Source organism: Mycolicibacterium mageritense (assembly GCF_010727475.1).
Classification (GTDB): Bacteria; Actinomycetota; Actinomycetes; order Mycobacteriales; family Mycobacteriaceae; genus Mycobacterium; species Mycobacterium mageritense.
Window position 1 is genome coordinate 628,496 of the sequence record NZ_AP022567.1, and the last position, 113,722, is coordinate 742,217.

Genomic DNA, 113,722 nt, shown 5'->3' on the forward strand with positions numbered 1-113,722 from the left:
GGCCAGACCGCCGAGAACGTCGCCCTGCATACCGGCATCAGCCGGGAGGACCAGGACCACTGGGGCGTGCGGTCACAGAACCGTGCCGAAGAGGCCATCAAGAACGGCTTCTTCGAGCGCGAGATCGTTCCCGTCACCCTGCCGGATGGAACCACCGTCTCGACCGATGATGGGCCCAGGCCCGGAACCACCTACGAGAAGATCAGCCAGCTCAAGCCGGTCTTCCGGCCCAACGGCACCATCACTGCAGGCAACGCCTGCCCGCTCAACGACGGCGCCGCCGCGCTCGTGGTGATGAGCGACGTGCGCGCGCGTGAGCTCGGCCTCACACCGCTGGCCCGCATCGTGTCGACCGGTGTGTCCGGGCTGTCGCCGGAGATCATGGGCCTCGGCCCCATCGAGGCCGTCAAGAAGGCTCTTGCCAACGCGGGCATGAGCATTGGCGACATCGACCTCTACGAGATCAACGAGGCGTTCGCGGTGCAGGTGCTCGGCTCGGCCCGCGCGCTCGGCATGGACGAGGACAAGCTGAACGTGTCCGGCGGCGCGATCGCCCTCGGCCACCCCTTCGGCATGACCGGTGCCCGCATCACCGCCACGCTGCTCAACAACCTGCAGACCTACGACAAGACCTTCGGCATCGAGACCATGTGTGTCGGTGGCGGCCAGGGCATGGCGATGGTCGTGGAGCGGCTCTCCTAGCTTGTGTGCCGCGTTGGTTCTGCGTCCACGGCGCAAAAGTACGAGTAACCCACGCCCTCACCGCAGAACCAACGCCGCAGCCACTCGACTCCACGCGACATGCAGGCGGGCCATGATCTCGGGCCGCCGATGGCCCGCGGCCACTCGAATCGTGGTCCAGCCGGCGTCGCTGATGTGCTCGTTGCGGACGATGTCGTAGCCCAAAGCGTCGGCATGCTGCACGCCGTCATATTCGACCGCGAGCATGTACTCCTCCCACCCCATGTCGAGGTAGTACCGCGGTTGGCCGTTCGCGCCCAGGACCGGGATCTGTGTCTGAGGTCGCGGGTACCCCTCGTCGATGATCATGAGACGAAGCCAGGTCTCCTTGGGCGACTGGGCACCCGGGTCGTAGAGGTCGAGCGCGCACTCGAGCTGACGCAGCCCACGCACGTGCCGATGCCTTTCCGCCAGCATCAGCACGTCGGTGGCCTTGAACTCCGTTGCATTACCGAGCGCGTCGAGCCGAGCCACGGCTTCCTCAAGTGAACCGCGCCGGCCGAGGTCGAAGGCCGTCCGCTCGGGCGTCGTCACATTGAGTCCGTCGAGCAGTTGGCATTCCCCCGGCAGCAAGAGATCGGCACGGGTGATAACCCGCCGTGGCGGTCTCGCATTCGCCCAGATCAATTCGACGGGAACGTCGTCGTCAATCCACTGGGCGCGATGCAAGGCCGATGCCGCGAGACCCGCGACCACCGCTTCCCGACCCGACCACAACCATGCCGCTTGCGTCCGCAATCGCAGAGTGAGGGCAATCCGCTTGTCCAGGTACACGTTTGGCATCAGCGGCTGGTAATAGCGGCGCAACTCATAGCGGTTCAGCGCGCCGGATGCCAGAGCCTCGCTGCCGACGAAGGGATCGCTGCCAATGTCCATGGCGACAGGCTGGTTTCGGCTACCGACAAGTGTGGACAACCCGTGGTGCCTCTGGCGTCGGCCTGTGGATGAACCTGCGACTGGGGATAACCCGCCGCAGCATTGACTCTGGATGGCACCCAGCGCTCACACTGCAACCACGGCGCAAAAGTACGAGAAGCCCACGCCCTCACCGCAGAACCAACACACCCCGGCCCACCACCCAGCGTTCACTCTGCACCCACGGCGCAAAAGTACGAGAAACCCACGCCCTCACCGCAGGCTCAACGCCGGCCCCGCCGCACCAGCCGCCGACACGCACCTCCCCCACGCAAAAGAAAAAGGCGCCCGCAGTCGCGGACGCCTTTCTCGGGCAGGGCAGCTAGTCGTTGTTGAAGTACGACAGCAGCCGCAGGATCTCGATGTAGAGCCAGACCAGGGTGACGGTCAGGCCGAGGGCGATGCCCCACGCGGCCTTCTCCGGCGCACCGGCCCGGATCATCTGGTCGGCAGCGTCGAAGTCGATCAGGAAGCTGAACGCCGCCAGCGCGATGCACAGGAGCGAGAAGCCGATGGCAAGGCCGCCGCCGGAACGCAGGCCGAGGCCTTCACCGCCGCCGACACCGAACATCGCGAGCAGGAAGTTCACCAGAACCAGTGCCACGACACCGAACATCGCGGCGACGATCATGCGGGTGAACTTGGGGGTCACCCGGATGGCCCCGGTCTTGTACACGACAAGCATGCCGATGAACACGCCGATGGTGGCCACCACGGCCTGGAAGATCATGGTGGGGCCGCCGCTGGACACCAGGTTGGCGAACAGGAACGAGGCCGCGCCGAGGAACAGGCCCTCCAGCGCCGCGTAGCTCAGCACGATGGCCGGGTTGTCCTGCTTGCGCCCGAAGGTGGCGATCAGCACCAAGACCAGGCCGCCGAGCCCGCCGACGAGGGTGAACGGCATCATCAGGGCCGGGTTGGCGGCCACGAAGAAGTAGGACACGACCGCGACAGCCGAGACGATGGCCAGGGTGATGGCCGTCTTGGTCACGACGTCGTCGATGGTCAGCGGCCGTGCGACGCCGGCCTGCTGCTGGTCGAGGTACTCAGGCGCATACTGCTGCGCGTGCACCTGCTGCGCACCGAAGCCGGCGGCTCCGGTACCAAATTGTGCATATCCGCCCTGCGTCTTCGGCAGGCTCCGGAATACCGGGTTGCTGGTCTCGCGCACCGTCGGGATCCTCTCCTGTGAGATGTGTTCGGCTAAGAACTACTCGATCAACGATCAAGCTGCTGGGCGGGTTCCCGGCGAACTGAGAATGTTCTCAGGAAACGTCCAGGTTTGATCTTGAGGCAAACCCTACCCGTCGTGCGGGGCGCTGGGGCACCGAACTAGATTGCAACTCGTGACAGAAAACGAGGACGTCCTAGTAAGTGTCCGTAACGGCGTCGGCATCCTGACGCTGAACCGGCCGAAGGCGATCAACTCCCTCAACGAAGTCATGGTCGAGGGCATCTCCAAGGCACTGCACGCCTGGGAACACGACGACGCGGTCCACACCGTGCTGTTGACCGGTGCGGGCGAACGTGGCCTGTGCGCGGGCGGCGACGTCGTGGCGCTCTATCACAGCGCCAAGGTGGGTGGCGCCGACGCGCGGCGGTTCTGGTTCGACGAGTACGTCCTCAACGCCTACATCGGCCGCTACCCGAAACCGTATGTGGCACTGATGGACGGCATCGTGATGGGCGGCGGCGTCGGGGTGGGAGCGCACGGCAGTGTCCGCGTCGTCACCGACACCACCAAGATGGCCATGCCGGAGGTCGGCATCGGCTTCATCCCCGATGTCGGCGGCACCTACCTGCTGTCCCGCGCGCCGGGCGCGCTAGGCCTGCACGCCGCGCTCACCGGGGCGCCGTTCTCGGGCGCCGACGCGATCGCGATGGGCTTCGCCGACCACTACGTGCCGCACGACCGGGTAGACGCCTTCGCCGAGGCCGTCGTCGCCGACGGGGTCGACAAGGCCTTGGCGTCCTACGCAACAGACCCGCCCGCCAGCCCGCTGCTCGAACAGCGCGACTGGATCGACGCATGCTACGCGGGCGACACCGTGGCCGACATCGTCGCCGCGCTGCGGGGTCACGCCGCGGCAGCCGCGACCCAAGCCGCCGACCTGATCGCCACCCGCTCCCCCGTTTCGCTGTCGGTGGCGCTGGAAGCCGTGCGCCGCGCGGCCAAGCTGGAGACACTGGAGGACGTGCTGCGCCAGGAGTACCGGACCTCGTGTGCGTCCGTGCGCTCCCACGATTTCGTCGAGGGCATCCGGGCTCAGCTCGTCGACAAGGACCGCAACCCGCAGTGGTCTCCCGCCTCGCTCGACGCGGTCACGACCGCCGACGTGGAAGCCTATTTCGCACCCGCCGATCCCGATCTGACCTTTCAGGAGTGAGCATGACGTACGAGACCATCCTGGTGACCCGCGTCGACCGCGTCGCGACCATAACGCTGAACCGGCCCAAGGCACTCAACGCGCTCAACAGCCAGGTGATGACCGAAGTCACCACGGCCGCAGCTGAACTCGACAACGATCCGAGCATCGGCGCGATCATCGTCACGGGTAACGAGAAGGCGTTCGCCGCGGGGGCGGACATCAAGGAGATGGCCGATCTGTCGTTCGCCGACGTGTACTCGGCCGACTTCTTCGAGCTGTGGTCGAAGTTCGCGGCCACGCGGACGCCGACCATCGCCGCGGTCGCCGGGTACGCCCTCGGCGGCGGCTGCGAACTCGCGATGATGTGCGACATCCTGATCGCCGCCGACACCGCGAAGTTCGGGCAGCCCGAGATCAAGCTCGGCGTGCTGCCGGGCATGGGCGGCTCACAGCGCCTCACGCGCGCGATCGGCAAGGCCAAGGCCATGGACCTGATCCTGACGGGCCGCACCATCGACGCGGTCGAGGCCGAACGCGCCGGGTTGGTGTCGCGTTTGGTGCCTGCCGACTCGCTCATCGACGAGGCACTGGCGGTCGCCGAGACCATCGCCGGGATGTCGCTGTCCGCGTCACGGATGGCCAAGGAAGCGGTCAACCGTGCCTTCGAGTCCTCGCTGGCGGAGGGTCTGCTGTACGAGCGCAGGCTGTTCCACTCGGCGTTCGCGACCGCCGATCAGAAGGAAGGTATGGCGGCGTTCACCGAGAAGCGCGCCGCAAACTTCACCCATCGATAAAGTCAACGGGTGACCGACACCGAGGTAACACCGGCAGCGCCGGCCGAATCGGACAGCAGCCAGGAAAAGCCGGACTGGTGGGTGCGCCACTACACGTTCTTCGGAACCGCGGTGGGCTTGGTGTTCATCTGGTTCTCACTGACTCCGTCGCTGCTGCCGCGCGGCCCGCTCTTCCAAGGGCTGGTCAGCGGCGGCGCCGGGGCAATCGGTTACGGCCTGGGCGTTTTCGGGGTCTGGCTGGTGCGCTACATGCGGTCGGCGGACACCAGCCCCAAGGCTCCGAAGTGGGCGTGGCTGGCGCTCGTCGTGGTCGGGATCATCGGCCAGATCCTGATGATCATCTACTTCCACGTGTGGCAGGACGAGGTCCGCGACTTCATGGGTGTGCCTCGGCTGGCGTTCTGGGACCATCCGCTCACAGCCGTGCTTTCGATCGTGGTGCTGTTCGTTTTCGTCGAGATCGGGCAGTTGGTCGGCAGGCTCGTACGCTTCCTGGTGCGCCAGCTCAATCGGTTTGCCCCGCCCCGGGTTTCGGCGGTCGTCGTGGTCGTGCTGTTGCTCAGCTTGACCATCGCCCTGCTCAACGGCGTCGTCGCACGCGTTGCGATGGACAAGATCAACAGCACCTTCTCGGCGGTCAACGACGAGACCAGCCCGGACTTCACGGCCCCGACGTCCAAATTCCGTTCGGGTGGACCGGAATCCCTCGACAGTTGGGAGTCGCTGGGCCATCAGGGCCGCGTGTTCGTGTCCAACGGGCCGACGGTGCAACAGCTTTCGGAGTTCAACGGCAAACCGGCGATCGAGCCGATCCGGGCGTACGCAGGCCTGCATTCGGCCGACGGCATCAAGGCCACCGCGGCGTTGGCGGCCAAGGAACTGGTGCGCACGGGCGGGCTGGACCGGCAGGTCGTCGCCGTCGCGACCACCACCGGCACGGGCTGGATCAACGAGGCCGAGGCCTCGGCGCTGGAGTACATGTACAACGGCGACACCGCGATCGTGAGCATGCAGTACTCGTTCCTGCCCAGCTGGCTGTCGTTCCTGGTGGACAAGGAGAACGCGCGCCAGGCCGGGCAGGCGTTGTTCGAAGCCGTCGACGAGCTCGTCAAGGCGATGCCGGAAGGCCGGCGACCCAAGCTCGTGGTTTTCGGTGAAAGCCTCGGATCGTTCGGTGGCGAGGCGCCGTTCCTGGCGCTCAACAATCTCGTCGCCCGCACCGATGGCGCGCTCTTCTCAGGGCCGACGTTCAACAACACGATCTGGACCGACCTGACCCGCAACCGGGACGCGGGATCACCGATGTGGCTGCCGATCTACGACAAGGGTGAGAACGTCCGGTTCTCCGCGGAGGCCCGCAACCTGGACCGCCCCGCCGCCCCGTGGGGCCATCCGCGTGTCGTGTACCTGCAGCACGCCTCCGACCCGATCGCCTGGTGGAACACGGATCTGCTGTTCGCCGAACCTGATTGGCTCAAGGAGCCGCGCGGCTACGACGTCTCGGGGCGCATGCAGTGGATTCCCATCGTGACGTTCCTGCAGGTGTCCGCCGACATGGCGGTGGCCGTGGATGTGCCCGACGGCCACGGCCACGTCTACGTCAAGGATGTCGCCAACGCGTGGGCCAAGATCATGGAGCCGCCGGGCTGGACGCCCGAGAAGACCGAGAAGCTGCGCCCGCTGCTCACCAACGACGAGAACGCCTGAGTCACACCAGTCCGGCCGCTGCGAGCGCGCGGTATCCGCCGATCACGTCGGTCGACCGGTGCAGCCCCAGATCGAGCAGCGCGGCCGCGGCCAGGCTCGACGTGTAGCCCTCCGAGCACAGGATCACCCAGTACACGTCGTCGCCGACGGCCTGCGGGATCCGGGCGTCGCTGGTCGGGTCGCACCGCCACTCCAGGTGGTTGCGTTCGATCACGAGCGCGTCGGGATGCTCCCCTTCGGCTGTGCGCTGTGCGGCGGGACGGATGTCGACGAGGACCGCGCCGTCGGCGAGGGCCGCAGGCAGATCGCTTGCCGGCAGGCGCTTGAGCCGGGCCCTGGCCGCCTCCAACACCGCGTCGATACGGCTCATTGCTATCCCTCCGGCGCGTCGGTGAGTTCAGTGCGGTTTCGCCGCAGTGTATTGCGCGGGGTCACTTCGTAGTACGACATCGCGGTCAACGGTGGTGAATACGCGTGCACGCTGAGTGTCGGCCCGATCACCGGACCGGGCGCACGCACGACGTCGTGCACCCACCCGAGCGGAAACGCGGCCTGGCTGCCCGCCGAGAGGCTGCGGCGGCGCAGCGCCTCACCGTCCCAGCGCGTCTCGGTCAGCGCGCCGGACACCACGGTCAGGGCGCCGATCGAGCCACCGTGGTCGTGCAGTTCGGTCGACCGGTCAGGAACCCAGCTGATCAGCCAGATGTCGAGCTCGTCGTCGCCGTGCAGCCGGGTGTACCAGCGTTCGTGCTCGGGCAGATCCCGCAGCAGCCTGTCGTAGCGGCCCGACAGCACCTCGTCGGCCGCGCGGTCGGTCGTGTGCAGCAGGTCGGGCAGTCGTAGGCGGGTGGGCGCCGACACCGCGGGCATGGGAATGTGCGCAAGGGCGGAAGACATGCGGAAAAACTCCAGGGACGTGGAACGAACAGGGAGGTCGGGCGTGCTCTAACGAGCCCGACAACACTCCTGGAATCCGGTCCCCTCCGACACGGCCGCCAGTGTTGCATAGATTGGCGGAATGCGCAGTTACCCATGGGCCACCCGGCTGTCCGTTGCTGTCATTGCCGCGTCCGGTCTGAGTCTGCTGACGGGATGCAATTCGTCGGCCGAGGAAGGCAAGCCCGCGGAGTCCTCGTCGGCCGCCGCGACCACCACCACGACGACGGCGGAATCGTCGACGCCGACCGCCGCACCGGGAGAAGTCGCGGTGTCACCGGGCGGGGTCACCACCGCCGTCGGCGCCGACGCGCAGTCCACCGAAGACGAGTATTTCCAGGCCTGCCATGCCGCGAAGGTCTGGATGGACGAGAAGGGCGGCGATCCCAAGGCCCAGATCGAGCCGTACCTGGCGAGCCTGCAGGCGCCCGGTGCGGCGCCTGGGCCCGGCACCTACAACGTCGCGTGGGCCCAGCTCGAGCCGGCCCGCCAGGCCGCGGTCATCGTCGCGGTCCGGGCGGCGGCCGACGAGCTCTGTAGTTAGTTCGAATCACGCTGCGGCAAATCACCGCGGCCGGCGATCCACTCGCGGCCCCGCGCCACCGCGGTGTCGGTGGCCCCGAAGACGCGGTCGGTGGCATCGACGATGCCGTCCTCGCCCAGCACGTCGTCGAGGTCACCGCGGCGCAGGATCTTGGCGGTGGCCGGGGTCGCGCCTGCGATGATCAACCGGCCGTTGTTGGCCTGCAGCTCACCGGCCCAGCGTTTGAGTGCCTTGATCGTGACTGACGACGGCACGTCGGGCAGGGAACGCAGTCCGAGCACGACGACGGCGTTGTCGCTGCCCGCGACGTCCGGCCACTCCTCGTCGATGCGGGGTATCTCGGCGAACAGCCCGATACCCAGGTAGTCCAGCACCGTGACCTCGTTGCTCGGGCACTTCTCGGGGACGGGCGCGGTGCGCCAGCCGCCGTCACCGGTGGGTTCGAGCGCGACCAGCTGGGCTGACTGCGACGCCTTGGTGCAGTACAGCACCAGCGACGTGATGACGCCGATCAGGATCGCGGTGTGCAGAGGCAGCTGCGTGGTCGCCGCGAAGGTGACCAGCATCGCCACGGCTGACAGCGGCGCGACCCGTAGCACCAGTTTGATGTCGGGCCACCGTCCGACCACCAGTTCGCCGCCGATCACGAGGATCAGCCCGCCGATGACCGGCATCGGAATGATCTCGGCCGCCGATCCGGCAATCAGTACGAGCATCGCGAGCCAGATCCCGGCGAAGATGCCGGCCCAGCGGGTCTGCGCTCCAGCCGACGTGGCCACCCCGGTGCGCGACAGCGACCCGCCGGCCGGCAGCGCTCCGAACAGCCCACCCGCCACGTTGGCTGCGCCCTGGGCCAGGAAGTCGCCGTTCATGTTGGTGCGGCTGCCGTCGGGGTTGGGCACTGCGGCCGAGATGCCGGCGGCCTGGGCCAGGGCGACGAGCGCGACCGCGACGCCCCCGACGATCAGCTCGGGCATCGCGGCGAAGTTCGGAACCGTCACGGGCGGAAGCGCATTCGCGATCGACGCGATGTCGCCGACGGTCTCGACGTCGATGTGCCCGACGGCCACCACCGCGGTGACCACCACGAGCGCGAGCAACGTCGCGAACGATTCGAGCGGTTTGACGAGGTGGAACACCGCCCAGACCGCGACGGTCCCGAGCGCGACGGCCACCGAAGCCGGGTGCCACAGCCCGATGTGCGCGAGCGAATCGATGATCTTGCCGATGGTGTTGCCGCTCTGCGGTTTATAGCCCGTTGCGTCCCCGAGTACACCGGTGATGATCTGCACTGCGATGCCGGTCGAGAAGCCCGTCATCACGGCGTTGGAGACGAAGTTCATGATCGAGCCGAACCGCAGCAGACCGAACAGCAGCATCACGGCACCGACCACGACGGCCAATGCGGCGACGTTGGCCGGATCGGCGGGATCGAGGCCGGCCTCTTTGAGCACGCTGCGCGACGTGAGCGCGATCGCGCTCGTCAGCGTCGTCACCATCAACACGGTCCTGGCGAACAGCGAGCCGATGATGCCCGGCATGATGCCTGCGTAGATTCCGGCGACGGGGTTGAAGCCGCCGATGCTCGCGTAGGCCATGCCTTCCGGGATCGAAAAGAGGCCCGTCACCAATCCCGCGATGGCGTCGCGGGGTTTGGGTTTGCCGAGTCGTCGGACCGCCCCGGTGGCGGACCACATCACGGGCCTTCCGGATCACCGCGGTGGCGCAGTTCCTCGGACGGCAGGTCGAACGCGGCGGCTTCCTTTGCGAGCACGTCGTCGGGTGAGCCTGCGGGCACAGGGCCGGGGTGGACCCGCCTGCCGTACAGGAATGTGCCTGCGGCGCTGAGGAACAACACCGCGGCCAGCAACAGCAACCCGGCTTTCGAATCGCCGGTCATGTCCTTCAGCGCGCCGACCGCGTACGGTGCGACGAATCCGCCCAGATTGCCCAGCGAGTTGATCAGTGCGATGCCGGACGCCGCGGCGGCCCCGGCCAACGCGGCGGCGGGAAGCTCCCAGAACGGGCACATGGCCGCGAACACCCCCATCGCGGCCAGGCACAGGCCGATCAGCGCCAGCACCGGGCTGGTCTCGAGCAGCAGCGCCGACGCGAACATGCCGACAGAGGCCAGCAACATCGCCCCCGAGGCATGGCCTACGCGTTCACCGGTGCGATCCGAGCGCCGACTCCAGTAGTAGACGAAGATTCCCGAGCACACGTAGGGAATCGGGACGATGAACCCGGTTGCCGTGGTCGACAGATCCCCCATGGCCTTGACGATCGACGGCAACCACAGGGCGAGCCCGTAGATGCCGGCCGCCAGACCGAAGTACAGCACCGAGAACACCAAGGCGCGGGGATCTTTGAGGCCGGCCATGAAGCTGTGCTTGTGCGCGGAGGCTTCGGCCTTGGCCGCGTCCTCGGCGTCCATGGTGTTCTGCAGCCACGTGCGTTCCTCGGCGGTCAGCCACTTGGCGTCCCTGGGGTAATCCGTCAGCACCTTGAGCGCCACGACGGCCATCAGCATCGGCGGCACGCCCTGGACGATGTACAGCCATTGCCAGCCGGCCAAGCCGAGAATGCCGTCCAGCTTGAGCAGCAGCGCCGAGAACGGCGCGCCGAGTGCGCTGGAGATCGGCAGGGCAAGTACGAAGAGCCCCAACACCGTTACCCGTTGGCGCGCCGGGAACCACAGGGTCAGATACAAGATGATCGCGGGGAAGAATCCTGCTTCGGCAGCTCCCAGCAGGAATCGGATGATGTAGAACGTGGTCTCGTTCTGCACCACCGCCATGATCGTTGCGAAGAAGCCCCACGTGACGAGGATCCGGGCGATCCACTTGCGGGCACCGAAGCGAACCATGCCTGCGTTGCTGGGGATCTCGAAGATGGCGTACCCGATGAAGAAGATCCCGGCGCCGAGCCCGTATGCGGTCTCGCTCAGACCGATGTCCTGGCTCATCTCCAGCTTCGCGAAGCCGACATTGGTGCGGTCAAGGTAGGCAAGGAAATACAGGAACACGATCAGCGGCAGCATCCGCCACTTCACCTTGCGGAGTGTGCGCTCACCCAGTTCGCCGATCGAATCGACGTCCCGCGCGGATTCAGCCACGAATGCCTCCAGATCGTTGGGCCAGTGACCTCAAGGTATCGAGACCGACAAAACGTTAGGCGCGGAATCGGCGAAGCTTCCACGCAGCGCCGAAGGCGTCCCCCGGCTGATCCCGCGGGTGCCTCAGAATGGACGTATGCGTGTTGCTCTCGCCCTCGGCAGTGGCGGCGCCCGCGGCTACGCCCACATCGGCGTGATCAACGAGCTGCAAGACCGCGGTTACGAGGTCGTGGGCGTGTCGGGATCGTCGATGGGCGCGCTGGTCGGTGGGCTGCACGCGGCGGGCCGGCTCGACGACTTCGCCGATTGGGCACGGACTTTGACCCAACGCGCCGTACTCCGGCTGCTCGATCCGTCGCTCAGCGCAGCCGGGATCCTCCGTGCGGAGAAGATCCTCGACGCGGTCCGCGACATTCTCGGCGAGGCCACGATCGAGCAGTTGCCCATCCCGTACACGGCCGTTGCCACAGATCTGATCGCGGGCAAATCGGTGTGGCTGCAGCGGGGGCCTGTCGACTCGGCGATCAGGGCCTCGATCGCGATCCCCGGCGTGATCGCACCGCACGTGCTCAACGGCCGACTGCTCGGCGACGGCGGCATTCTCGATCCGCTGCCCATGGCGCCGATCGCCGCGGTCAACGCGGATCTCACCATCGCGGTGAGCGTCTCGGGCAGCGAACCCGACCCGGTCGCCGAACCTGAACCGCGACCCACGACCGAATGGCTCAGCCGCATGATGCGCAGCACCTCGGGCGTGCTGGACACCGCCTCGGTGCGCTCGATGTTGGACCGCCCCACGGCCCGTGCGGTGCTGAGCCGGTTCGGGGCGTCGATACCGGAGTCCGATGACGACGCGCCCGACGGTGAGCTTCCGGAGGGCCCGAGCACGGCGGGCGTTCCGCGTCTCGGCAGCTTCGAGGTCATGTACCGCACGATCGACATCGCGCAGGCCGCGCTGGCCCGCCACACGCTCGCGGCGTATCCACCCGACCTGCTGATCGAGGTGCCGCGCACGGTCTGCCGCAGCCTCGAGTTCCACCGAGCCACCGAGGTCATCGAGATCGGCCGCGACCTCACCGCCCGCGCACTCGACGGTTAACACTTGAGGAATGCGGCGACCTCGGCCGCCACCCGTCGGCCCTGGGCCCGCCCGGCCTGCGCCGACGGCACCCGGCAGGCCGGGTCGAGCGGGTTCTTGCCGAATGCCGCCAGCGCGTCGTCGTCGGCGAAGATCCCGAGTGACCGGCCGGCAAAGCCGTCGACCTCCTCGGCCGCGCCGGCACCGAACGGGGACGGTGTCGAGCGGCCCTGCGGCACCAGCGCCACCGCGGTGTCGCAGTCGGCGGCCAGCGCCATGTTGACCGCACTGCCGATACCACCGTCCATGAACCGGCGACCGCCGATCGTCACGACCGGCCACACCCCGGGGACCGCGCAGCTCGCGGCGACCGCGTCGACCAGCGACACTCCGGAATCCCGGTCCAGTGTCACCAGCTCACCCGTGTCGATGTCGATGGCCGAGATGCGTAGCACCCGATCGGGCCAGTCGTGCGACGGCAGGCGCTGCTCGATCACCTTGCGTCGCACCGCCGGGTCGACGGTGTCGGTGTTGAGCGCCACGGTGCCGATGCCCTGCAGTTTCTGTGCCTTGGTGGTGTCGGGCCTCAGCATCGCCGTGACGAACAGGTCGGTGACGTTGTCGATGCTCACCCCGGGGTCGAGTTCGGCGGATTCGGCGCCGATCTGCCGCTCGAACAGTTCCTCGAGGCCGAGCCCGCTGCCGAGCTGGGCCGATACGGTGGAACCCGCCGACGTGCCGATCAGCACATCGGAGCCGAGCAGCGCGTCGGCCGCTTCGGGGGATTCGTCGGCGATACCCCGCAGAATGCCCGTCTCCCAGGCAATCCCCGCAATACCGCCACCGGCGAGCACCAGAGCACGTTTGGAGGTCACGAACGTCGAGTGTGCCAGGGCTACCCGTGCTGCGACGCCGCAGCCTTCGCACTCAGATCCTCGCGGCGCAGGAGGTGACGTGGTGGATTCGGGAACGCAAGCCGCGTGCTGATCCGCAGACCCGCGTCGACGTGCACGAGTTCGCCGGGCGCGATGGGCCGCCAGTTCTCGCCGTCCATCGGCTCACTGGCGAACACCACCGACGGCTTCGACGTCAGATGCTCGGACTCGGCGCGGATCCGTGGGCTGCGCAACCGCAGCCTGCGTGCATCGGGGTGCCTGCGGTCGAGCACATACAGCTCGTGGCTGTCGGGATAGCGCAGGGCCCACACGTCGGTGGCCGTGCTGAGCAGCAGATTGACGGCGTAGATCGGCACGTTGTCGGCCAGCCAGCCGATGGCCTCGACGATCCCGGCACCGACGTCGCCGTCATGGGTCCGGGTCGCGGCCGTGATGAGCGCGAAGACGCGTTCGGAGTCGGTCTGGCCCCGCACCAGGTCCGCCACGCCCAACTCCCGGATGCGGTCATCGAGCACATCGAGGCCGCCGACCACACCGTTGTGCGCGAAGATCCGGCCGTCCTGCAGGAACGGATGCGTGTTCACGAGATCCAGCGCACCCGTCGACGCGTACCGGACGTGCGCGACGAACGTCGTCGCCGTGACATCGTGTGCCTCGGTGGCGAATTCACAGTCCTGCCACGCCGCGACCGGTTCCTTATACAGCACTGCGCCGCCGTCCGCGCCGAACACGCCGAGCCCCGTGCCGTCGGGGTTGCGCCTGCTCTGCTCGGCAAGGTTGTCCGGGGCGTCCAGTAGCCAGAAGGTCGCGGTCACCAGTCGGTGGCCGGCGTGCAGACCGAACAATCGGCACATGACCTCAGCGTTCCCGATGAAGTGCCATGATGCGGATAGTAACCGGCGAGACGAGGAGAAACGCGATGACTGGCACCATGCGGGCCGAACGGTTCTATGCCGACACCAAAACAGTTGCGGTGGAGGATGTTCCGATTCCCGAGCCGGGCCCTGGCGAGGTGCTGGTCAAGGTCGCGTTCTGTGGCATCTGCCATTCCGATCTGAGCCTGATCAACGGAACCTTCCCCGCGCAGGCGCCGGTGGTGACGCAGGGCCACGAGGCTTCGGGCACCATCGCCAAGCTCGGCCCTGGGGTCACGGGCTGGGCCGAGGGTGACCGGGTGATCGTCGCGGCGGGCAGGCCGTGCATGGAATGCCCCAATTGCCGGCGCGGCGACGTCGCCAACTGCATGCGGATTCAGTTGATGGCCTTCGCATATGACGGCGCCTGGGCCGAATACACCCTGGCGCAGGCAGTCGGGCTCACGCGGGTTCCGGACAACGTGCCGCTCGAACAGGCAGCGATCCTCGCCGACGCGGTGTCGACGCCGTACGGCGCGGTGGTGCGCACCGGCAAAGTCGGTATCGGCGAATCGGTCGGGGTGTGGGGGCTCGGCGGGGTCGGCACCCACATCGTGCAGCTGGCGCGGCTGGTGGGCGCGGTGCCGATCGTCGCGGTCGACATCAAACCCGAGGTGCTCGACCGGGCTTTGGAGCTCGGCGCCGATTACGCGTTCGACGCCGGCGACGAGCGGCTGGGCGAGAAGATCGCCGAGGTGACCGCGGGCCGCGGGCTGGACGTGGCGTTCGACGCGGTGGGACTCAAGTCGACGTTCGAGCAGGCCTTGGGCCAGCTGACGATCGGCGGGCGACTGGTCGCGGTGGGAATGAGCGCGCAGGAACCGACGATCGGGCCGACGTCGATGTTCGGCCTCACCCAGAAGCAGGTGCTCGGCCATCTGGGCTACCAGAATGTCGACATCTCGACGCTCGCGACGCTGGTTTCGCTGGGCAGGCTGGACCTGTCCCGCTCGATCAGCGAGGTCGTGTCGTTGGAAGACATCGCCCGTGGCATCGAGAAGCTCGAACATCAGGACGGCAATCCGATCCGGATCCTGGTGCGGCCCTGAGTTTCCACGCCGAACCTGAGTTTGTGTTCGACGTTTTCGCGAAATCTCGCACACAAGCTCAGGTTCGGCGGGCTTTGCCCGTGATCAGCGGCAGGTCGGGATAGGTCACCACGCCGGGCTCGGCCGCACACACCGCGGGCACCGAGTTGACGCAGTGCGCGGCGGTCGCGACGACGCCGGCCTCCGGGCCTTCCTCGCCGACCTCGGACTGGAATCCTTTGATGATCACCGTGAAGTCCGGGTTGCCGCGCACCTCCATCTCGTAGCGCTGCCCGGCCGGGCCGAAAGTCCATGCGGGGTCGAGGTTTTCCTCACCCATGAGCCAGTTCACCGTGACGCGCACGACAGGTTCGCCGTCGACGAGGGCCTCCCAATGGAACTTGCGACCCGCGACCTGACCGGGCTCGATCACGCCGATCGGCGAGTCGATGGGCGCGGTCGCGACGGCGATCTCCTGCGACGAGCGGATCCGCGGGTCGGCCTCGAACCCGATCTGGTCGACGACCATCTTGACGGCCTGGATGAAACCGCCGTCGAGCAGCTTCTGCATGGGCCCGCTCAGCGCAGTGTCGGGCGCGCCGCCGAAGCCCATGACATGGCGCACCACGTCAGGTGCCTCGTACGTCCGTAGATCGGAGAACTCCTCGGCCCGAACGAAGTTCACGCCCGTGGCCATCGCGGAGAACACCAGCGGGAACTTCTCGCTGATGCCGCCCGGCGCGATGCCGGTGCCGTGCAGGGTGGCGTTGCCCGCCAGCGCGGCGGCCCGCATCGGTGCCGCCTGCTTCTCGCTGGGGTACAGCCAGCCGACGGGCGTGATCACGTTCTTGCCCGAGCGCAGCAGCGCGGCCACCTCGTCGGGGTTCGGGATGAGCGGCGCGTAGATCACCGCGTCGGCGTCCAGCGCCAGGATCTCGTCGATGCTGTTGGTGGCGGTGACGCCGAGCCGTTCGGCACCGATGATCTCGCCGACGTCCTTGCCGTGCTTGGCATCCGAATGTACCCAGCAGCCGGCCAGCTCCAGGTCCGGATGCTCGAGCACGCCCTTGATCGCGGCCACGCCGACGCCACCGGTTGCCCACTGCACGACCTCGAGCGCCACGAACCCTCCTCGACAGAACTAGAACACGTTCTACTGGTCTACACCACCGTCGTCGTCAGCGGAAGTACGGTCACGGCGCGCGACGTAGGAGATCACGAGCACGACGAGGACAGCGGGAAGGAACGCGGGCACGCTCAACAGCAGCGAATGGTCGGCGAGGTAGGTCATGCCCGCTTGACGAGACAGCCCCGTGGAACGTGACTGTCACATCCCGCAGGCCTGCTTCGTCTGATGGACATGCAGATGAGATTCATCCAGATCGTCGTCGTGGTGGCGGCACTGAGCATGTTGGTGACCGGCGTGTGGATGCGGATCGACCCGGCGTCGTTCGCGCAGTGGGCCAACTGGCCCAATCACGTGCATTTCCTGCACGACGCGGGTGCGTTCCAGATCGGCATCGCCGTGACGATGCTGTTCGCGCTGTGGTGGCGCGACGTGATCGCCGTGGTGTTGACGGGTTTCCTGGTGGCCAACACGCTGCACGCGGTCAACCACTACTTCGACCGCGACGGCGGCAATCCGGCGAACTGGTGGCAGCTCGGGGTGTTGTCGCTGCTGGCCGCGGCCGCGCTGGTGGTGCGGCTGCGTCAACTCCAGTTGAAGACGGTTGCCCCGGTTTCGCGATGACGTATGTTCCGTTACATGGTTAACAAAGTGTTCGTTGTCGGTGTGGGGATGACGAAGTTCGAGAAGCCCGGTCGTCGCGAGGGTTGGGACTACCCGGACATGGCACGGGAGTCGGGTACCAAGGCGCTCGAGGATGCCGGCGTCTCCTATGACCAGGTGCAGCAGGGCTACGTCGGGTACTGCTCGGGCGATTCCACGTCAGGTCAGCGCGCGCTCTACGAGCTGGGCATGACGGGCATCCCGATCGTCAATGTCAACAACAACTGTTCGACGGGTTCCACCGCGCTTTACCTTGCCGCACAGGCGATCCGCGGCGGCCTGGCCGACTGCACCATCGCGCTGGGCTTCGAAAAGATGCAGCCGGGTTCGCTTCAGGCGGGTGCGCAGGACCGCGAATCGCCACTGGGCCGCCACGTCAAGGCGCTGGCCGAGATCGACGAGTTCGCCTTCCCCGTGGCGCCGTGGATGTTCGGCGCGGCCGGCCGCGAGCACATGAAGAAGTACGGCACCACCGCCGAACACTTCGCGAAGATCGGCTACAAGAACCACAAGCATTCGGTGAACAACCCGTACGCGCAGTTCCAGGACGAGTACACGCTCGACGACATCCTGGCCGCCAAGATGATCTCCGATCCGCTGACCAAGCTGCAGTGCTCCCCCACGTCCGACGGCTCGGGTGCGGCGATCCTGGCCAGCGAGGCGTTCGTCGACCAGCACGGGCTGGCGGGCCAGGCCGTCGAGATCGTCGGGCAGGCCATGACCACCGACTTTGCCTCGACGTTCGACGGCAGTGCCGCCAACATCATCGGCTATGACATGAACGTGCAAGCCGCACAACAGGTTTACGCGCAGTCCGGTCTCGGACCCGAGGACTTCCAGGTCATCGAGTTGCACGACTGCTTCAGCGCCAACGAGCTGCTGCTGTACGAGGCCCTTGGCCTGTGCGGCGAGGGTGAGGCGCCGCGCCTGATCGACAACGGCGACACCACCTACGGCGGACGCTGGGTGGTCAACCCGTCCGGCGGGCTCATCTCCAAGGGGCACCCGCTGGGCGCGACGGGCCTGGCCCAGTGCGCCGAGCTGACCTGGCAGTTGCGTGGCACGGCCGACAAGCGTCAGGTCGAAGGCGTCGACGCGGCCCTGCAGCACAACATCGGCCTCGGCGGCGCGGCGGTCGTGACGGCCTACCAGCGCGCCGAGCGGTAACTATCCTCTGCCGAGCAGACGTGTATGCACCCAAGCTCCCGGCGTGTCGGGTACGCACGCGTCTGCTCGCCAGGAAACTCAGCCCGACAACATCGCGTCGATCAGGCGGCGTAACACCTGCCTGATCTCGCGTCGGGCCTTCTTCGGATCCTCGGCGGTCGCGATGGCCATGGCCGCCTCGTCGAGGGCACCGATCAACACATGTGCGAGTGCCCGTACCGGCTGCTTGGCGAGCTGCCCGGCCTTGATCGCCTCGCTCAACAGCTGCTCGGTCATGCCGAGGCTGTAGCGCTGGGCGATGTCGCGGAAGCCGGCCCAGCCGAGCACGCTCGGCGCGTCGAGCAAGATCAACTGCCGCACCTCGGGGTCACCGGACACCTCGAGCCAGGCATCGACCGCGGCCCGGATCGCATCGGCCGGAGTGGTCGCGCCCGACGACGCCACCTCGGTGGCCAGCCGAGTCATCACGTCCTGCTCCACGACCTCCACCACGGCGAGGAAAAGCGCTGCCTTGTCGGCGAATTGGTGATACATCGCGCCTCGCGTGACGCCTGCGGCCGTCGCGATCTCGGGGGTGCCCACGTCGGCGTAGCCGCGTTCACCCCACAGCCGCCGGGCAGCCGTGATCAACGCGTCGCGGGTGGCCGCGGAGCGCTCTTCCTGAGTACGTCTCTTGTTTTCCATACACCCTGTTGGTAAGTTACCGGCAGACTGTTCGTAAATGTCTATCGAGCCGGGAGTCATCCATGTCGATCATTGAGATTAACGCCGGAACCATCCATTTCGAGGAGTTCGGGCCAACCGACGGCAGGCCGGTCGTCTTCGTGCACGGTTACATGATGGGCGGCCAGCTCTGGCGGCAGGTCAGCGCCCGGCTCGCCTCGCGTGGCCTGCGGTGCATCGCCCCGACCTGGCCGCTGGGCGCGCATCCCGACCCGCTGCGCCCCGGGGCCGATCGGAGCATCCGCGGTGTCGCCGGCATCGTCGCCGACACCCTGACCGCCTTGGACCTGCACGACGTCGTGCTGGTCGGCAACGACACCGGCGGGGTGGTCACCCAATTGGTCGCGGTGCACCATCCCGAGCGGATCGGCGCGCTGGTGTTGACGAGTTGCGATGCGTTCGAACACTTTCCGCCGCCGATCCTCAAACCGCTCATCGTTGCCGCGCGCACAAAGGCGCTCTTCCGCACCGCCGCGCAGGCCGTCAGGATCCCTGCGGTGCGCAAGCGGGCGTACGCGGGCCTGGCGTATTCCGACATCGACACGCTGACGCATGAGTGGGTGCGCACCGCGCTGTCGGATCCCGCTATCGCCGAGGATCTCCGGCAGTTCACGCTGTCGCTGCGCACCGAGGTCACCACCGCGGTCGCCGCACGGTTGCCCGAATTCGACAAGCCCACGCTCATCGCGTGGTCGGCCGACGACATGCTCTTCGAGGTCGGCGACGGTGAACGGCTCGCCGACATCATCCCGAACGCGCGGCTGGAGATCATCGAGGAAGCCCGCACCTTCTCGATGGTCGACCGGCCGGACCGGCTCGCCGACCTGCTGTCGACCATCGCCGTGCGCGCCTGATCTCCTCCCGCTCGCCAGAGAACTAGTGTCCTGCGCCGTAAATTAGTTGATTAATTGTAGAATTGGCGGGTGGGAACCAGGGGTAGGCCGGTAGTCGAGTTGGTGTTGACCGACGACGAACGTGAGACGTTGCAGCGGTGGGCCCGTCGATCGAAGTCCTCGCAGGCGTTGGCCCAACGTTGTCGGATCGTGTTGGGTTGCGCGGCAGGGAAATCCAACAAGGAAGTCGCCGCTGATGAAGGTGTGTGGCCGCAAACGGTCGGCAAATGGCGTGGACGGTTCCTGGAGGCGCGACTGGAGGTCTGGCCGATGAGCCGCGTCCTGGTGCGCCGCGCAAGATCACCGACGAGGCGGTCGAGCAGCTGATCGTACGTTGGAGCGTCAACCCAAAGGCGCCACGCACTGGTCGCGGTCTTCGATGGCGGCTGAGACCGGGTTGTCGAAGTCAACGGTCGGACGGATCTGGAAGTCGTTCGGCCTCAAGCCGCATCAGGTGGACACCTTCAAGATCAGCAACGACCCGCAGTTCGTCGACAAGGTCCGTGACGTCGTGGGGTTGTATCTGGACCCGCCGGAGAAGGCACTGGTGCTCTGCGTCGATGAAAATCGCAGATCCAGGCCTTGGATCGCAGCGCCGGTCCTGCCGATGATGCCCGGCATGCCCGAGCGCCGCACCCATGACTACGTGCGGCACGGAATCACCACCTTGTTCGCCGCCCTGGATGTGGCCACCGGCGAGGTCTACGGCTCGATTCACCGCCGGCACCGCGCGATCGAGTTCAAGAAGTTCTTGACCAAGTTGGACAACACCGTGCCCGCTGACCTGGACGTCCATCTGATCTGCGACAACTACTCGACGCACAAATCGCCGACAGTAACCAAATGGCTTGCCGCCCATCCCCGATTCCACATGCACTTCACCCCGACCTACTCGTCGTGGCTCAACCAGGTCGAGCGGTGGTTCGGGTTACTCACCGACCAGAAACTGCGCCGCGGCGTTCACCGCTCAATTCAGGCCCTCGAGAAGGACATTCGCGAGTGGATCGCAGACTGGAACGACAACCCCCGCCCGTTCAACTGGACCAAGACCGCCGACGAGATCTTCGAACGACTCGGTTCATATCTTCAACGAATTCCCGGCGCAGGACACTAGAGGGTCACCACCTCGTAGGCGCCCTCGGCGTGGCGGGCGCGGATGGTCTTCTTGTCGTACTTGCCGACGCTGGTGCGGGGCACCTGGCCGATGAACGCCCACCGCTCGGGCAGCCACCAGCGAACCACCTTGTCGGCCAGGAAATCCCGCAGCTCCTCGGGTTTCACCGAGGCACCGTCGTGCAACACCACCACCGCGAGGGGGCGTTCCTGCCAACGTTCGTCGGGTACCCCGACGACCGCGGCCTCGAGCACAGCGGGATGCGCGATCAGCAGGTTCTCCAACTCGACCGAGGAGATCCACTCGCCACCGGATTTGATGACGTCCTTGGCCCGGTCGGTCAGCGTCACATAACCCGCCGCGTCGATGACCCCCACGTCGCCCGTGCGCAACCAACCGGTGTCGAACTTCTCGGAATCGCGCCCCAGGTAGTAGGCGCCGGTGATCCACGGGCCGCGAACTTCCAGCTCCCCCACGGCCTTACCGTCCTTGGGCAACGGGTTGCCTGCGTCGTCGACGATGCGGACCTCGACACCGCACATGGGCCTGCCCTGGCTGGCCCGCATCGCCCAGTGCCGTTCGTCGGACACGCCGGGCAGCGGTTTGGCGACCGTGGCCAGCGGTGAGGTCTCGGTCATGCCCCAGGCCTGCTGGATGTAGACACCATGACGCTCCTCGAACGTCTTCATGAGTGACACCGGCACCGCGGATCCGCCACAGGCGACCAGGCGCAACGACGAGATGTCATGGCCGGCACTGTGTTCCAGGCGGTTCATCACGTCGTTCCAGATGGTCGGCACCGCGCCGGCGAGCGTGGGCCGCTGCGACTCGATCAGCTCGATCAGCGAGGCCCCGTCGAGGAACCGGTCGGGCATGACGAGGCTTGCACCCGCCATCAACGCCGCGTACGGCAGGCCCCAGGCGTTTGCGTGGAACATCGGCACGATGGGCAGCACCACATCAGCGCTGCTGACGTCGAGCGCGTTGGCAGTGCAGGTGTTCAGCGAATGCAGATAGCTCGAACGATGGCTGTACACAACACCTTTGGGATTCCCCGTGGTACCGCTCGTGTAGCACATGGCGGCCGCCGAGTTCTCGTCGACATCGGGCCAGTCGAACTCCGTCGGCTCCGCTGCGAGCACCTCGTCCCACCGCAGCACGGTCACACCTGTCAGCGCACTCACATCGGCCGCACCGACCACGATCACGGTGTGCACGGTCTCCAGTTGCGGCAGCACCGGGGCCAGCAGCGGGATCAGCGAGGCGTCGGCGATGACGATCTGGTCCTGTGCCTCGTTGGCGATGTAGGCGATCTGTTCGGGCGCGAGCCTGATGTTGAGGGTGTGGAGCACCGCACCCATCGCGGGTGCCGCGAGGTAGGCCGTCAGGTGCTCGGTGTTGTTCCACATGAACGTCGCGACGCGCTCGTCGCCCGTGACACCCAGTTTGCGCAACGCGTGCGCCAGCTGGGCGGCGTGCTCGCCGAGTTCGCGGTAGCTGATGGTGCGGTATCCGCCCTGCCCGGTAGCAGTGGTGACGGTGCGGTCGCCGTTGACGCCGACGGCGTGTCTCAGGATCGCGGTGATGGTCAGGGGCCAGTTCTGCATCGTGCTGTCCACGCGCGCGATGCTAACCGCGGCAGCCGCCGTCCGGAGCGATTCCGTGGGCCGCGCCCGGCGGACCGGGAACGAATAGAGTCCCAATGACGATGTAAATAGAGCATGATGTGCGGTAACGACGGAGAGGTGCGGTCAATGCGCGTGAAATGGTCCCTGGTCGCAGTCGCGGTGGCTGCCCTCGGGGTGATCGGCGCCCCCGCCGGCATGGCCGCCGCCGAGGAAACCGCGCAGGAGACCATCAACCGCCTGCAGTCCGAGGGTTACACGGTCAACATCGACAAGATCGGCACCGCGCCGATGGACCAGTGCACGGTCACCAGCGTCCGCAACCCGCAGCAGGTCACGCAGTGGGTGCCCTACGTCGGGCCGGGCCTGGGCGGCGATCGGATCCTGGTTCCGTCGATCACCAGCCAGACGGTGTCGGTGTCGCTGAACTGCCAGCGCTGACCCGGCCGGCTTCGAGCCCGTTCGGTGGTCGTCGACACGGATCGTCACCGAAACCGCATATCGGGGTGGAGTTTTGCTTAGATGGGCGACATGCTTGTCCATGATGCGCGATGACTGATTCCGGCGAGTACCCGCTGACGCCGAGGCAGCAGCGGGCCTGGCTGAATTTCATGCGGGTCTATCACCGGCTCGAATATGAGGTGAACCGTCACCTGCGCACCGAGTGCGGTCTTTCGCTCTACGACTACACGGTGCTCAGTACCCTCTCGCGCGCACCGGATCGCCGCCTGCAGCTGACCACACTGGCGACGGTGATCGGGTGGGAACGCAGCCGGGTTTCTCACCACCTGATGCGGATGGCACGCCGCGGCCTGGTCGAGCGCACAACCTGCGACACCGACGGTCGCGGCACTGTCGTCGTTCTGACCGACGAGGGCTGGGACCGGCTCACCGGCGCCGCCCCGGTGCATGCTGAGTGGGTACGCCGGGCGTTCTTCGCCGATCTGGATCCCGAGCACGAGGATGCCCTCGCCGACATCCTCGCCGTTGTACACGAGAGTCTGTTGCGCGAGGGCACCTTGCCGCGTCCCGACCTCAGCTAGACCAGCTAAACCTGGTTCATGCCCCCGTCGACGAAGATCTCCGCACCTGTCATGAAGCTGCTCGCCTCGGATCCGAGGAACACCACCACCGCGGCCAGTTCGGCAGGATCACCTATCCGCTTCATCGGGTTCGTCGCCAAACCGTCGAAGAACACCTGCCGCTGGTCTTTGTCAGGCACCAGTTCGGTGAGTCCCTCGGTCAGGATGGGACCGGGTACGACCGTGTTGACCCGGAAGCCGCGGTCGCCCAACTCGGTGGCCCAGGTGCGTCCGAAGGACCGGATAGCGGCCTTTGCCGCGGCGTAGGCACCGAACGCCGGGGTACCCCTGGTGGCCGCGGTGGAGCCGGACAGAACGATCGAGGCACCGGGATTGAGTAACGGCAGCGTCTTCTGCACGGTGAACACCGTCCCGCCCACGTTGCGGTTGAACGTGTCGATGAGGTGTTCGGGTGTCTCGTCCTCCAGCGTGGCGAACTCGCCACTGCCGGCGTTGGTGAAAACGATGTCGAGGCCGGCACCTGCGTCGCGGATGACCCCGACCAGTCGGTCCAGATCCTCGGTGTTGGTGACATCGCCGGCAACACCGACGACGCCGGAACCCAGCGAGGCTGCGGCCGCGTCGACGCGCTGTTGGGTACGCCCGGTGATGAACACCTTGGCGCCCTCGTCGGCGAAGGCTCGCGCCGTCGCATAACCGATACCGGATGTGCCGCCGGTGATCAGTGCTGTTTTTCCTTCGAGCTGAGCCATCTCGTCCTCCTGTTGTCGAAAGTGTTTGTTGCGTTTCACATCCGACAACTACGTGACATGACACGTTATTCCGTGACATGTCACCTACTGTAGGCGTCAATTCCCACGCTGCACCCCATTGGTGCCCTAGGACGGGACCGCCTCAATCACGCCTGAGAGCTCGGACCGCTGCCCGTCAGCAGCGAGACGCCCGTGTCGGCCGATCCTTCGGGTAGACCGTCCTGACGTAGGGAGGGACGACGAGACGCGTGTCCGGTCGGTCACAGCCTGTCGAACGTGTCCGGGTCGGGCCCGGTCCGGCCGGAAGCTCCTTGGTCGAGGCCCGAGAGCGCGGCCATGTCGGCCTCGGTCAATTCGAAGTCGAACAACTCGAAGTTCGACTTGATGCGTTCAGGTGACGTCGATTTGGGGAACACGATGTCGCCACGCTGGATGTGCCAACGCAGCACGGTCTGAGCCGGGGTTCTGCCGACCGCCTGGGCGATGCGTGCCACGACCGGATCCCCGAGCACCTTGCCGCGGGCGATCGGCGACCATGCCTCGGTGGCGATGCCGTGCTCGGCGCCGTACGCCCGGACGGCGCCGTTGCCGAAGTAGGGGTGCACCTCGATCTGGTTGACGGCGGGGACCGTGTCGGTTTCCTTGGCGAGCCGCTCCAGATGGGGCACCTGGAAGTTCGATACTCCGATGCTGCGGGCGCGGCCGTCGGCGGCGAACTCTTCCAGCACTCGCCAGGTCGACACGAAGTCGCCGTCGTACAGCGTCGGCAGCGGCCAGTGGATCAGGAACAGGTCGACGTAGTCGGACTCGAGCGCGCGCAGCGTCTCGTCGAAGGCGCGCCGGGCGTCGTCGGGTCGATGGACGTCGTTGTTGAGCTTGCTGGTGACGTAGACGTCGCCGCGGTCCACTCCCGCATCGCGGATGCCCTGACCGACTTCGCGTTCGTTGCCGTACATCTCCGCCGTGTCGACGTGGCGGTAGCCCGCCTCCAGCGCGGTCCGCACGGCCGCCGCGGTCCGATCGGGTTCGATCTTGTACACCCCGAAACCCAGCTGCGGGATGGATGTGCCGTCGTTCAGTTCGATCTTCGGGACCATCGATTCACCCTACGTTCGCGGCGGCAGCCGGCGCGTCATGCGCTCCCGGATCGGTGCGTAGTGCGCGCGGATCGCCGCGCGCAGGACGTCGGCGTCACCCTTTTCGATCGCGTCGAGGATGGCCACGTGCGCCGCGACGGTGGCCTGCAGATCATCGGGCGGCCCCAACGAACGCGACGCCAGGGCGTGCACATCCCAGAAAGCCCCTGTCATCCCTACCGCCAGTGTGCCTGCGGTCTCCATGAGCAGCAGGTGGAATTCCCGGTCTTCCGCCGCGAATTCCTCGCCCGCCGAGGCCTTCTCGGCCATGGCCTCGGTGAGCCTGCGCATGCTCAGCGCCGCCTGCGGCGTGAGGCTCGCCATGATCTTGTCGGCCAGGCTCGTCTCGATCAGCTCGCGGAAGTCGACGAGTTCGGCGAACACCCCCAGCCCGTCGTCCGCGTTGAGCATGCCCCGGAACGCCAGTGACTCCACCATCGCGCGGAAGCTCATCTGGCCGACGTACGTGCCGTAGCCGTGACGCACCTCGACGATGTCGAGGGCCGACAAGGTCTTGACTGCCTCGCGGATGCGGGAGCGGCTGACGCCGAGCTGTTGGCTCAGTTCATTCTCGGTCGGCAGCGGATCGCCCGGGCCCAGGTGATTGGTGAGGATGTACTCCTTGATGCGGCTCACCACGGTCGGCCCGCCCGCGACCGGGCTCAGCACATCGTGTTGCCTCACGGATCCGATCCCTCCAGCTCAAGACCACTTGACAAAGAACGTACTACATCAGATCTCCTGCTTTTCCGGATGTGCGGCGCCATGACCAGGCGAACCCGGGACGCCTTGTGTTCCACGTCACCATGCCTTACCGTGACTATGACATAGGACATCAGACATCCGACGTTCAAAGGAGAGCGGGTTGGTGGACACGGTCAGCGGAAGCACCAGAGAATCCGGCATCTGGTATCGGCAGCTCTCCCGGCGGCAGTGGAAGGCGTTCGTCGCAGCGTGGCTCGGCTACCTGCTCGACGGCTTCGACTTCGTGATCATCACGCTGGTCCTCACCGAGGTCATCGACGAATTCGGCCTGACCCCGGTGATGGGGGCGACGCTCGTGTCGGCCGCGTTCATCTCCCGGTGGTTCGGCGGCCTGGCACTCGGCGCGTTCGGCGACCGCTTCGGCCGGAAGAACGCGATGGTCCTCAGCATCACGCTGTTCTCGTTGGGATCGGTGCTGTGCGCGCTCGCGCCCGGGTACTGGGTGCTGTTCGGCGCGCGCCTGTTGATCGGGCTCGGCATGGCGGGCGAGTACGGCTCGAGTTCGACGTACGTCATCGAGTCCTGGCCGAAAACCCTGCGCAACAAGGCGTCCGGATTCCTGATCAGTGGATTCTCGATCGGCGCCGTCCTGTCGGCGCAGGCCTACCGGTTCGTGGTGCCCGAGTGGGGTTGGCGTGCGCTGTTCGCGATCGGCCTGATCCCGATCGCGCTCGCACTGTGGCTGCGGCGCTCACTGCCCGAGTCCGACGACTGGGAACACGCCAGGGCAGCGCATCAAGCCGGCAAGCGCACCGCGGCACCCGACATGTTCAGCACGCTCTACAAGGGCCCGCGGTCCGTCGTCAACATCGTCGCGACGGTGCTGGCCTTCGGCGCGCTGCTGCTCATCTTCACCAAGACCGTGGCCAACCCGTTGGGCATCGCGGCCCTGGCCGTGCTGACCGCCGCGGTCTTCGTGTCTTTCATGGTGCAGTTCGAAGGATCCCGCTGGCCGACCGGCCTCACCGTGATGCTCGTGATCTTCACCGCGTTCCTGTACTCGTGGCCCATCCAGGCGCTGCTGCCCACCTACCTCAAGACCGACCTCGCCCTCGATCCGGGACATGTCGCGAACATCCTGTTCTTCTCGGGCTTCGGCGCCGCGGTGGGCTGTGTCGTCGCCGGTTTCACCGGGGACCGCTTCGGTACGCGGCGCGCGTACTGGATGAGCCTGGCCGTGTCGCAGGTGCTGATCTTCCCGGTCTTCCTGGTCGGGGGCGGCAATCTGCTCGTGCTCGGTGTGCTGTTGTTTCTGCAACAGGTGTTCGGGCAGGGCATCTCCGGGCTGTTGCCCAAGTGGATCGGCGGCTACTTCTCGGTCGACAAGCGCGCCGCCGGGCTCGGATTCGCCTACAACGTGGGCGCTCTGGGCGGCGCCGTGGCCCCGGTCCTCGGCGCGAGCCTGGCCACGAAGATGTCGCTCGGCACATCGCTCGCGGTGCTGTCCTTCGGGCTGACCGCGGTGGTCATCGTGCTGATCGGGATAAACGCCCCGCTGCGGGTTCAGCGGTGGCTCAAGCCCGACCATGTCTGGCCGACCGACAGCACCGAGACCATGCCCGAAGCCGCACCGGTCAAAGCCTGAGCCCATCACCGTCTTTCGAGGAGTCACCACATGACCGGCAAGCTGACCGGTGTCATCCCCCCTGTCGTCACCCCGCTCACCGAGGACCGCCGGCTCGACGTCGAGTCCTTCGAACGCGTGATCAACCGGCTCATCACGGCGGGAGTGAACGGGCTTTTCGTCCTCGGCTCCACCGGGGAGGTCGCGTTCTGCACCGACGCGATGCGTGCGCAGGTCATCGACGCGGCCGTCCGCATCGTCGACGGTCGCGTGCCCCTGCTCGCGGGTGTCATCGACACCCAGACCGCGCGGGTGCTCGACCACGTGACAGCGGCAGCAGCCGCAGGTGTCGACGCCGTGGTCGCCACCGCACCCTTCTACGCGGTCACCCACACCCCGCAGATCAGGCGGCACTTCGAGATTCTCGGCGACCGCGCGGGAATTCCGGTGTACGCCTACGACATTCCGGTTTGCGTGCACACCAAGCTGGATCCGGACCTGCTGGTGGATCTCGGCCGCAGCGGCGCGATCGCCGGCGTCAAGGACTCGTCGGGCGACGACATCGCGTTCCGGCGGCTGTGCTTGAAGAACCGGGCCGCCGGCGAGCCGTTGACGCTGCTCACCGGCCACGAGTTCGTGGTCGACGGCGCCTATCTCAGTGGTGCGCACGGGTCGGTGCCAGGCCTGGCCAATGTCGATCCCGACGGCTACGTGCGCCTGCACCGGGCGTTTCTCGAGGGCGACTGGGCCACCGTACGTGGCGAACAGGATCGGCTGGCGAAGCTGATGGAGATCTGCCTGTCCGCCAAGGGCATCACGGGCTGGGGTGCGGGTGTGGGGGCCTTCAAGACCGCGCTGATGCTGCAGGGCGTCATCACGACGAACCAGGTACCGGAACCGTTCGACGCCCTGACGGGCGCCGACGTCGAGGCCGTCCGGACCATCCTCGCCGCGGTCGGGCCGCGCGCCCTGGATCCCGCAACCCGATGACGGCAACCATCGGCATCGACCTCGGCGGCACCAAGACCGCCGCGGGGCTGGTGCTGCCCGACGGCGACGTCGAACTCGACTGCACCGCACCGACACCGGCTGCCGTAGGGCCCGCCGCGATGATCGACACCGTCACGGCGCTCGTCGCCGAGATCCGGGGCAAGGCCGCCGACAGCGGCCTGCCCGCGCCGGTCGCCATCGGCATCGGTTCGGCCGGGGTCATCGACGCCGGCCACGGGACGGTGCTTTCGGCGACCCACAACCTGCGCGGGTGGCCGGGCACTCGTCTCGCCGACCTCGTGGCGTCCAAGACCGGCCTGCCGGTGCGGGCCATCAACGACGTGCACGCGCACGCGATCGGCGAGGCTCGCTACGGCGCGGGCCGCGGTCTTGGCACTGTGCTGATGGTGGCCGTGGGTACCGGGATCGGCGGCTCGCTGGTCCTCGACGGCACACCCCTGCCCGGCGCCAGGCACGCCGCAGGCCATCTGGGGCATACCCCGGCACCCGAAGCCGAGGGGCTGCTCTGCACGTGCGGGCGAACCGGCCACCTGGAGGCGATCGCCTCAGGGACAGGGCTTCTCGCACACTATCGGCGCCTCGGCGGTACGGCGGCCGACACACGCCAGGTCGTCGGCCGGGCCTCCGCAGGCGACGCGTTGGCCACCGAATGTGTCACTCTCGGCGGACGTACCCTCGGGCGCGCCATCGGCGGCTGGGTCAATATGCTCGACCCCGACGCGGTCATCGTCTCGGGCGGGCTGGCGCAGGCAGGTCCGCTGTGGTGGTCGGCCATGACCGGCGCGGCCACCGAGCAGTTCATCGAGGCCGTCACCGGCTGCCCGGTGCTGCCCGCCGAACGTGGTTCACGCGCAGCGATTCTCGGGGCCGCCGCGCTCGCCGGAGACCCGCGGTGACCGACCCCGTCCAGACCCTGGCCGGCGGGCTGATCGTGTCCTGCCAGGCCTATCCGGGCGAGCCGCTGCGCCATCCAGAGACCATGGCCCAGATGGCCGAGGCCGTCGTCGCAGGCGGGGCGGCCGGGGTGCGCGCACAAGGCGTGGCCGACATCTCGTTCATCAAGGGCCGCACCGAGGTTCCGCTGATCGGGCTGTGGAAGGACGGTCACGACGGCGTGTACATCACGCCGACCCTCCGGCACGCGCGCGCCGTGCGCGACGCCGGTGCCGAGATCGTCGCGCTCGACGGCACCCGGCGGCCCAGACCCGACGGACTGACGCTGGCCGAGACCATCGCGCGATTGCGTGCGAGCGCCCCGACCATCGTGATGGCCGACTGCGGGTCGCTCGACGACGCGCTCGCGGCCCACGACGCCGGCGCCGACATCATCGGTACCACCCTGGCCGGTTACACGGGCGAACGGACCCGGACCGACGGCCCCGATCTGGAGCTGTTGGCGCAGTTGGTCACCCGGTTACCGGGGGTGCCCGTCATCGCCGAGGGGCGCGTGCACACCCCGGAACAGGCCCGTGCCGCGATCGAGGCGGGTGCCCACGCGGTCGTGGTGGGAACGGCGATAACCCACCCGACCACGATCACCGGCTGGTTCCGGCGCGCGCTGCGCCCACCGTCGTGAACTGGGTTCTGACCGCGTTCCGATCGATCGCTCCCTTGGCCGTGTGGGGCAGGGCTTCGACGATCTCGAACCGTTCCGGAACCTCGAACGGAGACAGCTTCGTTCGGCATTCCATCGCGATGGCGTCGGTTGCGCTGGCGCGCGCCGCGGCCAGGACCACGGCGGCGCCAACGCGTTCACCGTAAGTGTCGTCCGGTATCGCGAACACCGCGGCCTCGATCACGCCGTCACATCCGGTCAGGACACCTTCGACGTGCTCGGGTGAGATCTTCTCCCCACCGCGGTTGATGATGTTCTTGATCCGGCCCGTCAGGTGCAGGCACCCGTCGGCATCGAGCGCCCCCAGATCGCCGGTGCGAAACCACCCGTCCACGAAGCTCTTCGCCGTTTCGGGCGGGTCAGCCAGGTACCCGCGGACCACGGTCGGGCCGCTCACCCACACCTCGCCGACGACGCCGGGCGGGCACACCGAGCCGGCACTGTCGACGACCCGCAACTGCACGTCCCCGGTGGCGGATCCGACCGATCCGCTGACGTCACGGTCGACGCGCGCGCTCACTGCCTGGTGGGTGGTCTCGGTCATCCCGTACGCCTCGAGCACCGGCGCGCCGAACCTGCGCGCCACGGCCTGTGCCGTGGCGACGTCGAGCGGTGCGCTACAGCTGCGGATGAAGCGCAGCCGCACGACGTCCGGGCCCGGGTAGCCGTCCACGGACCGCTGCAACAGGATCTGGTGGATCGTCGGCACGGCGCTGTACCAGGTGGCGCCGACCGCCCGCATGTCGGTCCAGAACATGTGCGCCGAGAACCGGCCGCGCGTGGGCAGCAGCAGGCGCCCACCACTGGCAAGCGTGCCAAGCAACACCGCCATCAGCCCGTGACCGTGGAAGAACGGCATGACGGCCACGGTCGCGTCGGCGGCACCCAGCTCGTATGTCGCGCAGATGCCCTGTACCGACGCTGCGATGTTGGCATGGGTCAGCGGCACCATCTTCGCGCGGCCCGTGGTGCCGGACGTGAAGAGCACCAGTGCGTCACCCGGTCGCAGCCCGGGATCCTGACCGCGGCTGGACCCGAGACATCCTGACACCGTGTCCAGCCACGCCTGCGCGCCGGACATCACCACGCGCACACGCATCGTCGCGATGTCGGGGATGTACAGCGGGGTCCGATCGGTCGCCGCGGCACCGACCAGTACGGCGCGTGCGCCGACGCGGTCCAGCCGGTCACTCATCTCCGCGACGGGCAGGGCCGGGTCGAGCGGTGCGACCACGATGCCGGCCCGGGCCGCGCCCAGCAGGCCGACCACGAATTCGAGCGTGTTGGCGCCCACCAGCCCGACCGCGTCGCCGCGGCGTAAGCCTGCCTCGTCCAGACCCGCCGCGATCTGCTCGACCAACCTGTCGAGCTCGCTGTAGCGCACGGGGGTCCGCTCTCCGCCCACGACGAGGGCCGTCGAATCGGGACGGTGGCACATCTGTTCGTCGAGCACGTCGAACAGTCCGGTCATCGAAGTCATCGCAATCACCTTCCGTCGTACCAACATGGTTGAACCACAAGGTTTTCCACTCTGAGGATCTGCCGGAATGCTAGGCCGGCGCGGTGCGGGTGTCCGCTGTCCCGGCCGGAATTTCCAGCTGGCAGGGGGGTGCTGGTGACGGTGGCCGGGACACCGCATTGGCCGCCAGCGGTGCAGACGCCGGCCATACCCCGCGACCAGGATGAAGTCATGAGCATCGCTGCCCCAGTTGCGGACCCACCGGCCACCACAGTCACCGACGGCCACCACGTCGTGGTGGAGGCGTTGAAGCGCAACGGGATTCACACCATCTACGGAGTGGTCGGAATTCCGGTGACAGACATCGCCCGCGTCGCACAGGCCGACGGCCTGCGCTACATCGGCTTCCGGCACGAAAGCGACGCCGGTCACGCCGCCGCGGCGGCCGGCTTCCTGACCGGGAAACCGGGCTGCTGCCTCACGGTGTCGGCGCCGGGCTTTCTCAACGGCCTTGTCGCACTGGCCAACGCCACGGCGAACTGCTTCCCCATGGTGCAGATCTCCGGGTCGAGCGAGCGTCACATCGTCGACCTGCAACGGGGTGACTACGAGGAGCTGGATCAGCTCGCGGCCGCAAAGCCGTTCGTCAAGGCCGCCTTTCGGGTGAACCGGGTGCAGGACATCGGGTTGGGTGTCGCGCGTGCGATCCGCACCGCGTTGTCGGGGCGTCCCGGGGGCGTCTATCTCGACATCCCCGCGGCCGTGCTAGGTGAGGTGATCGACGCATCGGAAGCCGCCGCGTCGGTGCGGACCGTGGTCGACGCGGCACCCGCACAGCTGCCGTCCCCCGCCGCGGTGGACCGTGCGGTCGCACTCCTCGCGGGTGCCCGACGTCCGCTCGTCGTGCTCGGCAAAGGTGCGGCATACGCGCGGGCCGACACGACGATTCGCTCGTTCATCGAAACGACGGGCCTGCCGTACCTGCCGATGTCGATGGCCAAAGGCCTGCTGCCCGACGGACATCCGCAGTCGGTGGCCGCGGCCAGGTCACTGGCCCTGCGCAACGCCGATGTGGTGCTGCTCGTCGGCGCCCGGTTGAACTGGCTGCTCGGGCACGGGGAACCGCCGCAGTGGAGCGCCGACGCCCAGTTCATCCAGATCGACATCGACCCGGCGGAACTGGACAGCAACGTGCCCATCGCGGCACCGCTCGTCGGGGACATCGGCTCGGTGATGAGTCTTCTGGTCGACCGCGCCGCGGGGATCGACGCGCCCGCGCCGTGGCGCGCACAGCTGGCCCAGCGGTGCGCCCACAACGCGGCGTCGATGGCCGAACGTCTGGACGCCGATTCGGACCCGATGCGGTTCCACGGCGCGCTGCGCGCGATCCGCGACGTGTTGACCGACCGCCCCGACGTGTACGTCGTGAACGAGGGCGCCAACGCGCTCGACCTCACCCGCAACGTGATCGACATGGCCGTGCCACGTCACCGGCTCGACAGCGGCACGTGGGGTGTCATGGGTATCGGGATGGGTTATGCGATCGCCGCGGCAGTGGAGAGCGGTGACCCGGTCGTGGCGATCGAAGGTGACAGCGCGTTCGGATTCAGTGCAATGGAACTGGAGACGATCTGCCGTTACCGGCTTCCTGTCGTAGTCGTCGTGCTCAACAACGGTGGCGTCTACCGGGGCGACGGAGTGAACCCGACATCGGGCGATCCCGCACCGACCACGCTGATGGCGGGTGCCCGCCACGACCGGCTGATCGAGGCGTTCGGCGGCGCCGGCTATCACGTGCGCACTCCCGATCAGCTCACCGCCGCGTTGACCCGAGCACTCGCGTCGGGACGCCCCGCGCTCATCGACTGTGTCATCGACCCGGCCGACGGCACCGAAAGCGGTCATCTGACCCACCTCAACCCGGCAGGCATCGGCACCACCGCGCAGCCCGCCACCAACTAGAAGGAGAACCGTCATGCGAATCACCCCACGCCATTTCGCACCGCTGCTGGCCGCAGGGGCGGGCGCGATAGCCATCGCGGTCGCACCGGTCGCCGCCGCCGCACCGCCTGTCGCACAACAGGCCTGCAGCAGTTTCGGAGACGGCACCGAATGCCAAAGCCCGGGCAACGTTCAGATCAACGACTCCACGCCGCCCGATTTCGAGGCGCAGTACCCGTACTTCTCGCTGTTCGGCCTCGGCGGCAACTACGGGCACGGGTTCAACGGGGGCGGCGGCCACGGCTTCGGCGGCGGCGGGCACCGCTGAGCGCTCATCCCGGTGCGACGGGGACCGTGACACGCAACGCGGTCCCCTCGCCCGCGGGGCTGGAGATCTCGAATGTCCCGCCGAGCGTGTCGATCCGGTCCCGCAGACCGATGAGGCCCGATCCCCTGGTCTGGTCGGCTCCGCCGACGCCGTCGTCTGTGACCGACAGGCGCAGATTCGGCCCGTCGAGATCCAGCCGCACCTCGACCTCGGAAGCCTGTGCGTACTTGGCGGCGTTCGTCAACGATTCCGCCGCAACGTAATACAAGCCCACCTCGACGCTCTGCGGGAAGCGCCCCTCGGCATCCACATGGAGCGCCACCGGCACGGGAGACCGGCGGGCGAGCACCTTGAGGGCGGCCCCGAGACCGCCCTTGGACAGGATCGCCGGGTGGATCCCTCGTGAGATCTCCCGCAGATCCTCCGATACGGCGGCCAATCCGTCGACGATCCCTGAGATGCGTTGCCGGAGTTCACCGTTGTCCGCGGGCACCTCCGACTCGGCCATCCGCAGCTCGAGGCCGAGCGACACCAGGCGTTGTTGTGCGCCGTCGTGGAGATCGCGTTCGAACCGGCGCCGGGCGACGTCGGCAGCGGTGACGATCCTGACGCGTGACGCCGTGAGTTCCTCGGCGAGCGCCTCGGCTTCCCTGCGACGTTGATCGGCCTCAGCGGCGCGCAGGCGCGCCTGGCCGGCAAGGGCGTTCGCCAGGAACGCGATGGGTACGAAGATCGCGACCGCCAGCGCATTCTCGAGCGGCATGAAGCCACCGTTCGGCGCGAGGTGGAAGTAGATGTAGGCCAGCGCGCTTGCCAGCGTCGTGATCACGGCCAGCCGCAGTTCCCACCCGGCCGATACCACCAGCACGCCGAGCAGGAACAGCGCACCGAACGTGTTCTCGGGCGCCAGCCGCCGCAGCACGAACACCAGCAGCGTCTCGGCCGTGATGCACCCCGCGGCCACCACGACACCCAGCCAGGTCGGCGGCGGCGTCGGACGCACCAACAGCGACATCAGACGGGGGCGCAGGCTCATGCTGATCGCAGGTCGGCCTTCGCCATGCGCGACACCTTTCGTCGGCGCGAGCCGGCTCCCGCGCACCTACCGATCCAGCATGGCGCGCCGGCCCGCCCATGTCATGGCCGCAGGCGTGAATCGTCACTACCGGACAGCAGGAAGACTCAGTTCGCGCAATCCAGCGACACCGTGATGGTGCGGCGCACGACGATGGGGACGAGGTCGAAGTCCTTCTTGCCGTTCTTGCCGATCCGCTCGACCCTGATCAGCCGGGTCTGCGTCTGCGGGTTGCGGACGCTGATCACCGTGCACTGTTCCAGTGGTGCGCTGCCGACCCGGTCGATGTTGACGTGAAACCCTTCGGCCTCCAACTGGCCGATGGTCACCAGAGCCGATTCCGCGGCGGCCGGCCCTGCCGGCGCCATGATTGTGCCCATTGCCGCCCCCGACGCGGCCAGCATGACGATTGATGCTCGCATGACCGGTCTTCTTTCTTGCTTCCCGCACTCACCATGTCGGTGCGGCCCTTGCCGTTGTTACGGGCGGGAGCGCGAACGGGTTCAACGCCACAGGCCCGGCCGGTGAATCCGGCCGGGCCTGTGGTCGAACCGCTAGACGCGGGCCGGTTCGGCTGCCGACGGGTGGTCGTCGACCATCGTCAGTTCGTCGAACGGATCCTCGCCGCGCAGCACCGAGTCCACCTTGGCGCGGTCCACGGTCTTGGTCCACGAACCGACCAGCAGGGTCGCCACGGCGTTGCCCGAGAAGTTGGTCACCGCACGCGCTTCGGACATGAACCGGTCGATCCCGACGATCAGCCCGACACCGTCGAGCAGGTCCGGGCGGTGGGCCTGCAGGCCGCCGGCGAGCGTGGCCAACCCGGCGCCGGTGACCCCGGCCGCACCCTTCGACGCGACGATCATGAAGACCAGCAGGCCGATCTGCTGCCCGACGGACATCGGCGCGCCCAGCGCGTCGGCGATGAACAGCGACGCCATGGTCAGGTAGATCGCGGTGCCGTCGAGGTTGAACGAATAACCGGTCGGCACAACGACACCGACCGTGCTGCGGTCGACCCCCAGGTGCTCCATCTTGGCGATCAGTCGCGGCAGCGCCGACTCCGACGACGACGTCGAGAAGATCAGCAGGTATTCGCGGGCCAGGTAGCGCACCAGTTTGAAGATCGACACACCCGCGACGAACCGCAGCAGTACGCCCAGGACGCCGAACACGAACAGCACGCACGTGATGTAGAAGCCGAGCATCAGCGTCAGCAGCTGGGTCACCGCGGTCCAGCCGGTCTGCCCGACCACGTTGGCGATCGCACCGAACGCGCCGATGGGCGCGAGCCACAGGATCATGATCAGCACCTTGAACACGAGCTTCTGTACGTGCTCGACACCGCGCAGGATCGGCTCGCCCGCACTGCCCATCGCCTGCAGCGCGAAGCCCACGAGCAGCGCGACGAACAGGGCCTGCAGCACGCTGCCCGCCGTCAGCGACGAGAACAGCGTGTCGGGGATGATGCCTTGCACGAAGTCCATGAGCCCGCCGGCCTCGTGCGCTTTCTCCGCGAGCTCGGCGCCCTTGCCTGCAGCGCTCTCGGACAGGTGCATGCCACTGCCCGGGTGGATGAGGTTGCCCACCACGAGGCCGATCGCCAGTGCGAAGGTCGACATCACCAGGAAGTAGACGAACGCCAGACCACCGACCTTGCCGACCGTGGCGGCTTTGCGGACCGAGCCGATGCCCAGCACGATGGTGCAGAAGATCACGGGTGCGATCATCATCTTGATCAGGCTGACGAACATCGTGCCGAGCACGCCCACGCTCTTGCCGACCTCGGGCGCCAGCAGTCCGACCGCGATACCGGCCAGCACCGCGACGATGACGGCGATGTATAGCCAGTGCGTACGGTCCCGGCGGCGCTCGGGCGCCGCGCCGGGTTGATGGTCGAGGGTGATGCTCATGATCGCCTACCTCCGGGTCGACATCGATGGGGTCTGGAAGTTAGGTTCGGCGATGGCGTGAGCCAGGTCACGTTTTAGTTCATTACGTTCACCAAATCGGAGGTGCCGTGGCGCGGTGGTGGCACATGCCTGCAGGCCGCTCGCGACGGTCATGGACCCTGGCCGGCCAGGCGATCGCGCTGCAGATCGTCGTGGTCGCGGTGGTCGTGCTCGCGGGGTCTGCGCTGGCACTGCTCGACGCGCGGCGCGACGGTGACGCCGCGGCGCGCCAGCAGGTGGTGGGGATCGCGACCGCGCTGGCCGATTCTCCGTCGACCGCGGCGGCGATCCAGTCGGGCGACGCCACACAGGTGCTGCAGCCCGTCACAGAGGCGGTCCGCAAGACCACCGACATCGCGTTCATCACGATCATGGCGCCCGACGGCATCCGCTTCACCCACACCGACCCGAGCCAGATCGGTGGGCACTACCTCGGGACGGTCGAGCCCGCGCTGCGCGGCGAGACGTTCAGCGAGGTGTACACCGGCACACTGGGCCCGTCGGTGCGCGCGGTCGCGCCGGTGCGGGCCGCCGACGGACGCATCGTCGGGCTGGTGTCGGCGGGCATCACCCAGCAGACGCTCGCCGAACGCTGGCGCGCCCAGTTCCCCGTCATCGCCGCGGTAACCGCTGCCGCACTGGCCATTTCGATGGTCGGCGTGTGGGCCATCCGGCGCCGGTTGCTGCGGCAGACCCGCGGGCTGCGCCCCGACGAGCTGAGGGTTATGTACGACCACCACGACGCGATCCTGCATTCGGTGTCCGAGGGTCTGATCGTGCTCGACCGCACGGGTGTCGCGGTCGCCAACGACGAGGCCCGCCGGCTGCTCGGGTTGCCGTCCGGCCCGGTGCGCCGCGACCAGTTGCCGGACTTCCTGCAGACCCGCGCGCCGGGGGCCCGCGACGAGCTGCATGTCACCGACGAGCGCGTGCTTGTGGTCAATCGATCCCGCGTCGCGGGCTCGGATTCGGAAGTGGTCACGATCCGCGACCGCACCGAATTGCAGGGCGCCCTGGGTGAACTCAGCTCGCTGCAGGTGCTGACCGACTCACTGCGCGCGCAGGCTCACGAGTCGGCCAACAAGCTGCACACCGTGATCACCATGGTCGAGATGGGCCGCACCGACGAGGCGGTCCGGTTCGCCACGAGCGATCTGGAACTGTCCCAGCGTCTCGTGGACCGGCTCTCGCAGGCGGTCAACGAGCCGGCACTGGTGGCGCTGCTGCTCGGCAAGACCGCGCAGGCCGACGAGCGCGGGATCGCGTTGACCGTCACCGAGGACACCCATCTGCCCACCGAGACGGTGCTGTCGGGGCAGGAGATGGTCACGGTGCTGGGTAATCTCATCGACAATGCGATGGATGCGTGCGACCGCGACGACCCGTGGATCGAGGTCACGGTGAGCCAGGACGACACCACGCTGCTCATCCGGGTCGCCGACAGCGGCGCCGGCATGGATGCGCAGACGTTCGAAAAGGCCATGCAGCGCGGGTATTCGACCAAGGCGGGCGACACCGCGGGCCACGGCCTGGGTCTGGCGTTGGTGGCCCAGGTGATCAAGAAGCACGGGGGCACGCTGAGTGCGGACGTGACCTACGGTTCGGTGGTGACCGCGACGGTCCCGGTCGGGCAGCCGCGATGATCAACGTGTTGATCGTCGAAGACGATCCGCTGATCGCGGAGGCGCACCGCACCTATCTCGGTCGGCTGGAAGGCTTTTCGTTGACCGCGGTCGCACACACGGCGCGTGACGCGATGCGGGCGGCGGCCGAGGCCGCGGCGTCCGAACAGCCCGTGGATCTGGTGCTGCTCGACATCGGTCTGCCCGACGCAAGCGGAATCACCCTGGCCTCCGGACTGTCCGGGCTGCGTCCCGCGCCCGACATCATCGCGATCACGTCGGAACGCGATCTGGAGATGGTCCGCGCGGCCGTCGCGCACGGTGCACTGGCGTATCTGCTCAAACCGTTCACGTTCGCGGCGTTCCGGGACCGCTTGGAGCGCTACCGCCGCTACCGCGAGGCCCTGCCCGCCGGTACCGACGCCGCGAGTCAGGCCGAGGTCGATCGTGCGTTGGCCGAATTGCGCGTTGCCGCAGAGAAATCCGCTGCGCCCAAGGGCGCGGCTCCGCAGACCACCGACGAGATCGCCCGCGCGGTGCGCGACTGCGCGGGCGGTCTCACGGCCGACGAGGTCGCCGCGCAAGTGGGGGTGTCACGCGTGACGGCGTGGCGGTACCTTGAGCGGCTCGCCGAAGACGGCACCGTCACGCGCAGCACGGAATACGGCAAAGCCGGGCGTCCCCGCACGCGCTACCAGTGGCGTTGAAGGGCACGCATCTCACCTGCCGAGCAGACGCAAAAGTACCCGGGAAAGCGCATTCCAGGGTACCCGCGTGTCTGTTCGGCGAGGGTTGGCTAGACGCCGACCGGCTCCAGCATGGGCATAGGAGCCTGGGCCAGCTCGGGCGCGACGAACTGCGAGTACAGCCCGGGCAGCGCGGCCGCCGCGGTTTCGAAGACGTTGACGTGCCCCGTGTAGTCGGCGATGTAGATCCGGCCGCCGTCACGCCGGACGGCCACAGCCGCGGGCTGCGCATTGACGTCGACACTGCCGAGAATCTCGTTGGTGAGCGTGCACAGCACGGACACGCGGTCGTAGTCGACGATGTAGGCGCGGGTCGCGTCCGGGCTGAGCACCAGCTGCGTCGGCGCGCCGCCGACCTCGACCGCGCCGATCACGGTGCCGGCAGCAAGATCGACGATGTGCACCACGCCGCGCCGTTCGCGGTCCGAGGTCAGCACGTAAGCAATGCCGTCGCCGCCCAGCGCCAGGTCGCGGATCGGCGCACCGATCCACACGGTCGCCTCGATCTGTGCGGTCTCGGCGTTGACGGCGATCAGCCGGCTGCCGCGGGCGTCGGCGGTGGCGGCGTAGACGCGCTTGCCGGTGGCGTCGACGCGCAGGGCATCGAGGTTGACGCCCGCGCCCGTGGCGATGTCGATGGTGCCGACGCGTTCGGCGGTGGTGTCGATGACCGCGATGTCGATGCGGTCCTGGCCGCTGCGCCCGGCGAACACTCGCTTGCCGTCAGGGCTCACGGTGAGGGCTGTGACGCTCAGCGCGAGCGGGTACTCGGCGAGGACCGTACCGGTGATGGTGTCCACCTCGACGATCGCGTCGTGGCCCGCCGCGGCGGTGCTCACATACGCCCGGTCGTTGGCAACGGCCACGGCGAAGGGCTCGCCGCCGAGCCGGACGGAGCCGACCACGCCGAGGGTCTCCGGGTTGATCACCGTGATGCAGTCGGCACCGGTGTTGGTGACGACAACCGTGTCGCGGTCGGCATCGACCACGATGTCGCCGATCGGGCCGCGGCCCACTGCCACGAGGCCGGCCACGTCGAAGTCGTCGAGCGCACCGTCAAAGGTGACGCTGCCGGCGGCAGCGTCCACGGGAGCGGCGTCACGACGGACAACGCTGCTGAGCGCGCGCAGGAAGTTCTTTGCCAGAGGCATTGGGCTGGTCATCGGCACCTCCGCCGGCATGGCGTTCACCGGCTCTAGATTCCAGGTCATATGCACCGGGTGGCGCACAGGTTGTAACGAGTCTAGCGACGAAAATGCGGTCTCCAGAACGCCTTCTCAGCGAACCAGCGATAGCCACCTACGAACTCTCAGGAAGCACTTAGGAAATTCTTCGTTATCGAGTCGTTATTTTTTGGTAGCAATACGTTACAGGCAGTTTACCTGCAGCTATACAGACGGCAGCAAGCCGGTTGGATCGTTTGCCCGCACGCGTTGCCACTATCGATTCTTACCATTCCTGGCTAAAGTGAGCGATAAATCACATCGCGACACGCCAGCAAACTTTCCAGCGCGTCAGCACTTTCAGTGCAAGCCTACCGCGAGACTGCTGTTACGGCTGTGAACGATGAGCCGGATGACGATGTTTGTTCGCTGCGCCCATTCAGGGCGTCGCCTCGGGGGCGGGAATGAGCCTCAACCGCAGGGCCGCGGCGGTGGCAGGCCCGACGATGCCGTCGACCTTGAGCCCACGGGTGCGGCGCTGAAACTCCTTGACCGCGGCCTCGGTTTGCGGGCCGAAGATGCCGTCGACCTCGAGGTCACCGGCGTATTCGGCATAGGCCGTCTTGAGCCTCCGCTGCAACTCGGCCACCTGGGGGCCCTCCATCGGCCGGTGCAGCAGCACGTCGGCATACTCCCCCACCGGCACCGGCGGACGCGGCGTCGGCGCGGGATCGGTGACCGCACCGATGCGCTCGGCGATGTCGTGCCGCAGGATGTTCATGTCGATGGCCCCCGGATCCCACTTGCCCTGAGCCCGGCCGGCATATTCCTTGTGCCCGATGGTGCGTTCGGACGTCTGCGCCAGCCGCCGGTTGATCGCGGCGGCGCACCGCACCAACGCGAAATACTGTGCGTCCGGCCAATTCTGGCGGTGCGGAGCGGTAGGGCTGGTGCCGCTGTTGGCACATTCGATGCCGATCAGGTGCCAGTTGCCCATGTTGGTCGGCACCCACGGATACATGCCCACCCCGGCGTGCCAGGCCACCCCGACCGCGACGATGGTGACCGTGCCGTCGCGCGCGATGTGCAACTGCGACAACGGACCGGGAAGATCGGGACGGCCGTTGGCGATCGACGCGGCCGTCGCGGTGTCCGATCCGGTGTGGTGCACCATCACGCCCCGGATGTCCTTGAAGTCTCCATGCCCGCGGGTGCGCCAGCCGGGATACTCGACGAGATCGACGCCCTCAGCACGGAGCACATCGGCGAGCCAGACCGGGTCACCGGTCCATGGTCCGGGCACTGGCACTGGGACTCCTTTCGCGCGCAGCAAACGACCTTCACCATCGAGACTACGCTCGGCCACCGACATCGCGACTGACCCGAAACGGCCGCGAGATTACTTACCGAGCAATTGCTTTGCTCCCACGGCCGGCCACCGCCCGCGATCCCGCGCTTCGGCCGGGCCCGGTGTAGCCGCCCGGGCCGACAGCAAACCAGATGACCGCACATCACCCGCAGTTCGGCTCCGCGGGGACCGGCGGATGTGCGAGCATCTGCGCATGGACCCGAGCGACGACCCCGAGCAGCGCATCCGAGAACTGGAACGCCCGCTCGCGGAGCGCGCGTCGGAACTGGGCACCGGCCAGTACACCACCGCTGCCAACCCGCCCCCGACCCAGCCGTGGACGCACGCGAACTATCCGCCGCCGCCCCCGGGCCCACCTGCCCCGTGGCCCGGATACGTCGACCCGTATCCGCCCGCACCCCGGCCGCGCGGCGGCGCCGGTGCGGGCGTCCTGTTCTTGCTCGGGGTCGTGATCTTCTTCGTGGTTGCCGGTGGCGTGACGGCCTATCTGATGTTCAGCGGTTCGGGCCGCGACACCGGCGGAGGCGGCAGCACCGCCGGTCAGACCACGTCGCGCTCGAAGATCACCATCACGGCGCCGCAACCGGTGCCGTCGCCGAGCCCGACCCAGCCACCGCAGGCGAGCACGGCCGCGCCGGGTGAGACCGTCATCGTGTCGGGCATCAACGAGCACAAGACCATCGAGTGCAACGGCAACGCCGTGACGGTCAGCGGCATCGAGAACACCGTCGAGATCACGGGTCACTGCAGCACAATCGGCGTGTCCGGGATCCAGAACACCATCACGGCCGAGTCGGCGGACTCGATCGGCGTCTCGGGCTTCGAGAACCACGTCACCTACCGGTCGGGCACCCCGGAAGTCGCCAACTCGGGTCAGGACAACATCGTCGAGCAGGGCTGACCGCTCACAGCACCTTCGACAGAAACTCCTGCAGCCGTGGGTGTTTGGGCGTGTCGAAGATCGCGGCGGGCGTGTCGTCCTCGACGATGTTGCCGTCGCACATGAAGATCACCCGCGATGCGACCTCCCGCGCGAAGCCCATCTCATGCGTGACGACGACCATCGTCATGCCCTCGGCGGCCAACTCCCGCAACACTTCCAGCACATCGCCGACCATTTCCGGGTCGAGCGCGCTGGTGGCCTCGTCGAACAGCATGATGGACGGGCTCATCGCCAGCGCCCGCGCGATCGCCACACGCTGCTTCTGCCCGCCGGACAACGTCGACGGTTTGACGTTCGCCTTCTCCGCCAACCCGACCTGAGCCAGCAGGTCCATCGCACGCTTCTCGGCGGTGGCCTTGTCCATCTTCTTGGTCAGAAGTGGTGCCAGCGTGACGTTGTCGATGACGGTCATGTGCGGGAACAGGTTGAAGTGCTGGAACACCATGCCGATGTGCTGACGGACCTTGTCGAGGTCGACCTTCCGGTCGGTCAGGTCGAATCCGTCGACCACGACCTTGCCCCCCGTGATGTCTTCCAGCTTGTTGAGGCATCGCAGGAAGGTCGATTTGCCGGACCCGGACGGTCCGATCACACAGACCACCTCGCCTTGGCTGATGGTGGTGTCGATGCCGTCGAGCACCACGAGGTCACCGAACGACTTCTTGAGTCCCTCGATGCGGATCTTGACGGTGCCTTCGGGCTCGGCGGCCGCTTCCTCCGGAACCAGGGTCATTTCGCAATCCTCTTTTCGAGCCGGTCAGAGAGCTTGGTGAGCGCCATGATCACGATGAAGTAGATGATGCCGATGATCAGCCACATGGTGAACGACTGGTAGTTGCGCGCGATGATGAGCCGACCGGTCTGGGTCAGCTCGGCGATGCCGATCACCGAAAGGATCGACGTGTCCTTCAGTGTGATGACGAACTGGTTGACGTAGGACGGGATCATGGTCCGGACCGCTTGCGGCAGAATCACTTTTCGCATCGTCGGCAGGTACCCGATGCCGAGGCTGCGGGATGCCTCCATCTGCCCCTTGTCGACCGACTGGATGCCGCCACGGACGATCTCGGTCATGTACGCGCCCGCGTTGAGGGACAGCGTGATGATGCCGGCCGTCAGCGCCGTCATCTGGAATCCCAGCGCCGACGGGATGCCGAAGTAGATGAAGAAGGCCTGCACCAGAAGCGGTGTGCCGCGGAAGATGTCGACGTAGGTGGTGCCGATCGCACGAAGCCACACCGACCGGGACACCCGGAAGAGCCCGAAGATGGTGCCGAGCACCAACGCGATCGCGATCGAGACGACGGTCAGGATCACCGTCATCTTCAGGCCTTCCATCAACACCGGGAAGGTGCTCTTGAGCAGGCCGAGGAACGAGTTGTCGGCATCCGATGCGCCCTCGCCGAGATAGCTCTCGATGATCTCGTCGTAGCGTCCGGCGTCCTTGAGGTTTTTCAGGCCCGTGTTGAATTTGGCCAGCAGCTCGGGGTTCTGGCCCTTGTTGACCGCGAAGCCGTAGCTGGAGCCCTGTTCCTTGGGCGTGACGGTCTTGAATCCGTTGCCCTGCTGGATGCCGTAGGCCAGCACCGGGTAATCCTCGAAGACCGCGACGGAGTTACCGGTCTTGACTTCCTCGAACATCGATGCCGAGTCGGCGAAAGACACCACGTCGAAGCCGTACTTGCCCTTGATGGACTCGGCGAATTCCGCACCCTCGGTGCCGTTCTTGACCGCGACCTTCTTGCCCTTGAGGTCCGCGTACGACTTGATCTCGTCGTCGTCTTTCAGCACGGCCATCTGGACACCCGACTCGAAATACGGGTCGGAGAAGTCGAAAACCTTCTTGCGCGCATCGGTGATCGACATGCCTGCGATGACTCCGTCGGCCTGGTTGGCCTGCACGGCCTGAAGTGCGGCGTCGAACCCGAGCGGCTTGATGGTGACGTTGAAACCCTGGTCCTTCGCGATCTCCCGGATCAGGTCCATGTCGATACCGACGAAATTGCCCTGGGCGTCCTGGAATTCGAACGGTGCGAACGTCGTGTCGGTCGCGATGACATACGTTTCGCCGTCGGCCGACGCGGTGGCCGGCACCAGCATCGCCGCAGCGAGCAGGCCGATGAGGAGAGCCCCGAGCGCCGCGAGCACGCGACCGGGTGGGTGTGATCTCGACCGTCGGCGGTGAACGCGTGGTGACCAACCGGCTCGCATGTTGCCACTCCCATCGTGACGGCGGTGCAGGACGACTCACCGTATCGTCACCGAGCGCCCCGATGGTGCTATTCGATCCAGTTCACGGTCGCGGCGCGACTGGCTGCGCGCGGTCGAGCCGGACGGCTTTGAGCATGTTCCGACTGGTCGCGGCCCTACCGGCGATCTCCAGCCGATCTCCACACAACCTTCATGCGCCACGCCTCGGCCCGCGACACCATCGAATGACATCGAAGAACGCCGGCACACCAACGGCTCATCCAGTCAAGGGGTTTCATCATGAAGAACACCATCACCGCGGCACTGGCGGGTGGAGCTGTCACCGTCGGCGCGGTCCTGGCGCTGGCCGCTCCGGCCCAGGCCGAGTCGGCGCTGCTGACCATCGGTCAGCTCGAGGCCCAGGGCTTCGATGTGCGCGTCGACCGCGTCGGCAGTGCACCGCTGGATCAATGCCAGGTCACCAGCATCCGCAATCCGCGGGAGCAAACCCGGGTCGTGCGGATCGACGGTCCCGGGGGCCGCGACCGCCTGGTGCCGGTCGTGGTCAAGCGCACCGTCACGGTGTCGCTGGACTGCTCGCGGTGACGGGTGGGTGGGGAATCAACACCCGCATCGTGATGTCATACGTCCTGACGGTTTGAACCGAAAGGGCATTGCATGCGCATCGGAGTGGTGTTTCCGCAGACCGAACTCGGTGGCGATCCCGGCGCAGTTCGCGCCTACGCGCAGCGGGTGGAAGAACTCGGCTACACGCACATCCTGGCCTACGACCACGTCGTCGGCGCCGATCCCACGGTGCACAGCGGCTGGAACGGCCCGTACGACATCGACACCACGTTCCACGAGCCGCTGGTGATGTTCGGCTATGTCGCGGCCGTCACCACCCACGTGGAGCTGGTGACCGGGGTGATCATCCTGCCCCAGCGGCAGACCACCCTGGTGGCCAAACAATCCGCCGAGGTCGACCTGCTCAGCGGTGGCCGGTTGCGGCTGGGCGTCGGGATCGGTTGGAATGCGGTCGAATATGAGGCGCTCGGCGAGGATTTCAGCAACCGCGGCAAACGCTCGGCAGAACAGATCGAACTGCTGCGCAAGCTGTGGACCGAGCGGTCGGTGACCTTCGCCGGTGACCATCACAGCGTCACCGGCGCGGGACTGGCGCCGCTTCCGGTGCAGCGCCCCATCCCGGTGTGGATCGGCTCGGCGTCAGAGGCCGGCTACCGGCGCGCGGGCCGCCTGGCCGACGGCTGGTTTCCCATGATGGCACCCGGACCTCAGCTCGACGCGGCTCGCGCGGTCGTCGAGAAGGCAGCCGTCGACGTCGGCCGGGATCCCGCCGAGATCGGCATGGAGGGCCGGGCCAACTGGCGCGGCGATGTCGACGCCGTCTTCGGTGAGATCACCGCGTGGGCGGACGCGGGCGCCTCACACCTGGCGATCAACACCATGGGCGCAGGACTGCGCACGGTCGACGACCATCTGGCGGCCCTGACCGAGGTGGCCACGGTCCTGACCAAGCCGTGAGCAGTCGGGCCGCATCGCTGGTTCAGCCGAGCTCGTAGGACTCGCGCGATACCCGGAAGTAGTGCCCGGTGCGGGCATCCGTGCAGGTGACGCCCGAGGGTTCGGTGCCGCATGTGATCGTGCCCGCGATGTAGCTCCGGCCGTAGTCGAGACTGGCCGGGGCGTCGGGGCCGTCGAAGAAGACTTGTCCGATGTTCGAACCCAGGCACGGCCGGTCCCCCTCGGCGAGCTGCAGATCCGCGCCGGGTTTACCGGTGGTTCCCGGGACCGACGCGAGCTCACAGCTTCCGGTTGCCGGTGTCGGCCAGACGTGCTCACGCACCTTGCAGACCGCGTAAGCCGGTCCGGAGCTGTCCATGGTGCAGGCGATGTTCCCTGTCGGAGAAAGGAATTGGTAGTGATCGTTGCCTGCGTGGGCGACGGCCGCCGATGACAGCGCGGTGGCGACGGACAGTGCCGCGATGAATGTGGTCCTCATGGCACCGAGCTTGCGATCGCCTTCTTGCAGGATTCTCAACGCGCGGACGCGGTCAGCTCGACGCCCCAGGCCGTGGCAGCGCCGCGGCGCATCGCATCCGGGTCACCCGTGGTGACGTAGACCCGCTCGGCCGGCGGGCCCGTGCGAGCCGACGGGTGGCGCGCGGCCACGGCGGCGGCCAGCCGGTCGGCCGGGTCGATCAGCGTGACGCCCGGCAGCGCGGCCGCGAACCACTCGGCGGCCGCCGGGTAATGCGTGCAGGCCAGCACCAGGGCCTGCGTTGCGCGCAGCGGTGCGACGATTCGGGCCAGGTCGGCACGGAATGGCGCCGACCCGACACGGCCGGCCTCGATATGGGCGGACAACGGCTGCGCCACCCGGGACAGTACGCGCCTGCCTGGCCTGGCGAGCCCGCGCCGATAGTGACCGCTCGCGATCGTGCGCCGTCCGGCCACGACACCGACGGGCCCGGTGAGCTCGTCGGGCACCGAGGAGATGCCGTGGTCGATGATGCCCTCGACGGGCAGGGCCGCCGAGCCCAGCCGGTCTGTCACGGTGCTGGCCGCGTTGCAGGCGAGCACCACCTCGGTGGCGCCGAGCCCGGCCAGCGCCTCGATCACCGAGGAGAGCCGGGCGGACAACTCAGCCGTGCGCATTCGGCCATATGGGGTGGCGCCGGCGTCGGACCAGTAGAGCACCGGCAGGCCGGGTGCCGAGCGGTCGAGGGCCTGCACCACGCCGATTCCGCCGATGCCCCAGTCGATGACGCCGAGCATCACGGGTAGGTGAGCGGTGCCGTGGTCCCCTTGGCCAGGGGACCGGAATCGAAGGCCACGACGCGCTGTGACGGGGTCGCGGTCAGCAGGTCCAGCCGCGTGCCCGGGAAGCGACTCGCGAAGTACCACCGGTACTCGTGCTCGGCGCGAATCGGGTTGTACCGCCGCATCTCCTGCCAGTCCGGGTGGGTGGTCAGGGCGGCCAGGTCGGCATCGAACTGCGGTCGGGCCCGGCGCACCCTGACGTGCGCAGCCGCCGTTCGGGCCAGGACACCCACCTCGCGGAAACGCACGGGATGCTCGACCATGTCGACCACCCAGAGCCGCCCACCGGGAACCAGGACGCGCCGGATCTCGGCCATGATCGGATCCCAGTCGAGGTACCGGAAGGACAGGAACGAGATCACCACGTCGACGTGGTCGTCGGGCACGTCGAGGGCGGGGCCATCGACCGACATGAACCGCAACCGCGAACGGTCCGGGTTGTGGGCGCGCGCCCGGTCCAGCATCGGTGTCGACGTGTCGACGCCGATCCCGAAATCGATGACACCTTCCTCGTCGAGGGCGCGCAGCAATGCCCCGGTCCCGCAGCCGATCTCCAGCACCCGCAGCGCGCGGCCCAGCTCGGCCCCGGCATGCGCGGCCCGGTCGGACACCCACTGCCATTCGGCTGCGCGGACCCTGATGTCGGCATAGGCGCGGTCGTAGAGCGCGGCCACGGGGTCATATGTCCCGGCCGGCTTTCCGGGCGCCGGCATGCTGCGCACGAGCGGCGCGGCAGGGCTGCCCAGGTATTTGCGGACCGAACCTGCCCAGCCGTGCGACTTCCGGCCCGGTGTGTCGATCAGATAGAGATCCCGCCGGGCCGCCGGCCGGCGCCCGGCCCACGAGAACCGGTCTCGTCGGGCCGACACCGTGGTGTAGTTGCGGTTGCCGGACGTGGGCACCCCGAAGACGTCGGCGAAGAACGGTGCGAACCAGCGGGCGGTGCGGCACGCGTGGAAATAGGCCGCGCCGTCGGCGGCGAACGGGATTGTCAGCGTTCGCCATTCATGCGGTGAGAACTGCTCGGGCCAGCCGGTCGAACCGAACATCGGCCCGTACATGCCGGAATGGCTGATGAGGTGCAATTGGCTGATGACGCGGCCGGTGTCGGCAAGCCGGGTGAGTTCGGCGGTGAAGTCGGCCTTGTGGTGCAGGCCGGAGACGATCACCTCGGCATCGGGGTGCGCCGCGGCCAGTTCGCGGGCCATGGTGGCCGCGGCGACCGCGAACTCCGCGGAGCCGCCGCGGTAGTGCGTGGTGTGCGCGACCCAGATCACCGGTGCACCTTGCGATTCAGGTGCGATACGCGCAAAAGGGACGCGGGGGTGCACCCCCTCCGGGATCCAGGCCCCGTAGTTTCCCACCAGCTCGAGCGCCTCACTTCGGTCGAGGTCGAACACCCGCATGCTGGTGGCGGGCGGGCTGTACAGATGCAGGGTAAGGCCGCCGTCCGCGGCGCCCATGTCGTGGATCACGTCGCTCGTGATCGACATCGCGGTCCCGGTGCACCTGGTGGCGTTCTCGGCAACGGTCAATTGCGCACTGTCCCACGCGAATCGGCGTTCGTCGAACTCGCCGTCCAGCACTATGACGAAGCCGCCGGCACCGCCGTGGTCATGCGGCGCGCAGCGGTCCCCCGGCCGCCATCGCGCGAGCATGATCTCGACGTCGTCGTCGACCCGCAGGATCGTGCGCGAATATGGTTCACCGTCGTTGGGTGGTGGCGCTGCCGCGTCGAGCACCGCCCGCACGTGTGCGACTCGGGTCAGCAGATCGTGGTCCGGCAGCTCACCGCGTATCGCGACACCGGCCAGGGTGTCGAACAGCGGCGCCAGCTCGGACAGTCCGGTTGACGAATGCGAGAGTGTGGTCATTTCGGTGCCCTTCCCTGGTGCCAGTGCCACCAGGTTGGGACGAGCGTCTTGCAGGATTCTCAATGAGTTCTTGCGGCACCTCGAGGGTCCGTCACAATGGGATCGGCGGCGGATACTCCGAGGATGGGAAAGGGTCGGCGATGGCGGCAGCCCACTTCGGGTTCGGTCTGCTCGGGCCGCTGCTGCTCACCGTCGACGCAAAACCTGCCCCGCTGGGTACCCCCAAGCAACGCGCGGTGCTGGCGGTGCTGCTGATGAACCGCAATCGCGTCGTCGGCACCGAGTCACTGATCGACGCGGTGTGGGATCAGGCGCCGGTGCCGGCAGCCCGGGCCACGATCCACACCCATGTGTCCAACCTGCGACGCTTGCTGGGCACCGCGCTGGCCAGTGTCCCGCCGGGATACCGGCTCGACGTCGGTGAAGGCGCGTGCGATCTGGACCGGTTCACGGCCGCGAAGACGGCGGGTTTGCACGCCGCGGCGGCGGGCCGGTTCGAGGTGGCCGCCACGAAGTTGTCGGCAGCCCTGGCCGAATGGCGCGGGCCGGTCCTCGAAGACTTGCGGGACTTCGCGTTCGCCGCGGCCTTCGCGGCCGCGCTGACCGAAGAACAGGTGCTCGCTGCGACGTCGCGCGCCGAGGCCGAGATCGCCTGTGGCCGCGCGGCCGGAGTGATCGGCGATCTCGAACTGCTGGCGTCCCAACATCCCTACCGCGAGCCCGTGTGGGCCCAATTGATCACGGCCTACTATGTCGCCGAGCGCCAGTCCGATGCGCTCGACGCCTATCGGCGGCTCAAGGCAACGCTGGCCGATGATCTCGGCATCGATCCCGGGCCCACCCTCACCACACTGCATGGACGCATCCTGCGCCAGGAACGCCTCGACATCCGTCGGGCCGCGATGGCGACCGCGGCCCACACCGTGAGCACCGGGCGCCGGACGGCCGAAAGTGGTTCCGCGGTAGCGGTATTGCGCGATTCGTCGGGGCGCAGGTATCCGCTACTGCCCGCCGCCACTCGCATCGGGCGCCTACCCGACAACGACATCGTGCTCGACGACGCCGACGTCAGCCGCCACCACGCGGTGATCATCGATACCGGGAGCAGTTTCATGATCACCGATCTGCGATCGGCCAACGGCGTCGAGGTGCGCCACCAACGGTTGCGGCCCAGCGCGACGCTCGACCACGGTGACCACATCCGGATCTGCGGCCACGAGTTCACCTTCGAGCTGTCCGACACCGCACCGTGATGCCGTGGGCGGCCCAGAGCCACCGGGTGTGGCTGATCACCGCCGCGGTGCTGTTCGGCGTGATGATGCTGGCCGGCGGGGTGATGGTCGGGCGGCAGCTGAGACACCAACCGACACCGCCCGCCGCGCAGCCGGCCGTCGTCCCCACAGACCGCCTCGTCGCCGACTTCGCCGCGCTGCAAGCGAGACTGCAGGTGGCCGGCGGGGTGGCGTTCGGCCCGGTCGGCACCGGTCGGCAGCCGATGGTGTTGGGCGACTGGCAGACTGGACCGGCGTGGTCGACCATCAAGATCCCGCTGGTCATCGCGGCATTGCGCCAGGAGCATCCGCCGGCGGTGACGCCCGCCATGTCCGCGACCATCACCGCGTCGGACAACGATGCCGCCGAGTCGATTTGGGCGAGCCTGGGCGAGCCGGCCGCGGCCGCGCAGAAGGTCGAAGCCGTGCTGCGGGAATACGGTGACCCGACCATTGTGCAATCCCACCGGGTGCGCCCCGAGTACAGCGCGTCCGGCCAGACCGACTGGCCGCTGGCCGACCAGGTCCGGTTCACCGCGGCCGCGGTGTGCGACAACGCCAATGCGCCGGTGTTCGACTTGATGAGACACGTTGAGGCCGACCAGAAGTGGGGCCTCGGCAGCATGCCCGACAGCCGGTTCAAGGGCGGCTGGGGCCCGGCGCCCAACGGGAGGTACCTGGTTCGTCAACTCGGAGTCATCGCCACGCCGAACGGCCTGACCGCGGTCGCACTCGCGGCGTTGCCCGCATCGGGCACGTTCGACGACGGCACCGCGGCACTCAGCGCGATGGCGGCGTGGCTCACGTCGCACCTCGACACGCTGCCTGCCGGCCGCTGCGCGGGCTGACGAGGCCGGTCACCACAGGTAGACGCGCGCGTTCTTGCCGCCGGTGCACGTGATCCAGCCCTCGTCGGGCAGCTGGCGGCAGTGCAGGAGGAAGTTCGATCCGTCGCACAGCGCTCCCGGCACCCTGCTGCAGTCGACCGCGCCGGGCGCCGAAACGGCGCGCGGCAACGGGCTCGCGTTGCCGTACGCGGCCCAGTACGACGTGAGCACGCTGTCGGTGAAAACACATGACGTTTCAGGGGATCCGCGCCCCGCGCGGCTGCCGAACCCGCCGGCAGTGCTCACGGTGAAGCCGTCATCGCAGGACTGGTGCAGGCTGCTCTGATCGGGCCCGGTCACCAGAGGCGGGCGACCACCCGCCGCCGGGCGGGGCGGCTCGGTCGTCGACGCGGCCGGCCCGGCGACCGGATCGTCCTGCACGAGTATGCCGATGACCACGCCGATGCCGCCGAGGATCAGCGCCGCGGCGACGGCGATCACCGACGGCAGCAGCCAGCCCCTGTCGCGTCGCGGAGTGTCCGGCGCGGGCGCGGGCGACACCTCGGTCACCGGATGCACAGCCGTCGCGGTGTCTGCCCCCGTCTGCAAAGCCCGGTGCGCCGCGCGCGCCAGACCGCCCGCGGTTCCGTACCGGTCGTCGGGATCCTTGGCCATACCGCGCGCGATGACGTCGTCGAGTGCGGCGGGCACATCGGGATTGGCTGCGCTCGGCCGCGGCGGCGGGGTCGCGAGGTGCGCGGCGAACAGGCTCTCCAGGCTGCCGGTCTCGAACGGCGTTTCCCCGGTGAGGGTTTCGTACAGGACACACGCCAACGAATAGGTGTCGACGGCAGAGGTGACCTGCTGGCCGCTGAACCGTTCGGGCGCCATGTAATTCATGGTGCCGATCCGGCTGCCCGCCGTGGTCAGCTTCGCATCTCCCTTGGTCTCCGCGATCCCGAAGTCGACGAGGTAGGCGAAATCGGCAGGCGTGACGATGATGTTCTGCGGCTTGATGTCGCGGTGTATCAGCCCCTCGGCGTGCGCGGCATCCAGTGCGGCGGCGATCTGGCCGACGATGCCCACAGCGCGCGCCGGTGTGAGCGGGCCGTCCTCGATCAACTCGGCGAGCGTCCGGCCCTGCACCAGCCGCATGTCGATGTAGAGGTTGCCGTCGATCTCACCCCAGTCGTGGATCGGAATGACGTGGGGTTCCTGAAGGATTGCCGCGGCGTGGGATTCCCGCTGAAACCGGGTCCGGAACGTGGTGTCGTGCGAGTAGGCGTCGGCGAGGATCTTCAGCGCGACCGTGCGGTTCTTCTCGGTGTCGAACGCCTCGTACACCTCCCCCATCCCACCCTTGCCGAGCAGGCGGGTGATGGTGTATTTGCCGAACGTCGAACCGACGCGCGAGTCCACTGCCGCTCTCCCTGATCTCTCGGGTTACTCAGGCAGTATCGCCGCCGCAGTGCGGTCGTGCAGTTGTTTCCCGCGTCCCAGCCAGGGCAGGCACATCCCAGGGCGGGCCGCCCGGCCGGACGCGCTCTCGCGTAGATGGTGACCTCGACAGATGTGGCTCCCTTCCCGCGGGAAGGGAGCCACATCACGATCGTGACGACTATTCACCGCCGCCTGACGACGCTCCGCCGGAGGACGATCCACCGGAGGTGGACCCGCCGCCCGACGTCGACCCGCCCGTACTGCTCGAGCCCGTAGATCCTTCGGACTTGGCCGGCTTGGCCGTGCCGCCGTTGGAGACCGCGTCCTTGAGGCCCTTGCCGATGTTCTTAAGCGCGCCGCGGATGCCGTCGCCGACGTCCTTGAGCGGGTTGGCCTTCTTGGTGGTGGACGTACCCGTCTTACCGGGCACGGCCTTGGGGCTTTCCTTGACCTGTCCCGCCTCCTGCGAAGCGGTGTCGGTCTTGGCGGGCGTCTCGGCCGCCGCTTCTTCCGTCGCAGCGGTCTCGGTGGTCGTGGTCTCCTTCACCGGGGTTGCGACGGTTTCGCCGGGTGCGGTTTCCGTGGCGGTCGAGGCGTCGACGGCCGAAACAGTCTCGGCCGCTTTGGTTTCGGCCTGAGTCTTCGGAGCTTCGATCTCCTTGACCGCGGGAGCCACATCGAGCGTGACGGTGGTGACGGCAGGCTTCGCGGTGACGACGTCAGCCGATGCGACCTCGGCGAGTGCCGACGTGGTCTGCGCCGGCGTGATGGCGGCAGCCACCAGATCACGAATCGTGAGCAGGCCTTTGACGATCCCGTTGGGCCCGAGCAGGCCCGCGGATCCCGTCAGGGGGTCGCCGTTGAGGATCGCGTTGGTCAGGTTGGGACCGAGATGCAGCAGCGCATTGGCAACCTGCTCGGCATCTCCGCCCTTGATCCCCGCGAAGATGTTGTCTCCGGCCGCGCCGACCGCCGTGGTCACGTCGCCGATGACCGTGACGGGTGCCAGCAGCGGCCCCAGCAGGTTCACGATGTTGTCCGGGCTGATGAGGTCGACCACTGCGAGAGCGTTGGCGATCGGTTGCCGGAGCGCATTCTGGAAACCCGCCCACAGCTCCGGGTTGATGAACAGCGTGTCGAAGACCGCCTGCACAACCGGGCCGAGGATGGCGTTCTGCACGGTCGTCAGAGCCTGCGTGACGTGGCCCTCGGCCAACTGCGCGAGCGCTTCTTGGAACTGCTCGGGCGCCTCGGCCAACGCTCCGCCCAGGCTGCCGCCGAAGGCCTGCACGAACGCGCCGACTGCGGCCGCACTGGTGAGCTGGTTTTGGACGATCTGCGACAGGATCGGTGCCGGATCGGCCGAGATCTGCTGAGCCAGTGCCACCACATTCTGGAACGTCGTACCGAAGACCGTGCCGAACTCTTCGATCGGGTTCGCCAGCGCCGACAGCTCGACCGCTGCCGACGAGTGGATCGCCGGCACCTGCACATCCGGCATCGGCGGAGCGACCGGGCTGACGGCCATAGCTCCAACACCCGCAACCGCGACGCCCGTCGCGAGATACGAGCGAACAGCTAACTGCATTGAGACTCCTTTGCTAATCCAACCCCCGAAGCACAGAACTTACCTGAGGGTAAGTTAAAAGCAAGCAAAAATTGCACGTAGATCGCGTATTTAGCACGTCGTTGCAATGCCACAGGCTTTTCGGCATTGTTTTCGTTGTTTGCTATAAATTCGCTCCGGCCAATTCTCGAGTCGGCTGGGCTAACTTGTTGCATCGGCAAGCATCACGGCCGGATGCAAAGCGGAAGCCCGCCCACCCGCGGCGCGACGCGCCCGTGGGGCGACGTTGCCAGGCCATGGCGCCACAACGGCCCGCACCCACTTCTTACTGGCCAGTAACATGCTTTGGCTATGCTCCAGGTCACTTTGCCGGCCAGACGTGTCGGGGCGCACAGTCCGGCTCATCAGCTAAGAACTGGCACTCCCTGACACCACGCCGCCAGCAACGCGGCGTTTACAAAACTCCAAACGTGTCGAGTTCGCTGTCGATACGGAGGGGTCTGTAAAGCACGGATTCCACTCCGAAGCGTGGGCAGCACCGTCGGCCGCGACGGCGTCCACGATGTGAGATACATCCGGCCCGTTGAGGTCAGAACGGCAGCCGGAACCCGCCGAAATTGGGCAGAGCCGGCATCGGCGGCGGGGCGGGCAACGCGGGCAACACGGGCATGGGCGGGGGCGCCAAGACCGGCGGCGGCGCAGCAGGCCACGGCAAGTCCGGCACCACGGGCGCCTGTTCTACCGGCGGCGCAGGCAGCACCTCCGGAATGTCGGGCGGATCCACCACAGGTGCTGGAAGATCCACCGGCACACGGTCGACAACTCTCGCGGGAATTGGCGCCTGCGTAGGCATTTCGAGCTTCTCCGCCGGTGGCATCTGCGCAGGCACGCTCTCGACGTGGCGGGCCCACGGAATCGGCAGGTCGTGTTTTGGCGCCGCATTCACCGGTGCCGCAGGCGCCTCGGCTTTCGGGGCAGCGACCGAAGGAGCAATCGGCGGGTTCGAACGTTGCGGTGCGACGGCCTGAGGCCCGAACGGCAGCGTGGGTGCGGTCGGTTTCGCGGCGGGCGGTTGAGCGCTCGGCGCAACCGCCGCCGGTGTGGTGGCGACCGGGGCTCCGGTGGCATCGAAGTCGCCCGTGTTGACCGGCGGTCCACCCACGCCGTAGGGACTCCGCTGATCCACCGGCGGAGTGCCGAACGGCCGGATGTTGGCCGCCTCGTCTGCTCCGTCGTCGAGGCCGGTCGGGATCGCGATGATGAAGTTGACGCCCGTTTGTGCGGGATTCGGGAAATACAGCAGCGCGGCCTTCGTCGGTTCGCCAGGGCTGACGGTCCGGTCGTATCCGGTCTCCACGAGAACCCGCAGTGGCGCGTCGGCCACGGCGAGCACCGGGCTGGGCACCCCGGCCTCGGCCAACGGCATCAACAGCGGCAGCCGGTTGCTGGGAATCAGGTAGTACTGCGTGTCTCCGTAGGAACCCTGGTAGACCGCGTTGCCCAGCCCCACGCTCTGGTAGTCGGAGTGCAGGTAGTGGATGCCCGCGACGGCGTTGGCCGTCGCGAACGGGTTGAGCGGATTGAGCGGGAAGTCCGACCAGCCGTCGTACTGGCGGGTCACGTCCACGGTCTTGAAATCGGTGTCGGTGGGTGTCGGCCCGTCGAAAGTGATTCCCATGATGGGTATTTCGAGTCCCTCGAAGCGGGACAGGATTCCGCCGTTCGGCCGGTTGGGATTGCCGATCAACACGAACGCCACCGGAAGCGTCGAGCCTTCGGCGGCCAGGTTCGCCTTCTCGATCGACGCGATCCGGGCGCTCTGCGAGTACCCGAACACCACCATCTCGGTGCCCGCCGGTTGCGCCTTGATCGCCCGGTCGAGGTTGATCGTGCCCTGCGCGACCGACTGGTCGAACGGCATGGTGCCCGACACCGGCATGAATTCCTCGGGCGTGGCAACGGCAGTGGGCGTGCAGGATTCGGCCCCGCAGAAGCCGGTCAGCACGATGTAGTCGTTGTTGGCGTCCGCGGTGTAGCTGTCGATGAATTCTGGGCTGTCCTGTGGCGTGCCGAGTGAATGGCCGGTGCCACCCATGATCAACGCCGTCGCGGTCAGCAAGACCAGCGGCGCCATCGCCTGGGTACCGATCAAGGCCACGGTGGAAGCCAGCGACAGCACCACGACTGCCGATGAGCGCACAAATCGCCGCACGAGAACCCCTCCGACGCACCGGTGATGCTGGTTGGTCCCCGACCATCAGCATTGTGCGCCGCGCAAGCGCGCTCCGCAGCAAAACCGGCGCAATCGCGTCGGAATCTCGAATCGATGCGGTATGCGGCGGAGTTCTCGGGTCAGTGAGCGGGCTCGTGGGGTTTCGGCAACCGCCGGCTCAGTCGACGCGGATGACGTATGTGCCGTCGTCGTCGCGCTCGATCTGGCCTTCGAGCGCGCTCACCCACACCGGCGTGTCCCGACGAGAACCGAGGAACGCATCTTGGATGACGCCGCCCGGTTGCAGGTCGACGTTCCATTGATCGTCCTGCGCGACGATGGTCACGATCTCTTCGCCGTTGGCCCGGCGGATCGACAGCACCTGGCCGTTGGAATCTTGGTCGTCGAGGTCTGAGTCGTCCAGATCCGGGTCGTCCAATTCGACTTCGGTCGCGAATTCGTCGTCGGTGCCTGCGGCGTCGTCATACACGCCGATGACTGTAGGGTGCTCAGCTTGCCAGCGCCACCGGGGTGACGACGTCGGCGTAATGGGAGGCATCGCCGGCGATCACGCGGCTGCGTTCACCGTGGATGTCGACGGGGATGTCACCGGCGAGCGTGATGCGGCTGAGCCGGCGGAACTGGTTGTCGTAGTCGGACACCGCGTAGTGCTGCGTGGCGCGGTTGTCCCAGATGGCCAGGTCGCCCTGCTCCCAATTCCACCGAATCGTGTTCTCCAGCTTGGTGACCCGGTTCTGCAGGAGCTGGAACAGCGTCGCCGACTCGGCGGCACCGAGACCGACGAACTGCTTGATGAAGTGCCCGAGCACCAGCACCCGCTTGCCGGTCTCTGGGTGCACCCGCACCACCGGGTGCTCGGTCTCGAAGTACTCCGAGCGAAACTCGTCGCGGTATTCGCGTTCGGTGTCGGCGAGCTCTTCGTGGCGGCCGTCGTAGTCGGCGGCGTAGTCGTACTGGTTGGTGTGCACGGCCCACAGGTTCTCCACCAGGGCACGAAGCGGCGCGGGCAAAGCCTCGTAGGCCGCCTCGGTCGATGCCCACGTCGTCGTGCCGCCGTAGCTCGGCAGGGTAACCGCCCGCAGCAGTGACGCTTTCGGGATCCGGTCCACGAACGTCACGTCGGTGTGCCAGCTGTTGGCCTTGTCGTAGCGCGAGTCGATCGGTAGGACGGTTTCACCGCGCGACGTGACGGTGGGATGCGCGATGGTCGGTGTGCCCAACAGGCGGGCGAACGCCAGCTGGCCGTCGTCGTCGAGGTGGTGTTGCCCGCGAAAGAAGATCACCTTGTGTTCGAGCAGCGCATCGTTGATGGCGGCCACGGTGGCCGGATCCAGATCACCGCCGAGTTCGACTCCGTCTATGCGGGCGCCGATGTTCGCGCCCAGCTTCACCACGTCAACAGACACGTTCACCACGGTGCGGCATCGGTCCGTGCGCCACCACGGTTTGGCTCAACGCGAACGAAATCGGGGGGAATTTCCCCCGGTTTGGGGGACGCCGGGCAACCGGCGCGAGCATACTGTCGGTCCCGTAAGTTCCACCGGAGACCGGGAGGTTTGTTCATGTCCACACACGACGAGATCTGGTCCAAGCCGGCGGCTCAAGCCATCCCGAAGGAAGGCTATTTCGAGCTGACGCGAGGTCGGTACGGCCCCGTTTATCCCCGCACCCCGGCCTGCTACGGCTTCTCGATCATCGCCAAGGTCAAGGAAGGGCGAGAAGACGCGATCCGCGCGTACGGCAAGCAGATCGAGGAGGCGGTGGCCGGTAGCCCCGACGTTTTGGCGCCGCTGCGCCTGCACTACTTGCGTTGGCAATTGTTCGATGTCGGCTCCGGTCTACATTTCCAGTACCAGGGCATCTTCGACACCGACTTCGACAAGTACACCGAAGACGCCGTCCAGCTCTTCAGCCAGACGGGCATCACCACGGTGTTCACCAATCTGGAAGGCTTCCCCGAGGACTGGAAGACCAACCCGGAGTCGTTCATCAAATTCGTCCGTGACCACCAGGTACCGAGCTTCCTCGAATACGGCGAGTACCCGTATGTCACGTCGGACGAGATCAAGAAGGCCCTACGGCTCAAGGCAGCGTTCTCCGACATGCTGGACCAGATGCAGTGACCGCGCTCGAATTCGACGACATCCAGCACATCCTGCTGACCCGCACTCCCGCCCTGACCGGACGCTATGAGTTCCTGACGTTCGACACGCCTGAGGCGGGGCGAGCCTGGTTGGCCGAGATGGTCCCGCTCGCGCAGTCAGCCGCCCAAGTGCAGGGCACGGTCGACGATTCCAAGCGCTGGGTGACTCTGGCGTTCACCTGGAACGGACTGCGTGCGCTGGGTGTCGACGAGGAGTCTCTGGCGAGTTTCCCGGACGAATTTCGGGAAGGCATGGCGTCGCGGGCAGACATTCTCGGTGATACCGGTGCAGCCGCGCCTGAGCACTGGGTGGGCGGACTTGCCGGAGCCGATCTGCACGCGATCGTGATCCTGTTCGCGCGCGACGAAGCCGAACGCATCCGATGTGTGGGCGAACACGACAAGCTGTTGGCCCGCTGCCCCGGTGTGCGGTCGTTGTCGCACCTCGATCTCAACGCAAGTCCGCCGTTCAACTACGCGCACGATCACTTCGGCTTCCGGGATCGCATGTCCCAGCCTGTCATGAAGGGATCCGGCGAAGATCCGACCCCGGGATCCGGTGCCCCTCTGGAGCCGGGCGAGTTCATCCTCGGCTATCCGGATGAGGAAGGTGTCACCGATCGCACTGTCCCCGAGGCACTTTCCCGCAACGGGAGCTACCTGGCCTACCGCAGGCTGGAGGAGCACGTCGGGCTGTTCCGGAACTACCTGAAGCAGAACGCCGACACACCCGAGGGCGAAGAACTGCTTGCGGCCAAGTTCATGGGCCGCTGGCGCAGCGGTGCGCCACTGGTGCTCGCACCCGAACACGACGACCCCGAACTTGGCGCAGATCCGATGCGCAACAACGATTTCAATTACGGAGAAATGGATCCGCACGGCTACGCGTGCCCGCTCGGGGCGCATGCCCGCAGGCTCAACCCGCGCGACACCGCACACAACATGAACCGGCGTCGGATGATCCGACGGGGTGCCACCTACGGCCCGGCCCTGCCCGAGGGCGCTCCGGACGACGGGGTCGAGCGGGGCATCGCGGCGTTCATCATCTGCGCGAGCCTCGTGCGCCAGTTCGAATTCGCCCAGAACGTATGGATCAACGACAAATCGTTCCACGAGCTCGGCAACGAGCACGACCCCATCTGCGGCACGCAGGACGGCACCCTGGAATTCAAGATTCCCAAGAAGCCGATCCGCAAGGTACACAAAGGTTTACCAGCGTTCACGACGCTGCGTGGCGGGGCATATTTCTTCCTGCCCGGCCTTGGCGCGCTGCGCTATCTCACAAGCTTGGAAAATTAGGAGACACCATGGCGGCCACCCTGCCGTACGCCCGCACCTACAACCAGGCCCACGTCGCCCGCCCGCACAGCGGGGGACGCCGGGTCAGCATCTACTGGACGTGGAGCTATCCGTGGGAGGCCCAACGTGATCTGACGGTGCTGGACAACCGCTTCTCGACCATCACCGAAGTCCGCCGGGTGGCTTGGCCCGCATACGAAACGCCCGAGTACGACGCCGCGAACTTCCTGCAGGGCATCGACGGAACACTGGAACTGTTCCACCGCTCGACGTTGTCGTTCCAGGAGCTCGCCGGAGAGGTCACCGGCCATCCCGTCGCGGTCTTCCAACGGGTCGACCAGGCCGGGTACCGGCTGCCCATCGACGACCGGATCCTCGCCGACACCGACACGCTGATGGTGTTCGGCCTCGATCATCTGGCCGCCGACGAACACGCCGGGGCCGACGAGATCGCCGCGATCAAGCAATGGTTGCGCCGCGAGGGCACCTGTCTGCTGCTGGCCCCGCACCACGACGTCGGCTTCACCGATGACCTCGAGCAACGCCAGATCGAGTACCTCCACCATGGGGATGCCCTGGTGCCCCGGCAACAGCGGTTCGGCGAGTACACCCGCTCGCTCATGACCGCGCTCGATGTGCCCGTACACAACAAGTGGGGGCTGCGGCCCGCGGTGGTCGAGGGCACCAACGCGATTGCACCACTGACGGGCTTTCGCGATCTCGACGCGCCCGGACTCCTCTCCGAGGTGACCACCCTGAACTTCCACCCGCACCTCCCGCATTACGAACTCACCGCCCCGGAGAGTGAGAACCTGCGGGTGTTGGGCCGGCAACGGGTGGACCCGAACCGGCCCCATCCGTTCACCGCGGCGGGCAACACCGAGTTCAACTCGCTCATCTGGATGCCGCCCACCGGCGAGCGGGCCGGTGACATCGTGCTCGTCGACTCGACACATTTCACGACTTTGTTCGGCGGCACCGACAGCCTGAAGTTCTTCTGGCGCAACCTCGTCACGATGCGGTGAACGCGCTTCTCATCCAGGGCTCGAACATCGCGGTCGTGGTGTTCGTGGTGTCCAGCACGCTGGGTGTCGGGCTGAGTCTCACCGTCGGGCAGATCCTCACACCGCTCAAGAACGCCCGCTTGGTCGCGTTGTCGCTCGCCGCGAATTTCGTGCTGGCACCGTTGGCTGCCTTTGCGCTCTGGCGCATGCTCGGTCTCGACGAACCGTTCGGGATCGGGCTGCTGCTGTGCGGGCTGGCGGCAGGCGCCCCGTTCCTGATCAAGCTGGCCGAATTCGCTAAGGCGGACTTGGGGTTTGCGGTCGGCCTGATGGTCCTGTTGATGGTCGTCACGGTGGGCTATGTGCCGGTGACCCTGCCGTTGTTCCTGCAGGGCACCGCGGTGAACCCGCTGAAGATCGCGTCGTCGCTGATCGTGCTGATGCTGATACCGCTTGGCGTCGGACTGGCGTTGCGGTCCCGCGGTCCGGTCGTCGCCGGACGGCTCCGCCCGGCCGTCGGATGGGTGTCGAACGTCAGCATGGTGCTCGTGGTGGTGCTCACAATCGCCGCCCACTTCCGCAGCGTGCTATCGGTTTTCGGCACGTTCGCGATCTTGGCCGCGGTGCTGTACACCGTGGTGTGTTTCGGGATCGGTTGGCTGCTACGTGGGTCGGGGAAGGGCACCCGCGGCGTGCTGGCACTCGGAACCGCCCAGCGCAACGCCGCCGCGGCGTTCGTGGTCGCAGGGCAGAACTTCGACGACCCGCGGGTCATCGTGATGATCACGGTGGTGCTGATCGTCGAGTTCCTGATGCTGTTGCCGTCGGCCCGCCTGCTCGCTAAAGGGCGTTGAGGAGGCCCAGGCGGCGAGCCTCGGCGACGGCCGCATCGCGGGACGCCACGGAAAGCTTGCGGTAGATCGACTTCGTCTGGCTTTTCACGGTTTCCCGGCTGATGACCAGCTCGTCGGCGATCCGTTGCAACGACAGATGGGACGCGAGGTGCGGTAGCAGACGCAGTTCCGCCGTCGTCAACGCCGGCCGCACGCCTCGTGCGGCGCGGGCCGCCGCCACCGCGCGGACGTGCTCCAGTCGGTGTCCGACGTCGACCGCGTCCGGCTCACGTCGGTGCGCGCGAGCCGCAGCGGCGAGATGCCGGTCGCACAGCTCGGTGTCGTCGATCTCGACTGCGGTGCCTGCCACCAGGACATGGCCGAGTAGTGCGGTGCGGGCGGACAGATCGCCCAAGCGACCGAGCAGCCGCTCTGTCGCTCGCACAGCCGATTTCGCCCCGGGAACATCCCCGCGCCGCGCCCGGACCAGGCTGTCGACGGCGTACACGACAACCATCGGCACGACATCGCACAAGTCACGTGCATCGGTGATCGTGCGGGCCGCCGAGCTGTGGTCGACAGCAGACGCGAGGTCTCCGTCGTCCAGGTCGAGCAGCGCGAGATGCGCGAACGCGGCGGCCTGGAAGCCGGACAGATCGTCGATCACCGGCATGGCCGCCTCCAGCAGCGCACGGGAACCGGCGGTGTCACCGAGCATCGCCAACGCGGCGCCCTTCATCGTGGTTGCGGCGCCCCACCACGGATTCCTGAGGTGGTCACCCGCGGCACGCACTGTTTCGGCGTGCCGGATGACTTCACGCACACCACCGACGCCGACAAGCGAACCGATCAGTGCCGCAGCAACTTCGACCCCCGGTGTGCCGTCGGCGAGCGGTTCGCCACGGTCGGCGCTGCCCGCGAGAAGCAACGACCGTTGAATCATCTCGGCATCGCCCGTGGTCACGCCCAACCAGGCCCGGGCGATCGCGGCGTCGGGGTACTCGGTGAAGGTCTGCTCGTCGATGAGGCTGAGGCGCCGAGCGAGGATCCCGGCGCGCCCGTCGAATCCCAGCCGCACCGCGTCCCGTCCGACAAGCGCAGCCACGTGCGCGTGATCGTCGGCGGCCAGCGCCTGCAGTAGTGCTCCGTCGAAGTCGCCGCCGCGTTCCAGTTGATCAGCGGCCCTGGTCGCGAGCATCCGGAACCGGGTCGGATCGCGGTCGCGCAGCCGTCCCCGCAGCAGATCCCCGAACAATCGATGGTACCGGTACCAAACCCCTTGATCGTCAAGGGAAATCAAGAACAGATTGCCGGACCGGACGATCGCGTCCAGCATCGTCGCGGAGTCGTCGCGGTGCAGGAGTTCGTTCAACTCCTCTGCGCAGAACCGGTCCAGCACAGCAGATTCCATGAGGAAGGTGGCAGTCGCCGGATCGGTGCGGTTCAGCACCTCCTCCACCAGATAATCGGCAACCAGGCGATGGCGGCCCGTGAATGCGTCCGCCGTGGCACCGTCGCGTAATGCCAACGCCGCCATGACAACCCCGGCGGGCCAGCCTTCACATTTGTCCAGCACGCGCGCCACCGTCGCGTCATCGGCGCCACTGCCGACCGCCGTGAATGCCGCGGCCCCTTCCGCGGTCGACAGCTTGAGTTCGGCGGCGCCGATCTCGACGACGCGGCCCTGCAACCGACGCCGGGCAAGGTCGACGGGCGGGGCGCAACGGCCGATCAGCGCCAGCGTGGCCGACGCCGGGGACATGGCCACCACGGCACGCAATGCGTCGACCGCGGTCTGCGCAGTCAATTCGTGCACATCATCGAGCACGAGCACGATCGGTCCGCACTCCTCGAGCGCCTGCACCAGCGCGGGAACCAGCTGGGTTTGCACTATGCGGCCCGCACCGCGCAGGTAGTGCACAACCCTCGGGTCTACGCGGCTCACCTGACTCATCGCGGTGGCCAGGTGCAGCAGCAGATGTGCGGGATCATTGTCGAGGTGGTCGAGGCGAACCCACGCGAACACGCGTGGGTCGGACTCGTCCCAGAGTGCCACCGCGGTGGTCTTGCCATAGCCGGCGGGCGCGCTGACGACGACCAGCCCCTCGCTCGCCTCGGTCAACTTCGCGATCACCGACGGGCGGGCAATGACACTGTGGGCCATTCCGGGACGTCCGACAGTGGCCGCCGGAATGTGGGCCAGCCAGGCACCGGCTACCACGTGCGCATCTTAGGTCAGACGCCGTTGCGGCGGCGGTAAGACCCGTGGGATCAGTAGAAGTACACGCGCGAGCCCACCGGTTCCTGGTGGACCCTGGCGCGCCCGGCGGGGGTCAGGTCCATGCCGAAGGTCGCTTTCAGGTTGGTGCGCACGCTGACCAACCGGAAGTACCCGCTATAGGCGAAATCGGCTGGTACCGACGCCGACGGCGCGACGATGAACTCCTCGGCGTGATCGGTGTTGCTCGGCGGGCACGTGTAGAGGTAGTTGTGCCCCTGCGGCGTGGTCAACGTGGCGCTGGCGTGTAGTGCACGGCCGAATGCCTGGCTGATGAAGGACTTTCCGCTGCCGAGGTCGTTGACCAGCCACAGGTCCGATTTGTCGTTGTCGTCCCGCAGTGGCAGGTGGTAGACCTCGAAGTTCAACGGCGCGGCCGCGCCCGCCGGGATCGACTCGGTGTTGCTGGCGTGCAGGCAGGCGCTGCCCTCCTCGCTGAGCACGTAGACCTCGGCGTTGTCGGGCACGCCGGCACACAGGTACCCGGCGGACTCCGCCAGCCGCAGTTGCTGGCGGACCACCGCGATCTGCGAAACGATGTCGGGTACCCCGAGATTCACCAGCAGCGTCTCCATCTGATCGATCAGCGGCTTCAGGGTCTGCTGCTGTGTTTCACGACCGAAGATCTCCCTGCGGTACGTCCGGATCTGCTCGATCAACTGCGCGCGACGCCCGGGATCGTTGCGTACCAATCGCGCGACCAGGCCGGTATCGCCCAGCTTGAAGCGGTGGTCGGTGCGCAGCGTCTGGTCGATACCCCACGGGATCAGCTTGAACTTGACGTTGTCGACTGCGGGGTTCTCCACCGCTGCCACATCGTTGTAGACGTAGGTGTTGTTGGTGTTGTTGGAGTACCCGTCCCAGTGTTTGAGGAAGAACTCCATGGCATACACCCGGATGAACTGCTCCAGGTCGAATACATCTGCCGCGCCGGTGATCCCGTGGTCGGCGACGTGGTCGATCGCGAGTTTGAGGTCGGCCTGGTTCTCGAATTCCGAGAGCGATTCGGTGGCGATGAAGGGCAGCCGGGCACGCACGAAGTCGTCGTTGTGTTCGATCTCGTACAGATTGCCCTTCATGTTGCCGCTGAAGTTGCGCTCGATGTAGCGCTTCATGATGGGTTCGACGTTGACGTAGACACCGGGCGCGTTCACGCCCGGCATGCCCTCACCCACCGGCCTCCCGTTGACGAACACCCGGACGAAGTTGCATCGCGAGTGCGGTAGACCGGCCATGCCGAGCAGCCGGTACCCGAGTGGCTGCCGGATGAAGGCCGGATCCTGGATCGAGTTGTTGAGGGTCAGATAACGCGATCCGATCAGATTCTCGATCGGCCCTTCGTTGGCGTCGGTGAACTTGCCGAAGTCGACGTGCAGGCACGGTTTCCGGTCGTCGATCGAACCGCAGAACGACTTCTTCTTGATTCCGACGTCGGTGAAGGTGGTCTGCGCGGGGAACTTGGTGCCCGAGATCTCCACGGAGGTCGCTTTGCGCCACTTGTACCGTGAGCCGTCGGTCCAGTCGAAGTTGCAGCGTCCACCGGCCGGCTCCTCGGTACGTGTCGCGTCCCACTCCGACTGGGGCATGGTGATCTTGACCGTGACGACGTTGTCCAGGTCGTAGAGCGCGTCGAGCGCGGCCTGCTGCTCGGCGCTCATCGTCGGTTCTCCAGCATGTCGGCGCCTTTCGTCACACCCCGGCTCGCCGAACACGACCGCGTGTCGCCAGGGCTAATTACCTGCATGAACATGATGTGAACGGCACAATGCCCGTGGCACGAGTAGCCGGGTACTCGTGTTTGGCGGCTCTCGGTTTACTCACGGCGTCGGGCGGGAACAATCCGATCCACCGCTGCGTTGCCGAAGCGTTGGTCTCGACAGGGAGGACGAATCATGGCTACCGACTACGACGCGCCCCGCACCAAGGACTCTGAAGAGTCCGCCGACGAGTCACTCGAAGTCCTGGCCACGCAACGACGAGCCGGCACGGACACCGCCGTGATCGACGAGGACGAGGCGGTCGATTCGTTCGACCTGCCAGATGTCGATCTGACGGGCGAAGAGCTGACGGTCCGGGTGGTGCCCAAGCAGTCGAACGAGTTCACCTGCTCAAGCTGCTTCCTGGTGCAGCATCGCAATCGGATGGCACTGCAGCGCGGCGACCAACAGATCTGCGTCGACTGCGTCTGAGCGGCGACACCTCGTGACCACGGGCTCCATCGGTGAGCTCCAGTTGCACAACGATCAGTTCCGCGTGACCAAGTGGACCATCGAGCCCGGCGGCGCGATCCCGATGCACCGTCATGAATACGAGTACGTCGTGGTGCCGCTCGTGACCGACACGATGCACGTCGTGACGGCTGACGGCGACGAGATCGTGGCGGAGCTCGTCGCGGGTCAGAGTTATTCGCGGCCCGCAGGCTCCGAACACACCGTCGAAAATCGCGGTGACACAGAAGCCATCGTCTTCGTGGAAGTGGAACGCCTGTCATAGCGGTCGTGTTGGGTCGCCGCGTGCGCTGCTGCGCGCGGGATAATCGACCCGATGTCCGACATCGTCCATGAGCTGTCCCGGGCCGCCGCGCCGCTACCGCAGCAACCCGGGCAGCCGCCACCGCCGCGCGTGCTGATGCTCGGGTTCGATCCGGACGGATATTGCAGCATCGCCGTCGGGGATCCTGACCAGGCGAGTCATGTCACGTTCTACGTGCCCAACGGCCGCGGCCAGCCGACGCCGTCCTATCGCTGGCAGGTTGAACTGGCGGCCGCGCTCAGGCAGCGCGCCGCGGAATTTGCCGGCAACGACCAGCTCGCGATCGTGGTGCTGCAGGGGTACGCACCTGGTCACGCCGCCAACCGGTTGCTCACTGACCTGGCAGCGGCGCGGCCCCGGCAGATCACCCTGGTGGGCTACGGCGAAGGCTGCGCCGAGGTCGCCGGCGCGGCGCGGACCGCTGACGTCGACCGCGTGGTGCTGATCCAGCGACTGCACGGCCCCGAGCCCGAACCCGTCCAGCAGGGCCGGACGTGGTGGCGGACGATCGCGGACAGCCCGCGCTCGTACGGCGGGCACTGGGTGCCCGAGGCCGACCAGTGGGATGACGTGGCCGCGGCCGTCGCCGGTCTCGATGGTCCGCCGACGTCGCCCCAGGCGGCGGCACCGGCCAGCCCTCCGATCTACGCCGCCGCGCCCTCCCCCACGCCACCGACACCCGTCGCGCACAAGCGCAGGCCCTGGATTCTGCTGCCCCTGGTGCTGATCGGGTTGGTGGTCGCGGTTGTCGCCGGTCTTGTCGTCATCAACAAGACGACAGGCGATGGCGCGCGGGAGTGGCCCGTCACCGCCGACGAGACAGTGCATCCCGACGAGGCCGCGGGCCTGCCCCGGGCGTCGGCCGGCCGTCTCGCCGCACCCATGCCGGGGCAGCTGCCGGCCGTGGTGGCGACGACATCGGTGCCCGGCGAGATCATCGGCGGGAATGTGGACTTCGTCGTGGCAACCCAGCTCAGCGCGCCGGGCCGGACGGACATCCGGTTCGTCGATCCGCGCACAGGGGCCGACGTACGCCCCGCCAACTGGATCGACACCGAGCTCGGCAAGTGGCAGGGCATCGGTCAACACTGCGCGTTTGCCGACCGGAATCGCCTGGGCTGCTTGACATATCACCAGAACGACCCGAACAAGACCGTGTTGGTGATTCTCGATCATCAGACGGGCACCCCGATCAGGGCCGTCGAGACCGCGCGCAAGTATGACGAACTGGTCGCTGCCGGTGAGCGATTCATCCTGATCTCCGAGGTGAATTCGCACATGGCGACCGGGATCGACCTCGACGGCCGCGAGGTATGGACTACCGAAGCGACGACCGTGCTGCCCAACCAGTCGGTGATGGCCTTTGAACCCGAGGACTATTCCCAGCCGACACGGTTCATGAGCACCATCGACGGACACGAGATCCTGACCGCCCCGGCACCGCGTGCGCCCCAGATCGACCATCCCTCGGGCCGGAAATGGGGCGCGTACAACGGTGGCATCGCGGTGCTCAACGAGGAGCGCACCGCGACCGACTTCTACGATGTCAACGGCGTCAAGACCGCGTCGCTGGCCGGCTGGCGACCGCAGGGCGGGATGCACAACCGGGGTGACGGGACGTCCTTGCCGATCGTCACGCGCATCGAACCCACCGAGGGAGATACCAAGCTCATCGGTGCCGCCAACCCGGCCACCGGCCATCTGTTGTGGCAGGCGGACTTCGTCGATGACAGCCTTCCGGGCAAGTTGATGTCCGGACGAGGCGAATTCGCGGTGCTCAAGGATCCGTCGTCGTCGTCGATCGAAAAGTACGTCGTGTTCAACTGCTACACCGGCGAACGGTCAGCCCTCACGCCCAAGGCCAATATCGGCGTGATCGGAGATGCCTCGACCGACGGCGAACGCATTCTGTTCTCACACAGCGAGGGGGCCGAGATGTTCGACCTTCGCACTGGCACCCGGCTGTGGGAGATCCCCGGCTATCCCGCACTGGAGTCGTTTGACGGCCTGCTGGTGCGGGAGGACTCTGACGGCGCACTCGAGGTGTATCGGTAGCCGAGTGCATGGCATATCCATAGCCATCACTTGGCCTTTCCTCAGCTGGCCACGGCATGCTGGACGCCATGACCGGTTTGACCGATGCCACCGACACCGCGCCCGCGGCCCGGCGCCGCGTGCTTGCCATCGCCGCCGCGTCAACCGGTGCGATGGTGCTGATCCTGCTGGTCGCCGGTCAGGCCGGCCTGCCGTGGGCCGACGGGTTCGCATCCGTCGCGGCCGGGCTCACCGCGATGGTCGTGTTGTTGGGCGTCGAGCTGCGGTGGGCTGAATTGGTCGCAACGGCCCAGTCCCGCGGGCTGGTCGCGGTGCCCGCGCACAGCTGAACTTGATACAAGAGTCGGCGGCCACCTGCGGGTGGCCGCCGATTCGCGTGGGCTGTGGTCTAACCTGCGCCGAGATCCTTTGCCGTGATTTCGAGGATCTCGTCGGCGCCGCCGATCGCCACGAAATGCCCGGCGCCGTCGACAGGGTGCCAGATCGCGCCGGGCATCGCCTCTGCCACTGCCTTGTTGATCGGGTCGGGAACCAGTCGATCATCAAGGCCTTGCCACAGGTGCACTGGCCGCTCGATCCGTGACACATCGAATGCCCAACGCCGATAAAGTAATTCAGCGTCACGCACCAACCCGTCGCTGCCGTGCGCGAAGCACTCGGCCAGCTCTTCGGTCAGTACGGATTCGGCTTCCGGTCGCAGCAGGATCTGCCGGTCGTAGTCGTTGAGGCTGTCGCGCATCTGTTTGACGAAGCTCTTGCCGAAGCGTCTGGCAGTGAGACCGAGCACCGCGTACATGAGCCGGAATCCGGGGGTGAACCGCAGCGCGAGCGTTCCGCCGAACGCATCGATCTTCGACAGGTGCTCAGCGGCCGAGTTGTCGCCGAACGCGCCGTAGCTGCCAGGGGCGATGCTCGAAACATGTTGCAGGCGAGCAGGGTCGATATAGGCCGCGGCCGCCAACGCCCACGGGCCACCTTCCGACCACCCGGTGACGCCGAACCTCTGATGCCCGAGGGCGTCTGCGACAGCGGTCAGGTCGTCGGCCCACCCGGTGTAGGTTCGCGTCTTCTGGGCAGTGGATTGCCCCATTCCCGGGCGGTCCACGCAGATCAGCCGGAGGCCGTACCGGGATGCGGCGTCGGCGAAGAAGCGCGCCTCATACCGGCTGCCGGGACCGCCGTGGTTGTGGATGACGAGCGGCCCCGCGGGGTCACCGACTTCGAGGTAGGCGAGCTTGCGACCGTCCGGAACCGTCACCAGTTGGGGTGCCACGCTGCTCTCCTCTGATCGCATGGTTTTAGGTAAGCACGCGGATCGGTGAACCGGAACGCCACGCGTCGATGTCCTCGACAGCATCACGGTAGAAGATCTCGTACGAACCCGTCGTGACATAGCCCAGGTGTGGAGTCAGCACCACGTTGTCCAGCCGGGCCAGCGGATGCCCGTCCGGCAGCGGCTCGTGGTCGAAAACGTCGAGTCCGGCACCGGCGATCCGGCCCGTGCTCAGGGCGTCGATGAGTGCGCCCTCGTCCACCAACGGTCCCCGCGACGTGTTGATCAGAACCGCCGACCTCCGCATCCGGCCCAGTTCATCGGGGCCCACGATGCCGCGGGTGCGGTCGCTAAGCCTCAGGTGCAGCGTGACCACATCCGACGTTTCGAACAACTCGTCGCGATCGATGCGCCGTGCCCCGACCTCCGCGGCGGCCTCAGTGGTCAGGTTCGTCGACCACGCAACCACATCCATGCCGAACGCCAACCCGACCGTGGCCACCCGGCTGCCGAGCCTGCCCAGCCCGACGACCCCGAGCCGTGCGCCGGCGAGGTCCGTTCCGATCGTCCGTTGCCAGCGCCCGGCGCGCACGTCGGCATCTGATCGCGGGACGTGTCGGGTGACCGCGTGGATCAGCGCCCACGTGAGCTCAGCTGCCGGTGACGCCAAACCCCTTGTACCGCAGACCGTCACGGACCGCTCCCGAGCCGCGTCGAGGTCGATCGACGCGTTGACCATGCCTGTTGTGACCAGCAGACGGAGCCCTCCGAGCCGGTCCAGCAGCGCGGCGTCGAACGCCACGCGCTCGCGCATCGCGACCACCACCTCGGCGGCGCCGACCCGGCGCACCAACGCATCGCCCGTCAGATGTTCGGGCACGAAATCGATCTCGGTACCGGCCAACACCGACCAATCGGCGAAGCCGGCCGCGCACCGCTGATAGTCGTCCAGGACAACGATTCTCACGAGCAAAGGCTACGCCAGGTGGGCCGACGGGCTAGGTAGTCCGCACGCCGGTGGGTCGATAACCAGTAGCCGGGCCGCCATCTAGACAATAGTGCGCTGAGCAATCACTACGTTCAACACATCGTCACACCCATCGATGCCAGATATGACCGTCTGACAGGCTATTATTCCTGAAACAAGGACTATGCAGCCTTCCAATAACCGCAGTGTTGGCAAATCTTGCCTGTTTGCCGTATTGTCGTCCACGTCAGCGTTCGACCACATATGACGAGGGGGATCATGGTCAATTTCGACGGGGGTTCGGCGGCAACTGGCAGCCCGCATCCGCAGACGTACGCGGGATGGGCGGAGCCGCCGGGCGCAACAGACCCAGACGACTTGAGCTTGCCGCTCTACGGGGCCGGCTTCACGCAGGCACTGTCACGGTTCTTCCGCAGCTACATCCGGTTCTCCGGACGTGCTTCTCGGAGCGAATATTGGTGGCCCGCTTTGGCATTCATGTTGATGGCGCTGGCATCCGGCGCAGTGTTCATGGCCGGCACCGCGACAGAATCCGATGCCCTCGCCGTGACCGGCGGCGTCATGTTCGTGATCGCGACACTCGTGTGGATCGTGCCCAGCTGGGCAGTGTTGGTCCGACGCCTCCATGACGCCGATCAATCAGGCTGGCTGTGCTTGTTGACTTTACTGCCATACGTCGGCGGCATCGCCAGTCTGGTGTTCGGCCTGCTGCGATCCAAGCCCGAGGGCGTCCGGTTCGACGACCGGTAACTGAACAGCATGGACAACACCACGATCGACCACGTCCCGCCTACGAGTGGTCGCGACAAACTCGCCCGCATGATTCGTACGCACCTCGTCGCCGGCTTTTGGAGCTACGACGACATCGCCGCATATGCCCACGAGGCGCTCGATGACTTCGACGACGTCGATCCCGACGATGCAGCCGCATTGGTCGATTCGATGTGGAAAGCGCGGCTTGCCGAACAGGCCACCTGGGCCGACACGGGCGACTTCGGGCGCCTGGAGCAGACCTTTGCTCAACTGGAATCCGAGGGCATCCTCGCCCGCATGTGCTTCACATGTTGCAGCACATGCGCCAACTCGGAGATCGATGACGAGCGCACCCCTGCGCCGGACACCGACGACTGGTATCCGTACCGCGAGTGGGCCTACACGTACTTCCATCAGCAGGACGCGCTCCGGCTCGCCGAGCCGGACCCGGTCCTGTTGTTGGGCTACAGCGCCTTTCGCCCGCACCCAGATCTGCCGAGGTCACTCGTGGACGCCGCCGCAGACGGCGATCAAGCCGCCCACGCAGAGGTGGTCGACCGGACCGACACCCTCGTCGGACAGCGCATCGCTGCGTTGGCACGTCACTTCGGCCTGACGGTCACATGGTCCGGATCGCGCCGTGAGCGCATCTCCTTGAGCATCCCTGAATGGCGAAAGCCACTACCCCAATAGACCGGCCGTGCAACCAGATTCAGCAAGGGAACCGAGCCGACGCGGCCTCGACGAACTGATCATCCCCGATTCGAGAGTGTGGGCGGAGATCAACACCTGGTCGGGGCAGGGCGCCAACCGGATTCTGGATATCACACCAGAAGACGGACGTGCCCGGCTGCGTGATCTTCAGCTGACGACGCAATCGTCGCAAGGGGCCGTGACGCTGAACTGCGGTGCGATTCTGGCCGATCACGGCTGGCTCAAACTGTTCGGTGGCGGCACGGAGGACATCCCGTCGCTACCCGCCATGGTGAGCGGGATCGACACAGGTCAAGGTGCAGGCCTCTGCGGTGTCGATGTCCTCGGCGGCGTGTTCGCCATCAACTGGGGTGCGTTCCCCGGTGAGGAGCACCGTCTCTGGTACTGGGCCATCGACACCCTGGACTGGGAGGCCTGCGGCGAGTGGAAACACATTGACCTGCTCTACTATTCACTCACAGGCCAGATGGACAAGTTCTACGCGGACCTGCGCTGGCCGGGCTGGCAGGACGACACGCGACGTCTGGCCGTCGACGAGGGTTACACCCTCGACCCGCCCCCGTACAGCGTCGAGGGGCGTGACACATCGCAGGCCCGTCGGGCCGTGGTGCCGATGGCTGAGGTTTGCCGCGCCATGCACGGCCTTACTCGGCCGGGCGGGTTGTTCGCCAAAACCAGTCCGACATATCCGATGTTCTGGACGCGGGGCCGCCATTACCGACCTGAAACCGATCGGTTCATCACTCTCAGTGACCTCGTCGATGTCGAAGCCCCGTTGTGGCGCACACTCGAACCACTGATCGCTGGTGGGCCACACCGTGTTCTGCCCGCAGACCCGGTCGTCGCTCAGCGTCGTCTCGAACATCTTGAGCACGGGCTCGACACCGGGATCGGGGCCATGGTGTATCACTGCGCCGGCATGATCGTCGACCATGGGTGGCTGCGCTTGTTCGGTTCGGGTACCGACGATGATGACTCGCGCGATCTCGTCGGCGGCCTCAGCCGCGGCGAGGCGTGGCTCGTCGGCTATGACGTCCTCGGTGGCGTCTATGCGATCAACCTCGGCGGCTTCGATACCCCGATCGGGCAGATGATGCACTGGAGCACCGCAACGACGCAATGGCATCCGATGGGCTTCACCTACGAAGAGTTTCTCCGGTGGGCACTGTCCGGCGGGCTGACCGAGTACTACCGCGATTTACGCTGGCCTGGATGGGAACTCACCGTCGAGAACCTGCCGCTCGATCACGGCGTCATCCACAAGGGACAACCGACACCGATGAATCTCATCGTCGAGATGTGGACCAAGGCACGAACCACCCACTTCTACCCGATGGCCTGGGCGTGAGCGTCGGCGGTTACGCGACCGCTTGAGGGGTCACCAGGAACTTCTCGCCGGTCGCCTTCTTGAGATAGCTGTTGAACGCGTCGGGCTGCAGCATGCCGGCCAGCGACACCTCCTGGGTGTAGGCACTCGCGAACGTCGTGGTGAGCTCCGCGGCCACGCGAGCGCGAAGCCTCGCGATGGTTTCCGGCCCGGCACCGGCGAGAAACGGGGTGAGCAGCCAGCCGCCCACACCCCAGGCCAAGCCGAAGTTTCGGGTGAGAATCGTTGGGCTGGTGTCGAGGCTGCCGTAGATGTACACCTGTTTGTGGACGCTCGACCCGTAGCGGGAGTACTCCGTCGCGGTCGCATTGGCGGCCTGCTCCATGCCGTTGAGGATCTGGCTGACCAGCGTGCCGCCACCGGTGGCGTCGAACGCCAGCGTCGCCGATGTGGCCTTGAGTGCCTCGACCAGGTCCGCCTCGAACGACGGTGACGCCGAGTTGCACACGTAGGTTGCCCCCAGGTTGCGCAGTATCTCCTCCTGCTCGGCCTTGCGGACGATGTTGACCAGCGGCACGCCGTCGGCGAGGCACGCCTTGACCAGCATCTGGCCGAGATTCGACGCCGCCGCCGTGTGCACCAGGGCCGAATGCCCTTCGCGGCGCATGGTTTCCAGCATGCCCAGCGCCGTGAGCGGATTGACGAACGACGACGCGCCCTGCTTCGCCGTCGCCCCGTCGGGCAGCACCAGACACGCCGCGGCATTGACCACCCGGTACTGCGCATACATCGCACCGCCCGCGATCCCGACCATCTTGCCCTGCAGGGCCTGCGCCGCTGCCGACGAGCCGGCCGCCACCACGGTGCCCGCGCCTTCGTTACCCACCGGCAGCGATTTCCCGACGCGCGCCGCGAGACCTGCCAGCGCCCCGTCCCGCAGCGGTGCGGTGACGACGGGACGCTCCGGCGTGCCCGCGACCGTCGCGGCCGACATGTCGGCGGTGGCCGGAATCAGCAGGCCCAGGTCCGACGGGTTGATCGGCGCGGCTTCCACCCGGACCACGACGTCGTCGGGGCCGGGGGCCGGAACCTCCACATCGTGCAGCGACAACTCCAGCGTGCCGTCCGGTGTCACCAGCGACCGCAGTTCCAGCGCAGTCTTCGGTAGAGCCTCGGTCATGGTGTACCCCGTTCCTGTCGTCAACCCTTGTCTGGACACTACGTCGCGTCGCGCAGTCGCGTGACTTACCTTGCGAGGAAGTGATTTCGATCGACCGGGTTATCGTGGGGTTACGGCGAATGGAGATCAGATGAGTTCGGAAGCCCAACTCGACAGAACCGGCGCTGCCACCACCGTGACCGAACGCCCGGACCGGTTCACCATCGAGGTCGGCGGCAAGACCGTCGGCGTCGCCGATTACCACGACCGCGACGGCCGCCGCATCTTCCCGCACACCGAAGTCATGCCCGCGTACCGGGGCCGCGGGCTCGCGACCATCCTCGTCGCCGAAGCCCTGCGCTCCACCCGGGCCGCGGGCCTGCGGATCGTCCCGACGTGCTGGATGGTCGCCGAGTACATCGACAAACATCCGGAGTATGCCGACATCACCGACCGGTGAATTGTGCAGGGAATCGGCTGACTCAGAGCTTGCTCGCCGCGAAATCGGCTGCCTGCACGACCTTTCCGGACTGCACATAGGAGACGTGGGCGCCCATGTCCCAGCCGCCTTCCCAACAGATCGGGTCGGCCTCGTTGCACTGATCGATGGTGTTGGCGGCGTACTGCGGTGCGATCGTCGGCAGCGGTTGCCCGGAAGCGAGCAGCCCCGAAAAGCTGGTCCGCGGCGCACCGAACAGTGCGCTGGCCGCCACGTGGTCAGCGATCTGCGGCGGTGCCTCGTTGGTGGCCTGTTCGATGACCGCCGCGCCCTGCGAGTAACCACCGAGCACCATCTTCGTGTTCGGACAGCTGGCCGCGATCGACTCGATGAGTGACCGTGCGGCATCGGTGCCGGCCGGGGTGCTGGTGTTGAAGTCGTTGGTGGCCGGGTAATCGACCGCCACGCCGTCGACAGTGCGGGGCGCGATGCGGGCCCGCAGGTCGTCGACGAACGGGCCGCCGACGCTGCCCAGGCCGGGCGGCTCATTGGTGCCGCGTGCGAACACCACCGTGACGTCGGAGCACGGCGCCGCGGCGGCGGGCGCAGACGTGACCGTGGGGACAGCTGCGGCGACGGCTGCGAATGCCAAGATCAATGCGGTCTTGTTGGTCATACGAACCGATCGTAGGGCGGGCCGGACGGATGCCGGGCGAGGCACCTACTCAACTGGCGGTATCGCGTCGCAGTTCGGCGTCGTCGGCAGACCGTTGAACCTGTCGGCCACCCACTGCATGCTGCGTTCCCCGTCGACGAAATAAGACAGCAGGTGATTGGTGCCCATCTTGTTCTGGAACGGATGCATGTAGTTGGTCCAGAACTCGACATCGGCCCCTTTGGCGCACCAGTCCACCGCAAGTTGCCGGGCACCGTGCCATGGCATCACCGGATCCCACCGGTTCGACTCGATGAAGACCGGCGCTTCGGGTTTCAGCGTGCCGACTCGCTGCAGCCCGAGCACTGCCTTGAAATCAGGGTTGTCGAACACCAGGGCCGGGTCCACGACGAAGTACTCGCTGGTGTGGTGGAACCCGAAGGTCAGCGCCGTTTCCATGATGCATTGATTCCGAGTGCGATTCACCAGGTCCACACCGTAGATCGACAGGACGGGCATCACCTGCGCCTCAGCCGGAGGATAAGCGGCGATGAGACCGTTGATCATGTAACCCAGCGCCCCCTGCAACAGGCCGCCGTCACCGAACGGCCCCAGCAGGCTCAGATCAGCCGGCGGTCCCCCTACCCAGGCCCCAACCAGATTCAGTTCCGGGCCGTACAACGGCGCCAATTCGGCGGCCGACGCCGACGCCGCACCGCCCTGTGACCACCCCCAGAATGCCACGGGCCCACCGGGTTCCAGTGAGGTGTTCGGGAGCTGCATCGCCGCTCGCGCGGCGTCGATCATGACGTTGCCCTGCGAGATACGGTTCATGAACGGCGCCGGCGCCGGTGTGCCGACGCCTTCGTAATCCGTTACCACGATGGCGAATCCGCGAGCCACCATCGTCGCGATGAACGTCTCCTCGTACCCGGGCATGATGTCCAGACCGCTGGAGAAGTGGATACCTTGATTGAAAATTCGTGACGGCGCACATTGATCGCCCAGTCCGTACATCCCGGTGGCATACGAGATCAGTGGTCGTGGGCCCTGGCCGGGCCACGGATTGTGAGGCTCGAAGTACGTGCCGGTCACCGCCGTCGGCTGCCCCAGCGGACCCGTGCTGCGGTACATGATCCGGGTACCGTCAGCCACAAAGGCGCCCAGTTGGCCGGACGGCTCCAGCACCAGGCGCGACGGTTCCGAACGAATCAGGTCGCCGGGTTTGCCGGGCGGCAGCGGATCGGGCGGAGTGTAAAAATCCTGATATTGAATCCCCGGCGGGTCAGGCGGATCCGCATTCGCCACCGGCGCCAACGAAATCGCGGCAAATACACTCACCGCGGCGGCAGATATCCGTGCGGCTGCCCAACCCCGGCGGACAGCCGGTTTCGGTACGTCTCGATCGGCTCGTGTGCTCATTCCCACCCCTAGTGCTGCGTGAGGTGTCGCCGAAGCGGCCCTGGTCAGACAAGGGTGACATGCAGAGTCGTGACGTATCAGTTATTCGGTCGTAATAGTTTGCGCCGCGGTCAAAGGTGTTTAACATCGAAAAATTTTCGATATCAATTATATGAGTGTTTCGTCTGCAGATAACCTCCTCGGCCCTCCATTTGAATATCTGCAGTCACGTCCAGTGGCTTACCAGGGCGGAGAGGCGGACGCGCTTGCTGTCGCTTTGTTGCGGGCAAGACACCTGCGAATAGCTAGGAATCGCGGGCGAACATTTCGAACTGTCGACGCTGATCTTCGCGCACTGCCAGCAGTGGGTTGTTCGCAGTGGACGATCTGGGCCCAGTGACGCCGCCAAACGTTGGCATTGACCTACGTCAGCCCTTCAATCCTCCCCGGTAGTTGAAACAAGTTCGGCTTCAACAGGTCTCATCGATCTGGCGGTTCCGAGTATGCGACCGCCAGGTCCACCGAGAACGGAGATGACCGTCCGTTCTCAAAAGAATGAGCGCACCCGACGCCCGGTCTATCATCTCCCTGTGATTGCTCTTGAACCGCCAACTGGGCGAAAGTACCAGGTCGGGGCTCCGGTATGACCGAACCACCTAATCGCTCGGCGCGGTTTTGGACGATTGGCGGCATCGTGGGGGTTGTCACCATCCTTGCATTTGTTTTCGGCGTACCCGGGAACCTGCTCAATGCACTGCAGCTCATCGACAGATTGACCGGCCGAGACACCTCGTCGACATCGACATCGGCGTCAACACCCGCCGCTCCGCCGGGCACAGCCGGTCCCGGTAATGCGCCTGCGCCAGCACCATCACCGTGGTCACCGGCAGACGTCGCCGACTCCACGGCCAACCCGCCGACTGCAGACTATCCGTCACCTATCGCCCAGCCGCCATCTCCGCAGACTTCCGAAGCGCCGCCGGCCATCCCAGCCGTTGACCGCATTCAGATAGCGACGTGGGCCTACAACCCTGCCGGGCCACCCAACACCTACATCGCCGATAACAACGGGGGCAAGAAGATCAAGGTCAGCTGGACGTCGTCTGCTGGCGGCTACGAAGTGGACGGCGGATGTACGTCATCGGTGCGTATCCAGGGTCCGGACACAGACCATGCCGAGAACTCGTCCAACTGCAGCGATTCGATGGGGACATATCTGGATGTCCAACAGCCCGGCAACTACACCGTCACCGTCACCACTTACCAGAGCTCCGGGGCTCAGTACAGCGACAGCATCCCCGTCACCATCCAGTAGCTTTGGCGCCGCCGGGTCGATGGGGCCATGGAAGAGTCCCGCGACTGCACAGTCACCGTTGACCACCGACCAAGATTCCGCAGCCTAGTCAGCTCGGCGAAAATGTCCTGCACCTGCTGAAGCTACTCGCCTGTGCATGTCCCTCATTTGCGTCGTACCGCCGTACCGGCTGGCCGGGTACCCCTGTACTTTGCCGACGCTAGATCCAGACAAGCAGGCTCTGGGCTGCTAAAAGGTGCCCCCAGTCGGACTCGAACCGACACTTGGCGGATTTTAAGTCCGCTGCCTCTGCCAATTGGGCTATGGGGGCGTCGCACGAGAGCATATTTCAGGCCGATCCGTTGTCATCAGACCGCCCTGAGTACGACGGCACCGAACTGCCCGCCTACCCGAGTTATCGGTCAACCCACATCCACGACGATCTTGCCGAACGGGCCGCGATCGAGGTGGTCCAGCGCGGCCGGGAGATCGTCGAACGGGTGGCGCGCACCGACGATCGGCTTCGTCCCCGTGCTGTCGATCGCACTGACCAGTTCGGTGAGTGCGCGCCGATGCCCGGTGCCGATACCGTGAATGGTGATGTCTTTCATCAAGATTGGCATCACCGGTGTCGAGACCTCGAACCCGTCGAGCGCCCCGATGAGGTGGATGTGGCCACCGACCGCGACAACTTGCGCCGCCTTGCCGAGATGAGCACCTCCGACGAGCTCCAGCACATGGTCCACGCCGCGGTCGCCCGTGATGGCGAGGATGGTGTCGGCCCAGTCCACGCTGCGCCGATCCACGACATGGTCTGCGCCCAGTTGTGTGACCCGGTCCAGTTTGTCCGCACTGCCCGACACGATGACCTCGGCGCCGTGCATCCTCGCGATCTGCACTCCGAACAACGCGACGCCGCCGGTGCCTTCGACCAGCACGACGTCACCGGCCCGCACATGTCCACGTTCCACTAACGCGAACCATGCCGTGAGCCCGGCCACCGGCAGCGTGCTGGCCTCCGCTGCCGACACGGTCCGTGGTGCCCGGACAACCCAGTCTTGCGGTAGCGCCACGTATTCGGCGAGCACGCCGGGATAGAAGCCGCCGAGCGTCCAGTACGAGGGGGTGCGGGCGTCACCCGGCCGGGCGCCGTCCAGCCAGTCGGGCGTGAACACTGAGATCACCTGATCGTCCACTGCGAATCGGGTGACCGAATCCCCGATCGCGACGACGGTCCCGGCGAGATCGGACCCTGGCGTGAAGGGGAATTGCAGCGGCAGGCCGCGCCCCGTTTCGATCACCAGCTTGTCGCGATGGTTCAACGCCACCGCGGCGACCTTGATCAGGACTTCGCCGGCGCGCGGTTGCGGGATGGCCACCTCACGCAACCGGAGCGCGTCTCGGCCGATCCCGCCCATCTCCCACCTGCGCATGCTGTCAGCCATGAGCCCGTGCAACCCGGCCGGGCGTGCGCATATTCCCCGGGGAGCGCACTCGCGCAACAGCGGTGGTTGGATGAGGCACAGAGGGCCTATGCCGATCGCCGCAACACTTGGCCCGCGCGTGATGCGGGTCATCGCCCGGTTCAACAAGTACGTGACCAACCCGCTGCAGCGGCTCTGGGGATCGCGCGTGCCGTACATGGCGGTCATCGAGCGCACCGGCCGCAAGTCGGGCCGGACCTACCGCGCACCGGTGACGGCGTTCATCGCCGCCACCGCGAGTCTGAGCTTATGTGCGAGGTTCGGCCGATATCTCGCACACAAGTTCAGGTTGGGCCATCACAACGGGCGCCTACGCCACCCGCGCCGGCGACGCCATCGCCATGACCACCGGGCGCGGGAACCGCAGCGTCGCGCACGCGTCGTCGAGGGTTTCGTCGATCGCCTCGGCCAACTCCGACAGGTCACACGGGCAGTGGCCGAACACCAGTCCGCCGCCACCGACGGCGGCCCGGGTCAGCACGATGCCGTGCTCCCGGTGGATCTGCGCCATCTCGATCAGCATGTCACCGACTGCGGCGGGATAACCGGCGAAATAGTTCTCCCCCGAGCTGATTTCGCAATGCAGACCGACCAGGTCCAACCGCGGGCCGGCCAGCACCGCGGCAATGGCGTCGTCAGCCGCATAGGACTCAAAACCGAACCCCACCAGGACGCGTTGCCTGCGGTGCGGCACAGCGGCCGCCGCGAGCAGCTCTACGTGCTCGGTCTCGGTGGCAACCACCCGGCCGACACCGAGATTGGCTGTGCAGAACAGGAGTTCGTTCGGGATCAACCCGTCGGCGTGGACGGTCATCCGGATGGGGTGAATACCCGCAGCGATCGCGGCCGTGAGATCGCCGCCGGTGCGGACATCGACCGAAACGCCGTGATCCCGCACCCACTTGGCGACGGCGTGGTCACCCAGCTCTTGAGCCGGCACCGCGAGCTCGACCTCGCCGAGTGACCGGCAGTAGGTCGCGCACCGGCGCATCGCTGCCTGCTCCGGCGAAACCCGGTGGTTGACCCGCTCGACCCGAACGGGTTGAACGGTCGTCGCGGGAGCCGCCGCGGCGAGCATGGATAGGAAACTTGTCGACAGTGTCACCGAAACCTCTTCTGTATGAGCCGAATCGTGCGCGGCGCCACGGTAAGCGCCGGGCGCGGGAACCGGAAACGAGCACAGTTGTCGCCGACGACCTCGCCGACCGCGTCCGCGATCTGACGAAGCACGCGCGGCTCGGCGCTCAAGGCACCGGCATCCAGACCTGACAGGCTGATCCGGTTCAGCACCACCGAGTGTTCGCGCCGGATCCACGCCATGTCCGCAATCGCCGCACGGAGAGCATGGACACCTATCGGATCGTCGGGATCATCGAGCGTGCAATGCAACCCGATCAACTCGACCTGGCGACACACCAGTGCCTGGGCGGCCAACCTACGAACCAGGCGCGCATCGACCAGCACACGTTGCACCCGGTCACTGTGGCCGAGTTCGGTGAGTTGCTCGGCGGTACCGACGATGACACGGCCCGCTCCCCCGCTGACCGCACACCGAACCGCGGCGTCGGTGTCTGCGTGCATGACGAGCTGTGCGGGTGCGATGCCAGCGGCCACCGCCCGGCTGAACTCGCCTGCAGTCCCGATATCGACGGTCACCCTGTGCCGCCGCATCCACGACACGGCAGGCGCATGTCCGAGCAACGCCGCGCCATAACTCACCGCGCTGCCTTTGAACGCCTTGCGCCACACCGCACAACGCCGAAGCACCACGGTGTCGTCCACGATCGTCCCGGCCGTCGGCCGCACGTCCCAACGGGCCGACCGCACCCGCTCGAGCGGGTAGACGGTCATGCCGCACTCCGGCCCGGCACCGCGAGCGCAGCAGACAGCACCACCAGCGGCCGCGGGAACCGGAGGGTTCCGCACGCGTCATCGAGGGACTGGTCGATCTCGATGGCGAGCTGATGCAGTTCGGCATGCCAATCCGTGGGCGGAATGGCTCGGCCGCCACCGAGACCCAGGCGGGTCAGGAGCACACCATGATTGCGACGTACCTGCGTCATCTCGGCGATCATGTGGCCGATCGCGGCCGGGTAGCTGACGAAGTCATCGTCGCGTGTGCCCACTTCGCAGTGCAGCCCAACCAGATTGAGCCGGTCGTGGGCGATGACCGCTGCGATCGCCGCATCGGATTCGTTGCTGTCGAACCGGAATCCGCCGGGCAGTCCCTCGGCGACGGAAAGAGGCATCCCGGCGTCTGTCATCCGGATCACGACGTCCTGTGGACGGTCGGCGACAATCGAACGGAGCACCTCGACCTGTGGCACCGAACCGGCCACAATCTGTCCGACGCCCATGGCGACGACCGCGCGCAACTCGGACTCGCGCAGCGCATCGGCGAACACCGTCACGCGGGGCCACTGGATGCCAGCGGCAGCCACCGAAGCGGTGTCGGCGGCGCTGCGCACGTCGACGGCCAACTGTTGATCGCGGGCCCACTTGGCCACCGCGGGATCGCTCAGCAGCTGTGCCGGCAGTGCGACCTCGGCGGTCCGGAACAGCTTCCGATACGTCTTGCACCGGTGGAGATCGGCGGCCGCGGTACCTCGGTGATCACGCTCATCCCCCTGCGCTCGCGGTGCCGGTGCCGACAACACGTTCATCAGGAAATGCGAGAGACTCACCGAGCCGTTCCTTTCGTTGGTCGAACCTCCAGACTGGCCGCCCCAGCGAGCATTCGGCGGTCACCTAGCGCACTCCTTACGGCCGCATCGTGGATATTTACGGAGTCCTGACGCTCAGCTGAGCGCATCGGCGATGGGTCCGACGACCAACGCGGGCAGATACTCCAGCCCGATGAGCAGGATCGTCGCCGCGAGTGTCAGCACGACGAACGTCGGCGCGTGGGTGCGCAGCGTGCCCGCGGTGACGACACCGGGGCGCTGCGCAGCGAAAGTCCCGGCCAAGGCCATGACCGCGATGATGGGCACGAAGCGCCCGATGACCATGGCGATCGCCAGCGCGATGTTGTACCAGGTGGTGTTGCCGCTGAGCCCGGCGAAGCCGCTGCCGTTGTTGGCTGCCGCGCTGGTGAAGGCATACAGCACTTCCGAGAGTCCGTGCGGCCCGGAATTGAGCATGGCGGCACGTTGGCCGGGCAGCGACATCGCGACGGCGGTTCCGGTCAGCACGGCCATGGGCAGCGCGAGAATGTAGAGGCTGACCAACTTCATGTGCCGGGCATGCAACCGCTGCCGCAGGTATTCGGGCGTCGTCCCCACCATGAGCCCGCCGAGGAACACTGCCAGCAGCACCATCATGACGAGGCCGTACGGCCCGCTGCCTGCGCCGCCCGGCGCGACCTCACCCAGCATCATGTTGAGCATCAGCACCGCACCGCCAAGACTCGCGAAGCTGTCGTAGGACGCGTTGGCCGCACCGTCACCGGTCGCGGTGGCCACCTGACCGAATACCGCGCTGCCCGGTATGCCGAACCGGGTTTCGGTTCCCTCGATGGGTCCGCCGACCGCGTGGACGACGGTGCCGTGCGGCACTGATGTCGCGAGCACGAGCGCGACCGTCGCGAGCACGAACAACGTTGCGACGATGGAGAACAACGCCCACCCCTGCCGACGGTCGCCGACCATCACGCCGAACGTCCTCAAGAACGCCATCGGGATCAACAGCATCGCAACGACTTCCACGACATTGGTCAACGGGGTCGGGTTCTCGAACGGGTGCGCACTGTTGACGTTGAACGCTCCGCCGCCGTCGCCCGACATCAACTTGATCGACTCCCACGTGGCCACCGGACCACCGAGCAGCGTCTGCCTGCTGCCCGCGATCGTCGAAACCCCTTGCGGTCCATGGAAGTTGTTGACCACACCGAGAACCAGCAGGATCAGCGTGACCACCACCGACAGCGGCAGCAGGATCCGCACCACCGTGCGCACGAGATCGACCCAGAAATTGCCGATCTCGTCGTTCTGATACTGTGCCAGCCCGCGGATCAACGCCACCCCAACGCACATCCCGACCGCGAGGCTCGCGAAGGCCTGCACCCCGAGGCCGGCAACGAGTCCGACGTGGCCCAGCGTAGATTCGCCCGGGTAATTCTGCCAACTGGTATTGGTCGTAAACGAAATTGCGGTATTGAACGCTAATGCCGGCGTCATGCCTTTATGTCCCCATGGCTCCGGCAAATGTGTTTGCACTAACAGCAGCCCGTACAGAAACAGCACACTGACCGCCGAGAACGCCAACACCGAACTCAGATACTTGGTCCAGCGCTGCCTGCCGTCGGCCTGCACACCGACGATGCGGTAGATCGCCCGCTCCAGGCGCCAGCTGCCCTCCGAGGTGTACACGCGTGCCAGGTAATCACCGAGCGGGACATGCAGAAATACGGTCAGGAAAGCGACAGCGGCCAGTTGCAGCCACGCCGCCGTTCCCCACTGCGTCAGATCGTTGATGGCTCCGGGCTCCTCCGCGCGGCAACAGGACGTCACCACGCTAGAAAGCCGAGGCGAATTGGCTCCCCGTCGATTACGCAATTCCTACACCGCATCGCGCGGCGTTGACGTGATCTTGACGGCACCGCACCGCCGCCTGCCGCCCCTGCCGAAAGATCCCGTAAAGGACCGGGCGCGCGCCGTAAAGAAGACATAAAGATCGGCGTCGGGGGCTCCGGGCGGACGCATCGTGGACCAGGTCGCCGAGATACGGCGCCCGTATACGTGTGGGAGAACCCATGTCCGTGGTGGTGTTCATCGTGCTGACAGTGGCGATTTTTTCGCTGCTGGGCCTGGTGCAGAAGTTGGTCGAGGGACTGTGAGCTACGACAACGTCGTCGGCCTGGTCCTGGCGATCCTCATTGCACTGTTTCTCTTCGCCGCGCTGTTGTTTCCGGAGAGGTTCTAGTGAGTACGACAACCGCGGGGATCGTCTTCCTCGCCGCACTCGTGATCGTCTTGGTGGCGGTCCATGTACCGCTCGGCGATTACATGTTCCACGTCTACACATCGGACAAACATTCGCGTACCGAACGTGTCATCTACCGGCTGATCGGGGCCGACCCGAAAGCCGAGCAGACCTGGGGCGGCTACGCCCGCAGCGTGCTGGCGTTCTCGGCGATCAGCGTCCTGTTCCTGTTCATCCTGCAGTTGGTGCAGGGCAAGCTGCCGCTGCACCTCAACGATCCCGCGACGCCGATGACGCCGGCTTTGGCCTGGAACACCGCCATCAGCTTCGTGACCAACACGAACTGGCAGGCCTACTCGGGTGAATCCACCCAGGGTCATCTGGTGCAGATGGCCGGCCTGGCCGTGCAGAACTTCGTCTCAGCCGCGGTCGGCATGGCCGTGGCGATGGCGTTCGTCCGGGGCTTGGTCCGGCGCAGCACAGGGGATCTGGGCAATTTCTGGGTCGACCTGGTCCGCGGCAGCATCCGGATCCTGCTGCCGATTTCGATCGTCGGTGCGATCGTCCTGATCGCCGGCGGTGCCATCCAGAACTTCGACCTGCACAGCCAGGTCGTCAACACGCTTGTCGGTGGCAGCCAGACCATTCCCGGCGGCCCCGTCGCCAGCCAGGAGGTCATCAAGGAGCTCGGCACCAACGGCGGCGGTTTCTTCAACGCCAACTCGTCACACCCGTACGAGAATCCCACCACCTGGACCAACTGGGTGGAGATCCTGCTGATCCTGCTCATCCCGTTCTCGCTGCCGCGCACGTTCGGCCGCATGGTCGACAGCCCCAAGCAGGGATATGCGATCGCCGCGGTGATGGGTGTCATCGCGACCATCAGCGTGACCCTGATGATGCTCTTCCAGTTGCAGGCACACGGCACGGTCCCGACCGCGGCCGGGGCGGCGATGGAGGGCGTGGAACAGCGCTTCGGCGTAGCCGATTCGGCGGTGTTCGCCGCGTCGACCACGTTGACCTCCACGGGTGCGGTGGACTCGTTCCACGACTCGTACACCAGCCTGGGCGGCCTGATCACGATGTTCAACATGCAGCTCGGTGAGGTCGCTCCCGGCGGTGTCGGCTCGGGTCTCTACGGCATGCTGATCCTGGCGATCATCACGGTGTTCGTCGCGGGCCTGATGGTCGGCCGCACCCCCGAGTACCTCGGCAAGAAGATCACCCCCCGTGAGATCAAGCTCGCCGCAACGTATTTCCTGGTGACACCGTTGATCGTGCTGACCGGGACCGCGGTCGCCATGGCGATGCCGGGTCAGCGGGCGGGCATGCTCAACACCGGACCGCACGGCCTGTCGGAGGTGTTGTACGCCTTCACGTCGGCGGCCAACAACAACGGTTCGGCGTTCGCGGGCCTGAGTGTCAACACCGAGTGGTACAACACCGCGTTGGGCCTGGCGATGGTGTTCGGCCGGTTCCTGCCGATCATCTTCGTGCTGGCGCTGGCCGGATCCCTGGCCAGACAGGGCAAGACACCCGAATCGATCGGCACGCTGCCCACCCACCGGCCCCAGTTCGTCGGCATGGTCGCCGGCGTGACGCTGATCCTGGTGGCCCTGACTTTCCTGCCCATGCTCGCGCTCGGGCCCCTTGCTGAAGGAATTCACTGAAATGTCAAGCGTTCACTCCTCCCCCGTCGCCGACCGTCACGCCAGAGTGGCTGCCGAGGGCGGCAGCCACTCTGGCGTGACGAAGGGCTCGAGCTCCCGAATCAAGGGCGGGCTGCTGGACCCCAAGATGTTGTGGCGTTCGATGCCCGACGCCGTGCGCAAGCTCGACCCGCGCACACTGTGGCGCAACCCCGTGATGTTCATCGTCGAGATCGGCGCGGTGTGGAGCACGGTCCTGGCGGTCGTCGATCCGTCCTGGTTCTCCTGGCTGATCGTGGTATGGCTGTGGCTCACCGTGATCTTCGCCAACCTCGCCGAAGCCGTGGCCGAGGGCCGGGGCAAGGCCCAGGCCGAAAGCCTGCGCAAGACCAAGACCTCGACGATGGCGCGTCGTCTGACGAGCTCCGGCGCCGAAGAAGAAGTCGCCGCACCGCTGCTGCAGCAGGGCGACGTCGTGGTGGTCGAAGCCGGCCAGGTCATCCCCGGCGACGGCGACGTCGTGGAAGGCATTGCCTCGGTGGACGAATCGGCGATCACCGGTGAATCCGCACCCGTCATCCGCGAGTCCGGTGGCGACCGGTCTGCGGTCACGGGCGGCACCACGGTGCTGTCCGACCGCATCGTCGTCAAGATCACCCAGAAGCCCGGCGAGAGCTTCATCGACCGCATGATCAACCTGGTCGAGGGCGCCAACCGGCAGAAGACGCCCAACGAGATCGCGCTCAACATCCTGCTGGCCTCGTTGACGATCATCTTCGTCTTCGCCGTCGCGACCCTGCAGCCGCTGGCGATCTACTCGAAGGCCAACAACCCGGGCGTCGCGGACACGTTGTCGCTCAACGGGAACGGCGTGACGGGCATCGTCATGGTGTCGCTGCTGGTGTGCCTGATCCCGACGACCATCGGCGCGCTGCTGTCGGCGATCGGCATCGCCGGGATGGATCGCTTGGTGCAGCGCAATGTGCTCGCGATGTCGGGCCGCGCGGTCGAGGCCGCCGGCGACGTCAACACCCTGCTGCTCGACAAGACCGGCACCATAACCCTCGGCAACCGGCAGGCCGCGGCTTTCGTGCCGCTCACGGGTGTGACGCCGGAGCAGCTCGCCGACGCGGCGCAGCTGTCGAGCCTGGCCGACGAGACGCCCGAAGGCCGCTCGATCGTCGTCTTCGCCAAGCAGGAATACGGGTTACGTGGCCGCACCCCGGGCGAACTCGACAAGGCCCAGTGGGTCGAGTTCAGCGCCAACACCCGCATGTCCGGCGTCGACCTGTCGGGCGAGCACCGCCTGCGCAAGGGCGCGACGGGCGCGGTCGCGGAATGGATCCGCTCCGAAGGCGGTCAGGTGCCCACCGAGCTCGGCGACATCGTGGACGGTATCTCCGCGGCGGGCGGCACGCCCCTGGCGGTCGGTCACGTGGTGAACGGCAAGGCCGAGGTGCTCGGCGTGATCCACCTCAAGGACGTCGTCAAGCAGGGCATGCGGGAACGGTTCGACGAGATGCGTCGCATGGGCATCCGCACGGTGATGATCACCGGCGACAACCCGTTGACCGCCAAGGCCATTGCCGACGAGGCCGGCGTGGACGACTTCCTCGCCGAGGCCACGCCCGAGGACAAGATGGCGCTGATCAAGAAGGAGCAGGCTGGTGGCAAGCTCGTCGCGATGACCGGTGACGGCACCAACGACGCACCGGCACTGGCCCAGGCCGACGTGGGTGTCGCGATGAACAGCGGCACGTCGGCGGCCAAAGAGGCCGGCAACATGGTCGATCTCGACTCCGACCCGACCAAGCTCATCGAGATCGTCGAGATCGGCAAGCAGTTGCTGATCACCCGCGGCGCGCTCACCACGTTCTCGATCGCCAACGACATCGCGAAATACTTCGCGATCATCCCGGCGCTGTTCGTGGCGCTGTTCCCCGGCCTGGACCTGCTGAACATCATGCGGCTGCACAGCCCGCAATCGGCGATCCTGTCCGCGGTGATCTTCAACGCGATCATCATCGTGCTGCTGATCCCGCTGGCGCTCAAGGGTGTCCGGTACACGCCGAGCAGTGCGTCAAAACTGTTGAGCCGCAACCTCTACGTCTACGGCCTCGGCGGCATCATCGCGCCGTTCATCGGCATCAAGCTGATCGACCTGGTCGTCCAACTCTTCCCGGGAATGTGACATGAGATTTTCCAACCTGGTTCGTCAACACATCGCGGCGCTGCGCGCGCTGCTGGTGCTCACCGTGATCCTCGGCATCGCCTACCCGGTGTTCATCTGGCTGGTGGCCCAGCTCCCCGGGCTGCGGGACAAGGCCGACGGCTCACTGATCGAGGCGAACGGTAAACCGGTCGGCAGCAGCCTGATCGGCCAGTCGTTCACCGATGCCGACGGCAATCCGCTGCCCCGGTACTTCCAGAGCCGCCCGTCGGCTGCCGGAAACGGGTACGACCCCATGGCGACGAGCGCGAGCAACCTGGGGCCCGAAAGCATCGTCGATCAGCCCGACAAGCCGAGCCTGCTGACCCTCGTGTGCTCACGTAGCGCCGCGGTGGGCGAGCTCGACGGTGTCGACGGTGCCCGTCCGTTCTGCACGGGCGGCGGTGTCGGCGCGGTTCTGTCGGTGATCGGCCCACGCGACGATCGTGGCAATGTCATCCACCCCACCAAGGTGGTCAGCGTCAACGAACCGTGCGATACGACCAAGACGCCGTTCCTCAAAACCTACGAGGGCGTGCGGGTCGAGTGCGCGCGCTCCGGCGAGGACTACAGCGCCGGACAGCTCGTGCCGATCCGCGGCACCGCACCCGCCGACCCCGCGGTGCCTGCCGACGCCGTCACCGCAAGCGGCAGCGGCCTCGATCCGCACATCTCACCTGCCTATGCCGAACTGCAGGTCAACCGGGTGGCCGCCGCGCGCGGCATCAGCCCGGCGACAGTGCGCCAACTGGTCGCCGACCACACCGACGGACGTACCCTCGGCTTCTTCGGCGAACCGCGCGTCAACGTCCTGGAACTCAACATCGCGCTCGACGCCTTGTCGGCGCGTGGATGATGGATTTGTGATCACCCCGGTGGGCAACGCCACGAAACGCGGGGAGCTGCGCATCTATCTGGGCGCAGCTCCCGGCGTCGGCAAGACCTACGCCATGCTCGGCGAGGCGCACCGGCGGCTCGAACGCGGCACCGACCTGGTCGCCGCGGTCGTCGAGACGCACGGGCGGAAGAAGACCGCGGACCTGCTCGACGGCATCGAGATCATCCCGCCGCGCTACATCAACTATCGCGGCAGCCGGTTCCCCGAGCTCGACGTCCCCGCGGTCCTGGCCCGCAACCCTCAGGTGGTGCTCGTCGACGAGCTGGCCCACACCAACACCCCGGGCAGCAAGAACCCGAAACGCTGGCAGGACATCGAAAAGCTCCTCGACGCCGGCATCACGGTCATCTCGACGGTCAACGTGCAGCACCTGGAGAGTCTCAACGACGTCGTCACCGGCATCACCGGGATCGAGCAACAGGAGAAGGTACCCGACGAGGTCGTCCGGCAGGCCGACCAGATCGAGTTGGTCGACATCACCCCGGAAGCGTTGCGGCGCAGGCTCTCCCACGGCAACGTCTACGCCCCCGAACGCATCGACGCGGCCCTGAGCAACTACTTCCGGCGCGGAAACCTCACGGCGCTGCGCGAACTCGCGCTGCTGTGGCTGGCCGATCAGGTCGACGCGGCCCTGGCGAAGTACCGCGCCGACAACAAGATCACCGACACCTGGGAGGCCCGCGAGCGCGTCGTCGTCGCCGTCACGGGCGGTCCCGAGTCGGAAACGCTGGTGCGCAGGGCATCCCGCATCGCCTCGAAATCCAGTGCCGAGCTCATGGTGGTGCACGTGGTGCGCGGCGACGGGCTTTCGGGTGTTTCCGCGCCGCAGATGGGGAAGGTGCGTGAGCTCGCGACGAGCCTCGGCGCGACCCTGCACACCGTGGTGGGCGACGACGTACCCACCGCGCTGCTGGATTTCGCGCGCGAGATGAACGCGACCCAGTTGGTGCTGGGGACGTCCCGCAGATCCCGCTGGGCGCGGATCTTCGACGAGGGCATCGGCTCCACCGTCGTGCAGCAGTCCGAGAAGATCGACGTCCACATGGTGACCCACGAGCAGGCCAAGCGCGGCTTCGGGTGGGCATCGACCACGCCGCGGCAGCGGCACGCGGCGTCCTGGCTTGCCGCGCTGGTGGTTCCGTCGGCGATCTGCGCGATGACCGTGCTGCTGCTCGACCGGTTCCTCGGGGTGGGTGGCGAAAGTGCGCTGTTCTTCGTAGGCGTGCTGATCGTGGCGCTGCTGGGCGGTGTCGCGCCCGCGGCGCTGTCCGCGGTGTTGTCCGGGCTGCTGCTCAACTACTTCCTGATCGCACCGCGGCACACGTTCACCATCGCCGATCCCGACAGCGCCCTGACCATCGTGGTGCTGCTGGCCGTCGCGGTCGCGGTCGCAGCGCTCGTGGACGGCGCGGCTAAACGCGCCCGCGAGGCCAGGCGCGCGTCCCAGGAGGCCGAACTGCTGGCACTGTTCGCCGGTTCGGTGCTGCGTGGCGCCGATCTGGGCACCTTGCTGGAACGGGTGCGCGAAACGTACTCGCAGCGCGCTGTCAGCCTGATGCGGGAAGGCGATGACGGCCCGACGATCGTCGGCTGCGTGGGCCAGGATCCGTGTGTGGACGTGGAGACGGCCGACACCGCCATCGAAGTCGGCGACGACGAATTCTGGCTGCTGCTGGCCGGCCGCAAGCTGCTCGCGCGGGACCGGCGGGTGCTCGGCGCGGTGGCCAAACAGGCGGCCGGCCTGGTCAAACAGCGTGAGCTGACCGAGGAAGCCGGCAGGGCCAACGCCATCGCACAGGCCGACGAACTGCGCCGCTCGCTGCTCTCGGCGGTCAGCCACGACCTGCGGACTCCACTGGCCGCGGCCAAGGCCGCGGTGTCCAGCCTCCGCAGCGACGACGTCGACTTCTCAGCCGAGGACACCGCCGAACTGCTGGCCACCATCGAGGAGTCCGTCGACGCGCTCACCGCGCTGGTGGGCAACCTGCTCGACTCGTCGCGGCTTGCGGCCGGCGTCGTCCGACCTGAGCTGCGACCGGTGTACCTGGAAGAGACCGTGCAGCGGGCGCTGCTGGGAATCAGCCGGGGCACCACGGGTTTCGGTCGGGTCGGGCTGGACCGGGTCAAGGTCGAGGTCGGCGATTCGGTGGCGCTGGCCGACGGCGGACTGCTGGAACGCGTACTGGCCAACCTGATCGACAACGCGTTGCGCTACGCGGCCGACGGCCCGATCCGGGTGACCGCGGGCCGCGTCGGCGACCGCGTGCTGATCGCCGTGGTCGACGAAGGCCCGGGTGTCGCCCGCGGTACCGAGGACGCGTTGTTCGCGCCGTTCCAACGGCTCGGCGACCACGACACCAGCAGCGGTGTCGGGCTGGGACTTTCGGTCGCCAAGGGCTTCGTCGAAGCGATGGGCGGCACGATCTCGGCCACCGACACGCCGGGCGGCGGGCTCACCGTCGAGATCGAACTGGGGGCACCAGCATGACAGCCAAGACCAGGGTGCTCGTCATCGACGACGAACCGCAGATCCTGCGGGCGCTGCGCATCAACCTGTCGGTGCGCGGCTACGAGGTGACGACCGCGGCCACGGGAGCCGACGCATTGCGCAGCGCGGCCGACCACCGCCCCGACGTCATCGTGCTCGACCTCGGGCTGCCCGACATGTCGGGCATCGAGGTGCTGGGCGGGCTGCGGGGGTGGCTGTCCGCGCCGGTGATCGTGCTCTCGGCCCGCACCGACTCGTCGGACAAGGTCGAGGCGCTCGACGCGGGTGCCGACGATTACGTCACCAAACCCTTTGGCATGGACGAGTTCCTGGCGCGGCTGCGCGCCGCGGTCCGGCGTGGTGCGGCCGCATCGGAGACCGACGAGCCGGTCATAGAGACTTCGTCGTTCACCGTCGACCTGGCCGCCAAGAAGGTCACGAAGAACAACACCGAGGTGCATCTCACGCCCACCGAGTGGGGCATGCTGGAGATGCTGGTCCGCAACCGCGGCAAGCTGGTAGGCCGCGAAGAACTGTTGCGCGAGGTGTGGGGCCCGGCCTACGCCAAGGAAACCCACTATCTGCGCGTGTATCTCGCGCAGCTGCGGCGCAAGCTCGAGGACGATCCGTCGCACCCGGTGCACCTGCTCACCGAGGCAGGCATGGGCTACCGCTTCCAGGCGTGATTTCCGATCGGCGAGCGGGGATGCGTCAGCCCGTCAACAGCGACAGGACGGCCTTGCTGAGCCGCCTCCGCGGCCAGCCCGTCACACCGTCACCGGCCAGCGCTGCCCTGGCCGCGTTGCGTCCGCACACGCCGTGCACGCCTCCGCCGGGCGTCGCCCCGGCACTGCCGAGGTAGACGTTCTCCACCGGTGTCTCGGCCCGCCCGAATCCCGGAGCGGGCCGGAAGATCAACTGCTGGAAGAGCTGTGACGTGCCGCCGTTGACCGCTCCGCTGTGCAGATTCGCATCGCCTGCCTGCAGGTCCGACGGCCGCTGAACCATGGTGCCGACCACGTGACCGGTGAATCCGGGCGCGTGCTCCTCGAGCACCCGGCCGACGGCATCCGCAACCTGATCGGCCGACGCGTCGTCGGCGAGGCCGCGTGGCAGATGCGTGTAAGCCCAGGCGCTTTCGGTGCCCGTCGGCGAACGGCTCGGGTCGGCTGTGGTCATCTGCCCGAACAACATGAACGGCTGCCGCGGCAACGTAGCGGTGTGCAGATCGGCCATCCAGCGGACGAGGCCGTCATGGTCGGCGCCGAGGTGCACCGTGCCGACCTCGTTCAGGTTCTTCGATCGCCACGGCACCGGCGCGTCGAGCGCATAGTTGATCTTCAATACGGGTGTGTCCCAGTCGAAATGACGCATGCTCTCCAGCACCGTCGCCGGCACCGCGGCGCTGGGCAGCAGGTCTCGATAGAGCCGTGGCGCGGACGTGTCGGCGATGACGGCCCGCCGCACCTGCACCGTGTCCCCGCCGGAGGTCCGCACCGCGACAGCGCGCCCACCGCTGACCACGACCGCCTCGACATCGTGCCCGCACTCGATGCGGGCTCCCGCCGAGCGCGCGCGATGCACGAGCGCTGCGGTCAATTGCCCTGCGCCACCGACAGGTACGGGCCAACCGCCATCCTGCGCCATCATGATCAGCAGATAGCCCATGACTCCGCTGCCGGGTGCGTCGATGGGTACGTCGGCGTGCATCGCGTTGCCCAGCAACAACAGCCGGGCCGCCGGGCCGTCGAACAACCGCTCGGCCATCACACCCGCGGGCAACAGCAACAAGTGTGCGAGCCGCAGCGCGTCGGCCGTTCCCAGCCGGCGCAGCAGCCCGAGCAGCCCGCGAACCGGCGGACACGGCGAGAACAACGCCGACAGCAGCGGCTCGCGGATGTGTTGCCACTGCTCGAACAACGCACACCACTTCTGCCCGTCACCGCGGTGACGACGGTCCAGTTCCGCTGCCGTACGGTCGATGTCGCGATAGATGACCGGGGCGTCGTCGTCGGCAGCCGAAGGCGGATGCCCGACGACCGCCGGTGCGTGGCTCCACCGCAGGCCGTGGTCTTCCAGATGCAGGGCACGTAACGCCGGAGACGCGACCGCCAGCGGGTAGAACGCGCTGTAGAGATCACTGACGTAGCCCGGAAAAAGCTCGGCACTCTTGACCGCGCCGCCCGGCTCGGACTGCGCTTCCAGCACCAGGACGTCCCACCCCGCGTCGGCCAGCAAGGCCGCGGCCACCAGGCCGTTGTGCCCCGCACCGACCACTACGGCGTCCACGCTGTGGCGGCTCATTCAGGCGCTTCCCGGCGTTCGGCCAGCGACACCAACCGCTCGACGCACTCACGGTTGCGGGGGTACACCAGCAGCAGGGACAGCCGGCGGGGCAGCCAATTGAGGGGGCCGCCGACCGGCACCTCGGCCATCTCGACACGGGTGCCGTTGTGGATATCGGTCAGGCGCAACGTGATCCGCGCCCCGCCGAAGGGCCGCACCTTGGCAAGCAACACCAACTCCTCCAGCGGCGTGCACGACTCGACGACGGTTTCGTCGTTGACCACCACGGGCCAGACGCCGATCGTATGGTGGATCTTGCTGCCCGGCGCGGGCCAGTTGGGGGCGACCGCACGCATGCGCGTGTTGCCGACCACCCACTGCGAGTACGTCCACCCGTTGGCGACGACATCCCATACCTGCTTGCGCGACGCCGTGGTGTGCCGCTTGACGGTCAGCGAGCTTTCGACCGCTGCCGGAGACGATTCCATCTCCCTGACTCCTTATCGTCGTCCGACGGGACGTGAGATCACCCGGCTGGCGACCGCCTTGACCGAGTCCGGCAGCACGCGGTTGGCCAAGCCCATCGCCTTGGTCAGCACCGACTCCGCGACCACCTTGCGCCGTCCGCTCATCAGAGCGTCATAACCCTGCCTGGCCACCTCCGCCGGATCGTCTTTCGGCATCCGCCCGACGACGGTGTCGAGCATGTGGCCGCGCCGGAAGAAGTTCGTGTCGGTGGGCCCCGGCATGAGCGCGGTGACGGTGATGTCGGTGTCGCGCAGCTCGTCGTGAAGAGCTTCGGCCAGCGACTGGATGAACGACTTGGACGCGTTGTAGACGGTCTGCAGTGAGCCGGGCATCGTCGCGGCGATCGACGACGTGAACAACACCTTCCCGGTTCCGCGCCGCCACATGTCGCGCAGCACGAGTTTGGCCAGCTGGACCGTCGAGCGCACATTGAGGTCGACGATCGACAGGTCGGCATCCAGGTCGCCGTCGACGAACGGGCCCGCGCGGCCCACCCCCGCATTGAGGACCGCGGCGTCGAGAGGTCGCCCGTCATCGGTGACGACGTAGTACAGGCGTTGCACGTCTTCGGGCTTGCGCAGGTCGACCTGCACGGCGCGGACCGCGACACCGGCTGACGCGAGCTTGTCGGCACTGGCCTCGATGGTGTCGTCATCGGCCGCGACGACGAGGTCGTACCCGTGCTCGGCGAACAGTCTCGCGAGCTCGAACCCGATGCCGCTCGACGCGCCGGTGACCAACGCGAGTGGTCGTGTCTCAACCATGGTCGCTGGGCTACCCGGCACGGACGCGGTCAAACGTCCCGCGCGGGGCCCGGTAAAGGTCTCATTTATAGGTGTTTCGCGGGGTTGCACCCACGTTGCACGTGACGCAGATTACGGTTTGCGGTATGTCCGGTTATCGCGCGCTGTTCGACGCCAGCATCAACGACCCGACCACGTTCTGGGCCGACGCCGCCAAGGCAGTGACCTGGACCAGGGAACCACAGCGCATCCTCGACGACAGCAACCCGCCTTTCTACCGCTGGTTCCCCGACGCCGAACTGAACACGTGCGCCAACGCGCTCGACCGCCACCTCACCGACCGCGCTGAGCAGACGGCGCTGATCTACGACTCCCCTGTCACAGGCACCAAGCGCACCTACACCTACCGTGAGCTGACCGACGCGACGGCCCGGTTCGCCGGAGCGCTGCGCGAATTAGGGGTCGGCAAGGGCGATCTCGTCGTGGTGTACATGCCGATGGTCCCCGAGGCCGTGATCGCGATGCTGGCCTGCGCGCGGCTCGGGGCCGTGCACTCGGTGGTGTTCGGCGGATTCGCCGCGCACGAACTGGCCGCCCGGATCGATGACGCCCGGCCGACCGTCGTCGTCAGCGCCTCGTGCGGAATCGAGCCGACCCGCATTGTCGAGTACAAGCCCATGCTCGACGCAGCCCTCGAGATCGCCGAGCACAGCCCGCGGGCGTGCGTCATCCTGCAGCGCGAGCAGCAACCGTGCGAACTGGTGGAGGGCCGCGACCGGGACTGGCAAGAGCTGGTGGCCGCCGCCGAGCCCGCCGACCCGGTACCCGTCGCAGCCACGGACCCGTTGTACGTGCTCTACACGTCGGGCACCACCGGAAAGCCGAAAGGCATCGTCCGCGACAACGGCGGGCACGCGGTGGCCCTGCTGTGGAGCATGAAGAACGTCTACGACGTGCAACCGGGCGACGTGTACTGGGCGGCCTCCGACGTCGGGTGGGTCGTCGGGCACTCCTACATCGTCTACGCGCCACTGCTGCTGGGTGCGACCACGGTGCTCTACGAGGGCAAGCCGATCGGCACCCCCGACGCGGGCGCGTTCTGGCGGGTGGCTGCCGAGCACGGGGTCAATGCGCTGTTCACCGCACCGACGGCGATCCGCGCCATCAAGAAGGAAGACCCCGACGGCTCGTACATCGGCAAATACGACCTGTCCGGGCTCAAGTACCTGTTCCAGGCCGGTGAGCGGCTCGATCCCGACACCTACCACTGGGCCGCCGACAAGCTCGGCATCCCCGTCGTCGACCACTGGTGGCAGACCGAGACCGGCTGGGCCATCGCGGCCGATCCGATGGGCCTGGAGCCCATGCCGATCAAGCCCGGCTCGGCGACCGTTCCCATGCCCGGTTACGACGTGCAGATCCTGCGTCCGGACGGCACGGTGTGCGACACCGACGAAGAGGGCGCGATCTGCGTCAAGCTGCCGCTGCCGCCGGGCACCCTGCCCACGCTGTGGGGCGACGACCAGCGCTACGTGGCGTCGTATCTTTCGGCGTACGACGGCTACTACCTGACCGGCGACGGCGGCTACCTCGACTCGGACGGGTACCTGTTCGTGATGGGCCGCACCGACGACGTCATCAACGTGGCCGGGCACCGCCTGTCCACCGGGTCGATCGAGGCAGTCCTGGCCGAGCATCCCGCGGTCGCCGAATGCGCCGTGATCGGCGTGGCCGACGAGATCAAGGGACAGGTGCCGCGCGGGTTCGTGGTGCTCAAATCCGGCGCGTCGGCCGACCAGCTGTCCGACGAGCTCATCGCGGCGGTCCGGGAAAACATCGGCGCCGTGGCGTTTTTCAAACTGGTCGACGTCGTCGCGGCCCTGCCCAAGACGCGGTCGGGCAAGATCCTGCGCAAGACCATGCGCGGTATCGCCGACGGCCGCGACGAACCCGTGCCGTCCACCATCGAGGATCCGTCGGTGCTCGAGGCGCTCAAGGATGTGCTGCGCCGCTGATAGGTTTGTCCGCACGTTCTCTGCCGAGCGGGAGGAATCTCGCGGGTCAACGGTGAGAGGCGCGGCGCCACGCCCGGTCGCCGAGCAGGCGCAGCCCGTTGAGCGCCACGAGGATCGTCGACCCTTCGTGGCCTGCCACGCCGAGTGGTAACGGCAAGTGTCCGAACAGATCCCAGGCGACCAGCACCGTGATGAACGTGGCGGCGATGGCGAGGTTGGCGACGACGATGCGACGCGCACGCTTGGCCAGGGCCACCACGGTGGGGATGGTCGCGAGCTCGTCGCGGATGGTCACCACGTCGGCCGTGTCGAGCGTGAGATCCGCACCCGAACGGCCCATCGCGATCGACGTGTGCGCGGCCGCCATCGCCGGTGCGTCGTTGACGCCGTCACCGACCATCAGCACGCGCCGACCGTCGTGCTGAAGCTGTTGCACGGCAGTGGCTTTGTGATCGGGCATGACCTGGGCCCGCACGTCGGCGATGCCGAGCTCGGCGCCGAGCCTGGCCGCGGCGCGCGCGTTGTCCCCGGTGAGCAGGACCGGCGGCCGGGCGGTCAGTGCGGTCAGCCGGTCCACCGCGGCACCCGCGTCGGCGCGGACGTGGTCGGCGAGCCCGAGGACACCGACGGCCACCCCGCCGATGGTCACGACGACCGCGGTTTCCCCGTGATCCTCGATGTCACGGACCGCCGCGACGGCGTCACCCCCGTAGGCCGACGGGCTGAGCACCTCGACCACTTCACCCGAGACGGTCGCGCGTACCCCGCGGCCGGGCAGCGCTTCGAAGTCGGTGGCGACCGGGAGCGCGACGCCGCGCGCACGTGCCATCGCCACTACGGCACGTCCCAGCGGGTGTTCACTGAACTGTTCTGCGGCAGCCGCGATTCCGATGATGCCGTCGGGGCCGAACGAGTCACCGAGGGGGCGGACACTCGACACCCGCGGAACGCCCGCGGTCAGCGTGCCCGTCTTGTCGAACACCACCGTGTCGGTGTCGGCCAGCCGCTCCATCGCGACGGCGGACTTGACCAGCACACCGTGGCGGCTCGCAGTGGCGATCGCCGAGAGCAGCGGCGGCATGGTGGCCAGTACCACCGCGCACGGCGATGCCACGATCATGAAGGTCATGGCGCGCAGCAGCGCCGACTGCAGGTCGGCGCCGAATGCGAGCGGTATGGCGAACAACGCCAGTGTGGCCGCCACGACCAGCACCGAGTAGCGCTGCTCGATCTTCTCGATGAAGAGCTGGGTTCTGGCCTTGGTCGCCGAGGCGTCGGCCACCATCGCGACGATGCGTGCCACCACGGTCTGCGCCGGGTCGCGCGTTACGACGACCCGCAGCGCGCCCGACCCGTTGAGCGTGCCCGCGAAAACCTCGTCCCCGACGCGTTTGGCGGCAGGCAACGGCTCCCCGGTGATCGAGGACTGGTCGACGTCGGAGAATCCTGCGACCACCCGCCCGTCGGCGGATATGCGCTCGCCGGGGCGGATGACGATGTGGTCACCGATGGTCAATTCCTTTGCCGCAACTGCACTTTCGCTGCCATCGGGACCGAGGACGGTGGCGGACTCCGGCGCGAGGTCGAGCAGGCCGCGCACGGAACGTTCGGTGCGTGTGGTCGCGACGTCCTCCAGCGCACCTGACGTCGCGAAGATGACGATCAACAGGGCGCCGTCGAACACCTGGCCGATGGCCGCGGCACCGATCGCGGCGACGATCATCAGGAGGTCGACGTCGAGTGTCCGGCGGCGCAGGGCCTGCAGCCCGGCCAGCGCGGGTTCCCAACCGCCGGTGAGGTAGCAGACCAGGTACAGCGTCCACCACACGGGCGCGGGCGCATCGGCGAGCTGCGCGGCCAACCCCGCGAGGAACAGCACGAGGGCCGCGAGCGCCCACCGCACCGACGACACCGACCACAGCCACCCACCGATGCGCTCTGCGGCCGGCGCTGCCCGCCCGGTCGTCGGTGCGGTCGCCAGTGCGGTCATCGGGACTCCTCGATTCAATCAACGAACGCACACCTTTATACATGTAGAGATTGAAATGTTTCAATGGCCACTTGTGTGGCGTGCTTCAATGAAGGCATGGGACATGGAGTCGAGGGCCGCAGCACGCCGCCGGCAGCGCTCGACGCGGCGTCCGCGGCCAAGGTTGCCGAGACACTTCAGGCCCTGGCCTCGCCGAACCGGCTGCTGATCCTCACGCGCCTGCGCGAATCGCCGTGCTCGGTGACCGAGCTGTCCGCGGCCGTCGGCATGGAGCAACCGTCGGTGTCCAATCAGCTCCGGCTATTGCGGGCGCTCGGCCTTGTCGCCGGAGATCGGTCGGGACGCAATATCGTCTACCGGCTCTACGACAACCATGTGGCCCAATTGCTCGACGAGGCCATCTATCACATCGAGCATCTGCGCCTCGGCGCACGCGACACCCCGGCCTGAGACCAGAAGGCCACACCCCCAAAGACTTTCACGCAACGTTCACCGTAGCGACACACGGCCGGCGAACACCGCGTACCGGCCGCCGCGCGCGTCGCCACGGGGCGCAATTCCTTTATTTTCGCGTCGACCCGAACTATTGTGAGGTAGTCATATGTTGATATCCATCCGCGCTTGGGTGTTTGCTACCGGCCTCCGGTGCCACCCGGGCAATTAAGGAGTTGAACAACGATGCGCATCACCAAGGGATCTTGCACCTGTCGTTGCAATGCCTGCGACGGCGGCCACCACTGCGGTAACCCCCCGAACTGCAACGTGCGGCGCTGACGCCGCGGGTGGCCTGTCGTACCGAACCGGCGGCAGGCCACCACCTGTTGATCCCCTCCGGACCGATCGAGCGGTCGGTCCTAGTTGATTGCGACTGTTCGTCCTGATCGCCCCGTAAGCTCCGAACCGTGCTCAGCGCACTCGGGTGGGGCTTGATCGCCGCATCGTCTCTCATCATCGGCGCGCTCGCGGGCGTGGTCCACGACTGGAATCGCCGTCTTGTCGGCCTCGTTCTCGGATTCGGTGCGGGCGCACTGATCTCCAGTATCTCGTTCGAATTGGCCGAGGAAGGCTTCCATGTGGGCGGCGCCCTCGCCGTCGCCCTGGGCCTGGCCGCGGGTGCCGTCGTGTTCTATGTCGCCGACGCCGCCGTCGACCGCATGGCTTCCGACCCGGCCAAGACCGCCGGCCTGCCGTTGCTGCTCGGCGCACTGCTCGACGGCATTCCCGAACAGGCCGTGCTCGGTATCGGCATCGCCGGTGGCGGTGGGGTCAGCCTGGCGCTCGTGGTGGCGATCTTCGTGTCCAACCTGCCTGAATCGATCGGCTCGGCCAGCGATCTGCGCGCCGCCGGACACCCGGTCAGCCGGATCATGCTCAACTGGACCGCCGTTGCGGCGCTCTGCGCGGCCGCCACGGTCGGCGGTTACCAGTTGCAGACCGTCGCGGGCGCCGAACCCCAGGGCGGCATCAACGGATTCGCCGCAGGCGCCCTGCTCGTCATGCTGGTGGGCTCGATGATTCCCGAGGCAACCGAAAAAGCCGGAGAGAACGCGGGTCTGGCGGCGGTGCTGGGTTTCGCGGTCGCGGCCGGGTTGTCCCTGGCCGGATAGCGCCGAAAGCGTAAGTTCTGACCATGGTTCCGCAGTGGCACCTCGGGCCCGTGACCATCCCGGTGCACGGTCTGTTCGTCGCGCTCGGGGTGTTCGCGGCCATGCTGGTGTTCGTGGCCGAGGCTCGGCGCCGCGGCGCGGTCAACGAACAGTCCGTGGTGGCCGTCGCAGGCGCGCTCGTCGGCGGGGCCATCGGGATGCGGCTGTCCGGCTGGGCCCGGCACCTGGATTTCAGCGCCAACCCCAGCCTGGCGCAAGCCTGGGAATTCGGTTCCCGCAGCATCCTCGGCGGCCTGCTCGGCGCGTACCTCGGCGTGCTGATCGCCAAACGCCTTGGCGGCTATCGCGGTAAGACCGGGGATCTGTTCGCGCCCGCCGTCGCGCTGGGCATGGCGGTGGGCCGGATCGGCTGCCACCTCACCGAGGCGCCCGGACGCCCCACCACACTGCCATGGGGTGTGCACGCGCCCGCCACCACGCCCGAGTGTCCGGGATGCCTTGCCGGGCAGGCCATGCACCCGTCGTTCCTCTACGAGATCGCGTTCCAGCTCGCCGCGTTCGCCGTGCTGCTCTACCTGCGGAACCGGATCACCCGGCCCGGAGAACTGTTCGTCATCTACATCGCCGCGTATGCGGTGTTCCGGTTCCTGGTGGAGTTCACCCGGGCAAACGAGACCGTGTGGCTGGATCTCACTCGCCCGCAATGGTTTCTGCTGCCGTCGTTGCTGATCATCGGCGTTCGGCTGTGGTACGGCTACCGGCGTGGGTACTATCGGGCTTCAGCCCGCAACGAGGAAGCGCCCGTATGACCACACCACCTGGGCCACCGCCGGGCCCGCCACCGGACGAGGATCCGCAGGGCTATCCGCCGACGTACGACTATGACGCTCCCCCACCCGTTTATCCCCCACCCCCCGGTTACCCACCGCCGGGCTATCTGCCGCCGCCACCGGGTTATCTGCCGCCGCCGCACCGGCCGGAACCGAAGATCTCGATCGGCATGGTGTTCGTCGGCCCGGTGCTGTACGCCGGCATCAATCTCGTCATCGGGTTCGCGGCCTTCATCGGCGGCGGCATGATCGACGACGGGCGCGGCAGCCCCAACCTGGTATTCGGCTTCACCGCAGTGTTGTTGGCGGCCATCGCATTCGGCGGAGGTGCGCTGATGCTTCGATCGAAGAGCCCGTACGCCAAGGGACTCGGCATCGGCCTCATGGTGGGCTGGGCGCTGGTATCGCTGTTCACCGCGGGCTTCTGCACCGGCATCAACCCGGAGATGTACCAGACGTGACCACGGGGATGGGATTACGCGGCGACCGGCTGCACCGCTATGTCACGGCATTCTGCCCGCAGTGCCACGACGCCGCGCCGGAACGGCCCTTGGCCGACGTCGCACGGCTGAGCGGCATGCTGATCGAGCGCGACGGCCGCATCTGGCTCGAACGCGGTTGCCCGAGCCACGGACTGGTCCGCACGCTCTACGACGAGCACCCGGAGATCCTGTCGTATCTCGAGGAATGGACCGCGCCGACCAAGGCGCACACACCGGATGTGGCAGGCAATTTCGACCCGATCCCGTCGGCGTATCTGCGCGGGCTGCCGGAGATGCAGACCCAGCACACGTGCATCCTGCTGGAGGACATCGCCGAAACCTGCAATCTGCGGTGCCCGACGTGCTTCACCGACAGTTCACCGGACCTGCGGCACGTCGTCCCGGTCGGGGACGTGCTGGCCAATGTGGACCAGCGGCTCGAACGCGAGAACGGGCGGATCGACGTCCTGATGCTCTCGGGCGGCGAACCGACCCTGCACCCCCAGCTGGCCGAGTTGCTCGACGCGCTGGTCACCCGGCCCATCACCCGAATCCTGATAAACAGCAACGGTGTTCGCATCGCCACCGACGACGTCCTGCTCGACCTGCTCACGGCCCACCGCGAACGCGTCGAGGTGTACCTGCAGTACGACGGGCTTTCGGCAGGCGCTCACCGGCACCACCGCGGCGGCGATCTGCGCCGTACGAAAAGCCAAGCTCTGCAGCGGCTCTCCGACCGGGAGATCTTCACAACCCTGGTGATGACCGCGGCTCTCGGCGTCAACGACCACGAGATCGGCGACATGGTGCGCCTGGCACTGGCCACGCCGTATGTGGGCGGGCTGACCATCCAGCCACAGTTCGGTTCCGGCCGTTCCGGTCAGATCGACCCGTTGGAGCGGCTCACCCACACCGGGGTGCTCGGCCGCCTCGGCCCGCAGACCGACGGTGCGGTCACCTGGCGCGATCTCACCGCGCTGCCATGCTCACATCCGCACTGCTGCTCGGTGGGCTACCTGGTCCGCGACGACAGCGACCAGTGGCGCTCGCTGGTCTCGCTGATCGGCACCGAGAACCTCAAGGACAAGCTCGGGCTGGTGGCCAACCGCATCGCCGACACCGAGATCCCCCGGCAACTGCGGCTGGCGGTCCAGGAGTCACTCCTCGGGCTGCTCTCCGAACAGTCGTCGCTGTCGCACCCTCAGATCGGCGACGTGTGGCGCAACATCTGCGAGAACTGCGACCTGGGCATGTCCACGTTGCTCACGCTCGCGTCGTCGGCGTTGCCGGGACGCCGGAACAAGATCCGCAGGCTGCTCGGCGAACGGGTGGTGCGGTTGACGGTCAAACCGTTCATGGACATGTCGACGATGATCGAAGAGCGCCTCGTGCAGTGCTGCGTGCATGTGGGCACCCGCTCGGGGCGGGCCGACCAGTGCGCGCCCTTTTGCGCCGTGCAAGCCTGGCCCGCGCTCGGCCGCCAGCGGCTCTCCCTGAGCGCAGGTGCGGCACTACCGCTCATCGAGATTCGATGAGCGGGCAGGCGAGCGAACCGTACGATCCGCTGCGGCTGTGCGTCTATGCCACCGTGGCGCTGATCGCCTGGCTGCTCGGCCCGTGGGCGGTGGCCGGATTCGCTGCCCTTGGCCTGGCGGGCTACATTCGCGCACGCCGCGGCGGGTTGCTCCGCAGCAAATGCGCGTTGCGTGACACCCGTCTGGTAATCGGCTACCTGGGCATCGTCGCGGCCGTGGCGGTCGCAGCCATAGTCCGTGGTTACTGGCCTGGTTAGCATGAACTCTCAGTTGCTGTTTCACAGCGTCCTCTTAACCTGCTAACTTTCCTCTAAGTGAGCATTCCCCACTGTCGGGGGGCTGCCGCCTGTTCGGATTAGTCAAGAGGGGACCACTTTGAAGATCACAAACGTCAGTACTGCGCTGGCCGCAGCCGCGGTGGCTGCCGCGGCGATCCTGGCCGGCTCGCCGATCGCGGCGGCCGATGACAGCGGTGTCACCACCGCGGCACTCGGCAGCCAGGCGAAACTGGACAACAACAACGTGGTCCAGGGCTGGACCGTCACCGGTCTCAAGCCCAGCACCGACACCATCGCCTACGACGTCAAGGGCACGCTGTGGGAGATCACCGCCACCAGTGAGGCGCTTGAGGGTTCGGTGACGCCGATCGTCTCGAACTTCAACATCCGCTCGGCCGACGGCCACAACTACCGCGCGCTGTTCCAGGTGCCGACCGAGCAGGGCGTCAACCCGGCCACCATCGCTCAGGGCGAGAAGACCACCGGCAAGGTGTACTTCGACGTGACCGGCGACAAGCCGACCACCGTCGTGTACAACTCGGGCGGCCGCGACCTGCTGGTGTGGGATGCCCCCGCACCGGCGCCGGTCCCCGTCTCGTCGGGCCAGCAGACCCACACCGCGCCCGTCGCCCAGCCCGCCGTCGCCACCCCGGCCCCCGCCGCGGTGCCGGCCACGCCGGCGCCTGCCGCCGCTCCGGGCGCCACCCCTGCGACGCCTGCCGCGACCCCCGCGGGTGCGGGTAGCCGCGCGACGGACTTGCCTGCCGCAACCGCGGGCGTTCCCGCCGCGGGCGTTCCCGCCGCGGGCACCCCGGCCGCCGGAGCGGAAGCCGTCCCCGCTGCGCCAGGTGCTCCGGTGCCGGCCCAGGCTCCCGGCACACCCACGACGCCGGTGTCGGCGCCCGCACCTGTCCCGGGCGCGGAAGGCACCCCGATTCCGGCCAGCAACGGGACTCCGCTGCCCGCCGGTACCGCTCCCGCTCCGGCAGGCGCAGGCAGCGCGGCCACGGCCGTTCCGCCGAGCGAGGTCGCGCCGGTGCCCGCTGGAACCGAGACCGTCCCGGCCGGAAACCCCGCGCCCGGCGAGCCGGCCCTCGTCCCGGCGGCGACCCAGCCGACCACGACGGCTCCGGCCGCTCCGGTCAGCAACCACGGGCCCGCGCAGTAACACTCGCGCCACAACGACGCATCAACGCCGAGGATCCAAGCCACTGGGTGGCTGCGATCCTCGGCGTTGTCGGTTATCGGGCGATGGACAGCGCGATGCCGTCGAGAATGTCGTGTTCGCTGACCACAAGCTCGTCGATACCGGCGCGTTGTGCCAGCACCGCGGCAAGCTCCTCGACGATGACGGCCCCGCCACCGATGACGTCGGCCCGTCCCTGGTGCATGGGACCGAGCGCCAGGCGTTGCGCCGAGGTCATGCCGATGAGCTGGTCGCACACCGCGAGCAGATCGCCGAAACCGATGCGGGACAGGTGAATCGCCTCGGCGTCGTAGGTGGTCATGCCTTGTGCGAGCGCCGACAGGGTCGTCATGGTGCCTGCCACGCCGACCCAGGTGCGGGCACCCTCGACCGGCACTTCCCGCAGAGCCTGCGCCAGCCCGTCACGCACCACTGCCCGCGCCGCGGCAACCTCGTCGGCGGTCGGCGGGTCGGAGTGCAGACACCGTTCGGTGAGCCGGACACAACCGATGTCCGCCGAGAAGCTGGCCTGCACGCCGCGCTCGCCGAGGACCAGCTCAGTGGACCCCCCGCCGAGATCAACCACGACGAAAGGTGCTGCGGCCAGGTCCAGTTCGCCGACCGCTCCATGGAACGAGAGCTCGGCCTCCTCGGTTCCGGTGATCACCTCGGCGACGGCTCCCGGCACCACGGTGCCGAGCACGCGTGACGTCATCGCGAAGAACTCGTCCCGATTGCCCGCGTCGCGCGCAGCCGAGGTCGCGACCATCCGCACCGCGGACACCTCGTGCTTGGTCATCAGCGCGGCATAGTCCACCAGTGCTGATTCGGTGCGCGCCAAGGCTTCTGGTGCGAACTCACCGGTCGCGTCGACGCCCTGACCCAGGCGCACTATGCGCATCTCGCGGTGCACGTCGCGCAGGTGGCCGTCGACGGCGTCGGCGATCAACAACCGAATCGAGTTGGTGCCGCAGTCGATTGCGCCGACCCTGTTCATGCCCACGTGTCCCGCTCCAGAATCCCCGCCATCGCGGGCTCGACGGCCAGCACGGCCAGGGCCTCGTCCCCGAACGGGTTCACGCCGGGGCCCTTGGCCAACGAATGCGCCATCAGCACGTGCAGGCACTTGACCCGGTCCGGCATGCCGCCGCCGGTGAACGTCGTGCCGAGCGACTCGATCGCGTCCCGCTCCTGCAGGTACGACTCGTGCGCGCGCCGGTAGGCCGCGGCCAGCTCCGAATCCTGTTGTAGCCGTTCGGTCATCTCGCGCATCAGACCAGACGACTCCAACCGGCTGGCCGCGGCCGTCAGCGCCGGATGAGTCAGGTAGTACAGCGTCGGGAACGGCGTGCCGTCAGGCAATCTGGGCGCGGTCTTGACCACACCGGGCTCACCGTTCGGACAGCGGTAGGCGATTTCGAGGACACCACGCGGCTCACGGCCCAGCTGCCGGGCCACCGCCTCGAGGTCGGCGGCGTCAACCACGAGGCGCCGGGGGTGGTGGCGGCGCCGGGGCCGGCGGCGCGGGCGGGATGGTGGGTGTCACGCCGTGCGGTTGGTCGGCGATCGTGTGCCACAGCGACGTGTACCACGGCTGGCCCGCGGGCACGGTCGCGCCGGGCACCGGCAGGCCCGGGTCGGCGGGCACGGCCGCGGTCGGCGGCAACTGAACCTGATACGGGGTGTCCCCCGGCATCACGAAACCCAGCCGTTCGCGGGCCTGCGCCGCGATGAACACCGGATCGGCAAGTTTGACCTTCTGTTGTTCCAGCTCGGCGATCTGGGCCCGCAATTGTTCTTCGGTTGCCTTGAGTTGTTTCATCTCGGTGCGTTGCGCGAAGTAGGTGCGGACCGGCCCGGCGATGGTCAGGGTGAGCACACACACCACGGCAGCCAGAATCGCCGCACGCCGCGCCGACGAACCGAACCGCTGCTCGGATTGCTGCTCGGCCTGCTGTTGTGCCTGGACCGCAATCGCTTTCGTGATGCTCTCGTCAGCGGCCGGTTCGGCGGGCGCGGCCCGGTTCTCCGTCGGACGACGGCTCTTCTGTGCCGCGCGCGGTCGATTCGCCCCGCCGGCCTTACCCGGCCTTCCAGGTCTGGAGGCCGGGGGCCGGCGCTTCGGATCGGGCCGCTTCGCTTCGGGCACGGGTTATTTGGCGTCCAAGGCAAACCGCGGGAAAGCCAGGTCACCGGCGTAGCGGGCAGCGTCCCCGAGGATCTCTTCGATGCGCAGCAGCTGGTTGTACTTGGCCACGCGCTCGCTGCGGGCCGGCGCACCGGTCTTGATCTGGCCGCTGCCCACCGCGACCGCCAGATCGGCGATCGTGGTGTCCTCGGTCTCGCCGCTGCGGTGGCTCATCATCGTGCGGTAGCCGCTGTTGTGCGCCAATGCCACGGCGTCGAGCGTCTCGGTGAGCGTCCCGATCTGGTTGACCTTGACCAGGAGCGCGTTTGCGGCGCCCTTCTCGATGCCCTCTTCGAGGCGCTCCGGGTTGGTGACGAACAGGTCGTCGCCGACCAGCTGGACCCGGTCACCGATCGCGGTGGTCAGGGCGACCCAGCCGTCCCAGTCGTCCTCGGACAGCGGATCCTCGATCGAGACCAACGGATAGGCGTCGAGCAGGCCCGCGTAGAACTCGCCCATCTGCTCGGCACTGCGGGTCTCCTTCTCGAAGGCGTAACCCGTACCGTCGGTGAAGAATTCGGTGGCCGCCACGTCGAGCGCAAGCGCCACGTCGCTGCCCAGCTTGAACCCGGTGGCCTCGATGGCCGACGAGATGAGGTCGAGCGCCGCGCGGGTGCCTGCCACATCGGGGGCGAACCCGCCCTCGTCGCCGAGCCCGGTGGCCAGGCCCTGCTTCTTGAGCACCGACTTGAGCGAGTGGTACACCTCGGCGCCCCAGCGCAGCGCCTCCTTGAACGACGGCGCACCGATCGGCGCCACCATGAACTCCTGCACGTCCACCCCGGTGTCGGCGTGCGCGCCGCCGTTGAGGATGTTCATCATCGGCACGGGCAGGATGTGCGCGTTGGGGCCGCCGAGGTACCGGAACAGCGGCAGCCCGGCCGATTCCGCCGCGGCCTTCGACACCGCGAGCGACACACCCAGGATCGAGTTGGCGCCCAGCCGGGACTTGCCGGGGGTGCCGTCCAGGTCCAGCAGCGCCTGGTCGACCAGCCGCTGATCGTCTGCACCCAGACCGATGACGGCAGGCGCGATCTCGTCGAGCACGGCCTCCACGGCCTTCTCCACGCCCTTGCCGCCGTAGCGGGCGGCGCCGTCGCGCAACTCGACCGCCTCGTGCTCGCCGGTTGACGCGCCGGACGGCACCGCGGCCCTGGCGAATGTGCCGTCGGTCAGGGCCACCTCGACCTCGACCGTCGGGTTGCCGCGAGAATCGAGGATCTCGCGGGCTCCAACCTGCTCGATGATGGGCACTGGCATCTCCTTGGTTGTGCTGCTGCTAGGGCCTGGGCGTTCGGGCTAAGCCTAGGGAAGAAGCCTAGACGGTGGCACGGGGCGGCGTCCTGGCGTGTCAGAGCGGGTGGCCGGCCGCGTACGCGGTGGCCCAATCTCGCACGGCACGCGCGTACTGCTCGGAGTTGTTGTAGGCCTTGAGCGCCTTCATCCAGCCCCGCGGCGTCGCCAGATCCTTGCCGTACCAGCACAGCAATCCGGCGGCCGACAACGCGGCGTCGTCGAAGTTGTCCGGGCTCACCACGCCGTCGTTGTTGGCGTCCACCCCGAAATGCCCCCACGTCTCGGGGATGAACTGCATGGGCCCCATCGCCCGGTCGAGCGTGGCATCGCCGTCGAGCTTGCCGCCGTCGGTGTCGGCGATGTGCAGATTGCCCGCCGTGCCGTCGAGCTGCACGCCCCGGATCGGCGGCGTGACGTCCCCGTTGGGAGCGATCATCGCGCCCCGGTAGGTGCCGTGATGGCTCTCCACCATGCCGATGCCTGCCAGCGTCGTCCACGCGACCTTGCAGTTGGGGTTCTCCACCTCGGCCACACGTGCCGCATAGGCATAGGCCTCAAGCGCATTGACGGGCATGTTGAGCGCGGGCGCCCGCTCGGCAGCCCACTCGTGCAGCTGATCGGCGGGCCGCCCCTTGGCGTAGGTGTCGATGGCGGGCACCGGATCACCGGAGGGCGGCGGCACACCTTCCGGGATGGGGGTTCCGAGCTGCCATGAGCAGCTGGAAGCCATCAGCAGTGCTGTCGCGCAAATCACCGCAACAGCCCGCAGCCAACGACCTGGCGACACCGGACTCCCTCAACCCCACTTTGACTCGTTGCCCATAGTCCCATGCGCGCCGCCCGGGTCGGCATCCGACGGCCCGGGGCGAAGGCCATCAGACAGCTCGAACTCCCCTGATAAGGTGAGCCACGCCTTGCTATGGCAAGCCAAGGCTATATTGCGTTATAGGTCTAGCGAGGACGCGTAGATGACTGCCTTTGCCGACATGTCGACCGGCACCGTGATGGCGGCGCCGAACATCACATCGCAGCTGCTCGGCAGTGGTTTGATCGGCCTGCGCGAGGGCTTGGAAACCGCGATCGTGGTGTCGATCCTTGTCGCGTTCCTGGTGAAGTCGGAGCGCCGCGACGCCCTCAAATGGGTCTGGCTCGGAGTCGGCGCAGCTATCACCATGACCATCACCGTGTTCTTGGTCATCCAATTCGGCGAGAACACGATCTCGGGCCTGGCCGCCGAGGCCATCGCGGGCGTCACGTCACTGATCGCCGTCGCGATCGTCACCACCATGGTGCTGTGGATGAAGAAGGCCGCCGCATCGATCTCGGGTGAGCTGCGCAGCGAGATGTCCCGCGCGCTGGACGCCGGCGGCCCGGCCGTGGCGCTGCTGGCGTTCTTGGCCGTCGGCCGCGAAGGTGTCGAGACCGCGCTGTTCATGGTGGGCTACGCCGAGGCCGACACGCTGTGGCCGCTGACCGGGTTGATCGTCGGCGTGCTGATCGCCGTGGCCATCGCGTACTTCATGTACGTCGGAGCGGTCAGGATCGACCTGGCGAAGTTCTTCAAGTACACGGGCATCTTCCTGATCGTGATCGCGGCCGGGATCCTGGCCTACGGCATCAAGGCACTGCAGACCGTGGGCTGGCTGCCGGGATTGGGCACCGCCGCGTTCGACATGAGCGGTGCGTTCGACTGGTCGGCCTGGTACGGCGAGGCCATCCAGGGCATCTTCAACATCGACCCCACGCCGACCGTGCTGCAGCTCGTGGCGTGGCTGGTCTACATCGCGGTGGTGCTGTTCTTCTTCCTCAAGCCGGTGCGCCCGAGCGCCGCGCCGTCGGGCGACGCACCCGCGGGCTCCGAATCTTCCGAGTCAACCGTTGACGAGGATTCCCCAATCGCATCCGAAAGGCCGACCAAGTGAAGATGAACCCTGCTGTGCGGACTGGTTTCGCGGCGGTCGCCGCGGTACTTGCCGGGGTGTCCATGACGAGCTGTCAGGCCAAGGAATCCTCGACCGGAGCCGACGGCGGCGAGAAGGCCGCCCAGATCACGGTCGACGCCTCCGACACCGAGTGCAAGCTCTCGGGCACCACGGCCGTCACCGGGCCCAGCACCTTCGTCGTCACCAACAACGGCAACAAGGTCACCGAGTTCTACGTCTACGGCGAGGGCGAGCGGGTCATGGGTGAGGTGGAGAACATCTCCCCCGGCCTCAAGCGCCAGTTGATCGTTCAGCTGACCCAGCCGGGCACCTACCAGACGTCGTGCCGCCCGGGCATGGTCGGCGAGGGCATCCGCGGCGACTTCGAGGTCACCGGCGAAGCCGTGCAGGTCGACACCGAGGGCAAGTTCAAGGAAGCCGCCGACAACTACAAGCGGTACGTCAACAGCCAGACCGACGCGCTCATCCCGGCCACCGAAGCCTTCGTCGCGGCGGTCAAGGCCAAGGACATCGCCAAGGCCAAGCAGCTGTTCCCGACCACCCGCACCTACTACGAGCGCATCGAACCGGTCGCCGAGTCGTTCCCCAACGACCTCGACCCGCGGATCGACCTGCGTGAGGCCGACCTCGAGCCGGGCCAGAAGTGGACCGGTTTCCACGCCCTGGAGAAGCAGCTGTGGGTGTCCGGCCTGCAGCCCGATGCCAACGCACTGGCCGATCAGCTGCTCAAGGACGTCAAGGAGCTCGACGCCGGTGTGAAGGCGCCGGACTGGACCATCGACTCCACCCAGATCGCCGGCGGCGCGCAGGGTCTGCTCGACGAGATCTCGATCAGCAAGATCACCGGCGAAGAGGACATCTTCAGCCACACCGACCTGTGGGACTTCAAGGCCAACGTCGAAGGCTCGCAGACCGCGGTGGCCTCGGTGCGGCCGATCCTCGACGAGCGCGACGCCGAGCTGGGCAAGCGTGTGGACCAGCAGTTCGCGGCGGTCGAGAAGTTGCTGGAGAAGTACCGTCAGGGCGATGGCTTTGTCTCCTACGACAAGGTGACCGAGCCGCAACGCCAGGAACTGTCGCGCGCCATCGACGCGCTGAGCAAAGAAGTGAGCCAGGTGCAAGGTGTCATCGCCCACCAGTGATCCGGCGGAAGCCGAACAGCAAGCGTCGTCAGGTTTCTCGCGGCGCAAGCTGTTCGGCGCGGCGGGCGTCACCGCCGCGGTGGTCGGCGCGGCCAGCGCGGGTGCGCTGGCCGGCCGGGCCTCGGCCGCCAGCACGTCAAACGGACTGCTGCAGGGGCCCGTGCCGTTCCGCGGCGAACGCCAGGCCGGAATCATCACCGAAGCCCAGGATCGGATGCACTTCTGCGCATTCGACGTCACGACCGACAACCGTGACGACGTCATAGCACTGCTCAAACAGTGGACCCAGATGGCCGAGCGGATGACCCGCGGTGAGGAGACCGAGGCAGGCGGTGCGGTCGACGGCAATCCGTACGCGCCGCCGTCCGACACCGGCGAAGCGCTGGGCCTGCCCGCGTCGCAGCTCACCCTCACCATCGGCTTCGGGCCGTCGTTCTTCGTCAAGGACGGCAAGGACCGGTTCGGTATCGCCGACAAGCAGCCCGCCGAACTCAAGAACCTGCCCAAGTTCCCCAACGAGACGATGGACCCGGCGAAATGCGGCGGTGACATCTGCGTGCAGGCCTGCGCCAACGACCCGCAGGTGGCGGTGCACGCCATCCGCAACCTGGCCCGGGTGGGGTTCGGCACCGTCGCGGTGCGCTACTCACAGCTCGGGTTCGGCCGCACCTCGTCGACCACGCGCGATCAGGCCACACCTCGAAACCTGTTCGGGTTCAAGGACGGTACCGCCAACTTGAAGGCCGACCAGACGGACCTGCTGGACAAACACGTGTGGGTCGCCGACGGGGACGGGCCCG

At 67.2% G+C, this 113,722-nt stretch carries 108 protein-coding genes, 1 tRNA gene and 2 pseudogenes (2 of these 111 cut by a window edge); 58 read left to right on the plus strand and 53 right to left on the minus strand.

Annotated features, from left to right (window positions below):
* A protein-coding gene (locus tag G6N67_RS03030) for an acetyl-CoA C-acetyltransferase (protein ID WP_036437892.1) crosses the window boundary here: on the plus strand, positions 1–702 show its 3' portion. It extends 516 nt beyond the left edge of the window; the window shows 702 of its 1,218 coding nt (coding positions 517–1,218); its start codon lies off the left edge, out of view; the stop codon is at positions 700–702.
* Between the two features lie 57 nt (positions 703–759).
* Here the strand turns inward: G6N67_RS03030 and G6N67_RS03035 are convergent, their stop codons facing one another.
* On the minus strand, positions 760–1,617 hold the full coding sequence (locus tag G6N67_RS03035) for an endonuclease domain-containing protein (protein ID WP_036437894.1): 858 nt from the start codon (positions 1,615–1,617) through the stop codon (positions 760–762).
* Between the two features lie 361 nt (positions 1,618–1,978).
* Entirely contained in the window at positions 1,979–2,827 is an 849-nt protein-coding gene (locus G6N67_RS03040) for a Bax inhibitor-1/YccA family protein (RefSeq protein WP_036437896.1), read from the minus strand.
* A 175-nt stretch (positions 2,828–3,002) separates the two neighbouring features.
* Between G6N67_RS03040 and G6N67_RS03045 the strand changes: the two genes are divergently transcribed.
* From G6N67_RS03045 to G6N67_RS03055, 3 genes are read left to right on the plus strand one after another with little or no spacing between them, the layout of a single operon-like run.
* Positions 3,003–4,043, plus strand: coding sequence for an enoyl-CoA hydratase/isomerase family protein (locus tag G6N67_RS03045; protein WP_036437898.1), 1,041 nt, complete (start codon positions 3,003–3,005; stop codon positions 4,041–4,043).
* 2 nt (positions 4,044–4,045) lie between these two features.
* Positions 4,046–4,819: an enoyl-CoA hydratase gene (locus G6N67_RS03050; protein ID WP_036437900.1), complete on the plus strand. Its 774-nt coding sequence runs from the start codon at positions 4,046–4,048 to the stop codon at positions 4,817–4,819.
* Positions 4,820–4,828: 9 nt separating this feature from the next.
* The gene (locus G6N67_RS03055) at positions 4,829–6,526 is read left to right on the plus strand and encodes an alpha/beta hydrolase (protein WP_036437902.1); all 1,698 of its coding nucleotides are present in this window, start codon (positions 4,829–4,831) and stop codon (positions 6,524–6,526) included.
* 1 nt (position 6,527) lies between these two features.
* On the opposite strand, the gene G6N67_RS03060 is transcribed toward G6N67_RS03055, so the two are convergent.
* Positions 6,528–6,896 carry a rhodanese-like domain-containing protein gene (locus G6N67_RS03060; protein WP_036437905.1) on the minus strand — a complete coding sequence of 123 codons (369 nt, stop codon included), beginning with the start codon at positions 6,894–6,896 and terminating at the stop codon, positions 6,528–6,530.
* Between the two features lie 2 nt (positions 6,897–6,898).
* Entirely contained in the window at positions 6,899–7,423 is a 525-nt protein-coding gene (locus G6N67_RS03065) for a cysteine dioxygenase (RefSeq protein ID WP_036437907.1), read from the minus strand.
* 121 nt (positions 7,424–7,544) lie between these two features.
* Between G6N67_RS03065 and lpqV the strand changes: the two genes are divergently transcribed.
* Positions 7,545–8,006 carry a lipoprotein LpqV gene (lpqV, locus tag G6N67_RS03070; protein WP_036437909.1) on the plus strand — a complete coding sequence of 154 codons (462 nt, stop codon included), beginning with the start codon at positions 7,545–7,547 and terminating at the stop codon, positions 8,004–8,006.
* Here the strand turns inward: lpqV and G6N67_RS03075 are convergent.
* Both G6N67_RS03075 and G6N67_RS03080 read right to left on the minus strand, forming a co-directional pair.
* Positions 8,003–9,703, minus strand: a complete 1,701-nt coding sequence (locus G6N67_RS03075) for a SulP family inorganic anion transporter (RefSeq protein WP_036437911.1) — start codon at positions 9,701–9,703, stop codon at positions 8,003–8,005. The genes lpqV and G6N67_RS03075 overlap by 4 nt on opposite strands.
* A complete protein-coding gene (locus G6N67_RS03080) occupies positions 9,703–11,121 on the minus strand; it encodes an MFS transporter (protein ID WP_036437913.1) in 1,419 nt (472 codons plus the stop codon). The genes G6N67_RS03075 and G6N67_RS03080 overlap by 1 nt, the downstream gene beginning before the upstream one ends.
* Positions 11,122–11,257: 136 nt before the next feature.
* On the opposite strand from G6N67_RS03080, the gene G6N67_RS03085 reads away from it, so the two are divergent.
* Entirely contained in the window at positions 11,258–12,220 is a 963-nt protein-coding gene (locus tag G6N67_RS03085; protein WP_036437917.1) for a patatin-like phospholipase family protein, read from the plus strand.
* On the opposite strand, the gene G6N67_RS03090 is transcribed toward G6N67_RS03085, so the two are convergent.
* Positions 12,217–13,074, minus strand: coding sequence for a patatin-like phospholipase family protein (locus tag G6N67_RS03090; protein WP_036437918.1), 858 nt, complete (start codon positions 13,072–13,074; stop codon positions 12,217–12,219). The two genes, G6N67_RS03085 and G6N67_RS03090, sit on opposite strands and share 4 nt — an antisense overlap.
* Before the next feature lie 20 nt (positions 13,075–13,094).
* A complete protein-coding gene (locus G6N67_RS03095) occupies positions 13,095–13,949 on the minus strand; it encodes a class II glutamine amidotransferase (RefSeq protein ID WP_036437921.1) in 855 nt (284 codons plus the stop codon).
* A 65-nt stretch (positions 13,950–14,014) separates the two neighbouring features.
* Here G6N67_RS03095 and G6N67_RS03100 point away from each other — a divergent pair, with 65 nt between their 5' ends.
* On the plus strand, positions 14,015–15,058 hold the full coding sequence (locus G6N67_RS03100) for a zinc-binding dehydrogenase (protein WP_036437923.1): 1,044 nt from the start codon (positions 14,015–14,017) through the stop codon (positions 15,056–15,058).
* Positions 15,059–15,116: 58 nt separating this feature from the next.
* On the opposite strand, the gene G6N67_RS03105 is transcribed toward G6N67_RS03100, so the two are convergent.
* Both G6N67_RS03105 and G6N67_RS38750 read right to left on the minus strand, forming a co-directional pair.
* Entirely contained in the window at positions 15,117–16,160 is a 1,044-nt protein-coding gene (locus G6N67_RS03105) for an NAD(P)H-dependent amine dehydrogenase family protein (protein WP_036437924.1), read from the minus strand.
* A 30-nt stretch (positions 16,161–16,190) separates the two neighbouring features.
* The gene (locus G6N67_RS38750; protein ID WP_165572180.1) at positions 16,191–16,328 is read right to left on the minus strand and encodes a hypothetical protein; all 138 of its coding nucleotides are present in this window, start codon (positions 16,326–16,328) and stop codon (positions 16,191–16,193) included.
* Positions 16,329–16,403: 75 nt separating this feature from the next.
* Between G6N67_RS38750 and G6N67_RS03110 the strand changes: the two genes are divergently transcribed.
* Together G6N67_RS03110 and G6N67_RS03115 are read left to right on the plus strand one after the other, a co-directional pair.
* The gene (locus G6N67_RS03110) at positions 16,404–16,787 is read left to right on the plus strand and encodes a hypothetical protein (RefSeq protein WP_230021880.1); all 384 of its coding nucleotides are present in this window, start codon (positions 16,404–16,406) and stop codon (positions 16,785–16,787) included.
* Positions 16,788–16,802: 15 nt separating this feature from the next.
* The gene (locus G6N67_RS03115; protein WP_036438715.1) at positions 16,803–17,993 is read left to right on the plus strand and encodes a lipid-transfer protein; all 1,191 of its coding nucleotides are present in this window, start codon (positions 16,803–16,805) and stop codon (positions 17,991–17,993) included.
* Between the two features lie 78 nt (positions 17,994–18,071).
* Here the strand turns inward: G6N67_RS03115 and G6N67_RS03120 are convergent, their stop codons facing one another.
* On the minus strand, positions 18,072–18,677 hold the full coding sequence (locus G6N67_RS03120; protein ID WP_036437928.1) for a TetR/AcrR family transcriptional regulator: 606 nt from the start codon (positions 18,675–18,677) through the stop codon (positions 18,072–18,074).
* A 62-nt stretch (positions 18,678–18,739) separates the two neighbouring features.
* Here G6N67_RS03120 and G6N67_RS03125 point away from each other — a divergent pair, with 62 nt between their 5' ends.
* Both G6N67_RS03125 and G6N67_RS03130 read left to right on the plus strand, forming a co-directional pair.
* Positions 18,740–19,570, plus strand: a complete 831-nt coding sequence (locus tag G6N67_RS03125; protein ID WP_036437931.1) for an alpha/beta fold hydrolase — start codon at positions 18,740–18,742, stop codon at positions 19,568–19,570.
* Positions 19,571–19,639: 69 nt separating this feature from the next.
* Positions 19,640–20,723, plus strand: a pseudogene (locus G6N67_RS03130) (IS630 family transposase).
* On the opposite strand, the gene G6N67_RS03135 reads toward G6N67_RS03130, so the two are convergent.
* Positions 20,720–22,342 (minus strand): fatty acid--CoA ligase, encoded by a 1,623-nt coding sequence (locus G6N67_RS03135; RefSeq protein ID WP_036437933.1) that lies wholly within the window; start codon positions 22,340–22,342, stop codon positions 20,720–20,722. The pseudogene G6N67_RS03130 and the gene G6N67_RS03135 overlap by 4 nt on opposite strands.
* A 135-nt stretch (positions 22,343–22,477) precedes the next feature.
* Here G6N67_RS03135 and G6N67_RS03140 point away from each other — a divergent pair, with 135 nt between their 5' ends.
* Entirely contained in the window at positions 22,478–22,789 is a 312-nt protein-coding gene (locus tag G6N67_RS03140) for a hypothetical protein (RefSeq protein ID WP_036437935.1), read from the plus strand.
* A gap of 110 nt (positions 22,790–22,899) precedes the next feature.
* The gene (locus G6N67_RS03145; RefSeq protein ID WP_036437938.1) at positions 22,900–23,391 is read left to right on the plus strand and encodes a MarR family winged helix-turn-helix transcriptional regulator; all 492 of its coding nucleotides are present in this window, start codon (positions 22,900–22,902) and stop codon (positions 23,389–23,391) included.
* 5 nt (positions 23,392–23,396) lie between these two features.
* Here G6N67_RS03145 and G6N67_RS03150 read toward each other — a convergent pair whose 3' ends face one another.
* From G6N67_RS03150 to G6N67_RS03160, 3 genes are all read right to left on the minus strand, one after another.
* Positions 23,397–24,143, minus strand: a complete 747-nt coding sequence (locus G6N67_RS03150; protein WP_036437941.1) for an SDR family oxidoreductase — start codon at positions 24,141–24,143, stop codon at positions 23,397–23,399.
* A gap of 260 nt (positions 24,144–24,403) precedes the next feature.
* Positions 24,404–25,240 carry an aldo/keto reductase gene (locus G6N67_RS03155; RefSeq protein WP_036437943.1) on the minus strand — a complete coding sequence of 279 codons (837 nt, stop codon included), beginning with the start codon at positions 25,238–25,240 and terminating at the stop codon, positions 24,404–24,406.
* A gap of 9 nt (positions 25,241–25,249) precedes the next feature.
* Positions 25,250–25,963, minus strand: a complete 714-nt coding sequence (locus G6N67_RS03160) for a FadR/GntR family transcriptional regulator (RefSeq protein WP_220101419.1) — start codon at positions 25,961–25,963, stop codon at positions 25,250–25,252.
* A 184-nt stretch (positions 25,964–26,147) separates the two neighbouring features.
* Here G6N67_RS03160 and G6N67_RS03165 point away from each other — a divergent pair, with 184 nt between their 5' ends.
* From G6N67_RS03165 to G6N67_RS03180, 4 genes are read left to right on the plus strand one after another with little or no spacing between them, the layout of a single operon-like run.
* Positions 26,148–27,629 carry an MFS transporter gene (locus G6N67_RS03165; RefSeq protein WP_110798592.1) on the plus strand — a complete coding sequence of 494 codons (1,482 nt, stop codon included), beginning with the start codon at positions 26,148–26,150 and terminating at the stop codon, positions 27,627–27,629.
* Positions 27,630–27,659: 30 nt separating this feature from the next.
* Positions 27,660–28,598 carry a dihydrodipicolinate synthase family protein gene (locus tag G6N67_RS03170; protein ID WP_036437946.1) on the plus strand — a complete coding sequence of 313 codons (939 nt, stop codon included), beginning with the start codon at positions 27,660–27,662 and terminating at the stop codon, positions 28,596–28,598.
* Positions 28,595–29,515, plus strand: a complete 921-nt coding sequence (locus tag G6N67_RS03175) for an ROK family protein (protein WP_036437950.1) — start codon at positions 28,595–28,597, stop codon at positions 29,513–29,515. The genes G6N67_RS03170 and G6N67_RS03175 overlap by 4 nt, the downstream gene beginning before the upstream one ends.
* Positions 29,512–30,195 (plus strand): N-acetylmannosamine-6-phosphate 2-epimerase, encoded by a 684-nt coding sequence (locus G6N67_RS03180; RefSeq protein WP_036437953.1) that lies wholly within the window; start codon positions 29,512–29,514, stop codon positions 30,193–30,195. Before G6N67_RS03175 ends, G6N67_RS03180 begins: the two co-directional genes overlap by 4 nt.
* Here the strand turns inward: G6N67_RS03180 and G6N67_RS03185 are convergent.
* A complete protein-coding gene (locus G6N67_RS03185) occupies positions 30,155–31,714 on the minus strand; it encodes a FadD7 family fatty acid--CoA ligase (RefSeq protein WP_230021876.1) in 1,560 nt (519 codons plus the stop codon). The two genes, G6N67_RS03180 and G6N67_RS03185, sit on opposite strands and share 41 nt — an antisense overlap.
* A 210-nt stretch (positions 31,715–31,924) precedes the next feature.
* On the opposite strand from G6N67_RS03185, the gene oxc reads away from it, so the two are divergent.
* A complete protein-coding gene (gene oxc, locus G6N67_RS03190; protein WP_036438728.1) occupies positions 31,925–33,655 on the plus strand; it encodes an oxalyl-CoA decarboxylase in 1,731 nt (576 codons plus the stop codon).
* A 13-nt stretch (positions 33,656–33,668) separates the two neighbouring features.
* Complete coding sequence (locus G6N67_RS03195; protein ID WP_036437955.1) at positions 33,669–33,962, plus strand: hypothetical protein; 294 nt, start codon at positions 33,669–33,671, stop codon at positions 33,960–33,962.
* A 4-nt stretch (positions 33,963–33,966) separates the two neighbouring features.
* Here G6N67_RS03195 and G6N67_RS03200 read toward each other — a convergent pair whose 3' ends face one another.
* From G6N67_RS03200 to G6N67_RS03210, 3 genes are all read right to left on the minus strand, one after another.
* Positions 33,967–34,992 (minus strand): ATP-binding protein, encoded by a 1,026-nt coding sequence (locus G6N67_RS03200; protein ID WP_229477767.1) that lies wholly within the window; start codon positions 34,990–34,992, stop codon positions 33,967–33,969.
* 152 nt (positions 34,993–35,144) lie between these two features.
* Positions 35,145–35,459: a hypothetical protein gene (locus G6N67_RS03205; RefSeq protein ID WP_036437959.1), complete on the minus strand. Its 315-nt coding sequence runs from the start codon at positions 35,457–35,459 to the stop codon at positions 35,145–35,147.
* A gap of 132 nt (positions 35,460–35,591) precedes the next feature.
* Entirely contained in the window at positions 35,592–36,950 is a 1,359-nt protein-coding gene (locus tag G6N67_RS03210) for a cation:dicarboxylate symporter family transporter (RefSeq protein ID WP_036437961.1), read from the minus strand.
* 125 nt (positions 36,951–37,075) lie between these two features.
* On the opposite strand from G6N67_RS03210, the gene G6N67_RS03215 reads away from it, so the two are divergent.
* Entirely contained in the window at positions 37,076–38,632 is a 1,557-nt protein-coding gene (locus G6N67_RS03215) for a sensor histidine kinase (protein WP_036437963.1), read from the plus strand.
* Positions 38,629–39,318, plus strand: a complete 690-nt coding sequence (locus G6N67_RS03220; RefSeq protein ID WP_036437965.1) for a response regulator — start codon at positions 38,629–38,631, stop codon at positions 39,316–39,318. Before G6N67_RS03215 ends, G6N67_RS03220 begins: the two co-directional genes overlap by 4 nt.
* An 89-nt stretch (positions 39,319–39,407) precedes the next feature.
* On the opposite strand, the gene G6N67_RS03225 is transcribed toward G6N67_RS03220, so the two are convergent.
* Together G6N67_RS03225 and G6N67_RS03230 are read right to left on the minus strand one after the other, a co-directional pair.
* Positions 39,408–40,538: an MmpL3/TtfA transport complex stabilizer gene (locus tag G6N67_RS03225; protein ID WP_036438731.1), complete on the minus strand. Its 1,131-nt coding sequence runs from the start codon at positions 40,536–40,538 to the stop codon at positions 39,408–39,410.
* A gap of 421 nt (positions 40,539–40,959) precedes the next feature.
* Entirely contained in the window at positions 40,960–41,829 is an 870-nt protein-coding gene (locus G6N67_RS03230) for a peptidoglycan recognition protein family protein (protein ID WP_036437967.1), read from the minus strand.
* 253 nt (positions 41,830–42,082) lie between these two features.
* On the opposite strand from G6N67_RS03230, the gene G6N67_RS03235 reads away from it, so the two are divergent.
* Positions 42,083–42,790, plus strand: coding sequence for a DUF3060 domain-containing protein (locus tag G6N67_RS03235; RefSeq protein ID WP_163642103.1), 708 nt, complete (start codon positions 42,083–42,085; stop codon positions 42,788–42,790).
* 4 nt (positions 42,791–42,794) lie between these two features.
* On the opposite strand, the gene G6N67_RS03240 is transcribed toward G6N67_RS03235, so the two are convergent.
* Together G6N67_RS03240 and G6N67_RS03245 are read right to left on the minus strand one after the other, a co-directional pair.
* Positions 42,795–43,565: an amino acid ABC transporter ATP-binding protein gene (locus G6N67_RS03240; RefSeq protein WP_036437970.1), complete on the minus strand. Its 771-nt coding sequence runs from the start codon at positions 43,563–43,565 to the stop codon at positions 42,795–42,797.
* Positions 43,562–45,043, minus strand: coding sequence for an amino acid ABC transporter substrate-binding protein/permease (locus G6N67_RS03245; RefSeq protein WP_165572181.1), 1,482 nt, complete (start codon positions 45,041–45,043; stop codon positions 43,562–43,564). Before G6N67_RS03245 ends, G6N67_RS03240 begins: the two co-directional genes overlap by 4 nt.
* Before the next feature lie 279 nt (positions 45,044–45,322).
* Here G6N67_RS03245 and G6N67_RS03250 point away from each other — a divergent pair, with 279 nt between their 5' ends.
* Both G6N67_RS03250 and G6N67_RS03255 read left to right on the plus strand, forming a co-directional pair.
* Positions 45,323–45,628, plus strand: a complete 306-nt coding sequence (locus G6N67_RS03250) for a hypothetical protein (protein WP_036437975.1) — start codon at positions 45,323–45,325, stop codon at positions 45,626–45,628.
* 72 nt (positions 45,629–45,700) lie between these two features.
* The gene (locus G6N67_RS03255) at positions 45,701–46,567 is read left to right on the plus strand and encodes an LLM class F420-dependent oxidoreductase (protein WP_036437977.1); all 867 of its coding nucleotides are present in this window, start codon (positions 45,701–45,703) and stop codon (positions 46,565–46,567) included.
* Between the two features lie 22 nt (positions 46,568–46,589).
* Here G6N67_RS03255 and G6N67_RS03260 read toward each other — a convergent pair whose 3' ends face one another.
* The 3 genes from G6N67_RS03260 to G6N67_RS03270 are packed head-to-tail and all read right to left on the minus strand — an operon-like array spanning position 46,590 to position 49,740.
* Entirely contained in the window at positions 46,590–47,045 is a 456-nt protein-coding gene (locus G6N67_RS03260; RefSeq protein ID WP_131524795.1) for a hypothetical protein, read from the minus strand.
* A 35-nt stretch (positions 47,046–47,080) separates the two neighbouring features.
* Positions 47,081–47,821, minus strand: coding sequence for a glutamate racemase (locus G6N67_RS03265; RefSeq protein WP_036437982.1), 741 nt, complete (start codon positions 47,819–47,821; stop codon positions 47,081–47,083).
* Complete coding sequence (locus G6N67_RS03270; RefSeq protein ID WP_051579058.1) at positions 47,821–49,740, minus strand: methyltransferase domain-containing protein; 1,920 nt, start codon at positions 49,738–49,740, stop codon at positions 47,821–47,823. The genes G6N67_RS03265 and G6N67_RS03270 overlap by 1 nt, the downstream gene beginning before the upstream one ends.
* Positions 49,741–49,880: 140 nt before the next feature.
* Here G6N67_RS03270 and G6N67_RS03275 point away from each other — a divergent pair, with 140 nt between their 5' ends.
* A complete protein-coding gene (locus G6N67_RS03275; RefSeq protein ID WP_036437984.1) occupies positions 49,881–50,993 on the plus strand; it encodes a BTAD domain-containing putative transcriptional regulator in 1,113 nt (370 codons plus the stop codon).
* The gene (locus G6N67_RS03280) at positions 50,993–51,859 is read left to right on the plus strand and encodes a serine hydrolase (protein WP_051579059.1); all 867 of its coding nucleotides are present in this window, start codon (positions 50,993–50,995) and stop codon (positions 51,857–51,859) included. The genes G6N67_RS03275 and G6N67_RS03280 overlap by 1 nt, the downstream gene beginning before the upstream one ends.
* A 9-nt stretch (positions 51,860–51,868) precedes the next feature.
* Here G6N67_RS03280 and G6N67_RS03285 read toward each other — a convergent pair whose 3' ends face one another.
* From G6N67_RS03285 to G6N67_RS03305, 5 genes are all read right to left on the minus strand, one after another.
* Positions 51,869–53,191: a serine/threonine-protein kinase gene (locus tag G6N67_RS03285; RefSeq protein WP_235749325.1), complete on the minus strand. Its 1,323-nt coding sequence runs from the start codon at positions 53,189–53,191 to the stop codon at positions 51,869–51,871.
* A 265-nt stretch (positions 53,192–53,456) separates the two neighbouring features.
* The gene (locus G6N67_RS03290) at positions 53,457–54,866 is read right to left on the minus strand and encodes a hypothetical protein (protein WP_063835164.1); all 1,410 of its coding nucleotides are present in this window, start codon (positions 54,864–54,866) and stop codon (positions 53,457–53,459) included.
* Positions 54,867–55,434: 568 nt separating this feature from the next.
* On the minus strand, positions 55,435–57,057 hold the full coding sequence (locus tag G6N67_RS03295) for a PE-PPE domain-containing protein (protein ID WP_131524796.1): 1,623 nt from the start codon (positions 57,055–57,057) through the stop codon (positions 55,435–55,437).
* 178 nt (positions 57,058–57,235) lie between these two features.
* Positions 57,236–57,547: a hypothetical protein gene (locus G6N67_RS03300; RefSeq protein ID WP_230021650.1), complete on the minus strand. Its 312-nt coding sequence runs from the start codon at positions 57,545–57,547 to the stop codon at positions 57,236–57,238.
* Between the two features lie 19 nt (positions 57,548–57,566).
* Positions 57,567–58,484: a TauD/TfdA dioxygenase family protein gene (locus G6N67_RS03305; protein WP_036438747.1), complete on the minus strand. Its 918-nt coding sequence runs from the start codon at positions 58,482–58,484 to the stop codon at positions 57,567–57,569.
* A 156-nt stretch (positions 58,485–58,640) separates the two neighbouring features.
* Here G6N67_RS03305 and G6N67_RS03310 point away from each other — a divergent pair, with 156 nt between their 5' ends.
* From G6N67_RS03310 to G6N67_RS03325, 4 genes are read left to right on the plus strand one after another with little or no spacing between them, the layout of a single operon-like run.
* Positions 58,641–59,201, plus strand: a complete 561-nt coding sequence (locus G6N67_RS03310; protein WP_036437987.1) for a hypothetical protein — start codon at positions 58,641–58,643, stop codon at positions 59,199–59,201.
* Positions 59,198–60,520, plus strand: a complete 1,323-nt coding sequence (locus G6N67_RS03315; protein ID WP_036437988.1) for a Dyp-type peroxidase — start codon at positions 59,198–59,200, stop codon at positions 60,518–60,520. Before G6N67_RS03310 ends, G6N67_RS03315 begins: the two co-directional genes overlap by 4 nt.
* Positions 60,521–60,528: 8 nt before the next feature.
* Positions 60,529–61,545, plus strand: a complete 1,017-nt coding sequence (locus tag G6N67_RS03320; protein ID WP_036437989.1) for a hypothetical protein — start codon at positions 60,529–60,531, stop codon at positions 61,543–61,545.
* A complete protein-coding gene (locus tag G6N67_RS03325) occupies positions 61,542–62,378 on the plus strand; it encodes a bile acid:sodium symporter family protein (protein WP_036437991.1) in 837 nt (278 codons plus the stop codon). The genes G6N67_RS03320 and G6N67_RS03325 overlap by 4 nt, the downstream gene beginning before the upstream one ends.
* Here G6N67_RS03325 and G6N67_RS03330 read toward each other — a convergent pair.
* Complete coding sequence (locus G6N67_RS03330) at positions 62,365–64,578, minus strand: winged helix-turn-helix domain-containing protein (RefSeq protein ID WP_036437993.1); 2,214 nt, start codon at positions 64,576–64,578, stop codon at positions 62,365–62,367. The two genes, G6N67_RS03325 and G6N67_RS03330, sit on opposite strands and share 14 nt — an antisense overlap.
* A 50-nt stretch (positions 64,579–64,628) precedes the next feature.
* Positions 64,629–66,293: a CotH kinase family protein gene (locus tag G6N67_RS03335; protein WP_036437995.1), complete on the minus strand. Its 1,665-nt coding sequence runs from the start codon at positions 66,291–66,293 to the stop codon at positions 64,629–64,631.
* A gap of 234 nt (positions 66,294–66,527) precedes the next feature.
* Here G6N67_RS03335 and G6N67_RS03340 point away from each other — a divergent pair, with 234 nt between their 5' ends.
* The 4 genes from G6N67_RS03340 to G6N67_RS03355 all read left to right on the plus strand — a co-directional run bounded on the left by G6N67_RS03340 (position 66,528) and on the right by G6N67_RS03355 (position 69,551).
* Positions 66,528–66,824: a DUF4193 domain-containing protein gene (locus G6N67_RS03340; protein ID WP_036437997.1), complete on the plus strand. Its 297-nt coding sequence runs from the start codon at positions 66,528–66,530 to the stop codon at positions 66,822–66,824.
* A gap of 13 nt (positions 66,825–66,837) precedes the next feature.
* The gene (locus G6N67_RS03345) at positions 66,838–67,128 is read left to right on the plus strand and encodes a cupin domain-containing protein (protein ID WP_036438000.1); all 291 of its coding nucleotides are present in this window, start codon (positions 66,838–66,840) and stop codon (positions 67,126–67,128) included.
* 51 nt (positions 67,129–67,179) lie between these two features.
* Positions 67,180–69,222, plus strand: a complete 2,043-nt coding sequence (locus G6N67_RS03350; protein WP_036438002.1) for a hypothetical protein — start codon at positions 67,180–67,182, stop codon at positions 69,220–69,222.
* Between the two features lie 68 nt (positions 69,223–69,290).
* Positions 69,291–69,551 (plus strand): hypothetical protein, encoded by a 261-nt coding sequence (locus tag G6N67_RS03355; RefSeq protein WP_229477740.1) that lies wholly within the window; start codon positions 69,291–69,293, stop codon positions 69,549–69,551.
* Positions 69,552–69,610: 59 nt separating this feature from the next.
* Here the strand turns inward: G6N67_RS03355 and G6N67_RS03360 are convergent, their stop codons facing one another.
* Both G6N67_RS03360 and G6N67_RS03365 read right to left on the minus strand, forming a co-directional pair.
* A complete protein-coding gene (locus tag G6N67_RS03360; RefSeq protein WP_036438749.1) occupies positions 69,611–70,495 on the minus strand; it encodes an alpha/beta fold hydrolase in 885 nt (294 codons plus the stop codon).
* A gap of 25 nt (positions 70,496–70,520) precedes the next feature.
* Entirely contained in the window at positions 70,521–71,462 is a 942-nt protein-coding gene (locus G6N67_RS03365; protein ID WP_036438006.1) for a D-2-hydroxyacid dehydrogenase family protein, read from the minus strand.
* Between the two features lie 264 nt (positions 71,463–71,726).
* On the opposite strand from G6N67_RS03365, the gene G6N67_RS03370 reads away from it, so the two are divergent.
* Genes G6N67_RS03370 through G6N67_RS03380 form a run of 3 tightly spaced genes read left to right on the plus strand, consistent with a single transcriptional unit; the run spans position 71,727 to position 74,298 of the window.
* A complete protein-coding gene (locus G6N67_RS03370; protein WP_235684105.1) occupies positions 71,727–72,233 on the plus strand; it encodes a DUF805 domain-containing protein in 507 nt (168 codons plus the stop codon).
* A 9-nt stretch (positions 72,234–72,242) separates the two neighbouring features.
* The gene (locus tag G6N67_RS03375) at positions 72,243–72,929 is read left to right on the plus strand and encodes a DUF6891 domain-containing protein (RefSeq protein WP_051579064.1); all 687 of its coding nucleotides are present in this window, start codon (positions 72,243–72,245) and stop codon (positions 72,927–72,929) included.
* A 7-nt stretch (positions 72,930–72,936) separates the two neighbouring features.
* A complete protein-coding gene (locus tag G6N67_RS03380; RefSeq protein WP_081812724.1) occupies positions 72,937–74,298 on the plus strand; it encodes a DUF2625 family protein in 1,362 nt (453 codons plus the stop codon).
* Positions 74,299–74,308: 10 nt separating this feature from the next.
* Here the strand turns inward: G6N67_RS03380 and G6N67_RS03385 are convergent, their stop codons facing one another.
* Positions 74,309–75,457, minus strand: a complete 1,149-nt coding sequence (locus tag G6N67_RS03385) for a zinc-binding dehydrogenase (RefSeq protein WP_036438008.1) — start codon at positions 75,455–75,457, stop codon at positions 74,309–74,311.
* A gap of 130 nt (positions 75,458–75,587) precedes the next feature.
* Here G6N67_RS03385 and G6N67_RS03390 point away from each other — a divergent pair, with 130 nt between their 5' ends.
* Positions 75,588–75,896, plus strand: a complete 309-nt coding sequence (locus G6N67_RS03390; protein ID WP_036438011.1) for a GNAT family N-acetyltransferase — start codon at positions 75,588–75,590, stop codon at positions 75,894–75,896.
* 22 nt (positions 75,897–75,918) lie between these two features.
* Here the strand turns inward: G6N67_RS03390 and G6N67_RS03395 are convergent, their stop codons facing one another.
* Positions 75,919–76,551, minus strand: a complete 633-nt coding sequence (locus G6N67_RS03395) for a cutinase family protein (RefSeq protein WP_036438014.1) — start codon at positions 76,549–76,551, stop codon at positions 75,919–75,921.
* 45 nt (positions 76,552–76,596) lie between these two features.
* On the minus strand, positions 76,597–77,952 hold the full coding sequence (locus G6N67_RS03400) for a lipase family protein (RefSeq protein WP_081812725.1): 1,356 nt from the start codon (positions 77,950–77,952) through the stop codon (positions 76,597–76,599).
* A gap of 673 nt (positions 77,953–78,625) precedes the next feature.
* Between G6N67_RS03400 and G6N67_RS03405 the strand changes: the two genes are divergently transcribed.
* Entirely contained in the window at positions 78,626–79,246 is a 621-nt protein-coding gene (locus G6N67_RS03405) for a hypothetical protein (RefSeq protein WP_036438019.1), read from the plus strand.
* Positions 79,247–79,482: 236 nt separating this feature from the next.
* Here the strand turns inward: G6N67_RS03405 and G6N67_RS03410 are convergent.
* Positions 79,483–79,556, minus strand: a tRNA-Leu gene (locus tag G6N67_RS03410).
* 91 nt (positions 79,557–79,647) lie between these two features.
* Positions 79,648–80,670 (minus strand): zinc-dependent alcohol dehydrogenase family protein, encoded by a 1,023-nt coding sequence (locus G6N67_RS03415; protein ID WP_230021651.1) that lies wholly within the window; start codon positions 80,668–80,670, stop codon positions 79,648–79,650.
* Between the two features lie 121 nt (positions 80,671–80,791).
* Between G6N67_RS03415 and G6N67_RS39610 the strand changes: the two are divergent.
* Positions 80,792–80,932: pseudogene (locus tag G6N67_RS39610) on the plus strand (nitroreductase family deazaflavin-dependent oxidoreductase); the annotation flags it as partial.
* Positions 80,933–81,019: 87 nt separating this feature from the next.
* Here G6N67_RS39610 and G6N67_RS03420 read toward each other — a convergent pair.
* The 4 genes from G6N67_RS03420 to kdpA (G6N67_RS03435) form a co-directional block, all read right to left on the minus strand.
* Positions 81,020–81,814 (minus strand): type III PLP-dependent enzyme domain-containing protein, encoded by a 795-nt coding sequence (locus G6N67_RS03420; RefSeq protein WP_036438026.1) that lies wholly within the window; start codon positions 81,812–81,814, stop codon positions 81,020–81,022.
* Positions 81,811–82,560: a type III PLP-dependent enzyme domain-containing protein gene (locus G6N67_RS03425; protein WP_051579066.1), complete on the minus strand. Its 750-nt coding sequence runs from the start codon at positions 82,558–82,560 to the stop codon at positions 81,811–81,813. Before G6N67_RS03425 ends, G6N67_RS03420 begins: the two co-directional genes overlap by 4 nt.
* The gene (locus G6N67_RS03430; RefSeq protein ID WP_051579067.1) at positions 82,557–83,393 is read right to left on the minus strand and encodes a type III PLP-dependent enzyme domain-containing protein; all 837 of its coding nucleotides are present in this window, start codon (positions 83,391–83,393) and stop codon (positions 82,557–82,559) included. The genes G6N67_RS03425 and G6N67_RS03430 overlap by 4 nt, the downstream gene beginning before the upstream one ends.
* 114 nt (positions 83,394–83,507) lie before the next feature.
* Complete coding sequence (gene kdpA / locus G6N67_RS03435; RefSeq protein ID WP_036438768.1) at positions 83,508–85,172, minus strand: potassium-transporting ATPase subunit KdpA; 1,665 nt, start codon at positions 85,170–85,172, stop codon at positions 83,508–83,510.
* 275 nt (positions 85,173–85,447) lie between these two features.
* Here kdpA (G6N67_RS03435) and G6N67_RS03440 point away from each other — a divergent pair, with 275 nt between their 5' ends.
* The 7 genes from G6N67_RS03440 to G6N67_RS03470 all read left to right on the plus strand — a co-directional run bounded on the left by G6N67_RS03440 (position 85,448) and on the right by G6N67_RS03470 (position 93,559).
* Entirely contained in the window at positions 85,448–85,543 is a 96-nt protein-coding gene (locus G6N67_RS03440; RefSeq protein ID WP_220101420.1) for a potassium-transporting ATPase, read from the plus strand.
* A complete protein-coding gene (locus G6N67_RS03445) occupies positions 85,540–85,629 on the plus strand; it encodes a potassium-transporting ATPase subunit F (RefSeq protein ID WP_063835166.1) in 90 nt (29 codons plus the stop codon). Before G6N67_RS03440 ends, G6N67_RS03445 begins: the two co-directional genes overlap by 4 nt.
* The gene (kdpA, locus tag G6N67_RS03450) at positions 85,629–87,299 is read left to right on the plus strand and encodes a potassium-transporting ATPase subunit KdpA (RefSeq protein ID WP_036438029.1); all 1,671 of its coding nucleotides are present in this window, start codon (positions 85,629–85,631) and stop codon (positions 87,297–87,299) included. The genes G6N67_RS03445 and kdpA (G6N67_RS03450) overlap by 1 nt, the downstream gene beginning before the upstream one ends.
* Positions 87,300–87,426: 127 nt before the next feature.
* Positions 87,427–89,469: a potassium-transporting ATPase subunit KdpB gene (gene kdpB, locus G6N67_RS03455; RefSeq protein ID WP_230021656.1), complete on the plus strand. Its 2,043-nt coding sequence runs from the start codon at positions 87,427–87,429 to the stop codon at positions 89,467–89,469.
* 1 nt (position 89,470) lies between these two features.
* The gene (locus tag G6N67_RS03460) at positions 89,471–90,343 is read left to right on the plus strand and encodes a potassium-transporting ATPase subunit C (RefSeq protein ID WP_036438035.1); all 873 of its coding nucleotides are present in this window, start codon (positions 89,471–89,473) and stop codon (positions 90,341–90,343) included.
* Between the two features lie 7 nt (positions 90,344–90,350).
* On the plus strand, positions 90,351–92,873 hold the full coding sequence (locus G6N67_RS03465) for a DUF4118 domain-containing protein (protein WP_110798639.1): 2,523 nt from the start codon (positions 90,351–90,353) through the stop codon (positions 92,871–92,873).
* Positions 92,870–93,559: a response regulator gene (locus G6N67_RS03470; RefSeq protein WP_036438038.1), complete on the plus strand. Its 690-nt coding sequence runs from the start codon at positions 92,870–92,872 to the stop codon at positions 93,557–93,559. Before G6N67_RS03465 ends, G6N67_RS03470 begins: the two co-directional genes overlap by 4 nt.
* A gap of 25 nt (positions 93,560–93,584) precedes the next feature.
* Here the strand turns inward: G6N67_RS03470 and G6N67_RS03475 are convergent, their stop codons facing one another.
* From G6N67_RS03475 to G6N67_RS03485, 3 genes are read right to left on the minus strand one after another with little or no spacing between them, the layout of a single operon-like run.
* On the minus strand, positions 93,585–95,177 hold the full coding sequence (locus G6N67_RS03475) for a phytoene desaturase family protein (protein WP_036438040.1): 1,593 nt from the start codon (positions 95,175–95,177) through the stop codon (positions 93,585–93,587).
* Positions 95,174–95,647: an SRPBCC family protein gene (locus tag G6N67_RS03480; RefSeq protein WP_036438042.1), complete on the minus strand. Its 474-nt coding sequence runs from the start codon at positions 95,645–95,647 to the stop codon at positions 95,174–95,176. The genes G6N67_RS03475 and G6N67_RS03480 overlap by 4 nt, the downstream gene beginning before the upstream one ends.
* Positions 95,648–95,659: 12 nt before the next feature.
* Positions 95,660–96,451 carry an SDR family NAD(P)-dependent oxidoreductase gene (locus G6N67_RS03485; RefSeq protein ID WP_036438044.1) on the minus strand — a complete coding sequence of 264 codons (792 nt, stop codon included), beginning with the start codon at positions 96,449–96,451 and terminating at the stop codon, positions 95,660–95,662.
* A gap of 101 nt (positions 96,452–96,552) precedes the next feature.
* Here G6N67_RS03485 and G6N67_RS03490 point away from each other — a divergent pair, with 101 nt between their 5' ends.
* Positions 96,553–98,445, plus strand: a complete 1,893-nt coding sequence (locus G6N67_RS03490) for a propionyl-CoA synthetase (protein ID WP_278044608.1) — start codon at positions 96,553–96,555, stop codon at positions 98,443–98,445.
* Positions 98,446–98,491: 46 nt separating this feature from the next.
* On the opposite strand, the gene G6N67_RS03495 is transcribed toward G6N67_RS03490, so the two are convergent.
* Positions 98,492–100,435: a heavy metal translocating P-type ATPase gene (locus tag G6N67_RS03495; RefSeq protein WP_036438050.1), complete on the minus strand. Its 1,944-nt coding sequence runs from the start codon at positions 100,433–100,435 to the stop codon at positions 98,492–98,494.
* Positions 100,436–100,531: 96 nt separating this feature from the next.
* Here G6N67_RS03495 and G6N67_RS03500 point away from each other — a divergent pair, with 96 nt between their 5' ends.
* The 7 genes from G6N67_RS03500 to G6N67_RS03530 all read left to right on the plus strand — a co-directional run bounded on the left by G6N67_RS03500 (position 100,532) and on the right by G6N67_RS03530 (position 106,335).
* The gene (locus tag G6N67_RS03500; RefSeq protein ID WP_036438774.1) at positions 100,532–100,885 is read left to right on the plus strand and encodes an ArsR/SmtB family transcription factor; all 354 of its coding nucleotides are present in this window, start codon (positions 100,532–100,534) and stop codon (positions 100,883–100,885) included.
* Positions 100,886–101,337: 452 nt separating this feature from the next.
* The gene (locus G6N67_RS03505; RefSeq protein WP_036438053.1) at positions 101,338–102,042 is read left to right on the plus strand and encodes a ZIP family metal transporter; all 705 of its coding nucleotides are present in this window, start codon (positions 101,338–101,340) and stop codon (positions 102,040–102,042) included.
* 23 nt (positions 102,043–102,065) lie between these two features.
* Positions 102,066–102,851, plus strand: a complete 786-nt coding sequence (locus tag G6N67_RS03510) for a prolipoprotein diacylglyceryl transferase (RefSeq protein ID WP_036438056.1) — start codon at positions 102,066–102,068, stop codon at positions 102,849–102,851.
* Positions 102,848–103,333, plus strand: a complete 486-nt coding sequence (locus G6N67_RS39055) for a hypothetical protein (RefSeq protein ID WP_229481760.1) — start codon at positions 102,848–102,850, stop codon at positions 103,331–103,333. The genes G6N67_RS03510 and G6N67_RS39055 overlap by 4 nt, the downstream gene beginning before the upstream one ends.
* Before the next feature lie 8 nt (positions 103,334–103,341).
* Positions 103,342–104,889, plus strand: a complete 1,548-nt coding sequence (locus G6N67_RS03520; protein WP_036438780.1) for a radical SAM protein — start codon at positions 103,342–103,344, stop codon at positions 104,887–104,889.
* Positions 104,886–105,146: a hypothetical protein gene (locus G6N67_RS03525; RefSeq protein WP_036438058.1), complete on the plus strand. Its 261-nt coding sequence runs from the start codon at positions 104,886–104,888 to the stop codon at positions 105,144–105,146. The genes G6N67_RS03520 and G6N67_RS03525 overlap by 4 nt, the downstream gene beginning before the upstream one ends.
* A gap of 118 nt (positions 105,147–105,264) precedes the next feature.
* Entirely contained in the window at positions 105,265–106,335 is a 1,071-nt protein-coding gene (locus G6N67_RS03530) for a DUF1942 domain-containing protein (RefSeq protein ID WP_163642105.1), read from the plus strand.
* A gap of 73 nt (positions 106,336–106,408) precedes the next feature.
* Here G6N67_RS03530 and G6N67_RS03535 read toward each other — a convergent pair whose 3' ends face one another.
* From G6N67_RS03535 to G6N67_RS03555, 5 genes are all read right to left on the minus strand, one after another.
* The gene (locus G6N67_RS03535; protein ID WP_036438064.1) at positions 106,409–107,350 is read right to left on the minus strand and encodes a Ppx/GppA phosphatase family protein; all 942 of its coding nucleotides are present in this window, start codon (positions 107,348–107,350) and stop codon (positions 106,409–106,411) included.
* Entirely contained in the window at positions 107,347–107,838 is a 492-nt protein-coding gene (locus tag G6N67_RS03540; protein ID WP_036438067.1) for a DUF501 domain-containing protein, read from the minus strand. The genes G6N67_RS03535 and G6N67_RS03540 overlap by 4 nt, the downstream gene beginning before the upstream one ends.
* Positions 107,831–108,502, minus strand: coding sequence for an FtsB family cell division protein (locus G6N67_RS03545; protein WP_036438069.1), 672 nt, complete (start codon positions 108,500–108,502; stop codon positions 107,831–107,833). Before G6N67_RS03545 ends, G6N67_RS03540 begins: the two co-directional genes overlap by 8 nt.
* A 3-nt stretch (positions 108,503–108,505) precedes the next feature.
* Positions 108,506–109,795, minus strand: a complete 1,290-nt coding sequence (gene eno, locus G6N67_RS03550; RefSeq protein ID WP_036438783.1) for a phosphopyruvate hydratase — start codon at positions 109,793–109,795, stop codon at positions 108,506–108,508.
* Positions 109,796–109,892: 97 nt separating this feature from the next.
* Positions 109,893–110,624 (minus strand): lytic transglycosylase domain-containing protein, encoded by a 732-nt coding sequence (locus G6N67_RS03555; RefSeq protein WP_036438071.1) that lies wholly within the window; start codon positions 110,622–110,624, stop codon positions 109,893–109,895.
* A gap of 181 nt (positions 110,625–110,805) precedes the next feature.
* Here G6N67_RS03555 and efeU point away from each other — a divergent pair, with 181 nt between their 5' ends.
* The 3 genes in view from efeU to efeB are tightly spaced (each overlapping or abutting the next) and all read left to right on the plus strand, a layout consistent with a single transcriptional unit that may run on beyond the window.
* Positions 110,806–111,759 (plus strand): iron uptake transporter permease EfeU, encoded by a 954-nt coding sequence (gene efeU, locus G6N67_RS03560; RefSeq protein WP_036438073.1) that lies wholly within the window; start codon positions 110,806–110,808, stop codon positions 111,757–111,759.
* Positions 111,756–112,922, plus strand: coding sequence for an iron uptake system protein EfeO (gene efeO / locus G6N67_RS03565; protein ID WP_036438074.1), 1,167 nt, complete (start codon positions 111,756–111,758; stop codon positions 112,920–112,922). Before efeU ends, efeO begins: the two co-directional genes overlap by 4 nt.
* On the plus strand, positions 112,903–113,722 hold the 5' portion of the coding sequence (efeB, locus tag G6N67_RS03570; protein ID WP_036438076.1) for an iron uptake transporter deferrochelatase/peroxidase subunit. 494 nt of this gene lie beyond the right edge of the window; the window shows 820 of its 1,314 coding nt (coding positions 1–820); the start codon lies at positions 112,903–112,905; its stop codon lies beyond the right edge, outside the window. The genes efeO and efeB overlap by 20 nt, the downstream gene beginning before the upstream one ends.

Bases quoted from the DNA above. Each gene is read 5' to 3' on its own strand.
- G6N67_RS39055 (WP_229481760.1), top strand. From the start codon at position 102,848: ATGACCACACCACCTGGGCCACCGCCGGGCCCGCCACCGGACGAGGAT.
- G6N67_RS03095 (WP_036437921.1), bottom strand. From the start codon at position 13,949: ATGTGCCGATTGTTCGGTCTGCACGCCGGCCACCGACTGGTGACCGCG.
- G6N67_RS03335 (WP_036437995.1), bottom strand. From the start codon at position 66,293: ATGAGCGCCGAGCAGCAGGCCGCGCTCGACGCGCTCTACGACCTGGAC.
- G6N67_RS03265 (WP_036437982.1), bottom strand. From the start codon at position 47,821: ATGCTCGGCGTCATCGACTGGGGCATCGGCGGAATCGGCGTGGTGCAG.
- G6N67_RS38750 (WP_165572180.1), bottom strand. From the start codon at position 16,328: ATGACCTACCTCGCCGACCATTCGCTGCTGTTGAGCGTGCCCGCGTTC.
- G6N67_RS03370 (WP_235684105.1), top strand. From the start codon at position 71,727: ATGACGAGGGGGATCATGGTCAATTTCGACGGGGGTTCGGCGGCAACT.
- G6N67_RS03390 (WP_036438011.1), top strand. From the start codon at position 75,588: ATGAGTTCGGAAGCCCAACTCGACAGAACCGGCGCTGCCACCACCGTG.
- G6N67_RS03050 (WP_036437900.1), top strand. From the start codon at position 4,046: ATGACGTACGAGACCATCCTGGTGACCCGCGTCGACCGCGTCGCGACC.
- G6N67_RS03280 (WP_051579059.1), top strand. From the start codon at position 50,993: ATGCCGTGGGCGGCCCAGAGCCACCGGGTGTGGCTGATCACCGCCGCG.
- kdpB (WP_230021656.1), top strand. From the start codon at position 87,427: ATGTTGTGGCGTTCGATGCCCGACGCCGTGCGCAAGCTCGACCCGCGC.
- G6N67_RS03205 (WP_036437959.1), bottom strand. From the start codon at position 35,459: ATGCGAGCATCAATCGTCATGCTGGCCGCGTCGGGGGCGGCAATGGGC.
- G6N67_RS03520 (WP_036438780.1), top strand. From the start codon at position 103,342: ATGGGATTACGCGGCGACCGGCTGCACCGCTATGTCACGGCATTCTGC.
- G6N67_RS03395 (WP_036438014.1), bottom strand. From the start codon at position 76,551: ATGACCAACAAGACCGCATTGATCTTGGCATTCGCAGCCGTCGCCGCA.
- G6N67_RS03485 (WP_036438044.1), bottom strand. From the start codon at position 96,451: ATGGTTGAGACACGACCACTCGCGTTGGTCACCGGCGCGTCGAGCGGC.
- G6N67_RS03285 (WP_235749325.1), bottom strand. From the start codon at position 53,191: ATGGGGGAGGTGTACGAGGCGTTCGACACCGAGAAGAACCGCACGGTC.
- G6N67_RS03275 (WP_036437984.1), top strand. From the start codon at position 49,881: ATGGCGGCAGCCCACTTCGGGTTCGGTCTGCTCGGGCCGCTGCTGCTC.
- lpqV (WP_036437909.1), top strand. From the start codon at position 7,545: ATGCGCAGTTACCCATGGGCCACCCGGCTGTCCGTTGCTGTCATTGCC.
- G6N67_RS03510 (WP_036438056.1), top strand. From the start codon at position 102,066: ATGGTTCCGCAGTGGCACCTCGGGCCCGTGACCATCCCGGTGCACGGT.
- G6N67_RS03155 (WP_036437943.1), bottom strand. From the start codon at position 25,240: ATGGTCCCGAAGATCGAACTGAACGACGGCACATCCATCCCGCAGCTG.
- G6N67_RS03255 (WP_036437977.1), top strand. From the start codon at position 45,701: ATGCGCATCGGAGTGGTGTTTCCGCAGACCGAACTCGGTGGCGATCCC.
- G6N67_RS03425 (WP_051579066.1), bottom strand. From the start codon at position 82,560: ATGACCGTCTACCCGCTCGAGCGGGTGCGGTCGGCCCGTTGGGACGTG.
- G6N67_RS03215 (WP_036437963.1), top strand. From the start codon at position 37,076: ATGCCTGCAGGCCGCTCGCGACGGTCATGGACCCTGGCCGGCCAGGCG.
- G6N67_RS03385 (WP_036438008.1), bottom strand. From the start codon at position 75,457: ATGACCGAGGCTCTACCGAAGACTGCGCTGGAACTGCGGTCGCTGGTG.
- G6N67_RS03495 (WP_036438050.1), bottom strand. From the start codon at position 100,435: ATGACCGCACTGGCGACCGCACCGACGACCGGGCGGGCAGCGCCGGCC.
- G6N67_RS03185 (WP_230021876.1), bottom strand. From the start codon at position 31,714: ATGACTTCGATGACCGGACTGTTCGACGTGCTCGACGAACAGATGTGC.
- G6N67_RS03480 (WP_036438042.1), bottom strand. From the start codon at position 95,647: ATGGAATCGTCTCCGGCAGCGGTCGAAAGCTCGCTGACCGTCAAGCGG.
- G6N67_RS03525 (WP_036438058.1), top strand. From the start codon at position 104,886: ATGAGCGGGCAGGCGAGCGAACCGTACGATCCGCTGCGGCTGTGCGTC.
- G6N67_RS03415 (WP_230021651.1), bottom strand. From the start codon at position 80,670: ATGGCTGACAGCATGCGCAGGTGGGAGATGGGCGGGATCGGCCGAGAC.
- G6N67_RS03355 (WP_229477740.1), top strand. From the start codon at position 69,291: ATGACCGGTTTGACCGATGCCACCGACACCGCGCCCGCGGCCCGGCGC.
- G6N67_RS03235 (WP_163642103.1), top strand. From the start codon at position 42,083: ATGGACCCGAGCGACGACCCCGAGCAGCGCATCCGAGAACTGGAACGC.
- G6N67_RS03100 (WP_036437923.1), top strand. From the start codon at position 14,015: ATGACTGGCACCATGCGGGCCGAACGGTTCTATGCCGACACCAAAACA.
- G6N67_RS03250 (WP_036437975.1), top strand. From the start codon at position 45,323: ATGAAGAACACCATCACCGCGGCACTGGCGGGTGGAGCTGTCACCGTC.
- G6N67_RS03085 (WP_036437917.1), top strand. From the start codon at position 11,258: ATGCGTGTTGCTCTCGCCCTCGGCAGTGGCGGCGCCCGCGGCTACGCC.
- G6N67_RS03210 (WP_036437961.1), bottom strand. From the start codon at position 36,950: ATGAGCATCACCCTCGACCATCAACCCGGCGCGGCGCCCGAGCGCCGC.
- G6N67_RS03400 (WP_081812725.1), bottom strand. From the start codon at position 77,952: ATGAGCACACGAGCCGATCGAGACGTACCGAAACCGGCTGTCCGCCGG.
- G6N67_RS03225 (WP_036438731.1), bottom strand. From the start codon at position 40,538: ATGCCGGCGGAGGTGCCGATGACCAGCCCAATGCCTCTGGCAAAGAAC.
- G6N67_RS03175 (WP_036437950.1), top strand. From the start codon at position 28,595: ATGACGGCAACCATCGGCATCGACCTCGGCGGCACCAAGACCGCCGCG.
- G6N67_RS03150 (WP_036437941.1), bottom strand. From the start codon at position 24,143: ATGGCTCAGCTCGAAGGAAAAACAGCACTGATCACCGGCGGCACATCC.
- G6N67_RS03195 (WP_036437955.1), top strand. From the start codon at position 33,669: ATGCGAATCACCCCACGCCATTTCGCACCGCTGCTGGCCGCAGGGGCG.
- G6N67_RS03075 (WP_036437911.1), bottom strand. From the start codon at position 9,703: ATGTGGTCCGCCACCGGGGCGGTCCGACGACTCGGCAAACCCAAACCC.
- G6N67_RS03460 (WP_036438035.1), top strand. From the start codon at position 89,471: ATGAGATTTTCCAACCTGGTTCGTCAACACATCGCGGCGCTGCGCGCG.
- G6N67_RS03350 (WP_036438002.1), top strand. From the start codon at position 67,180: ATGTCCGACATCGTCCATGAGCTGTCCCGGGCCGCCGCGCCGCTACCG.
- oxc (WP_036438728.1), top strand. From the start codon at position 31,925: ATGAGCATCGCTGCCCCAGTTGCGGACCCACCGGCCACCACAGTCACC.
- G6N67_RS03220 (WP_036437965.1), top strand. From the start codon at position 38,629: ATGATCAACGTGTTGATCGTCGAAGACGATCCGCTGATCGCGGAGGCG.
- G6N67_RS03475 (WP_036438040.1), bottom strand. From the start codon at position 95,177: ATGAGCCGCCACAGCGTGGACGCCGTAGTGGTCGGTGCGGGGCACAAC.
- G6N67_RS03290 (WP_063835164.1), bottom strand. From the start codon at position 54,866: ATGCAGTTAGCTGTTCGCTCGTATCTCGCGACGGGCGTCGCGGTTGCG.
- G6N67_RS03270 (WP_051579058.1), bottom strand. From the start codon at position 49,740: ATGACCACACTCTCGCATTCGTCAACCGGACTGTCCGAGCTGGCGCCG.
- G6N67_RS03120 (WP_036437928.1), bottom strand. From the start codon at position 18,677: ATGGAAAACAAGAGACGTACTCAGGAAGAGCGCTCCGCGGCCACCCGC.
- G6N67_RS03375 (WP_051579064.1), top strand. From the start codon at position 72,243: ATGGACAACACCACGATCGACCACGTCCCGCCTACGAGTGGTCGCGAC.
- G6N67_RS03110 (WP_230021880.1), top strand. From the start codon at position 16,404: ATGAGATTCATCCAGATCGTCGTCGTGGTGGCGGCACTGAGCATGTTG.
- G6N67_RS03065 (WP_036437907.1), bottom strand. From the start codon at position 7,423: ATGTCTTCCGCCCTTGCGCACATTCCCATGCCCGCGGTGTCGGCGCCC.
- G6N67_RS03115 (WP_036438715.1), top strand. From the start codon at position 16,803: ATGGTTAACAAAGTGTTCGTTGTCGGTGTGGGGATGACGAAGTTCGAG.
- G6N67_RS03310 (WP_036437987.1), top strand. From the start codon at position 58,641: ATGTCCACACACGACGAGATCTGGTCCAAGCCGGCGGCTCAAGCCATC.
- G6N67_RS03245 (WP_165572181.1), bottom strand. From the start codon at position 45,043: ATGCGAGCCGGTTGGTCACCACGCGTTCACCGCCGACGGTCGAGATCA.
- G6N67_RS03145 (WP_036437938.1), top strand. From the start codon at position 22,900: ATGACTGATTCCGGCGAGTACCCGCTGACGCCGAGGCAGCAGCGGGCC.
- G6N67_RS03535 (WP_036438064.1), bottom strand. From the start codon at position 107,350: ATGAACAGGGTCGGCGCAATCGACTGCGGCACCAACTCGATTCGGTTG.
- efeU (WP_036438073.1), top strand. From the start codon at position 110,806: ATGACTGCCTTTGCCGACATGTCGACCGGCACCGTGATGGCGGCGCCG.
- G6N67_RS03170 (WP_036437946.1), top strand. From the start codon at position 27,660: ATGACCGGCAAGCTGACCGGTGTCATCCCCCCTGTCGTCACCCCGCTC.
- G6N67_RS03320 (WP_036437989.1), top strand. From the start codon at position 60,529: ATGGCGGCCACCCTGCCGTACGCCCGCACCTACAACCAGGCCCACGTC.
- G6N67_RS03470 (WP_036438038.1), top strand. From the start codon at position 92,870: ATGACAGCCAAGACCAGGGTGCTCGTCATCGACGACGAACCGCAGATC.
- G6N67_RS03060 (WP_036437905.1), bottom strand. From the start codon at position 6,896: ATGAGCCGTATCGACGCGGTGTTGGAGGCGGCCAGGGCCCGGCTCAAG.
- G6N67_RS03140 (WP_036437935.1), top strand. From the start codon at position 22,478: ATGCGCGTGAAATGGTCCCTGGTCGCAGTCGCGGTGGCTGCCCTCGGG.
- G6N67_RS03125 (WP_036437931.1), top strand. From the start codon at position 18,740: ATGTCGATCATTGAGATTAACGCCGGAACCATCCATTTCGAGGAGTTC.
- G6N67_RS03340 (WP_036437997.1), top strand. From the start codon at position 66,528: ATGGCTACCGACTACGACGCGCCCCGCACCAAGGACTCTGAAGAGTCC.
- G6N67_RS03240 (WP_036437970.1), bottom strand. From the start codon at position 43,565: ATGACCCTGGTTCCGGAGGAAGCGGCCGCCGAGCCCGAAGGCACCGTC.
- G6N67_RS03035 (WP_036437894.1), bottom strand. From the start codon at position 1,617: ATGGACATTGGCAGCGATCCCTTCGTCGGCAGCGAGGCTCTGGCATCC.
- G6N67_RS03260 (WP_131524795.1), bottom strand. From the start codon at position 47,045: ATGAGGACCACATTCATCGCGGCACTGTCCGTCGCCACCGCGCTGTCA.
- G6N67_RS03500 (WP_036438774.1), top strand. From the start codon at position 100,532: ATGGGACATGGAGTCGAGGGCCGCAGCACGCCGCCGGCAGCGCTCGAC.